Raw genomic sequence first — 115,343 nt, 5'->3', positions numbered from 1 at the left:
CTGGCGGAACCTGAGCGAAGGGCGCGACTGCGTGGCGGAGGTCCCCGCCGACCGGTGGGACTGGCGCGCCCAGTACGGCGACCCCCTGAAGGAACCGGGCCGCACCAACGTGAAGTGGGGCGGCTTCATGGACGGCGTCGCCGACTTCGACCCGCTGTTCTTCGGCATCGCACCGAAGGACGCCGTACACATGGACCCCCAGCAGCGGTTGCTGATGCTGTACGTGTGGAAGGCGCTGGAGGACGCCGGTTACGCCGCCGACGGCCTGGCGGGCAGCAACCTCGGTCTGTTCGTCGGCACGAACGACACCGGCTACAGCCTGCTGGCCGACCGCAGCACCGGCCGGGACGGCAGCGTGTCGCCCACCGGCAGCGTTCCGTCGGTCGGCCCGAACCGGATGAGCTACTTCCTCGATGTGCACGGACCGAGCGAGCCGGTCGAGACCGCCTGTTCCAGCTCTCTGGTCGCCATCCACCGGGGCATGGTGTCGCTCGAACGCGACGAGTGCGACATGGCCGTCGTCGGTGGCGTCAACACCATGGTCATCCCCGACGGGCACATCAGCTTCAGCAAGGCGGGGATGCTCAGCACCGACGGCCGGTGCAAGACGTTCTCCGACCGCGCCGACGGCTATGTGCGCGGTGAGGGCGTGGGCATGCTGGTGCTGAAGCGACTGTCGGTGGCCGAGCGCGACGGCGACCACATCTACGGCCTGATCCGTTCCACCGCTGAGAACCACGGCGGCCGCTCCAACTCACTCACCTCCCCGAACCCCAAGGCCCAGGCCGCCCTGATCCGGCACGCCTACAGCAGGACGGGGATCGACCCGCGGACCGTCGGCTACATCGAGGCGCACGGCACGGGAACCAGGCTCGGCGACCCGGTGGAGATCGACGGGCTGAAGGCGGCGTTCCGTGAGCTGTACGAGGAACGCGGGGTGGGCGTCGAGGGGGCGCACTGCGGGGTGGGCTCGGTGAAGACCAACATCGGTCACCTGGAGCTGGCGGCGGGAGTCGCCGGGGTGATCAAGGTGCTGTTGCAACTGCGGCACCGCACGCTGGTGAAGTCGCTGCACTGCGAGAGCGTCAATCCGTACATCGATCTGGAGGGCAGCCCGTTCCGGCTGGTGCGGGAGCGGCAGCCATGGCCGGCGCCGCGGGACGGTGAGGGCCGGGAGCTCCCGCGCCGGGCCGGTGTCAGCTCGTTCGGCTTCGGCGGAGTGGGCGCCCATGTGGTGCTGGAGGAGTACGTACCGCCCGTCGAGGTCCCGGCTCCCGCACCCGGCCCCGTGGCCATCGTGCTGTCGGCGCCGGAACCGGAGACGCTGCGCGCCCGGGCCCGGCAGCTGGCCGACTGGATCGACGAGGGCAGGCTCACCGACGCCGAACTGCCCAGGCTCGCCCACACCCTCCAGGTCGGCCGGGTCGCCATGGACGAACGGCTCGCCTTCCTCACCCACACCCCGGCCGATCTGCGCGAGCGGCTCGGCGCGTTCCTCGACGGAGGCAAGGCCCAGGGCGTGCACACCGGGCGCGCCCAGCGCCAGGCACCGTGGAGCGAGCTCGCCGAGGACGACGACATCGCCGCCGCCATCGACCGCTGGATGGCCAAGGGCAAGCTCGGCCGCCTGCTGAAGCTCTGGGTCACGGGCTTCGACGTCGACTGGCGGCGGCTGTACGGGGACACCGCGCCGCGGCGGATGCCGCTGCCGGTCTATCCGTTCCAGCTGCGGCGCTACTGGATCGCCGACGGCACGAACGACACGCTGCCCGCGCCGACACCGCCCCACGTCGCGGCGCCGCTCCCCGCCCCGTCGCCGCTGCCCGCCCCGGCCCCCACCGCAGCCAGCTGCACGGGGACGAGTTCTACCTCCGTGACCACCGTGTACGAGGGGTGCCCACCCTGCCCGGCACGGCGTACCTGGAGTTCGTACGGGAAGCGGTCGCCGCCGCCCTGCCCACCGCCGGCGCCACAGGCGTTCACCTGCACGATGTGACCTGGCTGCGCCCCCTGGAAGTGGCGGCGTCGCGCACCCTCGACGTCGAGGTGGACCCGGCCGGGCACACGTTCCGGGTCCACGCCGACCATGTCGGGGAGCGCGTGCTGCACGCACAGGGGACCGTGCGGACTGCTCCCGCCCTGTCGCCGTCCATGGGCGACCGCCACGACATCGACGCGCTGCGTGCGAGCTGCGCGGCCCGGCGCGACGGTGCGGAGGTCTACGACCTCTTCGCCCGCATGGGCATGGGGTACGGCCCCGCGTTCCAGGCCGTGGAGACGCTGTACCATGGCGAGGACCTGGCGCTGGCGCGGCTGCGCCTCCCCGGGACGGCGGCCTCGCCGATGACGCTCAACCCGGCCATGCTCGACGCCGCGCTCCAGACCACCCTGGGGCTGGTGCTCGCCGGCACCGACGGCGATCCGGCCGAGGCGGCCCTGCCGTTCACGGTGCGTGAGGTGCGGGTGCTGTCCGCCACCCCCACGGAGGGCTGGGCAGTCGTACGACGTACCGAGGGCGACCGGCACGACGCCGGTCTGCTCCGTGCGGACGTGGACCTCTGCGATGCGCAGGGCAACGTCTGCGTACGTCTGCTGGGCTTCGGCATGCGCCGTACCCGGCACGACTCGGGGGCGCCCACAGCCGTGGGAACTGTGGGGACCGTGGGGACCACGGCCCCGCCCGCGCTGCTGATCCAGCCGGACTGGAGGGAGCGCCCGGCACCCGGGCACCCCGGCGGCCGAGCGGCGGTGAAGCGGCATGTGGTGGTGTGCGAGCTGCCCGAGGTGGACGCGGCGGCGCTGGGCGCGGAGCTGGACGGCACCTGCGAAAGCCGACAGGCCCGCGGAGGGATCGACACGCGCTACACCGAGTACGCCGAGCGCCTGCTCACGCTGGTGCGCGAGGCGGCCACCGACGCGGCACGCGCGCCGGGCATCATCCAGGTCGTCACCCCCGCGCACACACCCTGGCTGGGCGGCCTGAGCGGCATGCTGCGCACGGCGCGCATGGAGCACCCCAGGCTGGTGACCCAGTGGATCGAACTCGACGACACACCGTCGACGGCGGAGCTGGCCGCACGACTGCGTGCCGAGGGAACCGAAGCGCCCGAGGAAGCCGTGCGCTACCGGGCAGGCCGCCGGGAAGTGTCCCACTGGCGCGAGGTTCAGGCGCCCGTCCCGGCGCTGCCCTGGCGCGACGGCGGGATCTACCTGCTGACCGGGGGCGCGGGCGGGCTCGGCGCCCTGTTCGCGGAGGACATCGCCCGGAGGGTCCAGTCACCCGCACTGGTCCTGTGCGGCCGGAGCCCGGCCGGGCCGGAGCAGGAGGAACTGCTCACCCGGCTGCGTGCCCTCGGGGCCAAGGCCGACTACCGCGTGCTGGACGTCGCCGACCGAGCCCAGGTGTTCCGGGCCGTCCGCGACATCGAAACCGAGTACGGGGGGCTGCACGGCATCGTGCACGCGGCGGGGGTGCTGCGTGACGGCTTCGTCGCCAGGAAGAGCCCTGCCGATCTGCGGGCGGTGCTCGCGGCCAAGGTCAGCGGGGTGTGCCACCTCGACGAGGCGAGCGCGTCGTCGCGCCTCGACTGCTTCATCGGTTTCTCGTCGATGGCCGCGTTCGGCAACCTCGGACAGGCCGACTACGCCGCGGCCAACGCCTTCATGGACGGCTACGCCGCGCATCGCGAAAAGCTGGTCCGCCGGGGCAGCCGCTTCGGACGCACCGTGATGGTCAACTGGCCGCTGTGGGAGAAGGGCGGCATGGGCGCCCGTTCGTCGACCCTGGACCTCCTGGAGTCGGTGGGCATGCGGCCCATGCGGGCATCCGTGGGCATCGACGCACTCAACCGCGTCTGGGCGACCCGACTGCCGAACGTCATCGCCCTGGACGGCGACCACACACGCATGCGGGACCGGTTCCTCCGGATCCCGGACGCGACCCTGGACACGGCCTCCGTCCCAGCTCCGGCCCTGGACGCGACCCCGACCTTGACCCCGACCCCGGAACCGACAGCAGCACCGGACCGCCCCGAGGCACCCGAGCAGCCCGCGGCACCGATGCCGTCCACCGCATCGTCCAGCGCATCGTCCACCGCGTCGCCCACCGTGTCATCCACAGTGGGCCGGACCATCGCGGAACTCATGGCGACACTGCTGGAGCTGGACGCCGCGACCATGCGCCCGGACACACCGTTGCGCGACTACGGCTTCGACTCGATCTACATGATGCAGTTCCTCACCCAGGCCCAGACCCACATCGACGCCGCCCTCACCCTCGACCTCATCGCCGACTGCGAGACGCTGGAGGACGTCGTCCAAGCGATCACCGGCACGGCGTCACCGCAGGCCGGACCGGCACAGGAACCGCCCGCGCACCATACGGAACCCCTCCCGGCACCATCGGTGCCGGCGGCGCCGGAACCGGTGTCGCCGGACACGTTCCCCGAGATCGTCCGCATGAACGGGGTCACCGAAGGCAGGCCCGTGTTCTGGGTCCACCACGGCAACGGCGGGGTGGAGTCGTACGCTCCGCTGGCCGGGCGCTGCCGGCGCCCCTTCTACGGCATCCAGCCGAAGGGCTGGATCGACTCCACCGACATCCTCACCGGCCAGGAGGCGATGGCCGAGTACTACGCGACCCTCATCCTGGCCGTACAGCCCGAAGGCCCGTACGACATCGGCGGCTTCTCCCTGGGCGGGCTCTTCGCCTACGAGGTGGTACGGCAGTTGCAGAAGCGCGGGGCGGAGGTCAGCACGCTGGTGATGCTGGACACGCTGGACGCCGAATCGACCAACAAGGCCAACGCCCTGATCGTGGGCGGTGACTTCGCCCCGGAGGTCGTGGCCAAGGTCAGCGCCTTCCGCGCGGTCAACCTGATCCTGGGGAACAACCGCTTCGACTCGCACGGCGGGGCCACCCCGATCCTGGGCCGCGACGAGGTGGACACCACCCTGGACAGTACGGCGTTCCTCGACTCCCTGATCGAGGCCGCCCTCGCCCGCGGCGTCACCAAGACCGAGGCACAACTGAGGGCGCGTGCCGGGCAGTTGGCCCGGTACTTCGAGGCCATGCAGGGAGAGACCTACACCGTGCGGCCGCTTCCCCGGCCCGACCGACTGCGCTGCTACTACCTGCGCAACCGCAGCGGCAGTTTCTTCGGTGCGTTCGAGGAGCACATGGTGCTCTTCCCCGACCCGGACCTCCCGACGGTGGACGGCATCACGTACTGGCAGGAGTGGGTGGACCACATCGACGACTTCTTCACCATCGATGTGGACACCTCGATGCACGCCGAGGTCATGACGGCCCAGGACTCCCTGGACAAGCTGATGCGCCTGTGCGACCGGCTGTACGCCCCCGAGGAGCTGCCGGACCTGCCCGCGGCGACAGCCTCCGCGCGGAAGGGCAGCTGACATGAGGGCGGTGGTCTTCCCAGGCCAGGGAGCCCAAGGGCGCGGCATGGGACGCGAGTTGCTCGACGCACACCCCGAACTCGTCGAGGAGGCGTCCAATGTGCTCGGCTACTCGGTCCGTGAGCTGTGCCTGGACGACCCGGAGGGGCGGCTGGGCCGCACCGAGTACACCCAGCCGGCGCTGTACGTGGTCGGGGCGCTCGCCTACCGGCGCCGCCGCGAGGAGGGCGGTGCCGAGCCGGACTTCCTCGCCGGTCACAGCCTGGGCGAGTACTGCGCGCTGCACGCCGGGGGCGCGTTCGACTTCGCGACCGGTCTGCGCCTGGTCCAGCGGCGCGGCGCCCTGATGGCACAGGCACGCGGCGGCGGCATGGTGGCAGTGGTGGGGACAGGCCAGGAGAGTCTTCGCGCGCTGCTCGAAGACGGCGGTTTCGCCGGGGTGACCATCGCCAACGACAACACACCGGACCAGCAGGTCGTCTCCGGGGACACCGGCACCGTCGACGCGCTCGTGCCCCACCTGGAGTCCCGTGGCGTCCGCTGTGTGCGGCTGAACGTCTCCGGCGCCTTCCACTCGCCCCTGATGCGGCAGGCCCAGCAGGAATTCGCCCGCTCCATGGAGCGCTTCACCCTGCGCCCGCCCCGCATCCCCGTGATCGCCAACGCGACGGCCCGCCCGTATCCGGCCGACGACCCCGCCCGGCTGCTCATCGAGCAGGTCGTCCGGCCCGTGCGCTGGACGGAGAGCGTGCGGTACCTGCTCGACCAGGGCGTCACCGAGTTCGTGGAACTCGGCGGCCGGGTGGTCGGCCGCCTGATCGAACGGATCCGTTCCGCGCCACGCCCGGCACCCGTCTCCCACTCCCACTCCCGCTCTCGTACCCCGGCCACGGCGCTGGGCAGCGCGCTGTTCCGCCGGCGCCTCGGGGTGCGGTACGCGTACCTGGTGGGCGGCATGTACCGGGGCATCACCTCTCCCGAGATGGTCGTCCGGCTCGGCCGCGGCGGCATGCTGGGGTTTCTCGGCACCGGTGGACTGTCACTCCCGGAGGTCGAACGCGGGGTGAAGGCCATCCAGCGCGACCTGGGCGAAGGACAGCCCTACGGCGTCAACGTACTGGCCGACCACGACGACCCCACGGCCGAGCGCGGCCTCGTCGAGCTGCTGATGCGCCACGACGTGCGCGTCATCGAGGCTTCGGCGTTCACACGGATCTCCGAGGCGCTCGTCCTGTACCGGGCACGAGGGCTGCGCCGAGGCGCCGACGGCACACCGGTGTGCGACCACCGCATCGTCGCCAAGGTCTCCCGGCCGGAGGTCGCCCGCGCCTTCCTGGCACCCGCCCCCGAGCCGGTGCTGGACAGGCTCCGCCGGGCGAACGAGCTCACCGACGAGCAGGTGGAACTCGCCCGGCAGGTTCCGATGAGCCACGACCTCACCGTGGAGGCGGACTCCGGGGGGCACACGGACGGCGGCGTCGCCACCGCGATGATGCCCGCGATGCAGGCCCTCCGGCTGCAGGCACAGGAGGAGCACGGCTACGCCGAACCGATCTGCCTGGGCCTCGCCGGAGGCCTGGGCACCCCGTCGGCGGTGGCCGCGGCGCTGATGCTGGGCGCCGACTACGTGCTCACCGGTTCCATCAACCAGTGCACGGTGGAATCCGCGATGAGCGACGTCGTCAAGGACATCCTCCAGGACGCCGACATCCACGACACGGCCTACGCCCCGGCAGGCGACATGTTCGAGATGGGCGCGAAGGTCCAGGTGCTCCGCAAGGGCGTCTTCTTCCCGACGCGGGCCAACAAGCTGTTCTCCCTGTACTCCCACCACGACGGTCTTGAGGAGCTACCGGCGAAGACACGCTCCCTCCTGGAACGGACGTACTTCCACCGGAGCCTGGACCAGGTCTGGGACGAGGTCCGCGAGTATCTCCGCTCGCAGGGGCGCGAGACGGACATCGCCCGGGCGGAATCCCATCCCAAACAGAAGATGGCCCTGGTCTTCCGCTGGTACTTCTTCCACACCACCCGGATCGCCCTGGAGGGCGACCCGCACGACAAGGTGAACTACCAGGTCCACACCGGCCCCGCGCTCGGCGCCTTCAACCACTGGGCCAGGGACACCGAATTCGCGTCCTGGCGAAATCGCCACGTCGACCGGATCGGCCTGCGGCTGCTCGAAGACGCCGCGGACTGGATCGATTCCACGTACCGACGCTGGCAAGAGCCCGCAGCCTGAAACCAGTCGAACCCCACCCCGAACCCCCACCCCGAACCCCTGTATTCCTGCATTTCCGTAATCCCGTGTTCGACGGCTCAACAGCCGTCTTCCGCGGTTTAGGAGAACGTGATGACCGTCCCGTCCGTCCCGTCCATTCCGTCCAAGGGAACCGAAGTCCGGCTGGCTGCCCGCCCCGAGGGGTGGCCGACCTTGGAGAACTTCTCCGTCGTACGGGCGGAAGTGCCCGCTGTCGGCGCCGGCCAGGTGCTGGTGCGCAACCTGGTCATGAGTGTCGACCCGTACATGCGCGGGCGGATGAACAACATGCGGTCCTACGTACCGCCGTTCGCCATCGGAAAGGCGCTCGAAGGGGACGCGGTCGGCGAGGTGATCGCGTCGAATTCGCCCGGACTCGCGGTCGGTGATCTCGTACTGCACCGCCTCGGCTGGCGGGAGTTCGCCGTGGTGGGGGCCGCCGGAGCGGTCAAGCTCGACCGCGGGCACGCGCCGCCCGGTGCGTACCTGGGCGTGCTCGGCATGACGGGGCACACCGCGTACGCGGGGCTCCTGCACGCCGCCCGGTTCTGCGCGGGCGACGTCGTGTTCGTCTCCGGGGCCGCCGGTGCGGTCGGCTCGCTGGCCGGCCAGGTGGCCAGGGTGCGGGGCGCCGCGAAAGTGGTCGGATCGGCCGGAAGCGCGGAGAAGGTGGCGTGGCTGACCGAGGAACTGGGCTTCGACGCGGCCTTCAACTACAAGGACGGACCGGTGCTGGAGCAGTTGGCGAAAGCCGCGCCGGAGGGCATCGACGTGTACTTCGACAACGTGGGCGGAGAGCACCTGGACGCCGCGCTGGTCATGGCCAGGATGGGGGCACGCATCGTGCTGTGCGGCGCGATCTCGCAGTACAACGACACGGTCCCGGCGGCCGGCCCGCGGAATCTTCTCCAGGCCATCGGCAAGGGCATCACCCTGCGGGGCTTTCTCGTCGGGCAGTACGACGGCGTCAAGGACCAGTTCCTCACCGATATGAGCGGCTGGCTCACCGAGGGCCGGATCACCCACCGGGAAACCGTTGTGCGAGGGCTGGAGAACGCTCCGGCCGCCTTCATCGACATGATGCGGGGCGCGAATATCGGAAAAATGCTGGTCAATATCGCCGACTGAAGTATTTTCCGTTCCCGTTCCTTCCCGTTTCGTATTCCCTCTCCGGCGTCAGACGGCTAGCATTCCAAGTACCTTCTCCTCAGCTCGCGTTGACAGCGCCGGGATGTTTCTGCCGTCGGGTTCCCCACGGCTTTGAGCGAGCGGCCGCGACACCATGGCCAGCCGCCGAGTCCAGCTGCCGATTCCAGTCGCCGAATTAATTCGTCGAATTCAGTGAACCAGAAAGAAAAGAGGACCTCGCATGTCCAGCCAGCACACCATCGTCCCCGTCCCCGAAGAGGTCGGACTCCTCTACGACCGGCTCACCGCCATGGACACGGAGGAGGTGGGCGGCAGCCTCCACCTCGGCTACTGGGAGTCCGAGGACAGCGACACGCCGCTCACCGAGGCGGCGGACCTGCTCACCGACATGATGGCCGACCGACTGCGGCTCACCGCTGGGGCGCGGGTGATCGACGTCGGCTGCGGACTGGGCCAGCCCGCCATGAGGATCGCCCAGCGCGCCGGCGTGCATGTGACCGGAGTCTCCATCAGCCGGGACCAGATCGCCCGCGCCACCAAGCTCGCCGAGGTGCACGGGCTCTCCGACCGGGTGGAGTTCCAGCACGCCGACGCCATGCGGCTGCCCTTCGCCGACAACTCCTTCGACGCGGCTCTCGCCATCGAGTCGATCTTCCACATGCCCGACCGCGAACAGGTGTTCCGCGAGATCCAGCGGGTTCTGCGCCCCGGCGGCAGGCTCGTGCTCACCGACTTCTTCGAGCGCGCCCCGATCCCGGCCGACAAGAAGACCGCCGTGGACCGGTGCCTGCGCGACTTCATCATGACCCTCGCCGACCCCGACGACTACCTGCCCATGCTGCGCCGGGCCGGCCTGCGCTGCGTCGAGTTCCTCGACATCACCGAGCAGAGCGTGCGCCCGACCTTCGAGCGGATGGCCCAGGCCGGCAACGAGGATCTGGACCCCATCTTCGAGGAGGAGACGGACAAGAAGTTCAGCCCCGCGGACATGGTCGACGTCGACGAGTTCGGCTCGCTCCTGCTGACCGCGCGCAAGCCGGCCTGAGCCCGCCACACCCACGCGACACCCGTACTGGGACCAGAGGGCCAGAGGACCAGAGGACCAGAGAACCAGAGGACCAGGAGCAAAACCACGTGACCGAACCCCACGACGAGGGCAGCAGCGCGCCCGCCTTCCCCGTCCCCCGCACATGCCCGTACCGACTGCCCGACGAATACGTCGGCCTCCGCGAGAGCGAACCGGTGTCGAAGGTGACCCTTCCCACCGGCCGCGAGGCGTGGATCCTGACCCGCTACGAGGACGTCCGCGCGGCGCTGAACGACCCGCGTCTCAGCTCCGACCGCGGCAATCCGGACTACCCGATGCTGGTCGAGATCGCCAAGAGCGACAAGGACTCCAACCTGTCCATCGCCGGCATGGACGCACCCGAGCACACCCGGGCGCGTGGTGCCGTGGTCGGCGAGTTCACGGTACGGCGCATGGAGGCCATGCGCCCGCGTATCCAGGCCATCGTGGACCAGTGCGTCGACGCGATGCTGGCGGGCCCCAAACCGGCGGACCTGGTGCGGGCGGTCTCCTTCCCGGTGCCGTCGCTGGTCATCTGCGAGTTGCTCGGCGTTCCGTACACCGACCACGCCTTCTTCGAGGACCGCACGTCGACCATGCTCAGCATGACCCTGCCGCCGCTGACCCGGCAGCGGGCGTTCAAGGAACTCCAGGCCTATCTGGACGAGTTGGTGACGAGCAAGGAGAAGGACCCCACCGACGATCTGCTGGGCCGGCAGATCGTCAAGGCCCGGAAGAAGGACGCGTACGACCGCGACGCCCTGGCCGACCTGGCGTTCCTGCTGCTGACCGCCGGGCACGACACGACCGGGAACATGATCTCGCTGGGCACCCTGGCCCTGCTGGAGCGGCCGGAGCTACGGGCGAGGCTCCTCGACGATCCCGCCGGAACGCCGGACGTGGTCGAGGAGCTGCTGCGGTACTTCACCATCACCGACATCATCACCGCACGGGTGGCGAAGGAGGACGTCGAGATCGGCGGCCGCACCATTCGGGCCGGTGAGGGCGTCTTCGCGCTCGGCGGCGCCGCGAACCGCGACCCGGCCGCGTTCACGAACCCGGAGGAGATCGACGTCGAGCGCGGTGCCCGCCAGCACCTGGCGTTCGGGTACGGCCCGCACCAGTGCCTCGGGCAGAGTCTCGCCCGGATCGAGCTGGAGATCGTCTACACCACCCTCCTGCGTCGTATCCCTGACCTCCGCCTGGCCACGGAGGCCGACAGCCTCCCGCTCAAGAACGACGTGGCGATCTTCGGCCTGCGAGAGCTGCCGGTCACCTGGTAGCGAGGCACGCCGGGGTCCCACACACCCCCGTGCAGCTCGGCTCGGGTGCACTTCCGGCGACACCCGAGTCGAGCCCACGCAAGGTCCCGCGGACCGGCGGGGCGGGCACGATCGGACGGCGTATCCACGACGTATCCACGGCGCATCCATCGACGCCCCGGCCTTAGAACCCCCTGCCCAGGGCAGCAGTGGAGCCGTTCGTCACGTGCGCGGAGCACGCCTCATGGTCTGATACGCTTTTCCAGCGAGATCGGCCCGCCGAACAGCCTCCCACCGGTCACTGGAAACCACCAGCCCGGCCACGGCGACAAGGCAGACCGAAAACCCGTTAGGGGCACGCAACACCGTGTGCGACACTGAATCAGCTGGTTCGCACACAACAGCAAGGTCCTGTGGAGCAGTTTGGAGTGCTCGCCACCCTGTCAAGGTGGAGGCCGCGGGTTCAAATCCCGTCAGGACCGCTGGAGTTTCGCAGGAAACTCCATGGCTGGGTAGCTCAGTTGGTACGAGCGTCCGCCTGAAAAGCGGAAGGTCGCCGGTTCGACCCCGGCCCCAGCCACAGCCACTGAACAGCGAAAAGACCCCCGTCGAGATCATCGGCGGGGGTCTTTCGTTGGCGTATTGACGGCAGTACGACGGCAGCGCGGCTCACTGGAAGAGCTTGCTGAGCTGCGTCAACGCTTTCCGCTTTTCCTCTGCCGAAGCGTGGGCGTACACACCGAGCGTGACCTGAAGATCGCTGTGACCGGCTATCTCCCGCACTATGTGGGGCGCGGCTCCGAGGTCCAGGAGCAGCGATACGAACGAGTGACGCAGATCATGGAAGCGGTAGCCATCCAGGCCGGTCCGCTTGCGCGTCGCGTACCAGTGGCGGTTCAGGTTGCGGGGGTCCACGGGCGAGCCCACGGCCGTCGTGAAGACGTAGCCCGTGTCCAGCCACTCGTCACCGCAGGTGGCGTGCTCCTCCTGCTGCTGCTTGCGCCGGTCCCGGAGGGCGTCCAGGACGAAGGGCGGCAGCGGGATCGTCCGGCAGGAGTACCGCGTCTTGGGCTGGGCCGACACCAGCTCCCCGTTGATCCGCTGAAGCGACCGGGTCACGGACAGCTCGCCCTTCTCCAGGTCCACAGCATCCCAGCGCAGCCCCAGCAGCTCGCCCTTGCGGAGTCCGAGGGTCAGGGCGAGGAGGTACAGCGCGTAGAGCCGATCGTCCTTCACGGTGGCCAACAGCCCACGGGCAGCGGCCGGTACGAGGCCCTGGCCGCGCGCGTAGGTCGGTCCCTCCACCTGGATCAGCTTGGCGACGTTCCGCGCCACGAGTTCCTCCCGTACGGCGTTCTGGAGAGCGTTGCGGAGCACGGCGTGAACGAGCTGCACCATGCGCGCCGAGAGGTGCCGGCCGCAGCACCGCTCGCGGGAACAGCACTGGACTTCTTCGGGGCGCCGGGCGTCGAGCTTCCGGGCGCAGCAGAGGCACAGCTCACGCAGGCGACCGAGGAGGGCGAGCACGTCACGGGGCGCGAGCCGCTCCAGGCGCTTGGTGCCGATCAGAGGCACGAGGTAGAGCCGGACCGCCGACTCGTAGGCCAGCACCGTCTTGGGCCGCCGACGCGGGGTCACCACGTGCTCGATCCGGTACGCGAGGTAGGCCCCGACGGTCCAGGACTTGTCGGCAACCGGGATCCCCCGGTTCGCCTGCTCCAGCATCTGGACGAGCTTGGCGTGCGCTTCGGCGCGGGTGCGCCCGTACTGCCGCTTGCGCTTGAGGGTGCCCGCCGAGGTCGGTACGTAGGCGGCAGCCTCCCACCGGCCGTCCTTGCGGAGGGTGATCGTTCCTTCGCCGTTCAGGCGGCTTCGGCGGCCCATGCCCAGTCGTCTCCTTCTTGGTCGAGTTCGGTGAGTGCTTCGCGAGCGGTCTCGCGGTTCAGGCGGAGGTCGCGGGCGATGGAGGCCGCGAGCCAGGATTCGCCAGGGGTGTGGCCATGCCCGGCGTAGGTCCAGTGGGCGAGGACGAGCGTGGAGCCCTCCGCGTCGGCTGGTTCCTCGGGCAGACCCCGTTCCCGGCGCTCCTGCCGCGCCCGGAAGTCGGCGCGGACCTGGCGGCGCTCGGCGAAGGTCGAGGAGTACTGCCGGGACTTGGTCAGGAAGTGCCCGCGGAAGCCGAGCATGTGGGCCCAGGCCCAGAGCTTGCGGTCCGGGTAGTGCTCGTCGAGGTCATGGCAGGCATGGATGAGGCGCCGGGTGTGGTCGGGCAGTCCGGGCCGCTTGTCGAGTTCGGAGAGCTCCCCGACGCGACGGTCCACGGTGCCGGTGGACTCGGCAGCCTTGGTGGCGTACTTCGCGACGTACGCGGCTACGGCCTGCTCGGTGAGCTCCTGGCCGTCGGTGCCGATGGCGCGTACGTCGACCTGGGAGCCCCAGCGCAGGACACGCGCAGGGAGGTCACCAGCGGCCGGAACTGGGACGCGGACACGGGCGGCAGCGGCGCGGATCGCGTCGCCGAGGAGTGCCGTACTGGCCCACTCGGGCGGGGTGTCGTCGGGACCGGCGGGGCCGTCCAGGCGCACGATGGCGTGGAAGTGGATCGCCCCGCGCTTCTGGAACTCGGCGACCTTGCCGAAGGAGATCCGGCAGACCTCCCGCAGGGTGCTTTGGGTGATCCCGGCGTGGGCGGCGATCTCCCGGCGGAGGTAGATCGTGAACCGGCGCCAGAGGTCCCCGGCGTGGTTGTTCCAGAGGACGGCCCCCGCGTAGTCGTACGAGGCCGCATCGAGCGCCGTACCGAGTTCGGGGGCGTCCTCGTCGTGGGCGACACCGCAGCGGCAGCGGCCGGTCTCGGGGCGGTTGTGGACCGGGCCGAAGGAGGGCGCGGTCAGAGTGGCGAACACGCCGGGGTGGATGCGTACGCCGTCGGGAATGCCCATGCGCGGATCTCCGGTGAGTCCGGCGCGTATCAGGTGGTAGGCGTCTCCCGCGTACGTCCAGGCGCAGGAGGGGCAGCGGGAGGCCCGCCGGTTGCCACAGGCGACCCGCAGGCGTCCGCCTGGCTCATCGGCCGTGGAGTACGAGTAGAGGACGTCACCGGTCCGGGCGTCGCGGGTGACGGCCGTTCCGGACAGGTGGATCGGGTCCGAGCAGCCACCCGTACGGCGTACCTGCTCACGCCAGCGTTCGAAGCCGGGAGCCGAGGCGACCCGCAGCAGGTCGGCGAGGGTCACGGGGTCAGTGCCCATGGTGGCGGCAGCACCGGCCACGGCCTCGGGGGCGACGGGGAAGACCGTCACTCGCCCACCCCCGGAGCGTCGACGATCTCGACCTCAAGGACCTTCGCGCCGCCGCAGTCGAAGCAGTAGAGCTGGAACCCGGTGGTGTCGTAGCCGCTGCCCGCGCAGGCCGGGCACTCCAGCCACTCGGTGGTGCCGAAGGCCGTACGGCAGGTGACCGGGTCCTGGCAGCGCGCCTTGCCGCACACCGGGCAGGTGCGGGCGGAACGGCGGACGATCTTCGGTGCTGAGACCCCGGTCTGTCGGTCGGGGTGGATCAGCGAGACAGGCATGATGGAGGCTCCCTTGGAAGAGGGGTAGGGCGGCGCATCTGCTTGGCGGTAGGGGCGTCGCCCTTCTTCAGGGAGTGTGCACCTCCCTAGGGAGATTGAAACCAAACCTCCCTAGGGATGTCAACGGGACCTGCGGAAGGGTGTGGGTTGGGCAAGTGATCGGGTATGCGTTCGTGCGTCCGGAAGGGGGTGGCAGTAGGCTGACCACCCTAGGGAGCATCGAGGAGTGGAGAGACAATGCCCGAGACTGCGCGGCAGATCGCCGACGATCTCCGGGCGCGGATCGAGTCCGGTGGACTACAGCCGGGCGATCGGCTGCCTGGTGAACCCTCGTTGGTGAAGACGTACGGCGTCGCCAAGATGACCGCCAATCAGGCGCTGAAGATCCTCGTGAGCGAGGGCCTGGCGGTCGCGCGGCCCGGATCCGGAACCTACGTACGGGAGTTCAGGCCGATCCGCCGGGTGGCCAACGACCGCCTCTCCAAGTCCCGCCGGGATGCCGGTCAGTCGATCTGGTCGGCCGATGTCGCCCAGCGCCCCCTGGTCACCGACGTCCAGGTCTACGAGGCCGAGGCCCCGCACCAGATCGGCCGCCTGCTGAACCTCGAACCGGGAGCGCCGGTCATCGTGCGCAGCCGGAAGTTCGTCGTCGAGGACCGCCCGGTTCAGATCGCGACGTCGTACCTCCCGGCGGACCTTGTACGAGACACGCCGATTGCCCAGTCGAACACGGGCCCCGGAGGCAGCTACGCCCGCCTGGCCGAGCTGGGAGCGGAGCCGGTGCACTTCTCCGAGGAGTTGCGGGCGCGGATGCCGAGCGAGGAGGAGCGGTCGGCCCTGAACCTGGCCGCAGGCACGCCCGTGCTGGAGATCTGCCGTACCGCCTTCACTGAGGACGAGCGCCCCGTGGAGGTCAACCAGATGCTTCTGGACGCCGGTTCGTACGTCCTCGAATACCGCCTCAGCAGCTGAGCTGTTACGGATTTCTCTACCTCATCAAGCACCCGTCGTCGCTCCGCTCCTCCGGGCGGGCGCGGGCGGCAGGCGGCGCCCGCGCTCCTGTCTCCGCCCCGCTCGGCACCGCCTGCCGCCCGCGCCCGCCCAAGAGGTAGGCGCGCGGAGCATGAGGTCAGAACGCGTCGTGGCTGGGGCGGTCGGCGTAGCGACTTTAGCCAGCCACTTTGGCGCGAGCCTCGAAGATCATGGCCCCAACGTCGTGCTTTACCGGGCAGGTCCACAGACTGCCCGACGCGCCGGAAGCTTACGGGGCCATGATCACTCGCGCCAAAGCAGCTCCCGGCCAAAGTCGCTACGCCGACCGCGTGCCTGGGCTCACGACTCATGCCCCGTCTCGCCAGGTGAGCTGCGTTACTTGTCAGCTCGGTAGAGCTTGATGTCCTTGTTGACGAAGAGGTGGACGTACCCGCATCGCCAGCAGATCAGGCCGGTAGCGTTCTCGTCGGCCCAAGCCAACTTCAGGAACTCCATGCTGGTGCTGTTGAGCAGGACACCCCGCTCCCGGAACACGTCCCCCTTGCAGATCTGGCAAGTGATCCAGATCTCACCCAGTGATGCACGTACCGGCTTCGCCATCTTGCAAACGCCCCCCGTCGTTGCCATATGGACGGAATGAGACTACCGGGCAGTACGAACCGCTCACAGCCCGTCAGAGCGCGCAGAGTGTCCCATCCTGGCGCACCTGACGGCAGTCTGACGGCAACGGCAGTGAACGCCACCGAACGCAGCCGTACGTCATCACCTGTCAACCTCGGTCGTTGCCGGGCCGGAACATGATCCGCTCCGCACGATCAACTCGCCTGAAAAGCGGAAGGTCGCCGGTTCGACCCCGGCCCCAGCCACCGCCCGAAGGCCCCGTTCATCTGGACGGGGTCTTTGCTTTGCTCCTCGCGCGCTGTGGAGCGCCCCAGCTCTGACCTGCTGGTTCGCGGTCGGTTTGCTTTGAGGGGTGCAGGGTGCGTAGGGTGGCAGATCGTTTGAATCCCATTTGCCCGGCGCCAAAATGACGCGCCGCGTGTGGCGCGTACTCTCCCTTGCCGTGGCCGGACCGCATTGAGGCGGTCGATTGCGACTTCACGGAGTTTGGGCGCGTGCCGAGAACTCCGGAAGGTTTGCATTTCGCATGTCCGTTGCCAGTACTGATCACGTCGTCCTGCCCGAGGGTGCGGACGAGACCACCGCTCCCGAGATCACTTTCGCCGATCTGGGGCTGCCCGAGGCCGTCGTCCGCAAGCTCGCGCAGAACGGGGTGACCGTCCCGTTCCCGATCCAGGCCGCGACCATCCCGGACGCGCTGGCGGGCAAGGACATCCTCGGCCGCGGACGCACCGGGTCCGGCAAGACCCTCTCCTTCGGTCTGCCGACGCTGGCCACGCTGGCCGGCGGCCACACCGAGAAGAGGAAGCCCCGGGCCGTCATCCTCACCCCCACCCGTGAGCTCGCCATGCAGGTCGCGGACGCGCTGCAGCCGTACGGCGACGTGCTGGGCCTGAAGATGAAGGTCGTCTGCGGCGGTACGTCGATGGGGAACCAGATCTACGCGCTGGAGCGCGGGGTCGACATCCTCGTCGCCACCCCCGGGCGTCTGCGCGACATCATCAACCGCGGCGCCTGCTCCCTTGAGAACGTGCAGATCGCCGTACTCGACGAGGCCGACCAGATGTCCGACCTGGGCTTCCTGCCCGAGGTCACCGAGCTGCTCGACCAGGTCCCGGCCGGCGGGCAGCGCATGCTCTTCTCCGCGACCATGGAGAACGAGATCGCCACGCTCGTCCAGCGCTACCTCAACGACCCGGTCAGCCACGAGGTCGACGCGGCGCAGGGCGCGGTGACGACCATGTCGCACCACATCCTGATCGTGAAGCCCAAGGACAAGGCTCCGGTCACCGCCGCGATCGCCTCGCGCAAGGGCCGGACGATCATCTTCGTGCGGACCCAGCTGGGCGCCGACCGTGTCGCCGAGCAGCTGCGGGACGCCGGGGTGAAGTCCGACGCCCTGCACGGCGGCATGACCCAGGGCGCGCGGACCCGGACGCTGGCCGACTTCAAGGACGGCTACGTGAACGTGCTGGTCGCGACCGATGTCGCGGCGCGCGGTATTCACGTGGACGGCATCGACCTGGTGCTGAACGTCGACCCCGCGGGTGACCACAAGGACTACCTCCACCGGGCCGGGCGTACGGCGCGTGCCGGGCGTACGGGCACCGTGGTGTCCCTCTCCCTTCCGCACCAGCGCCGCCAGATCTTCCGGCTGATGGAGGACGCGGGCGTCGACGCCTCGCGCCACATCATCCAGGGCGGTGCGGCCTTCGACCCGGAGGTCGCCGAGATCACCGGCGCCCGGTCGATGACGGAGGTCCAGGCCGAGTCCGCCGGCAACGCCGCCCAGCAGGCCGAGCGTGAAGTCGCTCACCTCACCAAGCAGTTGGAGCGGGCCACGCGCCGCGCGGCGGAGCTGCGCGAGGAGGCCGACCGGCTGATCGTCCGGGCCGCCCGCGAGCGGGGCGAGGACCCGTCCCAGGCGCTCGCGGACGCGGCGGCCGAGGATGCGGCGGGGACTCCTGCCGGGGCCGAGGTCGCCGAGGCCCAGGAGAAGAAGGGCGAGGTCTCCCTGCCGACGCAGCCCACGGCCCAGGACGTGGAGCGGACCGAGCGGCCCTCGTCCTCGTACGAGCGTCCCTCGTACGAGCGGCGTGAGCGCCGGGACGACCGTCGGGACGACCGGGGCGAGCGCGGCGAGCGTGGCGGTTTCGGCCGTGACCGTGACCGTGATCGGGACCGCGACCGTGGCTTCGAGCGCGGTGGGCGTTCCTTCGAGCGCCGGGACGGCGAGCGGGGCGGCTTCCGCCGGGACGACCGTCGCGACGAGCGCGGCGGGTTCAACCGTGACCGGGACCGCGACCGTGGTGGGCGTTCCTTCGAGCGCCGTGACGACCGGGGCGGTTTCCACCGGGACAACCGGGATCGCGACCGTGGCTTCCGCCGTGACGACCGCCGGGACGACCGTCGCGACGAGCGCGGCGGCCGTGGCTTCGAGCGCCGGGACGGCGAGCGGGGCGGGTTCCGTCGGGACGGCGACCGCGGGTTCGACCGTGGTGGCCGTTCCTTCGAGCGGCGTGACGAGCGCGGCGGCCACCGTGGCAGCGACCGCCCGTTCAACCGCGACCGCCAGGGCGACCGCCCCTCCGGTGGCTACCGCTCCGGCAGCCACGACCGCCCGAACGGCCGGCGTGACGACCACCGCGGCTCCGGCGGCTCCTTCAACCGCCGTGAGGACAAGCCGCGCTGGAAGCGCAACGGCTGACGTCGCCGACAGAGACCGTCCCTGAAGGGCCCGTACGACTCCGGTCGTACGGGCCCTTCTCGGCACTTCCCCAGGGTGCGTGCCCGGTTCTCCGAAGGCCCTTTCGGAGACGGAGAAAAAGCTTTCCAGTCACCCTTCAATTCACTACCGAAACCTGTGTGACGGTTGTTAACATCCCCTGGTTTGCATGGACGAGCATGGCCGGGGGGTTTCGGCGCGGCCGCCGCCATGCCTTTCTCACATCCCTGGGGAGGGACCCTTGACCCGGCGTGTACGCGCACGCTTTTCCGCGGTCCGGCGTGGCCGTATCGCATGCACTCTGATGGGCCTGGCCGCCCTGGGTGCCGGTTCGCTGACCGCCGCCGGCCTCGCGGCCGCGGACACCGCACCGACGCCCGTCCGGACCGACGGCGTGTGGGGCATCGACTACGCGGGCGGTGTGCTCACCACGGTGGAGACCGCCCCGAACGGCTACCAGTACGTCACGAACCGCCAGGTCTCCGCGGACGGCTCCACGGTGGGCGAGCGGGATACTCGCGGATACGCCGGCCCCTACGCGGGCGATGTTCACGTGCAGCGGGTGTCGTGCGACGCCGGCGCCTGTGTGCCGCTGCGCGCGGCCGGGAACGGCAACGTCGGCTACTTCCGCGTCGAGGGCGGCAAGGAACGCGCGCAGATCTGGCTGAGCCGCAACAGCTACCACTCGACGGCCGAACCGGCCGTGACCGGTGGCCGGTTCGTGGATGTCACCGGCCGCTACTTCGTCTACGACGCCGCCTCGACCGGCAAGCAGTACGTGGACTCCGTACAGGAGATACGGACGCAGGACGTGCGTATGACCCGGGCCGCCACCGCCGCCTCCGTGTGGGGCCCGCGGCTGTACACGCCGGGATCCGGTGCCGGTGCCGTCACCGCGTACGACCTGGAGCAGAAGAAGACCGTGGAGACGCTCGCCACGGGCGCGCCCTGCACGGTCAGGGAACTGCAGGTGGTGGGCCGTTGGGTCTACTGGAACTGCGGGCCCACGGGCGCGGCGGGCGTGTACGACCGTACGGCGAAGAGGAAGATCACGGTGCCGTCAGGGCCCGCGATCGTCGGTGACGGCTATCTGGTCCGGCACGACCGGACGGCCGGGAAACTGGTGCTCACCGACTTCCACACCGGTACGGCCGCGGCCGCTCGGGAGATCGCCGACCTCCCCGCTGGGAACACCGCCGACCAGCGGCGCCAGACGTGGGCCGTGGACAAGTTCGGCGGGGACATCGCGTATGTGGACGCGGACAAGGCCGTGCGCATCGTGCGGAGCGGGGTGCCCTCGCAGCCGCTGGTGAAGATCGAGTCGGAGGTGGACACCGCCTACCTGGACGCCAGGACCTCCGCCTGGGGCAGCAGCTGGCAGCTGAGCAAGCCGGCCACCTGGACCTTCACGGTGAAGGACTCCCTCGGGCGTGCCGCGTACACCGTCACCGGCAGCGGCACGGAGGCCGAGGTCATGTGGGACGGGAAGACGGGCGGGGGGACGTACGCGTACAACGGGAACTACACCTGGACCCTGACCGCCACGGCGAGCGAGGGCAGCGGCACGTACACCACCAGCGGCGACATCGAGCTCACCGGCGGCCTCCCGGCCCACCACGACCAGGGCGGCCTGGGCTACGGCGAGCTGGTCACGCTCAACTCCTCGGGCGGTCTGACGCTGCACTACACCGAGGGTGCGGGCACCTTCGAGTTCAAGCGGTCGGCCTCCGGCTGGCCGACGGGCACCGTCGTGGTCCCCTTCGGCGACATGGGCAGCGACCGGTGCGCCGAGATGCTCGTCCGCATGCCGAACGGCGAGCTGCGCCGGTACGCGGGCAAGTGCGGTGCGTCGTACACCCCGTCGAGCAGCCACACCTCGCTCGGCACGGGCTGGAAGGCGTACGACGTGCTGACCTCGCCCGGCGACCTGACCGGTGACAAGAGGGCCGATCTGCTGGCTCGCAAGGCGTCGACCGGTGACGTCTACCTGTTCGCGAACGACGGCGCGGGGAAGCTGAAGGCCGGGGTCAAGGTCCGTGCGGGATGGACGGGTTACACGAAGATCGTGGGCGCCGGCGACCTGAACGGCGACGGCTTCGGTGACGTGCTGGCCCGGGACAGGGCCGGCACCCTGTGGCGCTACGACGGCACGGGGACCGGGCTGTTGAAGGACCGGGTGAAGGTCTTCTCCGACTGGGGCGGGTCGTACAACGCGATCGTCGGCGTCGGCGACATCACCGGGGACGGCAGGAACGACCTCGTGGCGCGGGACACCGCCGGAAACCTGTACCGCAACAACGGCAACGGCAAGGGGTCTTTCGGGGCTCGCGTGAAGATCGCGAGCGGCTGGCAGGGCTACAAGGGTCTCTTCTAGCCACTTCCAGCGGCTTGTGACGCATGTCACGCCCCTGGCGGGGGAATCGCTGGGGGCATGACAAATGACGTCAGTGCGAGTGGGCTGTCTGACGAAGAGCGGCTGGCCCAGCTCGGTTACACCCAGGTTCTCGCCCGCCGCATGTCGGCGTTCTCCAACTACGCGGTCTCCTTCACGATCATCTCGGTCCTGTCGGGCTGTCTGACGCTGTACCTGTTCGGCATGAACACGGGCGGCCCGGCGGTGATCACCTGGGGCTGGGTCGTGGTCGGCCTGATGACTCTCTTCGTGGGCCTGTCGATGGCCGAGATCTGCTCGGCCTACCCGACGTCGGCGGGCCTGTACTTCTGGGCGCACCGGCTGGCGCCGGAGAGGGGCGCCGCGGCCTGGGCGTGGTTCACGGGCTGGTTCAACGTCCTTGGCCAGGTGGCCGTGACGGCCGGTATCGACTTCGGGGCCGCGTCCTTCCTGGGCGCGTACCTGAACCTGCAGTTCGGCTTCGAGGTGACGCCCGGCCGGACCATCCTGCTCTTCGCCGGGATCCTGCTGCTCCACGGACTGCTGAACACCTTCGGGGTGAGGATCGTCGCTCTGCTCAACAGCGTGAGCGTGTGGTGGCACGTGCTGGGCGTGGCGGTGATCGTCGGCGCGCTGACCTTCGTACCGGACGAGCACCAGTCCGCGTCCTTCGTGTTCGGCGAGTTCGTGAACAACACGGGCTGGGGGAGCGGGGTGTACGTGGTGCTGCTGGGGCTGCTGATGGCCCAGTACACCTTCACCGGGTACGACGCCTCCGCCCACATGACCGAGGAGACGCACGACGCGTCGACGGCGGGCCCGAAGGGGATCGTGCGGTCGATCTGGACGTCGTGGATCGCGGGCTTCGTGCTGCTCCTGGGCTTCACCTTCGCGATCCAGTCGTACGAGGGAGCGCTGAACTCTCCCACGGGTGCGCCGCCCGCGCAGATCCTGCTCGACGCGCTGGGTGCGACGGCGGGCAAGCTGCTGTTGCTGGTCGTGATCGGGGCACAGCTGTTCTGCGGAATGGCCTCGGTGACGGCCAACAGCCGGATGATCTACGCCTTCTCGCGCGACGGTGCGCTGCCCTTCTCGCACGTGTGGCACACGGTCAGCCCGCGTACGCGCACGCCGGTGGCGGCGGTGTGGCTGGCGGCGATCGGGGCACTGGTCCTGGGCCTGCCGTACCTGATCAATGTCACGGCGTACGCGGCGGTGACGTCCATCGCCGTCATCGGCCTCTACATCGCGTACGTCATCCCGACGCTGCTGCGGCTGCGCAAGGGGGACGGCTTCGAGCGGGGGCCGTGGCATCTGGGCCGGTGGTCGCGCGTGGTGGGTGTGGTGTCGGTGACGTGGGTGGGGATCATCACGGTCCTCTTCATGCTGCCCCAGGTCTCACCGGTCACCTGGGAGACGTTCAACTACGCTCCGGTCGCCGTACTGGTGGTGCTCGGTTTCGCGGCGACCTGGTGGCAGGCCTCGGCCCGCCACTGGTTCCTGAACCCGCACCACGAGCGCACGATCGCCCGCGAGACGGCACGGAAGGGGGCGCCGGAGCCGGTGGATCCGTAGAGCGGTTGCTGGGGCGTGGTCGGCCGGGTTCGTTGCGCACGGCTGGGTCGGGGTACGTCGGGGTACAGGGGGTATGTCGACCGGCCGGTCGCGGGAGGGGGCGCGTTGGTTGGGCGGTGCGCCCCTCCGGCGGCCGTTTCCGGCAGTATCCGGCCCGCCTCGCGTCCTTCTTCCGTCCGTTCTGTTCTCCGGCGGGCCTTTTTGCGGGCCTTTCGACGCGGCCGGGTCGCCGATACCCGATCGGAGTCCCGGCCGCGTCGGGCTATGCTCGGGGAGGCAACATCGCGCAACACCGCCTGGGCCGTTAGCTCAATTGGCAGAGCAGTGGACTTTTAATCCATTGGTTGTGGGTTCGAGTCCCACACGGCCTACGGGTGCAGGGGAGGGGAAACTCCTAGGAAACCCCTCTGACCTGCTATGCAGCGCTCGGGTCGGCTTCGGTCGGCTCGGGCGCTGTCTCGTTTTCCGGCCCGTGCGCGGGCGACGCGTGAGCGGACGTACCCGTGGCCTGCGGATCGGCACGTCGAGGACTCTGGCTCCGGGCGTTGGTCTCTGATTCCGTAGACTGTCTGCATTTCTGTAGTTAGTCGCTTGTGTCCGTTCACTCGCGTCGGATCGCCACTGGGGAAGGTCTCCCGCAGCATGACCCCACCGCTGTATCAGGCAGTGCCGCTGTACCAGGCAGTCAACGTGCTCGACGCCCAGTCACTGCTGGCCGCATTCGGCGTGCTGGGCGTCGGCGTGGTGATGTTCGCCGAAACGGGACTGCTGATCGGTTTCTTCCTGCCGGGTGACTCCCTGTTGTTCACGGCGGGTCTGCTGTGCACGGGTGCCGCCGACCGGCCGGTGAAACTGTCGCTGGCGCCGCTGCTGGTCGCGGCGGCCGTCGGTGCGCTGGCCGGGGCGCAGTGCGGATATCTGATCGGCCGGAAGGCGGGTGGAGCGCTGCTCGCCCGCAGCAGTTCGCAGCGTTTGCACGACGGGGCGAAGCGCGCCGAGGAACTGCTGGAGCGGTACGGCTACGCCAAGGCAGTCGTCCTGGCCCGGTTCGTACCCGTGGTGCGGACGGTGCTGAACCCGATGGCGGGCGCGCTGGACGTTCCCGTGCGGACGTTCACGTTGTGGCAGGTGGTCGGCGGCCTGGTATGGAGTGTCGGCCTCACGCTCGCGGGGTACGGGCTGGGCTCCTCGATCCCGAACGTCGACCGCTACCTTCTGCCGCTGGTCGCGTTGATCGTTGGCGTGTCCTTGGTCCCCCTTCTCTCCGAGGTGCTGCGGGCCCGCCGGAGCGCCGACGCGCGGGGAGGGGACAAGTGATCCGGCGGGCGGCAGACCGGTGGCTGCCCGCATCGTTCATCGCACGTACGATCACGACCGGTGGGCCGGTGGAGGATCATGCGCCCCAAAATCCTGGTTGTTGAGGACGATCCCGCTCTGCGGGACGTGCTGCGCCGGGGCCTGTGCGACGAGGACTTCGAGCCCGTCCTGGCCGCCGACGGCGCGTCCGCCCTGCGGCTGGCCACCGCCGACATCGCTGCGGCCGTCCTGGACGTCGGTCTGCCCGACGCGGACGGACGGGACGTGTGCCAGGCGATGCGGGCCAACGGCTTCTTCGCCCCCGTGCTCTTCCTGACCGCCCGGCACCAGCTGACCGACCGCCTGTCCGGCTTCTCCGCCGGCGGCGACGACTACCTGCCCAAGCCCTTCCATCTCGCCGAACTCGCCGCCAGGTTGCGTGCCGCGCTCAGGCGGGTCGCCCCCCGCTCCACCGCCACAACCGGTGATCTGGTCCTGGACGGGGTGGATTACAGCGTGACCGTCGACGGCGGACAGGCGGTGGCCCTCTCCCCGACGGAGTTCCGGCTGCTGGCCACGCTCGTCGCCGCGGACGGGACGCTCGTGCGCCGCCGCGAGCTGGTGCGGGCGGGCTGGCCGGAGGGCGCACAGGTCAGCGACAACACCCTGGACCAGTACCTGAGCCGGCTGCGCCGCAAGCTGCGTGAGGCGGGCAGCGGCCTGACGATCGGTACGGCGCGGGGGATCGGGCACCGTCTGTCATGAATCGCGCCGTACCTGTCGTCCGTGCCTCCGGTCCTTCCGGTCCTTCCGGTCACTCCCGTCCCTCCCGGGCCTTCAGCGCCGTCCGTGCCTTCCGTCGCCTTGTGCCGCGCACCCTGCGCGGCCGCCTCGCTCTCGTCGCGCTGACCACCGCCGCCCTGCTGATGACGGTCCTGACCGTGGTGTTCAACGCCGTGATGGACCGGCACCTGCAGCACCAGGCGGACGGCGAACTGCGCAGCCGGGCGGCAGCCGTTGCCACGACCATCGACACCAGCGGCCCCCGGGTACGGGTCCTGGAAACCGTCAACGACCGGCTCCTCGACGCGAACGTGTGGATCTACGCCGGAAACCGCCTGCTGGAGAAGCCGCCGGGCGCCACGCCCGACAGCACGCTGACTCAGGCCGCCGACAGGCTGACCGCGCAGCCGAAGCCTGCCTGTACGACCGTCCATGCCCACGGCCACCAGCCCGTCCGGCTGTGCTCCCACGCCGTCGTCGGCCGCCGTGCCACCGCCACCGTCGTCACCGCCCTGGACCTCGCTCCGTACCGGAGTTCGGCCGACACTCTGCTGCTGGGGTCGCTCATCCTGGACGGCGTGATGCTCGGCTGCACCTACGTACTCACCCGTCTGTCCGTCGGCCGGGCACTGCGCCCGGTGCGGACGATGACCGACCAGGCCACCCAGTGGAGCGCCGTGGGCTCCGACGAGCGCTTCGGCACGGAGGACCGTCCGGTCGAACTCGCCCGTCTGGGTGCCTCGATGGACGAGCTCCTGGACCGCATACGCACCGTACTGCGCCACGAACAGCAGCTGACGGGCGAGCTGTCCCACGAACTGCGCACGCCGCTCACCCGGATCATCATGGAACTCGACTGGTGGCGGGCCCGCCCCCGCACGGACGCCGAGACCCGCGCCGGCCAAGAGGTGATCGCCGAGGCCGCCCAGTCCATGCGCACCATCTGCGACACACTCCTGAACGACGCCCGGGACAACGCGCTGAACCGGGAGACGGCCCCCGGGACAACCGACGTCCTGCCCGTCCTCGACCGTCTGCTCCAGCACCTCGACACACCGGTTCAGGTGAAGACCGTCGTAGAGGCCGGAGAGGCCGGAGAGGCCGCAGAGGCCGGAGAGGCGAGAGGGGCCAGAGGGGCTAAAGGGGCTGGAGGGGCCGTAGAGGCCGTGGAGACGGCGGCTCCGGTGCTGGAGGCCGGGGTCGCGCCCGCTCTCCTCGAACGCATCCTCAGCCCGCTGCTCGCCAACGCCGTCCGCTATGCCCGCTCCCGCGTGACCGTGTCCGCACGGCGCATCCCTGGCGCGGTGCGCATCGACGTCGTCGACGACGGCCCGGGTGTGCCGGACGCGTTCGTGGGCGAGCTGTTCCAGCCCGGCCGGCGTGCCGACTCGGGCGACGGGCACGACGGCGCGGGCCTGGGGCTGCCGCTCGCGCGACGCCTGGCCCGCACCGTCGGCGGTGAGGTGTCCTACGACCCCGGGCACTCGCCCGGAGCCAGGTTCACGGTCAGCCTGCCTGCCGGGTGACCGGCTCCAGCTCCACCTCCACCTTTGCCGGTACGGCGGTCCGGCGCTCCCGCACATGGGCGTAGGCCATCAGACCGAACAGCACAGCCAGCAGGACGGCGGACGAGCCCACGGTACCGAGATCCAGGCCGCCCTTGGCGACCGGCTTGGTGAGGAAGTCGCCCGCGGTGGCGCCCAGCGGGCGGGTGAGGACGAAGGCGATCCAGAACAGCAGCACGTTCGGCACCGCGCGCACCTTCATCAGGGCCACGAGCACGGCGAGCACTCCGATCACGAGCAGTGCACCACCGGCGTAGCCGAGGCCGGAGCTGTCGGACAGGAAGTCGCCCATCGAGGTGCCGAGGGTGTTCGACACGAGGATCGCCGACCAGAACAGGGCCTCGCCCCTGAAGGTGACGATGTCGCGGATCTGGAAGGTCATCCCGCTCAGCTTCCAGGCGAGGAAGATCGCCAGGAGGATCGAGATCAGGATCGCCGCTCCGACCGGGTAGCCCAGTCCGAGGCCCTGCGGGCCCCAGCCCAGCTTGGTCGCGCCGCCCGCGAGGTACTTGGCGCTGGCGTCGCGGTTCATGAAGTCGGACATCGTGGTGCCGGCCATGCTGGTCGACAGGATCACGGTCCAGTAGAAGAACGGGTTGTAGCGCCTGGACCGCAGCTGGACCACCAGCGTCACCACGAAGATCAGGAACAGCGCGACCGTGGTGAGGAAGTAGCCCAGCTTCAGGGTCTGGGCGAAGAGGTCGCCCGCTGTCTCACCCAGTGTCGTCGCTGCGATCTTCATGATCCAGAAGGCCAGCGTGACCTCAGGCAGCTTCTTCATCACGGACTTGGTCGTGCTCGACATCTTCGACGTGTTCGACTTGCTCGATACGTCGAGGCCGGTGAGGACCTGTGATTTCTCCACCTCAACTTCTCCTGTCCGGTCGTCCGGTCGTACAACAGGGCGCTCGCCCCCGGAATCGCGACGAACGCCCTGTGAAAATGAGCCGACCACTGACGGCGGCCGATGCCATCGACCGTGACACAGAGAGCCTGACCGCATCCTGAACGCGGGCCGGCCGGTGGGCCGGCCGGTGGGTCAGCGGGCAGGTCAGCGGGCAGGTCGGGCCGCATGCCGGGCGGCCCGCCCCGGTCCGGCGACGTCCCTTTCGCTGACGTTGCTGACGTCCTTGCGGGTCACGCCCAGGTACACGACCAGACCGAGGATGACCGCCAGGAACAGCGCGCTGGTGATCACGGTGCCCAGGCCCAGGCCGCCGTCGCCGGTCGGCTGGGAGAGGTAGTCGCCGATCGAGGCGCCGAGCGGCCGGGTGAGGACGTACGCGATCCAGAAGCTCCATACCGCGTCCAGACCGAGTGCGAAGTGCGCGACGGCGACCGCGGCGATGGCCAGGCCGAACAGCACGGCGGACAGCCAGTAGCCGAGGTTCATGCGCTCGGAGACCAGGTCACCGGCAGCGGTGCCCAGGGCGAAGGTGAACAGGACGGAGAGCCAGTAGAAGGACTCGCGGCCGGTGGTGTCGATGTGGTGGATGGACAGGGTTCGCTCCCGGAGGTACCAGACGACGAACACGACCGCGAGGACGATCGCGAACACCGTGGTGCTCGTCTCCAGCGGCACGCCCAGGTTGTCGGTGAGGTTGTCGCTGATCAGGGTGCCGACGACGCTGATCAGGGCCACGGCGAGCCAGTACAGGCCCGCCCGGTACGTGCGCGTACGGAACTGCACCACCAGCACCACGGCCAGCAGCGCGCTCATCAGCACCGACACACCGGTCAGGCCGAGGCCCGCCTTCTCGTTCAGCAGGTCGGCCGCGGTCTCCCCGACCGTCGTGCACAGCACCTTGATGATCCAGAAGTAGACCGTGACCTCGGGCACCTTGTTCCAGCGCAGCCGGTGCCGCTCGGGAACGGCAGGGCCGTCGGCCGAGGGGACCGCGGATATCTCAGACGTTTCGTTGGTCTCAGACGTTTCATTGGTCATGGCAAGCGACCGTGTCACCGGACACCTGAACGCATCCTGACTGCCGCGAGGTACTGCGCGTACGACTCTTCGCGTACGAGCAGCATGGCCACCATGAACAGCTACATGCTCCCGAACAGCTACGTGCTCGTTCGCATACCGGCGTTCCTTCTCGCTCCCGCTCCTGCCCCTGTTCCTGGTACGGAAGAAGGCCGCCTTGAACCCCCGAGCATGCGCCCAACCGCCGACTGAGCCTGAGCCTGAGCCTGAGTCGACTGAGCCTGAGCCGACTGAGCCTGAGCCGGCAAAGTCGACAACGAGCTGGCTGCGACGCCGGCTCGGCCGCGCCGTCGTCCTGTCCTATGCAGCCGCCCTGTTCCTGCCGGGCCCCGGACTGTGGCTGAGCCGAACGCACTCTCTGCCACTGGGCGCGGCGGGCGCCCTGTCCTGGTCCACCGCACCGCTCCTGCTCTCCCTGGTGCTCTTCTCGGCCGGACTCCAGGTGCCCTTACGCGCGCTGGGCACCCTGCTGCGGCGCCCGATCGCCCTGCTGGCCGGGCTCGTTCTGCACCTGGTGATCCCGCTGCTGGCCATCCCCGCCGTGGCGTTCCTGCTGCGCCGGACGCCCGACACAGACGGCGGCAGCGGCCTGGTCACCGCGATGATTCTGATCGTGGCGATGCCCGTTGCCGCCGGAGCCACCGTATGGACCGGCAAGGGCGACGGCGACCAGCCGACCATGGTGGGGCTCGTCCTCGCCTCCACCCTCCTCAGCCCGCTCACCGTTCCCCTGGTCATCGGCGCCCTCGTGCCGTTGCTCAGCGGCGACTACGCGGACACCCTCGGCAGGGCCGAGCACACCATCCGCGGGGCGTTCACCTTCGTCGGCGTGGTCCTGCCGTGCGCGGCGGGAATTCTGTGCCGCCTGGTACTGCCCGCGCCGTGGCTGAGCCGAGTACTCCGCGTCGTCGTGCCGCTCGCCCTGGCCGGCTCACTCCTCCTGACCTACGTCAACGCCAGCGGCGCCCTCAGCTCCTTCCTGGCCCGTCCGCGCCCGCTGCTGCTGGCCGCCGCGCTGGCCGTGGCGTCGCTGGTCTGCCTGCTGTCCTTCGCGGTCGGCCGCGGCGCCGCACGCCTGCTGAGACTGGACGCCCCCGTGGCGTCGTCTCTCACTCTCGCCTGCGGCATGAACAACAGCAGCGCGGGCGCGGTCCTGATCACCACCACCCTGCCCGACAAACCACACCTTCTCCTGCCGGTCCTCGCCTACGGGCTGCTGCAGAAGACCGCGGCGAACCGAGTCGTACGCCGGAGGCCCGGGCGCTCCGTCGCCCCGGTCCCGCCGCCGTGCGCACCCTGACGAGGCTATGGCCTCGCGGGCTTGGTGGCGCGGACGACGGCGGCGTGCATGCCGTCCGCGACGGGATACGACGGGGTGATGGCGATACCGGTGAAGCCGGCGGCTTCGAGGCCGGCGCGGTACTCGGCGAAGGACAGCGCACCGGCGATACAGCCCACGTGGTCGCCGCGCTCCGCGCGCTGTCCGGAGGTGAGAGTGTCCTCGGCGACGACGTCCGAGACGCCGATACGGCCACCTGGCTTGAGAACGCGGAAGGTCTCGGCGACGGCGGGCTTGTCGACGGACAGGTTGATCACGCAGTTGGAGATGACCACGTCGATGGTGTTCGCGGGGAGCGGGATCGCCTCGATGGTGCCCTTGAGGAACTCCACGTTGGCGGCGCCCGCCTGCTCGGCGTTGGCCAGGGCGAGGGCGAGCATCTCCTCGGTCATGTCCAGCCCGTACGCCTTGCCGGTGGGACCGACCCGGCGGGCGGAGAGCAGGACGTCGATGCCGCCGCCGGAGCCGAGGTCCAGGACGCGTTCGCCCTCGCGGAGTTCGGCGACGGCGGTGGGGTTGCCGCAGCCGAGGGAGGCGGCGACCGCATCGGCGGGCAGGGTGTCGCGCTCGTCGGTGGCGTAGAGGGTGGAACCGAAGTTCTCGTCGACCTCGACAGGCTCGGCCCCGCAGCAGGCGGTGCCGCCTTCGGTGACCTTCACGGCCGCGGCTGCGTACCGCCGGCGAACGGTTTCACGCAGGTCGGTGGACTGCTCGCTCATCACTTCACTCCTGGGTGACGGGGCGTGGCGCCGCCTGGAAGTAGCTGTATTCATGCTTATCGATGCAACCTTGCTCAACCTTGCGCCTTGGATCGAGAAACGTCAACATAGAGGAATGTCGAAACAAGAGCTTGAGGTGATCGACCAGGACGCCACGTGCTGCCCGGTTCTGGCTGCCGCGCCGCTGGACGACGAACGCGCCACGGAGCTGGCGCGAGTCTTCAAGGCGCTGGGCGATCCGGTGCGCCTGCGCCTGCTGTCGATGATCGCCTCGCGGGAGGGCGGCGAGGTCTGCGTGTGCGAGATGACGCCGGCCTTCGACCTGTCCCAGCCGACGATCTCCCACCACCTCAAGCTGCTGAGGCAGGCCGGCCTGATCGACTGCGAGCGCCGTGGGACGTGGGTGTACTACTGGGTGGTGCCCGGCGCGCTGGACAAGCTCGCCGGGTTCCTGACGACGCCGCAGACCGCAGGGGTGACGGCGTGACCTCGTCCCTCGGCCGTCGCGTGGCCGCCGAGGCAGTGGGCACCGGGTTGCTGGTGACCGTGGTCGTGGGCTCCGGTATCCAGGCGACCGAGCTGTCCCGCGACGTCGGGGTGCAACTGCTGGCCAACTCCCTGGCCACCGTCTTCGGCCTGGGCGTGCTGATCACGCTGCTCGGGCCGGTCTCCGGCGCGCACTTCAACCCGGCCGTCACCCTGGCCGCCTGGTTCACCGGCCGCCGCACCGGCGCCGGGCCGGGCCTGCGAGAGGTCGCGGCGTACGTTCCCGCGCAGGTTGCCGGGGCGATCGGCGGCGCGGTGCTGGCCGACGCCATGTTCGCCGAGCCGCTCGTGAGGTTCTCGACGCACGACCGCTCCGCCGGCCACCTGTGGCTGGGTGAGGTCGTTGCCACAGGTGGGCTGATCCTGCTCGTCCTCGGCCTGGAGCGCGTAGGCCGCGCCTCCCTGGCCCCGACAGCCGTGGCCTCCTACATCGGGGCCGCCTACTGGTTCACCTCCTCCACCTCCTTCGCGAATCCCGCCGTCACCATCGGCCGCGCCTTCACCGACACCTTCGCCGGGATCGCCCCCGCCTCCGTCGCCCCGTTCATCGGGGCACAGCTCCTCGGCGCCGTGCTTGGGCTGGCTGCCGTGGCTGTCGTGTTCGGACCTCCCGCTCGCACGGCGGACGACCTCGTCGTCCCGTACGCCGAGCCAGAACCCGTCTCCTCCTGACTGCCCCTCCGCCTGCAAGGACCCCTGCCATGAGCTCCGTTGCCCCGCGTCCCTCCGTGCTGTTCGTCTGCGTCCACAACGCAGGCCGCTCCCAGATGGGCGCCGCTTTCCTCACCCACCTCGGCGGTGACCGGGTCGAGGTCCGCTCGGCCGGCTCCGCCCCCGCCGAATCGGTCAACCCGGCCGTGGTCGCGGCCATGACGGAGGTGGGGATCGACATCTCCGCCGAGACACCCCAGATCCTCACCACCGAGGCCGTACAGTCCTCGGACGTCGTGATCACGATGGGCTGCGGGGACACGTGCCCCGTCTTCCCGGGCAAGCGCTACCTGGACTGGCAGCTCGAAGACCCGGCCGGCCAGGGCATGGACGCCGTGCGGCCCATCAGGGACGAGATCGAGCAGCGCGTACGCGGCCTGCTGGCCGAGCTCGGTATCCGGGCAGGCTCAGCCTGAGCTTGGAGGGGATGTCGGATCCTGCGTGTCCGGCCGCGGAGCGAGGTCGGGGGGAGGGCGCAGGAGGAGGGGAGGGGCCTCGCCGACTTCTCGGCGCTTTCAGGGTCCAGCCCCAGGGGGCAGGCTCGTGGCGGTCTCTGCTTGGGGGCGGACGGCCCTGGGGTCGCGGATCGATGCACGTGCTGCTCTGTGGACCTCGCGCGGGTGTGCCTGATGTGGATGTTGAATGGGTGTTGACGGGTGATGCTGCTAGCGTGATCATCGTCGGTTTTTCCTCCCCCGAAAGCAGTTCGGTGCCCGTGTACAGCCTGCTGATGTTCATGTTGTGAACTTTCGTGACGGTCCGTCGATGGAGTCGGCGGGCCGTTTCACATTCTGTGGCTGGTGGCCGACAGACCCGTGTTTCCGTTCAACTCCTGGACAGCCCACCTCGTGAAAGCGCGAGGTTAGGTCGCCCTGTGGCGGCGCTCGCTCAGCGGCGGGGCCGATTCCGGACAAGGGCGGCTTTGACGGCGGTCACGGGGGAAAGCGGCCGAGAGGCTTCTGTCCGTCTGCTTCGCACCGTGAGAAGGTCATGGACAGGGCAAGTGTCAACGACATGACTAGCTGTCGCGGAAGTGACCAGAGGAACAACCGGCTCATCTTGGGGGTGCTGGTGGAGTTCCGAGTGCTGGGCCCGCTTGAACTGTGGTCCGCTGGCCGACGGCGTCCTTTGGGTACGGCCAAACAACGGTGTGTTCTGGCAGTTCTGATCTGCGCGGAGCGCGAACCGGTGTCCGTGGACGTGCTGCAGCGTCGCTTGTGGGACGGCGATCCTCCGCAGTCGGCCGCGGAGTCGCTTCAGTCGTACATTTCGCGGTTGCGGTCGAGACTGCGCTCCGCCGTGGGCGACCGCGTCGCCATCGAATTCTCGGCACGCACCTACCGCCTGGACGTCGACCCCGAGGCGGTTGACCTCTTCCGGTTCCGGCGCCTGCACCGGCAGGGCATGGCGGTCGCGGAGAGCGGCAGCCCGGAGCGGGCGGTGGACCTTCTGGCCGAAGCCGAGAAGCTCTGGCGGGGGGAGCCGCTCGGCGAGTTCCGTGGGCACTGGGCCGCGACCCTTCGGGAACGCCTTCGTGAGGAGCGACGGCGTGCCCGCGAGGCGCGGGTCGGTCTGGAACTTCGATTGGGACGGCACGCCGATCTGGTCGGTGAGTTGCGGGAGATGGTTGCTCAGCACCCGGTGGCCGAACCTGCGGCCACACACCTGATGCTGGCGCTGTACCGCTGTGGTCGCCATGCGGAATCGCTGCTCGTCTATCGCCGGACGAGAGAGCGATTACGTGACGAACTGGGGCTCTCCCCCAGCCAGGAGCTGGAAGACCTCCACAGCCGGATCCTTCAGCGGGACGCTTCTCTTCTCGCTCCCGAACTGTCCCGGCCCGCTGGAAATGGGCCCCCGGCACCCGACACGATGGTGCGCGACATCGCTGACTTCACGGGGCGGGACGACGAGCTGCGCAAGCTTCTCGATGGCGTCCGCCGGCGCGAGACCGCCCTGCCGTTATTCGTTGTGCACGGCATGCCGGGGGTGGGGAAGACGACGCTGGCCGTGCATGCCGCGCATCTGCTCCGCGAGCGATTTCCGGACGGCTTCCTGTACGTCGATCTGCGCGCCCACAGTCCGCACGGGCAACCGCCGCGTTCTGCGTTCGATGCGTTGGCGGCGCTTCTCCAGGCCATGGGCGACGCCGGGAAACTGCCGCCGACACCGGATGAGAGAGCCGCCCGGTGGCGCGAACTCCTGGCGCACCGCCGGGTACTGCTGGTGCTCGACGATGCCCGGGACGCCGCTCAAGTCCGGCCGCTGCTGCCCGGCGTCCCCAGTTGCTGCGTGATCGTCACCAGCCGCCACCGACTGGCGAACCTGGAGGGCGCCCAGTCGATCGCCCTCGGTGTTCCGTCGGCGGCGGAGGCAGCCGCCCTGTTCATCCGCATCGTCGGCGAGAGCCGGGCGTCGGACACCGCCGCCGTGCTCGACGTGGTGAACCTGTGCGGACACCATCCCCTGGCCATACAGCTCACCGCCAGCCGATTCCGGCACCGGGACGCGTGGGAGGTGCGTGATGTGGCCGACCGCCTGGCGCAGGTCGGCGAACCGCTCGAAGAGATCGATGCCCAGCCCGGTATCGCCGCGGCCTTCGACCTGTCGTACGAGGAACTCGACGAGAACAGGAAGATCCTTTTCCGCCTGCTCGCCCTGCACCCGGGCCCAGACCTCACGCTGCACGCGGTGGCCGCGCTCGCCGGAGCGGACCTCACCTCCGTCCGACGAGGCATGGACGAGCTGCTGGAAACCCATCTGATCGAGGAACCAGTGAGGGACCGCTACGCGCTCCATTCCCTGGTGCGGGCCTTCGCCGCCCGGGTGGAACGGCGGGACGACTCCGACGCCACCCGCCGTGAGGCCGTGGAACGGCTCCTCGGCTACTACCTCTCCATGGCGGACGCCGCCGTCCGGCTGGCGCATCCCCAGCGCACCCCGCCGTCGGCCCCCCGGATCAAGGACCTGGTCTTCGGGCCCCGGCCCGGGAATCAGGACGACGCCGAGGCCTGGCTGGACATGGAACGCGCCAATCTGCTGGCCGTCGCGCGCTTGGCGGCGGCCGGGTCAACCATCCACGCCCGGTACTTCCCGCTGGTCCTGGCGGAGGCGTTCCGAACGTGGGGTGTCTGGGAGACCGCGGCAGAGCTGCACGAGACCGCGCTGACGATCTGGCGTGAGACGGGCGAGCGGCCCGTACTGGCGCGCATCCTCGTGGAGCGCACCGAGGTTCTGTGGCGTCTCGGACTGCGCGACGACGCTCTGCGCTGCGTCACGGAAGCCATGACCCTCTATGAGGAGGAGGGCGATCGGTGGGGGCAGGGCGAGGCACGTGCCCAGCGGGCCCTGGTCGACGTGGTGTCGGGGTATTTCTCCTCCGCGCTCGGCCACTTCGACCAGGCGCTGGAACTGCACCGGCAGGTCGGCAACCACAGAGGCGAGGCGGAAGTGCTGAACCAGCAGGCGGTGGCTTTGGCCTACATGGGGCGGCGTCAGGAGGCGCTGAGGCAGTTTCTTACCGCTCTCGCCCTGCTGAGGACCATCGGAGACCGTCGCGGCGAACTCAAGGCACTGAACAACGTGGGTGAGATCCAGAGTCTGCTGGGGCGGCACGAGGAGAGCCGCGCCTACTACATGCAGGCGCTCGTCCTGGTACGCCGGATCGGCGGACGCCAGGAGTTGGCGATTCTCTACAACAACCTCGGCAATCTGTGCCGGGCGCAGCGTGACACGGATTCCGCCCTGGAGTACTTCCGCAAGGCTCTGAGCATCTACCGTGCCATCCGGGATCTGCGCTGTGAGGCCGATGCCCTGATAAACATCGGCCTGACCTATAACGCCGCCGAGCGGTACAGCGAGGCCGCGATTCACTTCACGCTGGCCGAGAGCGTCGCGCAGCGGATCGGCGATCAGTACCAGCGGCAGCGGGCGGTGGCCGGTGCGGCGGCTGCACAGCGCGGTTCGGGACGGCACCGGGCCGCGCGCGGCGCTTACGAGGAGGCGCTGCGCATCGCCAGGGCGATCAACGCTCTCCCCGAGGAGGCACAGGCCGCCGAGGGGCTGGGCATGACCCTGTTCGCCGTCGAAGGGCAGGAATCGGATGGCGCCCGCCACTACCTGCGTGTCGCCCTGGAGATCTACGAGCGGCTCGGCGTGGCCCCGGCGGAGGCCGATGCCGCCCTGCGGAACCTGGCGGCGCACCGGGTGGGTTTTCCAGAGCTCGGCGGTGCCCCTTCGGTCAGCGTGGGGCGCGAACCCGGTACCTACTAGCCATTTTCGGTGACTCGCCCCGTGGCGGGTTTTATGTCCGTCGTATGGGGCAGTGCGACTCTTGCGGAGGGACATGGGCTCGAACTGCTTCGGCCATGACGTATCTGGGGCGGGGGATTGAGTGATGCGGCGGTCCGACGGCTCCGTACACCGGGACAGACTGGACGCGCGTAACGACCTCACGGGAACCGTTTACGGTCCAAGCGTCCAGGCGGGGGTCATTCACGGTGATGTCCACTTCATTTCGTCGACCGGTTCCCGTCCGCACACACCGAGGCAACTCCCTCCCGGGCCAAGGCATTTCACGGACCGCCGTCAAGACACGGCGGCTCTGGACGCGGCACTGGACGCGGCATCCGCCGACGGAGCCCCGGCCGTTGTCGTGATCAGCGGCCCGCCGGGGGTGGGCAAGACATCTCTGGCGTTGTCGTGGTTGCACGGTCGCAGCGCCGACTTCCCCGACGGGCAGCTGTACGCCGACATGCACGGCCACAGAGCCGGTCAACCCCTCGCGGTCAGTGCCGTGCTGCCGCGGTTTCTGCATGCCCTGGGCGTGGCTCCGGAACACGTGCCGTCCGACCTCGCCGAGCAGTCCGCGTTGTTCAGGACTCTCACGGCTGACCGGCGTGTAGCGGTTCTGTGCGACAACGCCCTGTCCGCGGCCCAGGTGCGCGCGCTGATTCCCGCGTCGTCCGGAAGCGTCTGTGTGGCCACCAGCCGGTGGCGCCTTACGTCGCTGCTGCTTGACGGAGCCGAGATGCTCCAGCTCGATCCGCTGGACACCGACTCGGCCCTGGAACTCCTCGGCCGGATAGCCGGCCGGGATCGCGTGGCCGCTGACGACTCTGCGGCCCGTGAACTCGTCAGATCCTGCGGGCGCTTCCCTCTCGCGGTGTGTGTGGGTGGGGCGCTGCTGACTGTCCGGCCCGGCTGGAGCGTCGCGTCGGTGGCGGCCGCCATCGTGGTCGGCCTGCGTGCGGCTGTGGCGGATGAGGAGGTCTCCATGAACGCGTGCCTCGACCAGGCCTACGCGGCCCTGCCGCAGGATGCGGCGTGCCTGTACCGCCGACTCGGCCTGCATCCCGGTCCCGAATTCGATGTGGGCGTGGCGGAAGCGGTGGCCGCCGCCGAGCCCCCGGTCGCGGACGTGGCCGACCGGCTGGGCACCCTGACCGAGGCCAATCTGCTGAGCATGATCCGGCCCGGCCGGTACCGCTTCCACGACCTGATTCACCAGCATGCCCATGGCAGGGTTGAGGCCGACGACTCTGACGAACTGCGGACCGAGGCGGCTCGGCGGCTCGTCGACCACTACCTCGCGGTTGCCAACAGTGCCGACGCCGTCGTGTACCCGCAACGGCGGCGTCCGACTCCCGAGTACACCTATCTGCGGTCCGTGCCGCACGTCTTCCAGGACCGCGCCGCCGCCCTGGAATGGCTCGACGCCGAGCGCGGCAACCTCCTGGCCGCCCAGCGCCTCGCCGTCGAGTTGGGCTACGACTCGGCCGCCTGGCAGATCGCCGACTCGCTCTGGGGTCTGTTCACCTATCGGCGCTACCACCGCGACTGGATCGCCAGCCACGAGATCGGCGCCGACGCGGCCAAGTCTTGCAGCCACCGCCTCGGCGAGGCCCGCCTGCGCAACGGTCTGGGTGTCGCGCTGCGCGACGCGGGGCGTTACGAGGAGGCGCTGCGCGTGTTCGACGTGGCACTGGCCCTGCGCCGGGATATCGGCGACCGCCGGGGAGAGGCGCTGGTCCTGCACAATGTGGGCCTGACCCGCCTGGAGATGGGTGATCCGGACCGGGCCGGATCGTTGTTCCGCGCCGCCCTCGCCATCCGGCAGGAGTCGGAGGACATCCGGGGCGTGGCTCGGGACCACTCCGCCATCGGTGAGGTGGAGAGCCTCGTGGGACATCACACGGAAGCGATCACTCACCTCACCGCCGCACTCGGCATGGTCACCGGCACCGGAGACGCCTACCAGGAGGTCCTGATCCGGCGCCGTCTCGGGCAGGCGCACATGCGGGCGGGTGACCGTGCCGCCGCACGCTCCCATCTTGCCACCGCATTGGAACTGCTCAGCGAGGCCGGTGTGGTCTTCGACGAGGGAACCATCCACGAAGCCCTGGGCGAGTTGGAGGAGCAGGAGGGGAACCTGACGTCCGCCCGGGAACACTACGCCCGGGCCGAAGCTGTCTACCACGGGCTCGGCGCCGTCACGGCGGCGGAGCGCGCAGCGGGGCGGCGGCCGAGGGGCGGCTTGACGTCCGGTCCGGCTTGACGTCCGGTCCGGGCAGGCAGGCGAATCCGCAGGTGCGACACACTTCCCGAAAGTGTCGCAGTTCAGCCGGTACACCACCTCACTGGACACGGCCCTGATGTCCGGTCCGGGCTGACGCCGCGGACCGGACACCGCGGTCACCTCATGTGCGCCAGGTGCCCACACGGGTGCGCAGAGGGTAGACCCGGCGCAGGGCGGCTAGCTCCGCGGTCGTCAGGAACCCTTCGGCGGCCGAGGTGGCACCGATCTTCCAGCCGGCGAACAGGACGGCGGACTCCAGCGCCTCCACAGCTTCTCCCGCGACGAGCCAGCTGTGCAGAAAGGACGCGAACAGTGCGTCCCCCGCTCCGTCCGTGCTGCGTACGGGGCGCGGTGTGACCGCGTCGATGTCCACCAGACGACCGTCCTGGAGCCCCATGACGCAGCCCCGCTCTCCGCGTCCGACGGCCGCTACGCGGCAGCCGGGGTACCGCGAAAGCACCGTGCGGATCCATTCTTCGGGGGTGACCAAGAGCCGTTCATGACTGCAGAACAGCACGTCAGCGGCCTCGTACCAGGGCCGCTGACGCTCATCGTCGAGGTCGGCCGCCATATGGAGATCCACGGCCACGGGCAGGCCCAGCAGCTCCTTCGCCGGGTGCAGAAAGGGCTCGCCGAACGGCTGGCTGGTGATGATCGCCAGGTCGGCGTCGACGGCACGCTCGATGAAGCGTTCCATCGGATAGTCCAGCGACCCGCCGGTGGCCCGGGCGCAGCGTGCCACCCGCCCGTCCGGCTCGACGAGGATCAGCGTCTTGGCCGACTCATGGGTGCTGACCACCCCTCGGCCTTCCAACCTGCGCCGCCGCAGGGCGGCCCTTATGACTTCGCCCGCGTCGTCGGTGCCCACGAGTGTGCAGATCTCGGGTTCGTCCCCCAGATTCCGGAACGCACTGGCGACGTTGTACGCGCCCCCGACGACGGCGCAGTCCATCCATGACGCACTCCGAAACGAGCTGTATGGAAGCGGGAACCGTTCGACTGGCACGGTCATCGCCAATCGCGTCATTCCCGCAATGATCAATCGCGACATAGCCGATCTTGCCTCCCCCGAAGCATTCGACAATGAACCAGGCATGGTGCTCGTAGCCCGAGTCTGGGGGAGGCACCTGGACGGAACGCTTGCAGTTCGCGTGCAGAATCCTGGTCGGGGGCGCGAGTCCACGCCAATGAGATGGGACGACCGACGCTGACGGGGCCGCGCGACACACCGCGCGGCCCCGTCAGGCGTTCGGTTCGCTCTCTTCGGGTGCGCCGCCGGCTGGCTCTGGCATCCCGATGACGTACGTCCCCTTCGCAGGCAGGGTGGCGACAAGCCCTCGTTTGCGGAGTTCGACGATGGCGCGACGTACGGTGCCGATGCTCACGCGGTACAGATCGGTCATGGCGCGCTCGCCCGGCAGCGCGGCCCCCTGTGGCAACTTGCCGGACGCGATGTCTGCCGCGATGGCGTCGGCGAGTTTCACGTACTCGTAGCGCGGAAGCTCGGTCATCTCTCCACGGTGCCGCAGCCCTACGCACACCGCAGGATCGGAACGCGTCCCACCGCGGCGGGACGCAGAATGCCTCAGTGAGGTGCAGGGGGACGCAGTTATCGGTATGGTCGAGACGACAAGACCCCGGCGAGGTGGCTAGACCTCCCGGGGCACGGCCAACGCTGACAAGGAGCGTCGACGTGCACGACCTTATCCGCCGCACCCTCGAATGGCTGCGCCTTCTCCTTGCCCCAGGCACCGGAAAACGGCGCCGCTCCCACGGTCACCCCATCCCCCGCCCGCACCTCACCCCCGTACGACCCTCCACTCTCCAGCCCTGGCCCCTGCCCCGCCACCGCTCCCCGTACGGCCTCCCCACTCGCCTCGACGGCACCGCCTCCGCCCTCGTACGCCCCTACCTCACCGCCCACGAAGAGGAAGCCGCACTCCGGCAGCGCCGCCGCCTCGCCCTCGTCCTCGCGGCGGACTTCGTGATCGCTCTCGACCGGCACCTGATCGGCGCGCAGGAGGTGGCCGCCTGATGGAACGCGCAGACGGCACAACCTCGCCCCGGCTCCTGCCCTGGCCGTCCCCCGACGGCAAGCCCTGCTACCTGGTCACCGACAACGGCGGCAGCTACCTCTCCCGTCTCGCCGATGACTTGGAGGCCGTCCAGCTCGCCATCGGTACCGATGTTCTCGGCCTCGCCCGCAAGGTGCTGGATGACCCCGCATCGCCGTACACCGAGGTGCGGTACGCCGGTCTCCGCCTCGCCGAGTGCCTGACCGACGCCCTGCGCGTCGCCGAGTCCCGGGGCATGCGCCTGCCCGCCCCGACATGTGACCCCGAGTGAGTGAACCGCTGTGGCGCTTGGCCCTGGTGCAGATCGGGGCGCGGCGTGGCGGCTCGGTCGGGGGCGCCGTCTGTTCAAGGATTCGTACGCGTGGCACAGACCTTCGAGGAGCTCGTGGGGATACAGCGCGCGGCGGACCAGGCCCACGCGCGGGTGGAGGAGTTGCGCGAGCTGTACGGGTCCCCGACCGCCCACAAGTGGACCGAAACGCAGACCGACACGTACGAGACCGCGTGGCGGGCCTGGCGCGACCTCGCCCGGGACGTTCAGGCCGCGGTGACCGAGTACGCGAAGGCCGAGGGGCAGCCGCGCGGCGAGATCGAGGCGGACGTGAGGAAGGCCGTACGGCATCCCGGGCCGGGGGCGCCCGGGCCCTAGGGGCGGCCGGACGACACAGCACCTGCGGCAGACCGCACAGCACCTGTGCCGGACGCCACAACACCTGGGGCCGGAATCCCTTTGGATTCCGGCCCCAGGCCTTCAGTAGCGGGGACAGGATTTGAACCTGCGACCTCTGGGTTATGAGCCCAGCGAGCTACCGAGCTGCTCCACCCCGCGTCGTTGAAACCAGTGTACGTCATGTGCGGGACAGCTCGCGCACGGGTTTGCCGTGGCCACGGGCCGGCGACGGTCCTGCTCGCTCACTTCACCCCACTTCACCTCACTTCACCCCGCTTCGAGGCTCCTCCCCGTACAGCCACCGGCGGAACAGGCGGCTGAGCCCGGGCATGATCAAGTAGGTGAGCAGCGGGGCGACGAGGAGGGGGAAGAGCAGGGCCTTCAGGGGGACGGGCAGGGCGGCGGTGTGGGGGCGATCAGCCAGTTGATGGCGAGGGAGATCGGGTAGGCGCCGAGCATCGTCATCAGGGTCATCTTCCAGCGCGGCGGGGCGTCGACCGGGCGCTGCGGGAGACTGAACCAGGTCTCCATGCCGGTGGGCTGCCGCTGGACGTGGGAGACCTGATGGCCGACGGCGCGCATGTGCTCCAGCCAGGCCCGGCGCTCGGGCAGCCGGAGCCATGCGTCCAGGCGGTCCTGGCTGGAGAAGCGCAGGACGCCGTGGTAGAGGCGCTGACCGCGGTGCGGGCGCAGCCAGACGATGCCCTCGTGGCCGCAGAAGCCCGCGGCGACGTCGGCGATCTCATGGGTGAGTTCCTCGAACTCCGCCTCCCGGCCGGGCTCCACCTCCCAGCTGTAGACGAGCGTCACTCCCTGGTCCTCCGGCCGGTCCGCGGCCGTCGGGACCTCGCGGGTACGGCTCATGCGCGGCCTCCTTCCGGCGCGCGACCGGCGGGCGGTACCCGGTACGGAGTACCCAGGGCCTCAGGGAGTGAGCAAGTGGCTGTTCGGCGCGGTCGCCCGCGGCTCGAACTCCGGGAGTACGACGACCTCGGCCCCTTCCGCCGCCAGGAGGGCGTTGCCGTCGGCGCCCACGACGAACGTGTCCGGCTCCCGCCACGCGGTGACGACCCGCCGTACCCCCGCGTCGAGGATCAGCCGGGCGCACGGGGACGGGCGGGAGGAGCGGCGGGCGCAGGGCTCCAGGCTGCTGTACACGGTGGCGGTGGCGAGGCGCGGGTCGGCGGGGTCCAGTTTGGCCAGGGCCGCCTCCTCCGCGTGGACCACCGGGTCGTCGCCCTCGCGGGAGTGGGCGCGGGCCAGTTCCGTACCGTCGGCCGCCACGATCACGGCGCCCACGCTGAAGGCCGTCCGTGAGGGCGGGCACTGTGCCGCCAGGTCGCACGCCAGGTCCAGCCAGTGCCGGTCGGCCGCCGAGGGCTGCCCGCCCGTGCCGGGGACCGTGGGCGCGTACCGGATGAGGACGACATCGCCGACGGGCCGGGTCTCCAGCAGGCGGAGGCGGCTGGTCGGGCCGCCGGGGTACTCCCCCGCGCCGAACATCCGCGGGGCGTCCGACTGGCCCACGAACAGGGGTGCGACGGCCAGCTGGAGCTCGTCCGCGAGGCCCTCCCGGAGCAGCTGGGTGTGGACCTGGCCGCCGCCCTCGACCATGAGGCGCCGGACGCCCCGTACGCCCCCCAGGTGGTCGAGCACGGACCGCCACTCCAGCTCGGGGCCCACGGAGACCACGTCGGCCGGGAGGTCGAGGGCGCGCAGGCGTTCGGCGCCCTTGTCCGTCGTGTACGCCACCTTCTCGCCGCCGGTGTGCCAGAAGCGGGCCGTGGGGTCGAGGTCGCCGGACGCCGTGACGGTGACCTTCAGCGGGTACTCCGGGAGCCCGGCGGCGAGGCGCGCCGCGCGCCGCTCGGGTGAGTTCACCAGCAGCCGGGGGTTGTCGGTGCGCAGGGTGCCGGCGCCGACCAGGATCGCGTCACTGGCCGCCCGTACCTCGTCGACCCTGTCGAAGTCGTCCGGACCCGACAGCAGCAGCCGCTCGGGCCCGGTGTCGTCCAGGTAGCCGTCGAGGGAGACGGCGGCGGACAACAGGACGTAGGGCTGGGGCATGGGGGTCGCTCCCGTGGTCGTGACCGATCGGTCGGCGGGGTGTGTCGTGACCGGTGGGTGGCCTCGGGCGGCTGCCACGCGGGCACCTGGTTCAAGTTTTAAACAATAACTACACTGTCCGTATGACGACCCGCTGGCTCAGCCCCGAGGAACAGCGTGCCTGGCGCGCGTACATTGCCGCGTCGGCGCTTCTGGAGGACACGCTCGACCGTCAGCTCCAGCAGGAGGCGGGTCTGCCGCACCTGTACTACTCCGTGCTGGCCATGCTCTCCGAGGCGCCGGACCGGCGTCTGCGGATGACCGATCTCGCCGAGGTGCTGAAGATCACGCGCAGTCGGCTGACGTACGCCGTGGCCCGCCTGGAGAAGGACGGTGCGGTGCGGCGCGAGGACTGCGAGTGGGACAAGCGGGGGAGCGTCGCGGTGCTGACGGACGAGGGCATGGCCCTCCTGGAGCGTACGGCACCGGGGCACGTCGAGACGGTTCGCAGGGCGGTGTTCGACCACCTCGACCCGGGGCAGGTGGAGCAGTTGGAGCGGATCTGTACGGGCATCACGAAGGCGCTCCAGGGCGACGGCACTGAGGCGGTCACCCCTGACGACCTCCCGTGGCGCCGCCGCTCCTGTCCTTCGAGTTAGTCCATGGGGCCGGCTCCGCGATCTCGCCCGACCGGGGAATGCGTCGCCCCCATCAGGGTTGCTTGAAGTTTGAAGCAGGGTTATGGTCGTCCTCGTGAGGCGATTTGCTTCAAAACTGAATCAGATCCCCGACCTTGCACCCGCACCTGGCCCGGAGGCCCGCATGTCCGACCAGCCCACCGCCACCCCCCGCTCCCGCGTCCGGGTCCCGCTGCGCTTCCACGACGGATACGGCGTCGACGCCGAGCTGGTCACCTTCCACGGTCTGGCCGACGGGCGGGAGCACGTGGCCGTCGTCCTCGGCGAGCCCGCGCCCGGCGCCACCCCGCTGGTCCGCCTGCACTCGGAGTGCCTGACCGGCGACGTCTTCGGCTCGGCCCGCTGCGACTGCGGCCCGCAGCTGCGCGAGGCGGTGGAGCAGATCGCAGACCGCGGTGGGGTCCTCCTCTACCTCCGCCAGGAGGGCCGGGGCATCGGCCTCTACAACAAGCTCGACGCGTACGCCCTCCAGGACGAGGGTCTCGACACGTACGCCGCCAACACCGCCCTCGGCCTCCCTGAGGACGCCCGCGACTACACGGCCGCCGCGCAGATGCTCCAGGCCCTCGGTATCGACACCCTGGACCTGCTGTCCAACAATCCCGACAAGGCGCAGCAGCTCCGTGACCTCGGGGTCAAGGTCCGTACTCGCGTCCCCACCGGCGTCTTCACCACCGCCCACAATGTCCGCTATCTGCGGGCGAAGGTCCTCCAGACCCAGCACACGCTGCCCTTGGCGGACCTGGCGGAGCTCTCCGCGGGCTGACGGCCCAACTCCCGGCATTCGCCAGGGTGTCCACGAGGAAGCCCCGGCGATGACCGTTCACGACTTCCCCATATTCACGATCACCGAGCGTGTCCGAACAGCCTCACTCCGCATAACATCTGACATACCATCAGAACTCTTGTGACACCTGATACAGGGGTAGCTCGCCCTTATTCGGCCCCCCATGCCCCCTAAATCCCGCGCACGGGCGTGAACGATCATCCGGAACCGCTTGGAATACGGCCCGCACGTCTATTAACGTTCGATAACGCAGCGCGGTCGTCCCAGCCGTCACAAGAGGCGGCTCCGTGCGCACGCGCCGAATCCCGCAAGGGAACCGGGGAACCACCAACCCTGGGGTGAATCGCGCGGAAACCACCGTGGAAGCACGGCTGGTTTACGCGCGTAGGAGACCTTCCTGCTCCGAACCCGTCAGCTAACCCGGTAGGCGAGAAGGAAGGAAAGGAGTACGCCCACGTGGCGTCGAACCGGTCTGCGACCGAAGCTCCGTCCGTGCCGAACCGACACGGCGACAGCGACACCTTCGGGTATGGCGGCTACAACAGCCAGGACGAGGGCCCCTGGCAGGAGTGGAACCCCACCGCGGAGTCCATTCGTCCCCTTCGCGGCCGGCACCGCGTCGCCAAGCAGCGTGGCGGACTCGCCCGCAGCTCCACCGTTCTGGGCGTCGGTGTCATAGCCGCCGTCGGCGCGGGCGGCATGGCCTCCGCGCAGACCGGCAAGCCGCCGGTCTCCATCTCGATGCCCGACATGCCGAACGTCGGCTCGGTCTTCGACTCCGAGGACGAGCCCGAGAGCTCCCCCACCCCGCTGAGCAGCGCGGGCCTGAGCCTCACCGACGCCGAGCAGGGCGCCGACGACGCCGGTGAGGCGCTGCGCGCCCGCATCATGCAGCAGGCCGAGTCGCAGCAGGAAGCGGTCGACCGCGCCGCCGCTGCCGCCGCCGAGTCCGCCGCCGCGAAGAAGGCCGCCGAGGCCGCCGCCAAGGAGCGGGAGCAGGCCGAGGCCAAGGCCGCCGCCGAGAAGGCGAAGGCGGAGGAGGAGGCCAGGAAGAAGGCCGAGGCCGAGCGCCTCGCCCAGCTCGCCAAGCAGTTCACGCTGCCGACGTCCTCGTACACCATCAGCTCCAGCTTCGGTCAGTCCGGCGCCTACTGGTCCTCCGGCCAGCACACCGGCCTCGACTTCGCCGCCCCCACGGGCACCCTGCTCAAGGCCGTGGGCACCGGCACGATCACCCAGGCCGGCTGGGACGGTTCGTACGGCTACAAGACCGTGCTCACCCTCAACGACGGCACGGAGATCTGGTACGCCCACCAGTCCTCCATCGGCGTCAGCGTCGGCCAGAAGGTCGCGACCGGCGACGTCATCGGCCGCGTCGGCGCCACCGGCAACGTCACCGGCGCCCACCTCCACATGGAGGTCCACCCGGGCGGCAGCAGCTCGGGCATCGACCCGATGGCGTGGCTGCAGGGCAAGGGGCTCACCCCCTGAGGTCCTCCGGGAGCAGGTGAGGTGATCTCCTCCCGGATTCACAAACCCTCGTCCGGACGCGCGGAATGCGTGCGTCCGGCGAGGGCGTTGTTGTAAAGCATGACTTCTCTTCGCAAGCTTGGTTCATCCGACATCGAGGTCTTCCCGCTCTCCCTCGGCGGCAACGTCTTCGGCTGGACCGCCGACGAGGCACAGTCCTTCGCCGTACTCGACGCGTACACGGCCGCGGGCGGCAACTTCATCGACACCGCCGATTCCTACTCGGCCTGGATCGAGGGCAACCAGGGCGGCGAGTCCGAGACCGTCATCGGCAAGTGGGTCAAGGCGCGCGGCAACCGGTCCGACGTCGTGATCGCCACGAAGGTCAGCCAGCACCCCGACTACCAGGGCCTCACGGCCGCCAACATCAAGGCCGCCGCGGACGCCTCCCTGCGCCGTCTGGACACCGACTACATCGATCTCTACTACACCCACTTCGACAAGCCGGAAGTCCCGGTGGAGGAGATCGTCGGGGCGCTCGACGACCTGGTGAAGGCGGGCAAGGTCCGGGCCATCGCGGCCTCCAACATCTCGCCCGAGCGCCTCCAGGCCTCCCTCGACTTCTCCGACCGCGAGGGCCTCGCCCGGTACGTGGCGCTCCAGCCGCACTACAACCTGGTCTCCCGCTCCACGTACGAGGGCCCCCTGCAGGACGTCGCCGCCCGCGCCGGGCTCGCCGCCGTCCCGTACTTCTCCCTCGCCATGGGCTTCCTCACCGGCAAGTACCGCCCCGGCACGAGCGTGGACAGCGCTCGCGCCCAGGGCGCCGGCGCCTACCTGGAGAAGGAGCAGGGCGTACGGGTCCTCGCGGCCCTGGACGAGATCTCCGGGGCGCGCGGGGCGGAGATCGCCACAGTGGCCCTCGCCTGGCTCGCGGCCCAGCCGACGGTCGTCGCACCGATCGCCTCGGCGCGGACGGTGGAGCAGCTGCCGGCCCTGGTGGCGGTGGCGGAGCTGACCCTCACGGACGAGGAGCTGGCCAAGCTGACGGAGGCGTCGCAGGGGAGCTGACGCGGACGCGGTCCGCTTCCGTCGGTCCGTTCCCCGCGTTCCGCTTCCTGCGTTCCGCTTCCCGCGGTCCGCTCTCGGCACCGGCGCTCACCCCGACCGCCGGTGCCGTACCGTCCGAAGCCTCCTGACTACGCCGAACTACCCCGGACTACCCCGAACTACGTCTGATAGGGGTTGCAGGAGGGATACGGCGCCGCCGGGCCGTGCCCGTACGCCGACGCGTACTCGAACGCGGGCCCGTGCTCGTGCTCGTACTCGTGTCCATGCCCGTACCCATGCCCGTATCCGTGCCCGAACTCGTACGCGCTCCCGTATCCGTAGCCGTACCCGTACCCGTAGCCGTACGCGCTCCCGTGCACGGGCATCGGTGCCGTGGTCTGTGCCGCGTACGCCAGGGAGGGACGGGCGATCTCCCGTCGGCGCCACAGCTCGAAGAGCAACTCCCGCTCCCGTACGACGAAATCGGCGTTCGCCCGGCCCCGCCGCCCCCGGTGCCGCAGAAAGGCGAGCGAGGTCGCATACGCCTCGTACTCGGCGACCGACCGCGCCGCTTCCCGACCGAACTGGTGCCCGGCGTACTCGCGGGCCAGCCGTCGCGCCTTCATGTTCCCGAGGGCGTACGGCTCGGGCGACGTCAGCCACCCGGCGGCCGCGTACGCGGGCAACTCGTCCCGCACGGTGCGCAGTTCCCGCTGCCGCGTCCAGATGACCAGCCAGGTCAGCAGCCCGAACGCGGGAACCATGAACGCCGCGTAGACCGCGAAGAAACCGAACTCCCCGAACGCCGACGAGCCGTTCCACAGGGCGTGCATGCCCATCGCGAGGAGCAGCCCGGAGAGGGGGAGGAGCACGCGGCGCACGTGGTGCCGGTCCGCGGAGAGCGCCGCGATCCCGAAGCCGATCCCCGTGAACACGCTGAACAGCGGATGCGCGAAGGGCGACATGATCACGCGGACGAAGAAGGTCGCGGCCGTCACGGAGGCGATTCCGCTGCCGCCGCTGAGCTGGTCGGTTCCGAAGGCCGTGCCGAGGTAGAGGATGTTCTCGGTGAAGGCGAACCCGGTGGCGGTGACCCCGGCGATCACCACGCCGTCCATGATCCCGGTGAAGTCCCGTCTGCGGAACAGGAAGATCAACAGGATCGCGGCGGCCTTGGCGGTCTCCTCCACGACGGGCGCTATCACGGTGGCGCCGAGGGTGTCCGCACTGGACGGATCGGCGGTGGCCGTCGCTATCCATCTGGTCGCGAAGCTGTTCGCGACGATGGCTATCAGTGCCGCGGCACACGCGCCCCAGGCGAACGAGAAGACCAGGTTGCGCCAGGGCCCGGGCTCGACCCGGTCCAGCCATCGGAACGTGGCGATGAGCAACGGCACGGGGAGTACCGCCAGCCCCAGCCCGACCAGGAACCCCTCCGTACCGGTCTGCTCGCGGACCAGGGCGAGGATGACCAGCCCGGAGAGCGTGAGCAGCGTGATGAGCGCCCCGTACCGCACCCACTTCTTGCGCCACCAGTGCGCTGGGCTCCGTCTCCCGCCGACTGGGCCGCCGGGGCCGGGCGGTTCGCTGGGGTGCGTCGGATACGGGGGAAAGGTGGCCACGGCATCGACCCTAACGAGGGAGGGGCGCTGCCCGCGATGCTGCCGCGTGAGGTGCAGTGCTGCTCGGTGGTGCCTCGCGGGCGTTCGGCGGGACTGGTCAGGCGCCGGTGGGTTATGGCTGGTCGGGATGGACTGGGTGGTCTGGCTGCCCTCCGCGCTGCTGCTGGAAACCCTGGGAACCTGTGGACTCCTGGGGCCCGTGGGGCCCGTGGGACCCCTGAAACTCCTGCGATTCCTTTGGCTCCTTGGACGTTACGTCCCTGTGCTGTACGCGTCCGAAGAGCAGGTCGTTCACCACATGACCCTTGTCCAGTCCCTGGCCCTCGAAACGGGTCAGGGGCCGGAACGCAGGACGCGGTGCGAATCCGCCGCCGGCCTGTGTGTTCTCGAAGTCGGGGTGCGCGGTGAGCACGTCGAGCATCCACTCGGCGTACGGCTCCCAGTCGGTCGCACAGTGGAGGACGGCACCCGGCTTGAGCCGGGACGCGGCGAGCGTGAGGAACTCCGGCTGGATCAGCCGCCGCTTGTGGTGCCGCTTCTTGGGCCACGGGTCGGGGAAGTAGACGCGCAGTCCGTCGAGGGAGTCAGGGGCGAGCATCTCGCGCAACAGGATGATGGCGTCCCCGTTCCCCACCCGGATGTTGGACAGCCCGTTCTGATCGGCGAGATTGAGCAGATTGCCCTGGCCCGGGGTGTGCACGTCCACGGCGAGAACATTGGTCTCGGGATCCTCCGCGGCCATCCGCGCGGTCGCTTCCCCCATTCCGAACCCGATCTCCAGCACCACGGGGCACGCGTTCCCGAACAGCTCGGCGAGATCGATCGTCCGCTGCCCGTCGATGTCCAGCCCCCACTTGGGCCACAGGCGCTGCAACGCGTCCGCCTGGCCCGCCGTCACCCGGCTCCGCCGCGGCTGAAAACTCCGGATCCGCCGCTCGAAGTGCGACCCTGCGGGATCGGCCTTCGGCCCGTCGGGGAACCGGGGTTCACCCTTGGCCCGGGTACGACGGAGGGACGCGCCAGGGGTGGTGCGCCGCGGGGCTTCGGGGGTGTGGGTGGAATCAGACACAGTGAAGTCGATTTTACTGGGAGCCGGGCCACGTGAGACCTGCCGTCGGCTTTGTCGGCACCCGCCTGACCCGGAGGGTTTGTCGCCCCCGCCGCCCCTACCCATTCCCGTCCCTTCCTGGGGGCTGCCGCCCCCAGACCCCCGCTTGTCGGCCTGAACGGCCTCGTCCTCAAACGCCGGACGGGCTGGGGGTGTCTGGCCTCGGCCGGAAACCCCAGCCGGAGGCTTTCAGCCCCGGCCGGCAAAAGCCCGGCCCCACCCTGCGCATTCCAGCCCGCCTGCGCATTCCAGCGCCGCCCTGCGCATTCCAGCGCCGCCCGCACATTCCAGCCGCTCCGGCGTTTGAGGAGCGGGGGTCCGGGGGCCGGCCCCCGAACGGGGTCCGGGACGGAGCCCCGAAGCCCCGGGGGTCCAGGGGGCGTAGCCCCCTTGGCGGGGGTGAAGGGGCGGAGCCCCTGGGATGGGACGGGTAGGGGCGGCGGGGGCGACAACCCCTCGCCCGCCCCCCAGCACGCGGCACGCAATCCGCCCCCTCACCCCCTCACCCCCCACCAAGCGCCACCAACGCCCGACGCCCCACCTCCCGCCCGATCGGCAGCGAAGCGGTAGCCGCAGGCGACGGCGCGTTCAGCACATGCACCGTCCGCGCCCCCTCCCGGATCAGAAAGTCGTCCACCAGCGTCCCGTCCCGCAACACGGCCTGCGCCCGCACCCCCGCGGCCGCAGGCAGCAGGTCGTCCTCCGAAACCGCCGGCAACAACCGCCGCACCGCCACCGCGAACGCCGCCTTGGACACGGACCGCCGCAGCTCCCCCGCCCCGTAGCGCCAGTGCCGCCGAGCGATCCGCCAGGAACCGGGCCAGGCCAGGGTGGCCCCCAGCTCACGAGGCCGCACGACACCCCACCCGTACCCTTCCCGCGCCAGCGCCGGCACAGCGTTGGGCCCGATGTGCACATCCCCGTCGGTCCCCCGGGTCAGATGCACCCCGAGGAACGGGAACGCCGGATCGGGCACGGGATACACCAGCCCGTGCACCAGCTCCGGCCGCGCCAGCGAGTAGTACTCACCCCGGAACGGCACGATCCGCATCCCGGGCTCGTCCCCGGCGAGCCGGGCGACCTCGTCGCAGTGCAGCCCGGCACAGTTGACGAGCACGCGCGCGCGGACGACACCACCGTCCCCCAGCCGCACGGCGACCCCGAGCGCAGCTCGCCGGTCGATCCGGACGACCTCCGCCCCGTACCGGATCTCCGCCCCCGAAGCCTCGGCGAGCTGCCGCGCGACGCCCACGAAGTCGCAGATCCCCGTGGTCCCGACATGGATGGCGGCGAGCCCCCGCACCTCCGGCTCGTACTCGGCGATCTGGGCGGGCCCCAGCTCCCGGACCGGAATCCCGTTCTCCCGCCCCCTCTGCACCAGCGCGTGCAGCCGGGGCAGCTCGTCCCGCTCGGTCGCGACGATCAGCTTGCCGGTGACGGCGTGCGCGATGCCGTACTCGGCGCAGAACTCGACCATCTCGGCGGCGCCCCGCACCGCGTACCGTGCCTTGAGGGAGCCCGGGCGGTAGTAGATCCCGCTGTGGATGACCCCGCTGTTCCGCCCGGTCTGGTGCCGGGCCGGACCCCGCTCCTTCTCCAGCACCATGACGCGCGTGTCCGGCGCGGCCCGCGTGATCGCGTACGCCGTCGACAGGCCGACGATCCCGCCGCCGATCACCAGCACGTCACAGTCGTACGCGATCCCGTTCACGCTCCGCTGCCGCACGTCGCTCCACCTCCCGACTCGATAGTGCACTGCGCCACTGACAGCGCCTTCAAACCGTTCCCCGGGCCGTTCCTCGCGGTATCGCCCGGTGCAGGCCGAACCCCGGTGCAGGCCGAACGGCAGGGGAGCATCGACAGGGGAGCATCGACAGGGAGCTGCCGGATCTTCGCCGACTGACTGCCCCGACCGCGATCGTGGGACCGGCCCTGACGCGGCTGTGCAGCTGTGCGGTTCTCCACCGCAGGGAGGCGGGCAGTTGCCGATGGGCTGCCCCGGGCCACCTCCGGCTGCCCCCGGCTACCCCCGTCGAACCGTCGCCCCCGCGCCCAGAACCCCTCGCTGTGGGGTGATTCCGGCAGGTACCGCCCGTTGGCGGGCTGGGGTGCCTGTCCAGCATGTGCCGCGGCGGGCCAGCAGTCGGCGGAGCCACAGTTCCAGGGAGACCAGGTCGGCGAGGCCGTCCAGGGGCAGTGGCTCGCCGTCCGCGGCCGCGCGGACCGCCTTGCGGACCACTCTCGCCTCGACCAGGCCCGCCTGGGCGAGCAGCGGGGTGTCGAAGAGGGTCACCAGGGTGTCGGCCGCCACCCGGAGGCCGGTGCGTGCCGCAGCCGCGGAGGTCGCGTGGGAGGGGGCGCCCCAGCCGGGCGGGAGGTCGGCGACGCCGGCGCCCTCCAGGACCGTGCGGAGGATCGCCGCCCTTGCTCCCGGCTGGACGCGCAGTGCCTCGGGGAGGGCACGGCAAGCCCGTACGACCTGGTTGTCCAGGAAGGGCGTGTGCAGGCGCTGGAAGCGGATCTCCGCGGCCTGTTCCAGGACGCGGATGTCGGCGGCCTGGCGCGCGAGTGCCGCACGCGCGCGGAAGTCTCCCGGGCGCTGGCCCGGGCTGACGATCGGGCGGCTCGTGGCGGCCTGGAGGCGAATCGATACTTCGGCCAGTGCCTCGCCCGTGAGCCAGCGAGCCGCCGGGCCCGGTCTCGCCCAGGTGAGCGAGGCGAGGGACGCCCCGACCGCGCCGCCGGGTTCCTCCAAGCGCTTGTGGAGGAGCCGGTCGGCGAGGGTCTCCACGCCCGAGCGGTACTGGCTGCGGGCGAGCTTGCGCGCGGCGGCGTACACGCGCGCGGGGACCAGGACGGAGCCGTCCGCCTTCGCCAGCGCCGCGACCGGCCGGACGAGGTGGCGCCTCTTGCGGTCCATCAGGAGGTCTGCCAGGCGGGCGGGGTGGGCGTCCAGGACCTGCCGAGCGCCGTAGCCCGTGAAGTGGTCCGCGCTGCCGGAGGCCAGGCGTGCGCGGTGCCTGGCAGCCGTGATCAGGGACGGCCCCGGTTCGTCCGTCAGCGGGCCCTCCAGGTCCGCGTACGGGAGCGCTTCCTCTCCGCCTGCCACCACTACGTGGTGGAGGCGGGGGTTGGCCGCGAGGGTGCCCGCTCGTTCCAGTTCGGCCTCACGGCCCGGTACGGCGAGGTCGTTGAAGGTCACCGCCAGGAGGCGTTCGCCCGCGCCCGTGCCGTGGCCCAGCACCGTTCCGGGAGCGCCCGGGAGGCCCGCCGCGAGCAGGGCCAGGGTGCCCGATGCCGGGCCGCCGGAGAGGTCGGCGCCGATGCCGGGTACGGGCATGCCGCGCGCCGCCCGTCGTTCCGCCGGGCCCATGCCGGGGACCGGGCCGGGGTCGATGTCCGCTCCGGGTACGTGGCGGGGGGCGGCCAGGCGTGTGCGTACGGCGTCCACGAGGGCGTCCCGGACGTCGTCCACCGCGCTCGCCGGGTCGGCGGACGGTGCCGCGACGGCAAGGGACGCGACGGGCTCGTAGCCGGCGATCTCGTGCGCCCCCGTGCGCAGGATCAGCGCGTGCCCCGGCGGAATGCGCCGAACGCCGTCGTACGGGGTCGAGTCGTGCAGGGCGGCCGGTACGTCGGGGGCGGCGAGCAGCGCTGCCAGGTGCCCGAAGTCCAGGTTGGCCTCGATGAGGTCGGCCAGCGGGAGCGCGGCGGTCGCGTACGCCGTGCCGCCCGCCCAGGGAGTGTGGAACACCGGGCGGGCGCCCGCGAGATCGCCGCACACCGTCACGCGGCGGCCGACCTGGACGACGGCCGTGTAGCTGCCGGACCAGGCGGTCAGATGGCGAAGCGCCCCGCCGCGTGCGGCGAAGAGGCCGACCTTCAGCTCCTCGTCGCTCGCACCGCAGGTGCCCAGGACCGCGATCCGGTTCTGCGCGTCGGCCTTCACGACGCGCACCTCGTCGGGGCGCCAGTCGCCGACCGCCCACAGCGGATCGGGGTCGCCCCACAGGAGTTGGGAGCCCACGGGGTGCACGGTCTCGCCGTCGTACCCGGTGCCGCCCGCGGCGCCGATCTCGCGTGCCGCAGCGGCGGTACTGCTCCATCCCACCAACCACCGCATCGCCGCCTCCACAGGCTGTGGACAACCAGTGCACCGCACGAACCGGTCACCATGCTGCCACGAAGGAAGCGCGCTGAGGGGCCTGTGCGAAGGCTTGCACACCTCACAATGCGCCCCGGAGCACTCCCCGTGCGAGCCGGGAATGCGCTTCCGCGAACGGATGCGCGCGGATCCACGCGCGCTCCCCGGCCGGTCCGCGCGCGATCCATGGGGGATCAACGTCCCGTTCGGCGCTCGGTTCAACGCCCGTTCAAAGCTCCGTTCAAAGCCCCGTTCAACGCCCGATCCGGGACCGGGCGGGGTTACGGCCCGCACCGGTCCGAACGCCCGCCCGAAGATCCGTCCGAAGACCTGTCGGAAGGCCCGCCCCGAGAACCGCCCGGAGTGGGGAGGGTGCGGCCGTCCGCTCAGGCAGTCCATCGATCCGCGCGTGTGCGTCTGCGACGTGAATGCGCCCCAAAACGCTCCCCAGTAACCCCCAACGCGCCCTCAAGAGACGTGGTCGGAGCGGTATTTGTCCGTGCGGGGCACCGTCGATTTTCGGCCAAATCGGTCTCGGGAGGCAAAGCTCTACGACACGCTCCGTACAGGCTCTGCGCAACGCACAGTCAACGCGCAGTCCGGGAGGCGGAGTTCGCCTCCCGGACCGTCCGCCGCCCGCGGGGATGAAGGCGGCGGTGTCCCCCAGCCCACTGGATCCAGTACAGCGGGCCGACCCACGCAGGGCCTATCGAAGCGCTCCACTCATGGCCGGAGAAGAGCGCACGGACGGGCGCACGGCCACACAGCGGGAGCGCGCCGCAACAGTCCGTACTCTCGTACGGACCACAATCCCGCCATCCGGATTTTCGCCCCTTAACGCTTGGGATGTGGCGAACTACGCTGGGTTTACGAATGCCGCGTGCGTATGCCGCCGCGGCAGCCGTCTGTGTCGAGGGGTGGCGCATGTCCAGGGAGCAACGCGGGCCGAACGAAAAGCTCGGCGCCGTTCTCGCCCTCGCGGGAATCAGCAACGCAGGACTCGCGCGGCGCGTCAACGATCTTGGCGCCCAGCGGGGACTGACTCTTCGCTACGACAAGACGTCGGTGGCGCGCTGGGTGTCGAAGGGCATGGTGCCGCAGGGCGCCGCGCCGCACCTCATCGCGGCCGCCATCGGCCAGAAACTCGGCCGCCCGGTGCCGCTCCACGAGATCGGTCTGGCGGACGCGGATCCCGCGCCCGAAGTGGGCCTCGCCTTCCCCAGGGACGTCGGCCAGGCGGTGAAGTCGGCGACGGAGTTGTACCGGCTGGACCTCGCCGGGCGCCGGGCCGGCTCCGGCGGCATATGGCAGTCGCTCGCCGGATCGTTCGCGGTGAGCGCGTACGCCACGCCCGCCTCACGGTGGCTCATAACCCCGGCCGACAGTTCGGTGGCACGCGACGCGAGTCCCTCGGAGGGCGCGGGAGCACCACTGAAGGTCGGCCACAGCGATGTGCAGAAGCTGCGTGAGGCAGCTGAGGACGCCAGGCGCTGGGACTCCAAATACGGAGGCGGCGACTGGCGTTCGTCCATGGTGCCCGAGTGTCTGCGGGTGGAGGCGGCGCCACTGCTGCTCGGCTCGTACTCGGACGAGGTCGGCCGGGCCCTGTTCGGAGCCTCCGCGGAACTCACCCGCCTCGCGGGCTGGATGGCCTTCGACACGGGTCAGCAGGAGGCCGCCCAGCGCTACTACATCCAGGCCTTACGGCTCGCGCGCGCGGCCGCCGACGTGCCCCTCGGGGGCTACGTCCTGGCGTCGATGTCGCTGCAGGCGACCTACCGCGGCTTCGGCGACGAGGGCGTGGACCTCGCCCAGGCCGCCCTGGAGCGCAACCGAGGGCTGGCGACCGCCCGCACCATGAGCTTCTTCCGGCTCGTGGAAGCGCGTGCCCACGCGCGCGCGAGTGACGCCCAGGCGGCCGGCGCGGCCCTGAAGGCGTCCGAGGGCTGGCTGGAGCGCGCCCGCGACGGCGACAACGACCCGTCCTGGCTCGGCTTCTACGGGTACGACCGTTTCGCGGCCGACGCCGCCGAGTGCTACCGCGACCTCAAGGCGCCCCGCCAGGTGCGCCGCTTCACCGAGCAGGCGCTGTCGAAGCCGACGGAGGAGTTCGTGCGCTCGCACGGCCTGCGCCTCGTCGTCTCCGCGGTCGCCGAACTGGAGTCGGGGAACCTGGACGCGGCCTGCGAGCAGGGCGTACGGGCGGTCGAGGTCGCCGGGCGCATCTCGTCGGCGCGGACCACCGAGTACGTGAAGGACCTCCTGCACAGGCTGGAGCCGTACGGGGACGAGCCGCAGGTGGTGGAGTTGCGGGAGCGGGCTCGGCCTCTGCTCATGACTCCGGCGTAGGGCCTGCCGACGAGGGCGCCGGCCAGGACCCTGTTCCGGGTCGCGAACCCGGCTGCCGCCTTCGTCCTGGTCGGCGTCTTCGTGCTGGCTGTCGCCTTCGGCTGGCCGTCGTCTTCCTGCGTGGCTCTGGCCTTGGCGGTGGTCTTGGGGATGGCCTTGGGGATGGCGTGGGCCAGGGCCATCCCCAAGGCTCTGACGACGGGTGAACAGGAAAAGCAGCGCCTCACCGGAGAAACGAGGTGCCCTCCGCACCCACCCCGGCGAGAATGACCCGGTGCGGTACGGAATCCTGGGGGTCACCCAGGCGGAGGACGATCAAGGGACCCGCATACCCGTCGGCGGCCCCCGCCTGCGCGCGCTGCTCACGGCCCTCGCCCTCCGGCCCGGCCGCACGGTCGGCCCGGACACCTTGATCGACGAGGTGTGGGCCGCCGCTCCGCCCGCCGACGCCCCCGCCGCTCTCCAGGCCCTCATCGGCCGCCTCCGCCGTGCCCTCGGCCGGGACGCGATCGTCTCGGAGGGCGGCGGCTACCGCCTCGCGGCCGCCACGTCGGACATCGACCTGTTCGAGTTCGAGCGGCTCGTGAGGGAGGGCAAGGACGCCCTCGCCCGCGAGGACCCGGCATCCGCGTCCCGCGCCCTCCACACCGCCCTGGCGCTCTGGCGCGGCCCCGCCCTCGCCGACCTCTCCGACCGCACCGCGGCCACCCGCCCGGAGGCCCTCCGCCTGGAGGCGACGCGTGCCCGCATCGAGGCGGACCTGCGACTGCGCCGCGCCCCCGACGTCGTACCCGAGCTGAAGGAGCTCACCGAGGCCCACCCGTACGACGAAACCCTGCACGCCCTCCACATCCGCGCCCTCCGCGACACCGGACGCGGCGCGGACGCGCTGGCGGCGTACGAGTCGGCTCGCCGCGCCCTCCTGCACGGCCTGGGCACGGACCCCGGCCCGGCACTACAGGCGCTGCACATGGAGTTGCTGCACCCGCACGCGCACGCGTACTCGCGCCCGCAGCCGTCTCATGCGCATGCGTACCCGCAGCCGCAGCCGCAGCCGCAGCCGCAGCCGCAGCCGTCGTACCCGCACTCGCAGCCGCACCCACAGCCGGAGCCCCGCCCCGGCCCCGGCACCCCCTCGCAGCCACCCCCGACCGGAACGGGAACATCCGCCCCCGTTTGACCTCTTTCGTCGGACGGGAACTCGAACTCGACGCCATCCGTTCCGACTTGCACAGGGCCCGCCTGGTCACGCTCACCGGACCGGGCGGGTCCGGCAAGACCCGTCTCGCCGAGGAAGCCGCCGCCGGGCTTCCGCAGGCATGGCTGGCCGAGCTCGCCCCGCTCGACCGGCCGGAGGCGGTGGCGGGCGCGGTGGTCAGCGCCCTCGGTCTGCGCGAGACCGTGCTGATCACCAATGAGATGGCGGTCCCGCAGGACGACCCGGTCGCCCTGCTCGTCGAGCACTGCGCCCCGCGCAGCCGGCTCCTGATCCTTGACAACTGCGAGCATGTCATCGGCGCCGCGGCCGACCTCGCGGAGACCCTGCTGACACATTGCCCGCGGCTCACGATCCTCGCCACCAGCCGTGAGCCCCTGGGCGTCCCCGGCGAGTCCGTGCGCCCGGTCGAGCCCCTCCTCCCCGACCCCGCGCACCGCCTCTTCAGTGAGCGGGCGGCGGCCGTACGCCCCGACGCGGACGCCATCCTGAAGGACACCGAGTCCGTGGACGAGATCTGCCGCAGGCTCGACGGCCTTCCGCTGGCCATCGAGCTGGCCGCCGCCCGGCTGCGGCTGCTCACGCCCCGGCAGATCGCGGACCGCCTCGACGACCGCTTCCGGCTGCTCACCTCCGGCAGCCGGACGGTACTGCCGCGCCAGCAGACCCTCCGTGCCGTGGTCGACTGGTCCTGGGACCTGCTGGACGAGGCCGAGCGCACCGTCCTGCGCGAGGTCTCCGTATTCGCGGGCGGGTGGGACCTTCAGGCCGCGGAGACGGTGTGCAGCGGGCCCGTGGCCGACGTCATGGGGGCGCTCGTCGACAAGTCCCTGATCGTGGCCACCCCGTGCGAGAGCGGCGTCAGCGGCATGCGGTACCGCATGCTGGAGACGATCCACGAGTACGCCACAGAGCGTGCCGCCGAGGTCCCCGAGCTGACCGCCGCTGCCGGCCGCCGGCACAGCGCGTGGGCCCGTGCCCTGGTCGAGGAGGCCGAGCCCCGCCTCCGCTCCGCCGACCAACTGCCCTGGATCCAGCGCATGGAGACCGAGCTCGACAACATCCGCGCCGCCCTGCACCGCACGATCACCGCCGGTGACGAGGAACAGGCCGCCCACCTCGCCCTCGACATGAGCTGGTTCTGGTGGCTCCGCAACTACCGCCGCGAGGGCACGGACTGGGTGGACCGCATCCTGCGGCTGATGGCTCTCCTGGACACAACCCAACAGGCGAACGCCCCCGTCACCGCCGCCCTCCTGGACGCCGTCGACCCGATCGACGCGTTCCTCGACGCACCCGAGCCCGTCGACCACCCCCGCCACCGGTCCCGTATGCGGCTCCGGATGCTGCACCTGTTCCTGGTGGCGGAGTCGGGACCCGTCGGGGTGCCGGAGGAGACACGCCTGCGGGAGTACATCGTCCGACTGCGGGCGGAGTTCGGGCGCACCGGGCCGGACGCGGCGCGGTTCCCGGGTCTGGTGTGGCCGTTCGGGGCGCTCCTGCTGGACGGCGCGGCGGCGGACGTCCGGGACCTGATGGACGCGGCGGTCGCCAACTGCCGTGCGTACGGCGGTGACTGGGAGGTCGGCGTCGTCCTGATGTTCCGCACGCACATGGTCGTCGACTCACCCGGCAACCTGGGCGGCGTGGACGACGATCTCGCCGAACTGCGCACACTCAGCCTCCGCGTCGGCGACCGCTGGATGCGCGCCCAGGTGTGCAGTGCGGCGGGCGAGGCGGCGATGGCCCGGGGGCGCCTGACGGAGGCGAAGGGCGAGTACGAGGAGGCCCTGCGCCTCGCCCACGAGGTCGGCGCCCACGCCGAGTCATCGTTCCTCATCGCTCGCCTCGCCGAGGTCGCCTACCGCTCGGGCGACCGGCCCGCGGCGCTGGCCGCGCTGGACGAGGCGAGCGCCGCGGCCGACCGCTTCGCGGCGGCGGACTCCCAGGCGTTCATCCACCTCCTGCGCGCGTACATGGCGCTGGACGAGGGGGACACCGCCCATGCGCGCGAACTGTCCGAAGCGGCTCGGGCGGCGACACTCCGGGGCACTCCGCCCCCGCAGTTCACGGCGATGCTCGCCCTGATCGACGGCATGGTGACGACCGCCGAGTCCGGTCCGGTGCACGGTCTGCCGAAACTGGCCGGCGCCCTGCGGGCGGCGGTGGGCGGCCGGTGCTCGGAATCGGTGACGTCCACCCTGGCCGACGCGGCCGGAGGCGTCCTGTCCCAGCTCGGTGATCACCCGCGAGCGGTGCGCCTGCTGGCCGCCGGGACCCACTGGCGCGGCGGCCACCCGCGCCCCGTCCCCGAGCGTTACGAGGCCGAGCGCGTCGAGGCCGCCGCGCTCACCGCCCTGGGCAGCACCCGTTTCGAGGCCGAGCGTGCCACCGGTTCGTCCTACACCGGGAACGACGCCGTCCAGGAGCTGGCCGAGGCCGTGAAGGACCACACGGCCGAACAGCCGCCCGAGTAGAGCTGGAGCGGACACTCGCCGTCCGCTACCCGCATGTGAACCTGGCCTCCGCCCAGTCCGCGAGCGCCACCACGTCGACGTGGCTGTGCGGCTCGACGACCAGCCGTACGGTCCGGCGACCGCTCAGGTCCAGATGGACGGGGACCGCCGGGTCACCGCCCGCGACCAGCGCGGACTTCCACAGCCGTACCCCGTCGGCGTACACGGAGAAGGAGACCTTGCCGAGGCCGTACGTCCGGTCGTCGACGCCGACCAGCGCGTCGTACGCGGTGCACTGGCGGTTGAGGTCGACGGTGACGGAGGACAGTCCGTTGACGGTCACACCGTCCGCGTAGGTCCTGCCCGCGATCGAGACCCCGTACCGCTGCCACACCCAGCTGCTCTCGCCGAGCCGCATCTCGGGCCGGGTGCCGTCGCCGGTGATGCCGTACTCCAGCTCGTTCCACTGGAAGACCGCCGGGGGCGCCGGAGGGGCGGGCGGGGGAGGCGGCACAGGTGTCGCGGTGGGGGCGGGCGCGGTGCTCGGGGACGCTTTCGTGGGCGCCGAAGCGGGCGTGCGGGAGGGGGAGGAGTGGGCGTCGGTGTCGGTGTCGGGACGGGCGTCGCCACGGGGCCCACTGCGGGGACCTGCGGCGCCGGCGCAGACTCCTTCGCGGACTCCTTCTCGGGCTCCTTTGTGGACCTCTTCTCCTTCGCGGGCGTCGACTGTTCCGGCTCGGGCGAGGCCTCGGCGACCTGCGAGGGTGGTGGACCGGCCACCTGCCTGTCGTCCTTCCGGTCGTCGCCCGCCATCGCGAGCACCACCGCCGTGACGACACCCACCGCGACGACGCCCGCAGCGATACCCGCCGTCACCGGCGCGCCCAGCCCTTTCGGGGCCGCCGCTCCACCACCGGCGCTCGTCCCGCCCGAGCCACCGCCCGAGCCACCGCCCGAGCCACCGCCCGCGGCAGTGTCCGCGCCCGCCGCAGTGCCCGCACCCGCCGCGGTGTTCGCGCCTGCGGCCCCGGCAACACCCGCACCCGCACCGGCGCCACCGGCACCACCAGCCACGAGCGCGGCTGTCTTCGCGTACCCGGCGGCCCCGCCCCAGCCGATGACCGCGACCGGCACGACGGCGGGGATACTGCTCGCGACCTCCTTGATCTGACCGGCGGCCAGCCGGCACTTGGCGCACTCCTCCAGGTGCTTGCGCAGCCCTCGTTCGGCCCGGGTGCGCAGACTGCCGCGGGCGTACGCCCCGAGTCGGTCGGAGTGGCGCGCGCACTCCTCGGAGTTGGTGGCGAGCGCGGCGCTCACATGCGCCTGGAGGTACGCCTGCTTGAGGCCCTCGCGCGCGCGGCTGGCGAGGACGCGTGTGCCGTTGGCGTCGAGCCCGAAGAGCGTGGCCACGTCGCTGGGTGACTCGTCCTCGACCTCGGTGTGCCACAGCACGGCCTGCCACCGCTCGGGGAGCGACCGGAACGCCCGCATGGCCATCGACTGCTCGGCGTCGTGCATCGCACGCACGTCCGCGCCCAGGTCAAGGCCCGCGCCGAAGGAGCCCAGGGTCGCGGCGTCGTCGGACGCTCCGGCGCTGCGGGCCGCCTGCGTGGCGAACAGCGCGAAGTCGTCGACCAGGTGCTCCCGTCTGGCCGACTTGGTCCAGCTCGCCGCGACGCGGCGGACCGTGGTCAGCAGATAGGCGCGGACCGCGTGGTCGGGGCCGCTGCCGCCGCGCACCGCCTGGAGCACACGGGCGAAGACCTCGGCGGTGAGGTCGTCGGCGGTGTGCGCGTCCCGGCAGCAGGTGCGCGCGTACCGGCGCACGGCCGACACATGGCGCCGGTACAGCTCCTCGTACGCCGTGTCGTCGCCCGCACGCATCCGCCCGATCAGTTCGGAGTCGGACGGCGGCAGGTCCGGGTCGCGCTCCCGCGAGCGCGACAGGACGCCGTCGTACCGCTCACGCTGCGCCGGAACGCTGTGGCCGGACATGTCACCGTGACGGCCGGACACGTCAATGTGGCGGCCCGACACGTCACGGGAGCGGCCAGGCACGCCACCGTCACGGGAGACGCCCAAAGGGCCCCCGGACCGCCCGCCGCCCTGACTCGGCACCTGCCGCGACGTCAGCCCACGGGGCTCCGTGCCCTCGTAGCCACCCTCATCGAGTGGCTCGTCCCGCCCGTCACCGCCCTCGACGCTCATGCGGAACACCCCCGCCGCCTGCAGACCCAGTACCCAATACAGACCCCAACACCGGCTCAGGGTGCCATATTGACTCTTGTTCAGTACCAGGTTGTACGGGGTTGTACGGGCGACCTTCCGCGAGTCCCGGCTCCCTGACCTGAGTGCCGACGCGCACCCGTACGGGGAAGCCCCAGCGGACGTTCCCCGTACGGGAGTTGACGCGCCATGCCGCCCAGCCGCGCACCGAACCGCCGACCGGCTCTGCAACTCGGACAGCAACTCGGACAGCAACTCGGACAGCAACCCGGACCGGCAACCCGGACCGGCAAGAAGTCACCAGGTCACGAGGGACGCGACCGCAACCCCTCCAGCAGGATGTCCAGCAACCGCGCCGACGCGGCCGCCTGCTGCGCGGCATCCGGCAGCGCCGGCGCCGCCGTGGCTATCACCAGCAGGACATCCGACACGGTGACGTCCGCCCGCAGCTCACCCGCCGCACGGGCCCGCTCCACGAGCTGCCCCACGACTTCGAGGAGCGCCGAGGCACCCGCGTCGTCGTCCACCGAGGCGTCCTGGGACCCGGACACGAGTCGCAGCTCGGCCGTCGGCTGGGGCCGCTGCTGCGGAACCCGCACCTCGTCCACGGCGACGCCGTCGGGCCCGTCCTCGGCGACCCCCACCCGCAGCACCTGCGGCGGCAGCAACCGCCCGGCGCCCGAGGCCACCGACGTCCGCAGGAAGCGCGAGAGCGCCGACCACGGCTCGTCCTCCTGCCCCAGCGCCGCGCGCGCCTGGTCGGTCAGCCGGGAGGTCTCCTCCTCGGCTATCCGCCGGACCAGCACATCCTTGCTCGGGAAGCGCCGGTACACCGTGCCGACACCCACCCGGGCGCGCCGGGCCACGTCCTCCATCGGCGCGCCGTACCCCGACTCGCCGAACACCTCGCGTGCCGCACGCAGTACGTGCTCCAGATTGCGCTGCGCGTCCACGCGCAGCGGGGTCGTACGCGCATGGTCCGCACGTCCGTTGCCCCCCGCCGCGCTCATCGTGCCGCCCGGTGCGACGGCCGACGCGGAAGACCATTGAGAGTCCTGAATATGCATATGTGTTCCCCCGGTACTGACGTCTCCCCCCGGAGACTCTCCCCGCCATCGAAAGACCGGAGCGTGAGGATCGAGCTTGGTCCCCGAGCCGGCCCGCCCGTCGCGGACCACCCCGGACCCGACATGCCCGCCCGTCGCGGACCCGTCGAGCGGCGCACCCCCTACACCCCGTCAAGACACGAACATAGTTGAGACGGAGTCAATTCAGAAGGGGCAGATTCCGCACAGAGCGCCCCCCGATCGGAGCACGGGCCGGAAACACCCCGATTGATCCCCCTGCTGTAACCGGACCCACGCCATCTGACCTGCGATTCTTCTCCACACTCCGGCATTTCGGCCAACCCTGCGCACCCTCGACTTCCGGTCACACAAATTGCCGGGCCTGTGGACAAACTCCAGCGTCGGGTGCGTCATGGGATGGTGAAGGAACGTGTGCGCATCCTCATCGTCGGCGGCGGCTACGTCGGGCTGTACACCGCTCTGCGTCTCCAGCGGAGGCTGAAAAGGGAGCTCAAGAGTGGCGCGATCGAGGTCGTCGTCGTCTCCCCCGACCCTTATATGACCTATCAGCCCTTCCTTCCCGAGGCCGCCGCGGGCTCCATCTCGCCGCGCCACGTCGTGGTGCCGCTGCGCCGCGTGCTCGACCTGTGCAAGGTCGTCATCGGTGAGGCCAGGGCGATCGACCACGCCAAGCGGACCGCGACGCTCACCACCCTCGCCACCGAGGAGGAGGGCGCGGGCGCGGAGCAGATCACGTACGACGAACTCGTCCTCGCCCCGGGCTCGATCGCGCGCACCCTCCCGATCCCCGGACTCGCCGAACACGGCATCGGGTTCAAGACCGTCGAGGAGGCCATCGGCCTGCGCAACCACGTCATCGAACAGATGGACATCGCCTCCTCCACCCGCGACCCCGCGATCCGTGACGCAGCCCTGACCTTCGTCTTCGTGGGCGGCGGTTACGCCGGCGTGGAGGCGCTCGCCGAACTGGAGGACATGGCCCGCTACGCCGCGCGCTACTACCACAACGTCAAACCGGAGGACATGAAGTGGATCCTCGTCGAGGCCGCGGGCCGCATCCTGCCCGAGGTCGGTGAGGAGATGGGCCGCTACACGGTCACTGAGCTGCGCCGCCGCAACATCGACGTACGCCTGGAGACCCGCCTCGAGTCGTGCGCCGACCGGGTGGCCGTCCTCAGTGACGGGGCGCGCTTCCCGACGCGTACGGTCGTGTGGACCGCCGGAGTGAAACCGCACCCCGTCCTCGCCGCGACCGACCTGCGGCTGAACGAGCGCGGCCGCCTGAAGTGCACCGCCGAGCTGACCGTCGAGGGCGCCGAGCACGCGTGGGCCGCCGGCGACGCGGCCGCCGTCCCCGATGTCACCGCGGAGGAGCCCGGCAAGGAGTGCGCCCCGAACGCGCAGCACGCCGTGCGCCAGGCCAAGGCACTCGGCGACAACATCGTCCACTCGCTGCGCGGCGAGCCCCTGGAGACGTACGCCCACCAGTACGCCGGTTCGGTCGCCTCCCTGGGGCTGCACAAGGGTGTCGCCCACGTCTACGGGCGCAAGGTGAAGGGCTACCCGGCCTGGTTCATGCACCGCGTCTACCACCTGAGCAGGGTCCCCACGTTCAACCGCAAGGCCCGGGTGCTCGCCGAATGGACCCTGTCGGGGCTCTTCAAGAGGGAGATCGTCTCCCTGGGTTCACTCGAACATCCCCGTGCGGAGTTCGAACTCGCTGCCGGTGGAAAGCCTTCTCAGGACCCGAAGGGGTCGTCCTGACCGGATCCAGGAACTCCGCCGACCGGGCCGGCGTCTGACGAATGTCGGCCCGGCCGGCCGGGCTGCCAGACTGGTTCACGATCGGGTTCACGACCCTGGGCGGGCCGACAGACCCCGCGCGTCCACCAGGCGTTCCCAGCGCCGCGTCCCCCGGGGGCACAGTTCTGGATAGCGTCTGTGACGCGGGCGGACCCCGGCCGGATCCGGAGCCGGCCGCCACCCACAACACAAAACGAGGATTCGGTACTGCATCTCCCGGGGGACACCCCCGGACCCCGGCCGATCCGGGGCCGGCCCCAGACGACAAGACGAGGCAAGGATTCGGTGAACTTCACCCGCTGGAGCCCCCGGCTCCCCGGAATGCAGCGCCGCCCCCCAGCGCGGACCGAACTCGCGGACGCCCCCGACCGGAGGGGTGACGGCTCCGTACCCGCGGCGCGCACCGAGCGGCCGACCGACGGCACGCTGTGCGCGCCCGCCGTCAACGAGCTGGCGACCCGCGAGGTCCTCGACCGCATCCCGGCCCTGGTCGCCCTCGTACAGGGCCCCGAACACCGCATCGCCTACGTCAACGACGCCTATGTGGCGGCCTTCGGTACCCGCCCGGTCGGCGAGCCTGCCCGCGAGGCCCTGCCCGAGCTGCAGGAACTCGGCCTGCTGCCGCTCCTGGACCAGGTACTGCGCAGCTCCAAGCCCCGCACGGTCAAGTCCCGCAAGGCTCCCGGCGGACGCTCGTACACGATCACCTGCACGCCCGTCGACATCTCGGCCACTCCCGAAGGGAGTGGCGCATCCGGCAGTTCCGACGGCAAGGCCGACGGCGGGGTGCTCATCTTCGCGGCCGACGTCACGGACCACGCCGAGGCCGCCGAGCGGCTGCGCGCCAGCGAACGCCGCCAGCGCGAAACAGCCGTCACCCTCCAGCGCTCCCTGCTTCCCCAGGAGCTGGAGCACCCCGACGACCTCCGTATCGCCGCCGTCTACCACCCGGGCGGCACGGATGCCGCGGTCGGCGGCGACTGGTACGACGTCATCACCCTCGGCGGCGGCCGCACGGCCCTGGTCATCGGCGACGTCATGGGCAGAGGTGTACGGGCGGCAGCGGTGATGGGCCAACTCCGCACGGCGGTCCGCGCATACGCCCGCCTGGACCTCCCCCCTCACGAGGTTCTCCAGCTCCTTGACGGCCTCGCCGCGGAGATCGACCCCAACCAGATCGCCACCTGCGTGTACGCCGTCCACGACCCCAACGAGGGCCGCCTGGTGTACGCGTCGGCGGGCCACCTGCCCATCCTGGTCCGCGACGAGAGCGGAGTGGTGCTGCGCGCCGACGAACCCACCGGCCCCCCGCTCGGCACGGGCGGCTGGCTGCACGCCTCGGGTTCCATCCCCCTCGGCCCCGGATCGACAGCCGCCCTCTACACGGACGGCCTGGTGGAACGCCGCAACGAGGACCTGGACGAGGGCATCGCATCCCTGGAGCGCGCCCTCGCCGGCGCCACGGGCACCCCCCAGGTGATCTGCGACCGCCTGGTCCGCTCGGCCGGAGTCAAGGCTGACCACGACGACGACGTGGCCGTCCTGGTCCTCCAGCACCCGGCCCGCACCGGCGCCGACAGCGAGCTCTTCCGCAACGCCGCCCTGGAACTGCTCGGCGGCGTGGAAGCAGCCCCCCGAGCCCGCGCCTTCGCCTCCGGCGTCCTCACAAGCTGGCGCTTCCCACCCGACCTGCACGACCTCGGCGTCCTCGCCGCCAGCGAACTGGTCGCCAACTCCCTCCAGCACGGCACCCCACCCATGCGCCTTCGCCTCCGCCGCACCGACCGCCGCCTGATCGTCGAGGTCACCGACGGCGACGACCACCTCCCACTCCGCCGCCACGCCGAACCGGCCGACGAGTCGGGCCGCGGAATCGCGATCGTCGCCACGATCGCCTCCAACTGGGGCGCCCGCCGCGCCCCGGACGGCGGCAAGGCGGTCTGGTGCGAATTCGCCCTCCCACGGCCAGCCTCCAGCACCTGAACGAAGAAACCGCAGCCCCTCCGGAGTTCGACAGCAGGGTGCTGAGGGCCAGCCTCCGAAATCGAGGTTGGGGGCCGGCTCCGAGCCGGGGCCTGGAGACCTCCGAAATCGAGGTCCGGGGGTCTCCGAGACGTGGTTCGGGGCCGGCCTCCGAGACCAGGATCTGAGTATGTCCGAGACGGGATCCAGGGCTGGTCCGCCCCGGAACGGGGATCCAGGCACCGGCCTCCGAATCAGGGGCTGGGGCCTGGCTTCCGAAATCGAGGTCCGGCGCGTGTCCGAGACGTGGTTCGGGGCTGGTCCGCCCCGGAACCGGAGTGCGGGGCCGGTTCCCGAAGTCGGGGTCCGGGGCGGAGCGCCGGGTGATGGCGGTTCCAGGGGGGCGTAGCCCCCTTGGCGGGGTCGAAGGGGCGGAGCCTCACACCGCCAACGACTCCGCAGGCACCCCACTCCGCGCCACCACCCGACTCCCCTCCAACGACGGCTGGTCCTGCACGGGCGTGAGCCGCCGCCCCAGCCCGACCGCCAACACGGATATACAAAGCGAGAACAGCAGGAACGTCACGATGTACGGCAAGTGCAGAGAGGCCCCCATCGGCCCGCCCACCACCGGCCCGACCGCCAGCGCAAGCTGCTTCACCAGGGCGAACGCCGAGTTGTACTGCCCCGCCATCCCCGCAGGCGCCAGATCCGCCACCAACGGCGCCACGGTCGGCGACAGCATCGCCTCCCCAAGCCCGAACAGCGCGTACGTCGACACGAACGCAGCCGTCGCCATGGCCTGACTCACGTCCCCCAGCCCCGCATACCCGGCCACACCCCAGGCAACGGCCCATATGAGCCCGACAGCGGCGATCACCCGGGACCGCCTCCGCCGCTCCACGAACCTCAGCACAACGAACTGCGCGACCACGATCACCGCGGTGTTCGCGGCCAGAGCGGTCCCGAGCGCGGACGGGGATATCCCGGCGGCCTCGACCCCGTACGCACTGAGCCCCGACTCGAACTGCCCGTAGCAGGCGAAGAACAGCACGAAGCCCAGCACGCACAACTGCACCATCGCCCGATTCCGCAGCAACTGCCGCCAGCTGCCCCCGGCCGACCGCGCCGCAGCGCCCTCGCCCCCCATGGCCCGCGGCATCCGCAGCGTCGCCATGATCACGACGAGCGACAGGAACATCGCCGCCTCGATCGAGAACAACAGGGTGAAGGAACTCGCGCGCGTGGTGTCGACGAGATGACCACCTATGAGACCCCCGACCCCCAGTCCGAGGTTCTGCAGGAAGAACTGCATGGCGAAGGCCCGCGACCGCGTATCGGCCGTCGAGCAGTCGACGATCACCGTCGCGAGCGCCGGCTGCATCACCGCCTGCCCGGCCCCGAGCGCCGCCGCCGACAGCAGCACAGCCGCCGCACTTCCCGCCAACCCCAGGCTCAGCGCACCGACGGCCGCGGTGACCAGGGCGGCGAGCAGCACAGGCAGCGGGCCCCGACGGACGATCGCCCGCCCGGCGAACGGCAGCACCACGAGAGCGGCCACGGCAAAGACGGCGAGCACGAGACCCGCCGTCACAGCACCCAGATCCCGCACCTGCGCCACATAGACGTACAGGTACGGGACGGTGAAGCCGAGGCCGAACGCGCTGAGTGCGCTGCCCACATGAACCCGGCGCATCGCTGCGCCCATCGCCCTGGTCACGTTCACCTGCCTTCGATCTGAGGGGCTCAACCCCAAAGACTTCGAACCTAAAGTTAGAAGCTAAAGAGTACATCCCAAAGTACTTCGATGCCAAGTGAAGGCATGCCATACTTCAGCCATGGGTGACACTCCCGGCACCGGCGAACCGACTCTCGAAGAGCAGATCGCCGCCTACCAGCGCGAGTTCCAGGACCTCGACCCCCAGGTCGAGAAGATCGTCTCGGTGCTGTCCCGGCTCAACCGCCGTATGAACGTCGCCTACGGCCGCCAGACCGCCGAGCTCGGCATCAGCAACGCCGAGTGGGAGGTCCTCAAGGCCCTCGTCCTCTCCGGCCCCCCGTACCGCATGGGCCCGAGCGACCTCGCCAAGCGCCTCGGCCTCACCCCGGCCGCCATGACCCACCGGATCGACCGCATGGTCACCGAGCGGCTGGTCACCCGCGAGCGCGACGAGTCCAACCGTGTCCGCGTCATCGTCGAACTCACCCCCGAGGGTCGCGAGAAGTGGTTGGAGGCCATGCGCCTCGCCTCGGTCTTCGAGGAGGAGCTCCTCCAGGACCTGTCGCCGGTGGAGCGCGGAGTCCTGGGAGAGGTCCTGACCCGTCTCCTGCGGCGGGTGGAGCACGCTCAGCCGGACGCGGGCGGCCGGCTCACCGACCTGGACTGAGGCCGCGCCGCTGAGCCCTGCGAGGTTTGACGCGAGGTCACACGGGGGAGGCTTGACAGTCCCCCCGCAGATCCGTAAAGTTCTTCGGGTTGCCACAGAGCCGTAACGGTTCTGCGGAAGCACCTCCCGCCGCGAAAGCGGCACCTCAAACCATCAGCACGATCTCCCAACCGGGTCGATTTCGGCGTGCCCGAATTCAATTCGATTTGGAGCTTGGCGGCCCGATTGGGAATCGCCGAGAGGATCAGCTAAGGTCTGAGACGTCGGAACGGCCCAGCGGCCGGGAAGGCAACCCCCTCCGACTGGGAATCAGGACCGAAAGGATCTGATAAAGTCGGAACCGCCGGAAAGGGAAGCGCGAAAGCGACTGACCTGGAAAGCACCGAGGAAATCGGATCGGAAAAAGATCTGATAGAGTCGGAAACACCGAAGGGAAGCGCCCGGAGGAAAGCCACGAGAGAGTCTCTCGGGTGAGTACAAAGGAAGCGTCCGTTCCTTGAGAACTCAACAGCGTGCCAAAAATCAACGCCAGATATGTTGATACCCCGTCTCTCCCGATTCCGGGAGGGCGAGGTTCCTTTGAAATAACACAGCGAGGACGCTGTGAGCCGGGGGGATTATTCCTCCTCCTGGTTCCGCTCTCGTGGTGTCATCCCGATTACGGGAAAACATTCACGGAGAGTTTGATCCTGGCTCAGGACGAACGCTGGCGGCGTGCTTAACACATGCAAGTCGAACGATGAAGCCCTTCGGGGTGGATTAGTGGCGAACGGGTGAGTAACACGTGGGCAATCTGCCCTTCACTCTGGGACAAGCCCTGGAAACGGGGTCTAATACCGGATACAACTACTACAGGCATCTGTTGGTGGTGGAAAGCTCCGGCGGTGAAGGATGAGCCCGCGGCCTATCAGCTTGTTGGTGAGGTAGTGGCTCACCAAGGCGACGACGGGTAGCCGGCCTGAGAGGGCGACCGGCCACACTGGGACTGAGACACGGCCCAGACTCCTACGGGAGGCAGCAGTGGGGAATATTGCACAATGGGCGAAAGCCTGATGCAGCGACGCCGCGTGAGGGATGACGGCCTTCGGGTTGTAAACCTCTTTCAGCAGGGAAGAAGCGAAAGTGACGGTACCTGCAGAAGAAGCGCCGGCTAACTACGTGCCAGCAGCCGCGGTAATACGTAGGGCGCGAGCGTTGTCCGGAATTATTGGGCGTAAAGAGCTCGTAGGCGGCTTGTCACGTCGGGTGTGAAAGACCGGGGCTTAACTCCGGTTCTGCATTCGATACGGGCTAGCTAGAGTTCGGTAGGGGAGATCGGAATTCCTGGTGTAGCGGTGAAATGCGCAGATATCAGGAGGAACACCGGTGGCGAAGGCGGATCTCTGGGCCGATACTGACGCTGAGGAGCGAAAGCGTGGGGAGCGAACAGGATTAGATACCCTGGTAGTCCACGCCGTAAACGGTGGGAACTAGGTGTTGGCGACATTCCACGTCGTCGGTGCCGCAGCTAACGCATTAAGTTCCCCGCCTGGGGAGTACGGCCGCAAGGCTAAAACTCAAAGGAATTGACGGGGGCCCGCACAAGCAGCGGAGCATGTGGCTTAATTCGACGCAACGCGAAGAACCTTACCAAGGCTTGACATACACCGGAAACGGCCAGAGATGGTCGCCCCCTTGTGGTCGGTGTACAGGTGGTGCATGGCTGTCGTCAGCTCGTGTCGTGAGATGTTGGGTTAAGTCCCGCAACGAGCGCAACCCTTGTTCTGTGTTGCCAGCATGCCCTTCGGGGTGATGGGGACTCACAGGAGACCGCCGGGGTCAACTCGGAGGAAGGTGGGGACGACGTCAAGTCATCATGCCCCTTATGTCTTGGGCTGCACACGTGCTACAATGGCAGGTACAATGAGCTGCGATACCGTGAGGTGGAGCGAATCTCAAAAAGCCTGTCTCAGTTCGGATTGGGGTCTGCAACTCGACCCCATGAAGTCGGAGTTGCTAGTAATCGCAGATCAGCATTGCTGCGGTGAATACGTTCCCGGGCCTTGTACACACCGCCCGTCACGTCACGAAAGTCGGTAACACCCGAAGCCGGTGGCCCAACCCCTTGTGGGAGGGAGCTGTCGAAGGTGGGACTGGCGATTGGGACGAAGTCGTAACAAGGTAGCCGTACCGGAAGGTGCGGCTGGATCACCTCCTTTCTAAGGAGCACTTCTTACCGAGTCCTTCGGGACGAGGTCAGAGGCCACTACGTCGGCAAACGTTCGACGGTGGTTGCTCATGGGTGGAACGTTGATTATTCGGCACACTCGGCCTGCTCGGGTTCGCAAGTACTGCTTCGGCGTGGAAAGCGAATGAGAGAGGCGAGTGTGTCGGGCACGCTGTTGGGTGTCTGAGGGTGCGAGCGTTGCTCGTCCTTCGGATTGCCGGCCCCGGTGAAGCACTGACGTAGTTGGTGTGTGACGGGTGGTTGGTCGTTGTTTGAGAACTGCACAGTGGACGCGAGCATCTGTGGCCAAGTTTTTAAGGGCGCACGGTGGATGCCTTGGCACCAGGAACCGATGAAGGACGTGGGAGGCCACGATAGTCCCCGGGGAGTCGTCAACCAGGCTTTGATCCGGGGTTTCCGAATGGGGAAACCCGGCAGTCGTCATGGGCTGTCACCCATACCTGAACACATAGGGTATGCGGAGGGAACGCGGGGAAGTGAAACATCTCAGTACCCGCAGGAAGAGAAAACAACCGTGATTCCGGGAGTAGTGGCGAGCGAAACCGGATGAGGCCAAACCGTATGCGTGTGAGACCCGGCAGGGGTTGCGTATACGGGGTTGTGGGATCTCTCTTCCACGGTCTGCCGGCCGTGGGACGAGTCAGAAACCGTTGATGTAGGCGAAGGACATGCGAAAGGTCCGGCGTAGAGGGTAAGACCCCCGTAGTCGAAACGTCAGCGGCTCGTTTGAGAGACACCCAAGTAGCACGGGGCCCGAGAAATCCCGTGTGAATCTGGCGGGACCACCCGTTAAGCCTAAATATTCCCTGGTGACCGATAGCGGATAGTACCGTGAGGGAATGGTGAAAAGTACCGCGGGAGCGGAGTGAAATAGTACCTGAAACCGTGTGCCTACAAGCCGTGGGAGCGTCGCGCAGGGAACTTGTTCCTTGCGTCGTGACTGCGTGCCTTTTGAAGAATGAGCCTGCGAGTTTGCGGTGTGTTGCGAGGTTAACCCGTGTGGGGAAGCCGTAGCGAAAGCGAGTCCGAATAGGGCGGTGTAGTAGCGCGCTCAAGACCCGAAGCGGAGTGATCTAGCCATGGGCAGGTTGAAGCGGAGGTAAGACTTCGTGGAGGACCGAACCCACCAGGGTTGAAAACCTGGGGGATGACCTGTGGTTAGGGGTGAAAGGCCAATCAAACTCCGTGATAGCTGGTTCTCCCCGAAATGCATTTAGGTGCAGCGTCGTGTGTTTCTTGCCGGAGGTAGAGCACTGGATAGGCGATGGGCCCTACCGGGTTACTGACCTTAGCCAAACTCCGAATGCCGGTAAGTGAGAGCGCGGCAGTGAGACTGTGGGGGATAAGCTCCATGGTCGAGAGGGAAACAGCCCAGAGCATCGACTAAGGCCCCTAAGCGTACGCTAAGTGGGAAAGGATGTGGAGTCGCAGAGACAACCAGGAGGTTGGCTTAGAAGCAGCCACCCTTGAAAGAGTGCGTAATAGCTCACTGGTCTAGTGATTCCGCGCCGACAATGTAGCGGGGCTCAAGCGTACCGCCGAAGTCGTGTCATTCACACATATGGCCCTAACGGGTGTGTGGATGGGTAGGGGAGCGTCGTGTGCCGGGTGAAGCAGCCGTGGAAGCGAGTTGTGGACGGTTCACGAGTGAGAATGCAGGCATGAGTAGCGATTCACACGTGGGAAACGTGTGCGCCGATTGACTAAGGGTTCCTGGGTCAAGCTGATCTGCCCAGGGTAAGTCGGGACCTAAGGCGAGGTCGACAGGCGTAGTCGATGGATAACCGGTTGATATTCCGGTACCCGCTGTGAAGCGTCAAACATCGAGCATCGTGATGCTAAGGCCGTGAAGCCGTTCCGGACCCTTCGGGGAATGGAAAGTGGTGGAGCCGCTGAACCAAGCGGTTAGTAGGTGAGTGATGGGGTGACGCAGGAAGGTAGTCCATCCCGGGCGGTGGTTGTCCCGGGGTAAGGGTGTAGCCCGAGTGGTAGGTAAATCCGCCGCTCTTGCAGGGTGAGACCTGATGCCGAGCCGATTGTGGTGAAGTGGATGATCCTATGCTGTCGAGAAAAGCCTCTAGCGAGTTTTATGGCGGCCCGTACCCTAAACCGACTCAGGTGGTCTGGTAGAGAATACCGAGGCGTTCGGGTGAACTATGGTTAAGGAACTCGGCAAAATGCCCCCGTAACTTCGGGAGAAGGGGGGCCATTCCTGGTGATCCAATTTTCTTGGTGAGCTGGGGGTGGCCGCAGAGACCAGCGAGAAGCGACTGTTTACTAAAAACACAGGTCCGTGCGAAGCCGTAAGGCGATGTATACGGACTGACGCCTGCCCGGTGCTGGAACGTTAAGGGGACCGGTTAGCTCACTTTCGGGTGGGCGAAGCTGAGAACTTAAGCGCCAGTAAACGGCGGTGGTAACTATAACCATCCTAAGGTAGCGAAATTCCTTGTCGGGTAAGTTCCGACCTGCACGAATGGCGTAACGACTTCTCGACTGTCTCAACCATAGGCCCGGTGAAATTGCACTACGAGTAAAGATGCTCGTTTCGCGCAGCAGGACGGAAAGACCCCGGGACCTTTACTACAGTTTGATATTGGTGTTCGGTTCGGCTTGTGTAGGATAGCTGGGAGACTGTGAAGCGTGGACGCCAGTTCATGTGGAGTCGTCGTTGAAATACCAGTCTGGTCGTGCTGGATGTCTAACCTGGGTCCGTGATCCGGATCAGGGACAGTGTCTGATGGGTAGTTTAACTGGGGCGGTTGCCTCCTAAAGGGTAACGGAGGCGCCCAAAGGTTCCCTCAGCCTGGTTGGCAATCAGGTGTTGAGTGTAAGTGCACAAGGGAGCTTGACTGTGAGACCGACGGGTCGAGCAGGGACGAAAGTCGGGACTAGTGATCCGGCGGTGGCTTGTGGAAGCGCCGTCGCTCAACGGATAAAAGGTACCCCGGGGATAACAGGCTGATCTTCCCCAAGAGTCCATATCGACGGGATGGTTTGGCACCTCGATGTCGGCTCGTCGCATCCTGGGGCTGGAGTCGGTCCCAAGGGTTGGGCTGTTCGCCCATTAAAGCGGTACGCGAGCTGGGTTTAGAACGTCGTGAGACAGTTCGGTCCCTATCCGCTGTGCGCGTAGGAGTCTTGAGAAGGGCTGTCCCTAGTACGAGAGGACCGGGACGGACGAACCTCTGGTGTGCCAGTTGTTCTGCCAAGGGCATGGCTGGTTGGCTACGTTCGGGAGGGATAACCGCTGAAAGCATCTAAGCGGGAAGCCTGCTTCGAGATGAGGACTCCCACCCACTTGATGGGGTAAGGCTCCCAGTAGACGACTGGGTTGATAGGCCAGGTCTGGAAGCCCGGTAACGGGTGGAGGTGACTGGTACTAATAGGCCGAGGGCTTGTCCTCAGTTGCTCGCGTCCACTGTGTTGGTTCTGAAACCACGAACAACCCCACGTTTGCCACAGGCGTGGTGCGGTTGAGTGTTTCATAGTGTTTCGGTGGTCATAGCGTGAGGGAAACGCCCGGTTACATTCCGAACCCGGAAGCTAAGCCTTACAGCGCCGATGGTACTGCAGGGGGGACCCTGTGGGAGAGTAGGACACCGCCGAACAAATATTGGAAAAGGCCCACACCCTATGGTGTGGGCCTTTTCGCTTTTCTGGAGTCGGCTCACTCTCAGGTCACTCTCAGGCCGGTCGTACCAGTTTCGTGTCGTACGCCAGGATCACTGCCTGGATGCGGTCTCGTGAACCCGTCTTCGCGAGGATTCTGGTCACGTGTGTTTTCACCGTCGACTCGGCGACATGTAAGCGGGCGGAGATTTCGGCGTTGGTCCAGCCCCGGCCGATGACCGTCAGGATTTCCCGTTCGCGGTCCGTGAGGGCGGCCAGGCGGGGGTCCGGCTCGGGTGGTGTGTGGGGCGTCTGAGATGTCTCCGAGGGCAGGAGCTGGACGTATGCGTCGAGGAGACGCCGCGTCAGACCGGGGGCCACCACGGCGTCTCCGGAGGCGACGGAGCGTATGCCGGAGAGGAGTTCCTCCGGTAGTGCGTCCTTGACGAGGAAGCCGGAGGCACCGGCGCGGAGGCCGGCGTAGGCGTACTCGTCGAGGTCGAACGTGGTGAGGATGAGGACGCGGGTGCGGTGGCCCTGGGCCACGATCCGGCGGGTCGCCTCGATGCCGTCCAGGCCCGGCATGCGGATGTCCATCAGGACCACGTCGGGGTGGAGTTCGGCCGTCATGCGGACCGCGTCGCTGCCGCCCGTCGCCTCGCCCAGGACCGTCATGTCGTCCTGGCTCTCCAGGAGCATGCGGAAGCCGAAGCGCTGGAGGGGCTGGTCGTCGGCGATGAGGACGGTGGTCACTGCGGGATTTCCTCCGGTAGGTGAAGGTGTACTCGCCAGCCCTGGTGCGGGTGAGGGAGTGGACCGGCCTCAAGTGTGCCGTCGTAGAGGGCGGTTCGTTCGCGCATGCCGGGCAGGCCGCGGCCGCCGTTGACAGGGGCTGGGGCCGTGGCTCCGCGGCCGGTGTCGGTGACTGTGACCGTGACGGCGCCCGAGGCCTCGTACGTCATCACGACCTCGGAGGTCGTTCCGGGGCCGCCGTGTTTGAGCGTGTTGGTGAGGGCTTCCTGGATGATGCGGTAGACGGTGAGTTGGCGGCCGGGGGGTAGGGGGCCGTTGCCGAGGATTGTGGTGTGGACCGGGAGGCCTGCTGCCCGGACGCCGGCGATGAGGTGGTCGATGTCGGTGAGGGCGGGCTGAGGGGCGAGTTCGGCCGTGGGCTCGGGGTGGTCTTCTCGGTCTTCTCGCAGGACGTCGAGGAGGCGGCGTAGCTCCGCGAGGGCCTGACGGCTGGTGGTGGCGATGGCGTCCAGGGCCTGGGTCGCGCGGTCGGGGTTCTTGGCCGCCGCGTAGCGGCCACCGTCCGCGAGGCCGGTGATGACCGAGAGGTTGTGGCCGATGATGTCGTGCATCTCGCGTGCGATACGGGCGCGTTCGGCGGCGGCGGCGAGCTGGAGTTGCTGGTCGCGTTCGACTTCGAGTTGGCGGGCGCGTTCGACGAGGGAGGCCAGGTACTCCTGGCGGGTGCGGACTGCGATGCCGACGACCGCCGAGAAGGCGAGGCTCATCGCGGGTGGGGCGATGCTCTGTTCGGGGCCCTGTTCGGCGGGGTAGCGGAAGGCGACCACTGCGAACGGGGCCACGGCCAGGGCGTACGACCAGAGCAGGGTGCGCAGGTGGGTGCGCAGGGCGACGTTGAAGAGGGCGACGAGCAGGATGTTGGAGGCCTGGAGGAGTGCCCCCGTCCAGGTGTTGACGAACGCGGACGACACCATGGTCAGCACGACCGCGAAGGGGTGGGTCCGGCGCCACAGCAGGGGGACGGAGAGGCCCAGGGACAGGGTGAGGATCAGCCAGCCGGGCAGGGTGGGGTTCTCGGTGACGTTCTTCCAGCCGCCGCTCGTGTAGTCGATGAGCGCGGCCGTCACGAAGAATGCGGTGACGAGCAGGTCCCACAGCAGCGGGTTGCGCCGGTCGAGGGCGCGTGCCTGCTGGGTGAGGCGCTGGAAGTGCCGGGTGAGTGGCTGGGGCGGCCGGGGATCGTTCGGGTGCCGGTCGCCCAGCTGCTGGGCCTGGTCACGTGTCACAGGGCCATCCTCGTACGGGACTTCGTCTTGCTGTCGATGCTTGTGCGTCGAGTGGCGGAGGGCGTCGGACGACGGCGCTAATTGGGGTGAGGGGTGTAGTACCGCGGTACTACGGTGGCCCGTATGGAGCGTGAGGAGTTGCGAGGGGGCGTCGTCGTACGCGCGATCCGGGCCGAGGAGTGGCAGCGGGTCAGGGAGCTGCGGTTGGAGGCGCTCAGGGATCCGGTGGCGGAACTGGCGTTCCTGGAGACGTACGAGGAGGTTGCCGTGAAGCCCGACTCCTTCTGGGAGGGGCGGGCGGCCGGGGCGGCCGAGGGGACGCGGGAGCGACAGCAGTTCATCGCCGAGACGGCCGGCGGGGAGTGGGTCGGGACGGTGGTCGGGCTCCTGGAGGAGGCCGGGGCGCTGGACGTCTTCGGGGGTGTCGTCGAGCGCGAGCAGGCCCATGTGGTGGGGGTGTTCGTGCGGCCCGAGTACCGGGGCGGTGCGGCGGGGGTGACCGGGGCGCTGTTCGAGGCGGCGCTGGAGTGGGCCTGGGCGGCCGGGGTCGAGCGGGTGCGGCTGTTCGTGCACGAGCGGAACACCCGTGCCGAGGCGTTCTATCGGAAGGCCGGGTTCGTGGTGAGTGGGGTGACCCTGCCCGCGCCTGCGGGGGTTGGGGGCCGGGAGCTGGAGTACGTGGTCGAGCGCCGGGTGTGAGGGTTCCGGTGGTGAGTGAGCTGCTGTGGTGCGTGGGGGCCTGTGGCGTGAGTGGGTGTCTCTATACCGGCAGCTCGTACTGGGGCCAGCGTGAGCGGCCCTGTTCCCTTGACCTCATCAGTGCCAGTGTCGGCATGCCGCGGTCCGCTCCCGTGGTCAGGAGGTCGGGGAGCTGGGGGACGGGTGCCACCGCTGCCACGTCGTCCAGGATCAGGGTGAGTGGTGGGTCGAGGCGGCCGGAGGATGACCGTTCGGCCATGCGCCGGCCGCGCTCGACCACGCTTGCGGTGAGGGCGGTGAGCAGAGGCATCGCCCCTGGGGTCGTCCTGGGGTCCTCGATGGGCTCACCGACCACATAGAGTGTGCCCCCTTCGTGGACGAAGGAATCCAGGGCCAGCGAGTCTGTTCGGTTGGGAGTGCAGGACTCCCGGACGTTGATCGTGGACAGGGCCGACAGGGCACGTGCCGTCAGCTCCTGTGCCATGTCGCGGCGTTCGGGGTGCGAGGTGAGTGCGGACTCCAGTTCGCCCGCTGTGCCCGAAGCCGCCTTCGGGTTGGTACGCAGGGCCCGTACCGCGTCCTGCACCTGTGAACCCTGCGCCCAGCGGTGGATGTGGCGGACGGTGCGGCCGTCCACGGCTGCGGCGTGGAGATAGCTGCGCAGGAGCGTTTCGGCGACGTCGGCGAGCGCCTGGTCGATCTTGGCCGTGGGGCGGACAGGAGCGAGGAGCGCGGCTGCGCGGGCGGCCGCGACCGCCTTGTCCTCGCAGCCTCTTGAGGGCGACCAGTGGAGGCGTGCCGGGGTGTCGCAGAGGTGCGAGGGGTCGTAGAGGTGGACCGGGCCGAGCTTGGCGCGTGCGTCCTTGGTGTCCGCCCAGAGCGTGGGGTTCGAGGTGACGATCAGGGCGGGACCCTCGGCGTCGCGTGCCGCCTGGGCGGCGAGAGGGTGGCGGGTCGCGGCCGGGCCCAGGATCACCGGACCCCGGGGGCGGGCAGGGTGACGGGGGTCTTGGCGAGGGCGGTGCTTTCGGCTGCCCGGGTGAGGGCGGCCGCTTCTGCCGCCAGTGCGGCCAGTGCTGCCAAGCTTGTTGCCGCCGAGTCCGCTGCCGCCAGGCCTGTTGTCGGCGAGTCCGTTGCCGCCGGGTTCGCCTGCGCGGTGTGAGGTGCTGCCGGGACCGGGGCAGGGGTTGGTGTCGGTTCGGGTTCGTGTGCGGGGGCGGGGCGAGGGGACGGTGCCGTGTACGAGGGCTTGGTCAGGGGCACGTTGCCCTGTGGCTCGGCCGGGCGCTCGCGTTCCCGAAGTTCCTCCGGCTCCGCCGACTTCGTACGTCTCGTCGTACGCCCTGCCGTACGTCCCGTCGTGCGTCCCGATCCCTGCTCGGTCTTCCGCCGTGCCCGTACGGCGCGCCAACGGGCGACCGTGCCCAACACGAACACGGTCAGTACCACCAGCACCATCAGCTGGCCGATGAACAGGCCCCAGAAGAGCCCGTACCCGGAGAGCTGGTCGGCGGGGGTGTCCGGCCAGGCGCCCGCGATGTCGTGCGGTTGCCCGATGAGGTGGCGCAACGCCAGCGGGGTACGGACGAACGTGACGCCGTCCGGCCACCCGCCCCGGGTGAACCAGCCGGCGAGTCCCGTGGCCGTCCACACCATCAGGCTCATGCCGAGGAGGAAGCCGAGGAGCCCGATCAGCAGCCCGTCGGGGATGCCGCCGGCCTCGCGGCCGCGGTCACGCTCGTCCGGTCTCATCCCAGGCCACCGTCCACCCCGCCGTCCATGACATCGCCCATGTCACCGTTCTCACGCCACCGTCGACTCGGACGACCCGTCCAGGTCGCTCAGATGCTGTTCCACGAACGCCGCCGCCCGTTCCTCCGCCTCCAGCTCCGCGGCGCGCAGGGCGTCGTCCGCGTGGTCGGTCGACGACTCGGTCATGGCGCGGTCCGTGAAGACCAGCGGGCGTTCGGTCTCGGTGACCAGGTGTTTGACCACCTGCACGTTGCCGTTGACGTCCCACACAGCGATGCCCGGTGTCAGGGTCGGGATGATCTCCACGGCCCACCTGGGCAGGCCCAGCACCCGGCCGGTCGCCCTCGCCTCGTCGGCCTTCTGGGCGTAGATCGTCCGGGTCGACGCCATCTTCAGGATCGCGGCCGCCTCCTTCGCCGCGGCGCCGTCCACCACGTCGCTCAGGTGGTGCACGACCGCCACGAAGGACAGGCCGAGGCGGCGGCCGAACTTCAGCAGGCGCTGGAAGAGCTGGGCCACGAAGGGGCTGTTGATGATGTGCCAGGCCTCCTCGACCAGGAAGATGCGCTTCTTCCGGTCGGGGCGGATCCAGGTGTGCTCCAGCCACACACCCACGATCGCCATGAGGATGGGCATGGCGATCGAGTTGCGGTCGATGTGGGACAGGTCGAAGACGATGAGGGGTGCGTCGAGGTCGATGCCGACCGTCGTGGGGCCGTCGAACATGCCCCTGAGGTCACCGTCGACCAGGCGGTCGAGGACCAGCGCCACGTCCAGGCCCCAGGCGCGTACGTCGTCTATGGGGACGTTCATCGCCTCCGCCGACTCCGGTTCGGGGTGGCGCAGTTGATCGACGATGTCGGTGAGGACGGGCTGGCGGTCGACGATCGTCTCGTTGACGTACGCGTGGGCGACCTTCAGGGCGAAGCCGGAACGCTCGTCCAGGCCGTGGCCCATGGCGACCTCGATGATGGTGCGCAGCAGCGCGAGCTGGCCCGTGGTCGTGATCGACGGGTCCAGGGGGTTGAGCCGGATGCCGTGGTCGAGGGCGGCCGTCGGGTCGAGCCGGATGGGAGTTATCCCCAGCTCCTGCGCGATGAGGTTCCATTCGCCGACGCCGTCCTCGCCCTGGGCGTCGAGGACGACGACCTGGCGGTCGCGGAAGCGCAGCTGGCGGAGCACGTACGTCTTCTCCAGCGCCGACTTGCCGTTGCCGGACTCGCCGAGGACCAGCCAGTGCGGGGCGGGGAGCTGCTGCCCGTAGAGCTGGAACGGGTCGTAGATGTAGCCCTTTCCGGAGTACACCTCACGGCCGATGATCACGCCCGAGTCGCCGAGGCCGGGGGCGGCCGTCGGCAGGTAGACCGCCTGGGCCTGGCCGGTCGACGTGCGCACCGGGAGCCGGGTCGACTCGACCTTGCCGAAGAGGAAGGACGTGAAGGCGTCCGTGAGGGCGGACAGCGGATCCCGCATCAGCGATGTACCTCCTGCCGTGCCCCCGGGTGGTTGTGCAGCCGTACTTCCAGGTCCTCCCGCAGCTGTCGCTCCGAATGATCCCGCATGCAGCAGCCCTACCTTCGGATTCCGGTGGCGAACGGAAGGGTGTTGACGAACGCGCGGTGGTGCTCGCGGTCGCACCACTCCAGTTTCAGGTACGACTTGCCGGCCGAGGCCCTTATCGTGCGCTTGTCGCGGGCCAGCGCCTCCGGGGAGCGGGAGGAGACGGTGATGTAGCCGACCAGGTTGACGCCGGCGGCGCCGCTCGCGAGGTCCTCGCCGCGCTGGTCGAGGCGGGTGTGGGAGGCCACGTCCCGCGGGTCGACGGTGCGGTTCATCTTGGCGGCGCGGCTGGCCTCCGCCTCGTCGTTGGTCTTCTCGGTCAGCATGCGTTCGATGGCTACCTCGGTGGGTTCGAGGTCCATCGTCACGGCGACCGTTCGGATGACGTCCGGGGTGTGGACCAGGAGGGGCGCGAGGAAGTTCACGCCCACGGGGGTCATCGGCCACTCCTTGACCCAGGCCGTGGCGTGGCACCAGGGGGCGCGGGTGGACGACTCGCGCGTCTTCGCCTGGAGGAACGTCGGCTCCATCGCGTCCAGCTCGGCCGGCCAGGCGTTGCGCTTGGTCATGGCCTGGATGTGGTCGATGGGGTGGTCCGGGTCGTACATGGAGTGCACGAGGGAGGCGAGGCGGCCCTGGCCGAGCGGCTGCCGTACACGGATGTCGGCCTCCTGGAGGCGCGAGCAGATGTCGGTGAGCTCGCGGGCCATGACGACGGCCAGACCGGCGTCCTTGTCGAGCTTCTTGCCGCCCTGCGGACGGGCGGCGCGGGCCATCGCGTGGGCCTCGGCGGCCAGCTCGCGCGTGTAGTGCATGCAGGCGACGAGGTACGCCCGGTGCTGCTCGCTGCTGGTGGACACCATGGACTGCAGCTGGTCGTAGGACTGCTGGAGCCACGGCAGGGCTTTGTCGTCCCCGCGTGCGGCGACGTCCTTGGCGTGGGCGTCGGGGTCGGCGGGGAGGGTGCGGGCGAGCATCTGGAGGCGGGTGACGAAGCCGTCGCCGTTCGCCACGTGCTTCAGCAGGGTGCCGAAGCGGTCGACGAGCGCCTCCTGGTCCTCGGAGTCGCGCAGGCCCACGCCGGGGCCCTCGATCTCGATGGCGGCGGTGACGGTCCTGCGGTCCGCGTGGAGCAGTACGGCGATCTCGTCCGGCCCGAACGGCGCGGCCAGCCAGGTGATGCGCCCGATGCCGGGCGGCGGACCGATCTCGACCTCACGTCCGTCGATGCCGGTGCCGGCCTCGACGGCGGCGGAACGGTACGCGGTGCCCTGCCGGAGGGTGCGCTTGTAGCTGCGGTTGATCTCGTACCACTTGTAGAACGTCCGCCGCTTGTACGGCACGTACACCGCCGCCAGAGCCAGCATCGGGAAGCCGGTCAGCAGCACGATCCGCAGGGACAGGACGGGGACGAGGAGCCCGCACATCATGCCGAGGAACGCGCCCGCGATGATCAGTACGATCTCGCCGGACTCGCGGTTCCGGCCGATCACGGCGTTCGGCCGGGCGCGGCCGATCAGATACGTACGGCGGGGCGTGACCGGATGGGACACGTGGGACTGAGTCGTCAACGCCCTTCACCTCCCGAGCGATTGGTGCTGCTGTTGCGTGTGTTGCTTGCGTGCGGGGTGTTGACCGGGCTGGAACGCGGCGGGGGTGCGGCGGAGGGGACAGATCCGCCGCCACCGCCCGCCGACGACCGCGAGCTGTGCGCGGCCACGCCTGAGGAGGCGGGGTTGGAGGGGCGGGGGCGGAGGCCTGGCCTCCGCCGCCGTTGTTGTCCGCCCGGGTGCTGTGGGTCTTGATGCCCTGGGCCACGAGGGTGGCCGGGGAGCTGATGACGGCCGCGGCCTTGCCCTCGGCGCCCTGCATGATGCGGTTGTTGCGGGAGTTCGCGATCTCGTCGCCGAAGCCCGGGACGAAACGGTAGATCATCGCGGACGCGAAGATGGCCAGCAGGATGATGGACAGGCCGGAGACGACCGCGGAGAAGGCGTCGGGCCCGTCCTCGCCGGCCAGCGCGCCGGCGAGCCCGAGGACGATCACGATGACCGGCTTGACCAGGATCACCGCGATCATGATGCCCGCCCAGCGGCGGACGTGGCCCCACAGGTTCTTGTCGACGAGTCCGGCGTAGACGACGGTGCCCAGGAGCGCGCCGACGTAGAGCAGCGCGGCCCTTATCACCAGCTCCAGCCACAGGACGCCCGCGGCGAGGATCGAGACCAGCGACACGACGATGAGCATGATGGGCCCGCCGCCGATGTCCTCGCCCTTGTCCAGGGCGCTGGAGAAGTTGCCGAAGAAGGTGTCGGTCTGGTCGCCGGTGGCCTTGGCCAGGACTTCTGAGACACCGTCGGTCGCCGAGACGACGGTGTACAGGATCAGCGGGGTGAAGGCCGACGCGAGGACCGTCAGCCAGAGGAAGCCGATCGCCTCGGAGATGGCCGTGGTGAGCGGGACCCCTCGTACGGCTCGCTTGGCCACCGCGAGCAGCCAGAGGAGGAGGGTGAGGATCGTGGAGGCCGCGAAGACCACGGCGTACTGCTGGAGGAACGTCGGGTTCGTGAAGTCGACGTTCGCGGTCTGCTCGACGGCGTCGGAGAGCTTGTCGATGGTCCAGGAGGCGGCGTCGGCGCAGCCCTTGGCCAGGGAGGCGAGGGGGTCGAGGGGGTTGGATACGTCGGGGGTGTCGGGGCCGTTGCGGCTGCCTGCGCCGGTGTCGCCTTCGCAGACGTCCCGTGCCTGGCCTCGAAGGAGGTCGCATGCGTCGTTGCTCGGCGACGGAGTGGGCTCGGCGAAGGCACGGGTGGCGAACAGGAGCGTGGCCGTCTGCACGGCTGTGACCGTGGCGGCAAGCTTGAGTACGCGGTGTTTAGCGGGCATAGGTGAACCCTCCGTACTCCTCGACTGCCTTGCTCATGTCCTCTGCGGTGGATGCTCTCTGGTCCCGTCCGACCGGGACCGGGCCGTCCTTCTGGGTGAAGTCGGTGACCTTCCAGTCACCGTCGACCCACTTCAACTGGTAGGTCGTCGTGTACCAGCTCTCGGTCACGGGGTTCGTGGAACCCTCGCCCGACAGGCCGAAGAGGGATGTGTACCAGAGTGCGACTGTTGCGGTGCTGTCGCTGGAGGACGTGACCTTGGTGCCCACGGGGATGACGCGTGAGACAAAGGTCTGGCCGCTCGGTGCGGCGCCGTCCTTGTCCAGGCCGAGCTTCGCGAGGAAGCTCTCCCGGGAGTAGACCTGGTCGAACTCCGGCAACTGGGCGGCGGCAACGTCGGGCGCGTACACGGTGTTGACGATCGCGTGCCGCTGCTCGGTGTCGTACATGTCGGCCGAGCCGAGCGCGATGCCGTAGTTGGTGGCTGCGGACTGGGCGCCCTGCTCGTTGTGGGCGTAGCCCGTCGGAATCCCTCCCGTCTTGATCCCCACCGGCTGCTCCCCGGACGGGGCCGTCGCCGCGCTCTTCGCCTTGTCGCCGGACGACGCCGCGTCCGTGGAGTCGTCGCCCCCGCCGCGGTTGGCGAAGGCGATGGCGGCGATGAGCAGGACGACCACACCCACGACGGTCACAAGGCTGCGGGAGGACGACGGACGCCCGCGCCGGGCGCCCCCGTACACCCCACTGCCGCCTGCCTGTTCGGGCAGCCGGGTGCGGGTCTGGCCCGTACCGCCGTACGCCCCGCCGTCGCCGCCCCGTGAGCCGGAGTCGCCGTAACCGTCGTCACCGAGACTCATGCCGCGTAGCCCCCTCGACCTCGTACGGACGGAAACGCATGACAGTACGACGGTAGCCGTGCTGGTTCCCGCGCGGGCGCGGTGTGGAGACTCGACATCAGGGACATCAGGGGAACGCAACCTCAGCCGGTGGGCGCGACGGACGGGTGGGGTCAGTGGGGCACGACACGACAGGATGTGCCACGCGTCCGGCGGGCGGCCGCGCGGCGCGCGCTACACGGCCATGCCGTACACGATGGTGAAGAGCGTGCCCAGCGAACCGATGATGAAGACACCGGTGAGGCCCGCGACGATGAGGCCCTTGCCCTGTTCCGCGCTGAAGGTGTCGCGGAGGGCCGTCGCGCCGATGCGTTGCTTCGCCGCGCCCCAGATCGCGATGCCGAGGCAGAGGAGGATGGCGATCGCCATCACGACCTCGATCATCACGCGCGCCTCGTTGCCCAGACTGCCGAAGGGGCCCCAGTCGGGGGCAATTCCGCCGATGATGGTGGTGATGTCGCCCTTTTCGGCCGCAACGAACATGTAAGTCACCGCCCCTAGCGGGTAGTTCTGCACCCTCTGACACGGGTGCGCAGAGGTCGGGCCCATTCTCGCCGACAAATCCGCTGTCGTATGTCGACTTGGCGTCATTGGTTGGCGGGTTTCGTACGAATCCCTTGCCCCGGGCCCCGGCTGACCACTCATGGTCGGCGCGGAACGACGGGTGACGGGTCATAGCGTCACTCTGTGTATCACGGCAGTTTACGCCGAGCAACGAGGTCGAAGCGGAACCTGTGTGTGGTTCCGTCGTTGGTCACCCTTCGCGCCGCGCGGTCGGGGGCTGTCGGGGTCCGTTGGGGTCCGGTGAGGTCCGTCGGGGTTCGAGTGTGCCGGATGTGGGTGTGGGGTGCGCGTGCGGGGTGGCGTGGGGCGCGGGCTTTGGCCGGAACTGAGCGGGTCGCGATCGCAACTTTGACGCGAATGATCGGCTTGTGGGACGTGTGCGCCGGGCCGTTTCATTAGCGCTCGCTTATATAAGCGGACGGTGATACGTTGCCTTCATGCACGCGTTCGAAGTGCTCGGAGACCCCGTACGGCGGCGGATTCTGGAGCTGCTGGCCGAGGGTGAGAGGACGTCAGGCTCGGTTTCCGAGGTCATCAGGGCGGAGTTCGGGATATCGCAGCCCGGCGTCTCGCAGCATCTGAAGGTGCTGCGGGAGAACGGTTTCGCGACCGTGCGCCCGGAAGGGACCCGGCGTCTGTACGCCGTGAACTCGGAGCCGTTGCGTGACATAGACGTCTGGCTCGACCGCTTCCGCCGTTTCTGGACCCCGCATCTGGACGCCCTGGCCACGGAGTTGGCGCGGGGCAAGCGTGAGCGCCGGTTGCGCGACTCCGGTTCGGGCGAGCGCCCCCAGGATGTGAGAGGAACCCCATGATCGACGTGACCCACCAGATCAACGCCGTACAGCGCAAGGTCGGCTCCCGTGTCTTCAAGGCGGGCGAGGCACGTGTGGTGACCCTGAGTCAGACGTACAACTCGACCGTCGAGGACCTGTGGGACGCCTGCACCAACCCCGAGCGCATCCCCCGCTGGTTCCTGCCCGTCTCCGGCGAGCTGCGCCTCGGCGGGCGCTACCAGCTTCAGGGCAACGCGGGCGGCACGGTCGAGCGCTGCGATCCCCCGAAGGGCTTCAGCGCGACCTGGGAGTACGACGAGAACGTCAGCTGGATCGAGCTCCGGCTGACCGAGGCCCCCGAGGGCGGCACCCGCTTCGAGCTCGACCACATCATGCACGTGGAGGACGACGCGCGCTGGGCGGAGTTCGGCCCCGGCGCGGTCGGCGTCGGCTGGGAGCTGGGTCTCGTGGGTCTGACCCTCCACCTCTCGACCGGGGCGCCCGCGGACCCGCAAGAGGGCATGGCCTGGGTGGGCAGCGAGGAGGGCCGCCGCTTCGTGGCGCTGAGCAGCGACGGGTGGTACGAGGCGTTCGTGGCGGCCGGGGAGGACCCGGCCGTGGCCCGCGCGAAGGCGGACCGGACGACGGCGGCCTACACGGGTGCGGAGGAGGGCTGAGCGGGCGGCTCGGCCCCCCGGGCGGACGTTGCCGCCGTGGGTCTGGCGGCCCGGCGGCAACGTCCGTGCGGTCATTTCTCCGGAGCGGGGTCGAGGTCCAGTTCGACCCCCTCCACGAAGTGGTCGAACTCGCCTGCCTGTACGCCCAGTACGAAGGCGTCCCACTTCCGGCGGTTGGTCGTCACGACGTTGTCCGGGTCGCTGGTCTCACGGATGTAGACGGGCGCCTCGGGGTCCTCGCTCTCGGTGAAGGCGATCTCGATCCAGGGGCCGGGGCCGGTCGCGTTCTCGGGGGCGGCCCGGATCCAGTCGAGGTCGGTGGGGATGTCAGTCAAGGGTGGTGTCCTTCTTGAGGGTGGTGAGGAGGGCGAGGAAGGCGTCGAAGGCGGCCGGGGTGGCCTTGAGTATGGCGCCGCCGGGGTCGCTGCTTTCGGTGAGATGGATTGTGTCGGGGGTCGCTGCTACGTGGACGCAGGAGTTTCCTTCGCTGCAGTAGGAGGACTTCTGCCAGTTCATGAGGGGTGCCTCACAGCTCTCGCATCAGGGTGTGGACAAGGGCTCGGGTGTTCTCCGGGCTCAGCGCTACGGCATCGATCCGTTCGAAGAGTGTTCGATATTTGTGTAGCTGGGCCTCGGCGTCGAGGAAAGCGACGCCGTGGGACTGGTCGAGCTGGACGGTGTCCAGATGCGGGACCGGGCCGTACGCGTAGTAGATGGACTGCCCGGAGCCCGGGTAGGCGCCGGCGTCGAAGGTGATGGCGCGCAGGGTGATGTGGTCGCGCTCGCTCATGTCGAGCAGGTACTGAAGCTGCTGCCGGGTGATCGTGGGTCCGCCGACCTTCATGCGCAGGGCCGCCTCGTGGACGATCGCCTCGTAGGGGGTGGGGTTGTCCTCGCGATAGAGGATTGCCTGCCGCTTGATGCGGAACGAGAGACGGTGCTCGATGTCGGGTGGTGAGAGCTCGGTGACCGCCTGGCGGAAGATTTCGAGGGCGTACTCCCGAGTCTGGAGCAGTCCGGGGACGCGGGCTGTGGTGCTCGCACGCAATGCCTGGGCATGGTGTTCCAGCTCGGCCAGGTCGAGGAGTGCGCTGGGCACCAGATCGCGGTACTGCTCCCACCAGCCGCGTGTGCGCTGCGCGGTCATGTCGCTGAGGGCTTGGACGAGGGACTTGTCGGAGCAGTCGTAGTGGCAGGCGATGGTGCGTACCCGCTCGGCGCTCATGCCTACGCGACCGGCCTCCATGTTGCTGACCTGCGCCTGCTTGATGCCCAGGAGTTGACCAGCCTCGGTGGCGCTCAGGCCCGCGCGTTCGCGCAGTTTGCGCAGCTCGGCGCCGAAGCGCAGTTGGCGACCCGTCGGGTTTCTCACGGGGTTGCCGCCTCCTTGTTGTCACTCACAGGGGTGGTAATGAATGTGATCCCGGGCAAATTGTGAATGTATTCACTGCGCGCCGCTACCTTGGACATCACGCAGGACAATCACCCAACTCCCCTCTGTAACCGGAGACTTCCATGGCCACCGTATCCCCGTCCTGGAACTACACCCTCCACCTCCCCCGAGACCCCCGCGCCCCCGGCGTCGCCCGCGCGACCCTCCGTACCGTTCTCGCCGCCCACCACCTCACCCGGCTCACCCCCACCGCCGAGCTGCTGGCCTCCGAACTGCTCACCAACGCCCACGCGCACACGGAGGGGCCGTACGCCCTGCGGATCCGGTCCGTGGAGCGGGACCGGCTCATGGTGGCCGTGTGGGACGCCGACCCCAAGGTGCCGGACGCCTTCAAGGAGGGTGCCCCCGTCGGCGTGCCGCCGGAAGACCTTGAGCACGGTCGCGGGCTGCACCTCGTCCGGGCGTGTGCGGACTCGCTGGGGGTGTCCGTACCGCGGGGGCGGGGTGGCGACAAGGGAGGGAAGCTGCTGTGGGCCGTGGTGTAGCAGTCCGCCCGCACTCCTTCACGGGCAATTCTCAGAGTTGCCCGAGGTGCATTCTCACGCTCGTGGGGCAACCTGGGTCTGATGCGTATATCCCTGCTGGGTGCCGTCGTGCTGCTGACCGTCACCTCCTCGTCCCTCGCCGTCGCCGACGACGGTCCGGGGCCCTTCGGGGTGACCGCCGACGCCCCGGCGAGTGCCGCCACCGCGCGCGTGGGGGCGATCTTCCGGGGCGGGCTGAGTAGCGGGCACTTCTGCACGGGGTCTGTCGTGCGGAGCAAGGGGCATGACCTCGTCGTCACCGCCGCGCACTGTCTCGACGGGGGCGGAGATCTCGTTTTCGTGCCCGGGTACCGGGACGGGAAGGCGCCGTACGGGGTCTGGAAGGTCGAGAAGACGTACGTGCCCGGTCGGTGGGACGGCGGGGAGCAGGGCGAGGACAGTGATGTCGCCTTCGCTCGGGTGGAGAGGAAGGGCGGGCGAGGGGTTCAGGACGTGGTCGGGGGGAACGTGTTCGCACCCCATCGGGTCACCGGAGCCACCGCGGTCACCGTGACCGGGTACGCCAAGTCCAGCTCGACGCCCATCACTTGCACGAACAAGCCGACGGCCCACAACTCCACCCAGCAGCGCATCGCATGCCCCGGCTTCTCCGGCGGGACCAGCGGGAGCCCCTGGGTGAACGGGGACGGACAGGTCGTCGGGGTGCTCGGCGGGCACGAGGAGGGCGGGGCCACGGATGACATCTCGTACAGCGTGGTGTTCGGGGACGAGGCGGTCCGGCTGTATCGCGCCGCCGATGGCGAGTGATCATTCCGTGATCGCCGGGCCGCCTCTACACTTCTGTCGGTGGAGTGCGAGTGCCGGGCAGCGAGGGGCGGTTGACGGTGCGTAAGGCATGGATCGTGGGCATCGCCCTGTGCGGCGCCGGCCTCAGCTTCGTCCTGCTGCTCGTCGTCGGCGTCTACATGACCGCCGGGAGTCTGGTGGGCGGGGCCGGGGGCGGGCCCAAGGCGCTCGCCAAGGGGTCCGTGCCGGCCGAGTACAGCCCGCTCGTGCAGAAGTGGGGCAACCTGTGCAGCGCCATCAACCCGGCGCTGCTGGCCGCGCAGTTGTACCAGGAGAGCGGGTTCAACCCGAAGGCGCAGAGCCCGGCCGCGGCCCAGGGAATAGCGCAGTTCATCCCGGGCACATGGGCCACCCACGGCATCGACGGCAACGGGGACGGCAAGCGCGACGTGTGGGACCCGGCCGACGCGATCCCGTCGGCCGCGAAGTACGACTGCACCCTCGCCAAGTACGTGAAGGACGCGCCCGGGAACCCGACGCACAACATGCTCGCCGCCTACAACGCGGGCGCCTACGCGGTGATCAGGTACGGGGGCGTGCCGCCGTACAAGGAGACCCAGAACTACGTCAAGACGATCACGGACCTGGAGAAGAGCTTCGCCGCGCCCGTCACCAGGGTCGATCCGTCGAAGCAGGCCGCGGGAGCCATCGCGTACGCGCAGGAGAAGCTCGGGACGCCGTACCTGTGGGGCGGGACCGGCACGGCCGGCCAGGGTGGGCGCTTCGACTGCTCGGGGCTGACCCAGGCCGCCTACGAGACGGTCGGGATCACACTGCCCCGGGTCGCCAACGACCAGTACAACGCGGGGCCGCACCCGAAGCGGGACGAGCTGCTTCCGGGCGATCTGGTCTTCTTCTCCGACGACCTCACCAATTCGCGGGCCATCCGGCACGTGGGGATCTATGTGGGCGGCGGATACATGATCGATGCGCCCCGGCCCGGTGCCGTGATCCGCTTCGACCCGATCGACACTCCGGACTACTTCGGGGCAACTCGGGTCACCGAAGATGGCGCGAAAGCGTTGCCCACGACGATCTGATGGCGCGTAATTCTCTGTGAACCCGCCCTGAGCTGCGCAGATGTATCTCTCTTCGATAACGTCTGAGTGATCATTCAGTGGAGTGTGGAACGTAGAGAAGGGGACTGTGCGTTCCTTGTCTCGTAGCGCTTCGACGCGTGACGACGCCTACAACCACGGGGGTGGCCGCAGCGGCGCACGCAGGGGTGCGGCCGCCGAGCATGGAACAGACGACGAAGGGGCCGCTGCACGATGGCTGCATTCGCCGAGTCCGGCACGTATTCCGGGGTTTACTCCGGTCACGGAGCGCATCTCGCCGAGTCCATATCTCTCGCCGGGTCCGCGTCTTCCGCCGATTCCGGGTCGAACCCCGACGTCAGTCTGCTCTACGACATCAACGGCCTGGCCAAGGACGCACCCAACTGGTTCGACCGGGTCATGGAGTTCGTGGGCGAGTACGGACTGCTGCTCGTCATGGTGCTGCTGGTCCTGTGGTGCTGGTGGGGTGTGCGGCGGCGGGGCGGGGAGGATGCCGCGTCGTCCGTGGCCGCGCTGGCCTGGGTGCCGCTCGCCGCGGGGATCGCGGTGCTCATCAACGTGCCGATACGTGAGTTCGTGAAGCGGCCGAGGCCCTTCCTGGACCACGAGGGGCTGGAAGTCCTGGTCACCGGCAAGACCGACTACTCCTTCGTGAGCGACCACGCGACGCTGACCATGGCCATGGGAGTCGCGCTGTTCGTCGCCAACCGGAAGTTCGGGCTGGTGGGGATCGTGCTGGGGCTGCTCGGGGGCTTCTTGCGGATCTACATGGGCGTGCACTATCCGACGGACGTCGTGGGCGGCTTCGCCCTTGGCACGGCCGTGGCCCTGCTGCTGTCGCCGGTCGCGATGGCTCTGCTGACCCCGCTGGCGAAGGCGGTCGAGCGGTCGCCGCGGGCCGGGTGGCTGATCTCGGCCAAGCGGACCGAAAGCCAGGAGGCGGTGGTTCCGGGGGCTCGGGTGGAGCCTGCGGTGGACGACCGGGACTTGGCGGCGTAGCGCCCCGCGGGTGTTCGGGTGGGGTTTTCGCCCCCGCCGCCCCTACCCGTCCCATCCCTTCCCTGGGGGCTGCCGCCCCCAGACCCCCGCATCGGCCTGAACGGCCTCGTCCTCAAGCGCCGGACGGGCTGGGGGTGGGTGGCTGGGGTGGGTGGGTTTGTGCGGGTGGGCGGGGTGTGTCGGCCTGTACGGCCTTGTCCTCAAGCGCCGGACGGGCTGGAGGCGGGTGGCTGGGGTGGGTGGGAGGGGTGTGTCGGCCTGTACGGCCTCGTCCTCAAGCGCCGGACGGGCTGGGGGGTGCTGGACTGGGCCGGAATGGCTGGCCCAAAGGGCTTCAAAGTTCCGGAGCGGCCTCGATGCGGTAGAGAGAGCTCGAAGCGCCTGACAATGTTTCAGAGCGCCTGTGGGAAGTTGAAGAACCCCGCCGGGTCGTACTGCTTCTTCAGGGTCGCGAGGCGGGGTGCCGCGTCGCCGTAGTACGCCTTGCGCCAGTTGGTGAGGGTCGGGTCCGTGTAGTTCTGGTACGCGGCACCCGAGGCGTGGCGGGACATGGCCTGGTGGGCCGTGGTGAGCCAGGACCGGGCCGTGGTGCCGGAGGTGCCCGCCTTCCAGGAGACGATGTACTGGGCCAGCATCCGGGAGCGGCGGTGGACGAAGGCCGTCGCCGTGGGGGATACGCGGTTGATCGCGCCCCCGAGGGCCGTGAGCGCGATGCTGCCCGTACCGCCCCGTGCCGACGAGATGTGGGTGAGCAGGGTCTGGATTCCGGCCGGCGAGATCGAGCGGTCGAAGAAGTCCGAGCGTGCCGCGTACGTCTCGCGGCCCAGGGTACCGGTGGGCGTACGGCCCGGCGTGGAGCCGGGAAGGTGGCACTTGGCGTCCGTCGAGAAGGACGAGCAGCCCGCGTACATCTCCATCGACTCCTCGTACGAGCGGCGCTTCAGCGACACGCTGCGGGCCGAGGCGCCGAGGCGGTCGGCCAGGCGGTCGACGGCGTTCTGGAGTTCGCCGTACGTGCCGAGGGAGAAGGCCGAGACGGAGACCGTCGGGGTGCCGCCGGGCGCGCAGGCCAGGTGGCAGGACGACCAGATCTCGTCCGGCTGGTCCGGGCCCCACTCCTGCCAGGCCTTCACCACGGCGGCGGCCTTCGACCACGGCCACGTCATGTACGCGGAGACGGCCTGGGGCGCGGGGTGGGTACGGAAGCGGAGTTCGGTGACCACGCCGAAGTTGCCGTTGCCCGCGCCGCGCAGGGCCCAGAAGAGGTCCTTGTGGTCGGTGGCGTTCGCGGTGAGCTGCTTGCCGTCGGCGGTGACGATCGTGGCCTGGGTGAGGCTGTCGCAGGTCAGGCCGTATGCGCGGGAGACCACGCCGTGGCCGCCGCCCAGGGTGAGGCCGGACACGCCGACGGTGGGGCAGGAGCCGGCGGGGATGGTGACGCCCTTCGCGGCGAGGGCGCGGTAGACGTCGATCAGCTTGGCGCCGGCGCCGATGACCGCCTGGTTCGCGGAGGTGCGGATGGCGCCGAGTTCCGATACGTCGATGATCAGGTTGCCGTTGCCGGAGGACCAGCCCGCGTAGGAGTGGCCGCCGTTGCGGATCGATACGCGGGTTTTGTGAGTCTTCGCGTAGGCGAGGAGCGTGCGGATGTCGTCCGGGTGGGCGGCGTAGGCGACGGCTGCGGGCTTCAGGGTGTCGAAGCGGGTGTTGTAGAGCTGGTGGGCCGCCTGCCAGCTGCGGTCGCCGGGGCGTATGAGGGGGCCGTCGAGATCGTGGGCGAGGGCGGACCAGTTGGCGGCGGCGGCTTGGGTGCTGGTGGTGGCGCGGTTGCTGGTGGTGGCCGTACGGGTGGCGGTGGCGGTGGCCGAGGCGGCTCGCTCGGTGGGGCGGGGAGTGGCGGTGCACGCGGATGTGGCCGCGGTCGTCGCGGCCGTTGCCGTTGCCAGTGCGGCTGTGGTGCTGCCGATGAACGTGCGCCGTTCCATGTTCGCCTCCCGTGGGTTCCGTGGAACGAGACGGTGTCCGCCGTGCCTTGGGTTCCCATGGAGAGGGGCCTTGGGCGTCCCGCGAGGGTCGAGTTCCAGCCATTTCGTAGGAGGGGGTTGAGGGGGCCGCGCCCACGCTGCCGGGACTCGGCGGGACGGGGTCCTCAGGATCCTCAGGGCGGGGTCCGGGGCTGCCCTCCCGAGCCCTTCTGGCGGTGCTTCGGCTGTACGAGGGACTCCGGAAGGCGGAGCCCGTGTCGGCCTAAACAACCCTTCTGACCAGCCCATTCGTGGTCTGCCGTGACGGCGGCCGCCGTACTCAGCGGGTGCGCCTCCACGCAAATGCCCCCAGCGTTGTAGCCACGGACAAACCGTCCCATGACGCCGGGACGAGTGACCTACTCAGACGCATTGGGGTGCTGACGGACATGCGTGTAACTGGCCTGGGACATGCGGGGCTATTCATCGAGACAACCGCGGGATCAGTGCTGTGCGACCCCTGGGTCAACCCGGCCTTCTTCGGGTCGTGGTTCCCGTTCCCCGACAACAGCAGTCTGGACTGGGCGTACTACGGACAGGCAGCCGACTACCTCTACGTGTCGCACCTGCACAGGGACCATTTCGACGCGGAGAACCTGAGCAGGAACGTCCGAAAGGACATCACCGTACTGCTCCCCGCGTTCGCCACCCAGGAGTTGGAGCACGAGCTGCGTCAGCTGGGGTTCACGGACTTCCTGCGCACGCGCAGTGGCGAGCCCGTCGAGCGGGACGGGCTGCGGATCATGATCACCGCTCTGACCGGACCCGGCGACGGCCCCATCGGCGACTCCGCGCTGTCACTGGACGACGGCGAGACGGTCCTGCTCAACCAGAACGACGCCCACCCGCTCGACATCCAGGCGATCCGCGAGTTCGGCGAGGTCGACGCGTACTTCGTGCAGTTCTCCGGCGCGATCTGGTACCCGATGGTGTACGAGATGCCGCTGAAGGCGAAGCAGGAGTTCGCCGCCCGTAAGCGCCAGGGGCAGTTCGACCGGGCGGTGCGCTACATCGACGCGGTGCAGGCGAAGCACGTGTTCCCCAACTCGGGGCCCCCGTGCTTCCTCGACGACGACCTTTTCGAGTTCAACGGCACCGGACCGGACGGGGAGAGCATCTTCACCGATCAGCAGGAGTTCCTGACGCAGCTCGCCGAGGAACGGCCCAAGACGTCGGCGCACCTGCTGCTGCCGGGAAGTGTCGCCGAGGTGGGCGGGAGCGACTGCAAGGTCATCCACAGCCACACCGCGGGGCAGATCGACCAGATGTTCGGCAACAAGCGCGAGTACCTGCGGGACTACGCCCGCAGACAACAGGACTCCCTCGCGGCCGAACGAGCGTCTCGTTCCCCCGCTCTGCCACGGGACCAACTCGTCGCAGCACTCAAACAGTGGTGGGAACCGCTGATGGCCCGCGCGGACGGGATCTGCGCCGGCGTCGGTGGCCCGTTGCGGCTGAACGTCGACGACGTCCCGATCGTGATCGACTTCCCCGCGCGACAGGTCCGTGAGTGGGACGGGGAAGTGTGCCGCTACACGTTGTCCACCACCGGGGATCTGGTCGCCACCAACATCGCCCGGCGCGAGGTCGACTGGTCCAACAGTCTCCTGCTCTCGCTGCGGTTCAGCGCGAGCCGCGTCGGGCCCTACAACGAATACGTGTACACGTTCTTCAAGTGCCTGTCCGTCGAGCGCATCGACTACGTGGAGAACTACTACGCGGCCGCCCAGGAGGACGACGAGGACATCGAACTCGGCGGCTGGCGAGTGCAGCGCCGCTGCCCCCATCTGCAGGCCGACCTCAGCCGGTTCGGGCACATCGAGGACGACGTGCTCACCTGCACCATGCACGGCTGGCGCTACGACCTGTCCACGGGGCGCTGCCTGACGGCGGACAACCATGACATCCGCGCCACGCGTGACGCCTCTGGTGCCGGGGACCTCCGGTCGGGTCAGAGGGAAGGGGGCGAGTGACCTGGCTGAGCTGACTGACCTGACTGACGGAACGCGGGCTGCCGGAGGGCGCCCGCGTCCGCGTTGTCGTATGAACTCGCACTTTCCGCCCGTTAGTTATGCATGTGCCGGTTGTGTCAGCTATATCTGTTGTGCCGAATTGGGTGGGGTTGGTCGGGGTGTTCGGGGACCGGTGTGGCGGTGCGGGAGTGGGGCGTACGGAGGTGTGGGGCGGGCGTAGCCCCACGTCGGTCGGTGCGCCCGCGTAATTCGGGCGTCGGAATCCTCACGTGTCCTCGACGTAAGCGTTCCGTGACCTAACCGCACCGTCGACAGGGGTTCACCCGTCGTTCATTTATGGCCATCGGCGCCTTCACCTGTTCTGCCTACTTTCGGCCGTGCTGGGTGCGACGTGCGGCCCCCAACGGCACTCGCGCAGCGCATGACAAATGCAGTCCGAGAGATGGCCCCAAGGTACGGCGACCGCCGTCTCGATGGGTCGACACCACATCGCACGCCGCCCAGGTGGCGGCTTCTGGAAGGAATCCCTGAAAGTGAAGCTTCAGCGCAACCGGCTTCGCGCCCTTTCCCTTGGTGCTGTCGCGGTTACCGGCGCCCTGGTCCTGACGGCGTGCGGCTCCGACAACAACTCCGAGGGCAACGACAGCGGCAAGACGGACTCGGCTGCCCCGAGCAACATCAAGTGTGAGGACGCCAAGGGCCAGCTGCTGGCCTCCGGTTCCTCCGCTCAGGACAACGCCATGCAGGCCTGGGTCAAGGCCTTCCAGGAGGCGTGCTCCGGCGTCGAGATCAACTACAGCCCCGACGGTTCGGGCGCCGGTATCACCAAGTGGCTGCAGGGCACCACCGCCTTCGCAGGCTCGGACTCCGCGCTGGACGAGGCGGAGACCGCCGACTCCAAGAAGATCTGCAAGACCGGCCAGGGCATCAACCTGCCGATGGTCGGCGGCCCGATCGCCATCGGTTACAACCTCTCCGGTGTGGACAACCTGGTCCTCGACGCCGACACGATCGCCAAGATCTTCGACAGCAAGATCAAGAAGTGGAACGACCCGGCGATCGCCAAGCTCAACCCGGGTGTGAAGCTGCCGGCCACCGAGATCCAGGCCTTCCACCGCTCCGACGAGTCCGGTACCACCCAGAACCTGGGCAAGTACCTGCAGGCCGCGGCCCCGAAGTCCTGGAAGTACGAGCCCGACAAGGCCTGGGCCGCCGAGGGTGGCCAGTCCGCCTCCGGCTCCTCCGGTGTCGCCAGCCAGGTCAAGAGCACCGACGGTGCGATCGGCTACTTCGAGCTCTCGTACGCCAAGAGCAACAACATCCCCGCCGTGAAGGTGGACACCGGTGCCTCCGCGCCCGTTGAGGCCACCACGGACTCCGCCTCCGCCGGCATCGCCGCCGCGAAGGTCGTCGGCACCGGCAAGGACCTGTCGCTGGAGCTCGACTACAACACCAAGGCTGACGGTGCCTACCCGATCATCCTGGTCACGTACGAGATCGTCTGCGACAAGGGCAACAAGGCCGACGCCCTGCCGACCATCAAGTCCTTCCTGAACTACACGGCCAGCGAAGAGGGCCAGAAGATCCTCAGCGACGCCGGTTACGCGCCGCTGCCGGACGAGATCGCGACCAAGGTCCGCGAGATCGTTCCGACCCTCGCCTGACCCACCACAAGGCGGCCGGCCCACGAGCAGTACGGGCCGGCCGCCCGTCCGGTGCACCGCCGCCAACGAGCCCGTCCCCGGTTCCCCCACATCTGAGCCGGGACCAGGCTCAGCAGACCGGAGAACGTAATGAATACGACAACGACACAGTCCCCTCCGCCTCCCCCTACAGACCGAATAGAGCCCAGTAGCTCCCAGAAGACCGTCGTCAGGCCCGGCGACCGGATCTTCTCGGGGTTTTCGAAGGGTTCGGGCATCGCGCTGCTGGCGATCATGGCCGCCATCGCGACCTTCCTCGCCTACCGCGCGGCCCTCGCCCTGTCCGAGAACAAGGCGAACTTCCTCACCTACGAGGAGTGGCTGCCGCAGAACACGCCGCCGATGTTCGGCATCGCGACCCTCGCCTTCGGCACGGTCGTCAGCTCGGTCATCGCCATGGTGCTCGCTGTGCCGGTCGCCATCGGTATCGCGCTGTTCATCTCGCACTACGCGCCGCGCAAGCTGGCCGCGCCGCTCGCCTATCTCGTCGACCTGCTGGCCGCCGTGCCGTCGATCGTCTACGGCCTGTGGGGCGCCCTCATCCTCGTGCCCCATCTCGACGGCCTGAACAAGTGGCTCGACGAGTACCTGGGCTGGACGTACATCTTCGACAAGTCCGGCACCGGCCCCGCCCGCTCGCTGTTCACCGTGGGCATCCTGCTGGCGATCATGATCCTTCCGATCATCACCAACGTCACCCGTGAGGTCTTCCTCCAGGTACCGCGGATGCACGAGGAGGCCGCGCTCGCGCTCGGCGCCACGCGCTGGGAGACCATCCGGATGTCGGTGCTGCCCTTCGCCCGCTCCGGCATCATCAGCGCCTCCATGCTGGGCCTCGGCCGTGCGCTCGGCGAGACGATGGCCGTCGCCACCGTGCTGTCGTCGAACTTCACCATCTCCGGCCACCTGCTGGACCCGGGCGGCGGCACCTTCGCCCAGAACATCGCCTCCAAGTTCAAGGAGGCGACCCCGCTCGGCCAGGACGCCCTGATCGCCTCCGGCCTGGTCCTCTTCGTCATCACCCTGCTGGTCAACGGCGCCGCCCGGTACATCATCGGCCGCCGCAAGGAGTACTCGGGGGCGAACGCCTGATGTCCCAGACAACCGTTGTCTCCGGCCGCTCTCCGGTCTTCTCCTCCGCCCGGCTGCCTCGCTGGGCGCCGGCCGTGATCGCCGTCGCCTCCATCGTCCTCTCCATCGGCATCAGCCTGGCCGCCGGCTGGGAGAGCAGGGTCCAGTGGGGTCTCATCGCCGCGCTGCTCTTCGTCATCGGCACCTACGCCGTCACGGCCCGGATCGAGGGCCCGCGCCAGGCCAAGGACCGGGTCGCCACCAGCCTCGTCTGGGTCTGCTTCATCCTGGCCGTCGTGCCGCTGCTGTCCCTGGCCTGGACCACCATCAGCAACGGTGCGCAGGTCGTCGACGGCTACTTCCTCAGCCACTCGATGAACGGTGTGCTCAACAGCGACCCCGGCGGTGGTGTCTACCACGCCCTGCTCGGCACCATCGAGCAGGTGCTCATCGCGACCGTGATCGCCGCCCCGATCGGTCTGCTCACCGCGGTCTACCTGGTCGAGTACGGCAAGGGGGCGCTGGCCCGCGCCGTCACCTTCTTCGTCGACGTCATGACCGGCATCCCGTCGATCGTCGCGGGTCTGTTCGTCCTGTCCTTCTGGATCCTGATCCTCGGGTTCAGCTTCTCCGGCTTCGCCGGTTCGATGGCGCTCGCGATCCTGATGATGCCCGTCGTGGTCCGCTCCACCGAGGAGATGCTCAAGCTCGTCCCGAACGAGCTGCGGGAGGCCTCCCTCGCGCTCGGCGTACCGAAGTGGAAGACGATCATGAAGATCGTCATTCCGACCGCGATCGGCGGTATCACCACCGGTGTCATGCTGGCCGTGGCCCGTATCACCGGTGAGACCGCGCCCGTGCTGCTGCTGGTGTTCGGCTCCAAGATCATCAACAACAACCCGTTCGAGGGTGCCCAGTCCTCGCTGCCGCTGTACGTGTACCAGGAGTACGCGATCGGGACCGAGCAGTCGATCGACCGGGCCTGGGGGGCGGCGCTCACCCTCATCGCCTTCGTCATGATCCTCAACCTGGTGGCCCGCGGTATCGCCCGCTGGAAGGCCCCGAAGACCGGTCGCTGACGCGGCCAGCAGTAACCAAGTCAGCGACTGAAAGAAGCAGTGATTCACATGGCCAAGCGAATCGATGTCAGCGGGCTCACCGCGTACTACGGCACGTTCAAGGCGATCGAGGACATCTCGATGACCGTGGAGCCCCGCTCCGTGACGGCCTTCATCGGCCCGTCCGGCTGCGGCAAGTCCACCTTCCTCCGCACCCTCAACCGCATGCACGAGGTCACTCCGGGCGGTCGGGTCGAGGGCAAGGTCATGCTCGACGACGAGAACCTGTACGGCAACGGGGTCGACCCGGTGACCGTACGGCGAGAGATCGGCATGGTCTTCCAGCGGCCGAACCCCTTCCCCACCATGTCGATCTTCGACAACGTGGCGGCGGGGCTGCGGCTGAACGGCTCGTACAAGAAGGCCGAGCTCAACGACATCGTGGAGAAGTCGCTCCGGGGTGCGAACCTCTGGGACGAGGTCAAGGACCGTCTGAACCGTCCCGGTTCCGGGCTGTCCGGTGGTCAGCAGCAGCGTCTGTGCATCGCCCGTGCCATCGCGGTCGAGCCGAAGGTGCTGCTGATGGACGAGCCCTGCTCGGCGCTCGACCCCATCTCCACGCTGGCGATCGAGGACCTGATCGGGGAGCTGAAGGAGCGCTTCACGATCGTCATCGTGACGCACAACATGCAGCAGGCGGCGCGTGTGTCCGACCGTACGGCGTTCTTCAACCTCGCGGCGGTCGGGCAGCCGGGCAAGCTCATCGAGATCGACGACACGGAGCGGATCTTCTCCAACCCGTCGGTTCAGGCAACGGAGGACTACATCTCCGGTCGCTTCGGCTGAGCCGAGCCTTTCTCCTGCTCCTCCTTTGAAGACCCCTCGCGGTGCTGCATGGCGGTGCCACCGCGAGGTACAAGGGCCCGCCCCTGGCTCCCGGGGGCGGGCCCGTGTGTTTGCGGGGCGCGTGGGTGGGCGTTCGTTTTTGGGCTGGGCTGGGCTGGGCTGGGTCGGGTCGGGTCGGGTTGGGTTGGGTTGGGCTGGGTGCGCGTCGTGCGGGCGAGTGCCTGCGGTTCCTCGCCCCCGCCGCCCCTACCCGTCCCATCCCCAGGGGCTCCGCCCCTTCGACCCCGCCATGGGGGCTGCGCCCCCTGGACCCCCAATCCAGGGCTGCGCCCCGTCCCTGGCCATCGGGGTTGCGCCCCAGCCCCCGACATCGGGGCTGCGCCCCGGCCCTTCTTCGGGGCTCCGCCCTGGTTTCTCGTTCGGGGGCCAGCCTCCTGGCTCCCCCTCAGGGTTGCGCCTCCTGGCCCGTTCTTCGGGGCTCCGCCCCGGACCCCGTTTCGGGGGCCAGCCCCCGGACCCTCGCTCCTCAAACGCCGGAGGGGCTGGAGGGTGCGGGCGGGGCTGGAAGGTGGGGGTGGCGCTGGAGGGTGCGGGTGGCGCTGGAGGGTGCGGGCGGGGCTGGAGGGTGCGGGTGGCGCTGGAGGGTGGGGGTGGCGCTGGAGGGTGCGGGCGGCGCTGGAAGGTGTTGGGCGCAGCTGGGAGGTGCGGCGGGGTCGGAAGGTCCGGGCGGGGCTGGAATGTGCGGCCGGGCTGGAAGGTGCTGGGTGCGGCCGAGTCGGAAGGTCCGGGCGGCTCTGGAGGGTGCGGCCGGGCTGGAATGTGCAGCCAGGGCTGCAAGGTGCGGGCGGCGTTGGAATGTGCGGCCAGGGAGGGACTATGCCAGCCAGGCCGGCGTCCTCCGGCTGACGCCGGGATCTTCCAGCCGGGCTGGGGCCCTCCGGCCGGGGATGTGGGGGCGAGGCCAGGCACCCTCAGCCCGTCTGGCGTTTGAGGACGAGGCCCTTCAGGCCGACCAGCGGGGTCTGGGGGCGGCAGCCCCAGTGAAGGGATGGGACGGGTAGGGGCGGCGGGGGCGAGGAAAAACCCGGGGCGGGGCGCGGGCCCGCGGTTACAGGAACGCCAGGTGCACGATCCAGAAGCTCGCCGCGGCTACCAGCGCGGCGGCCGGCATCGTGATGAACCAGCCGAGGATGATGTTCTTGGCCACCCCCCAGCGGACGGCGTTGACCCGCTTCGTGGCACCGACGCCCATGATGGCCGACGTGATGACATGCGTCGTCGAGATGGGCGCCCTGAAGAGGAACGCCGTGGTGAACATGATCGACGCGCCGGTCGTCTCCGCAGCGAACCCCTGCGGCGGGTCGAGCTCGATGATCTTCCGGCCCAGTGTGCGCATGATGCGCCAGCCCCCCGCGTACGTACCGAGCGACAGCATCACGGCGCATATGACCTTCACCCAGACCGGGATCGGATCGCCGTAGTCCTCGACATCCGCGATGACCAGGGCCATGACCACGATGCCCATCGTCTTCTGGGCGTCCTGGAGGCCGTGCCCCAGAGCCATGCCCGCCGCCGAGACGGTCTGGGCTATGCGGAAGCCTCGCTTCGCCTTGTGGGGGTTCGCCCGGCGGAATATCCACATGATCAGGCACATGACCAGATAGCCGGCCAGCAGGCCCACCAGCGGCGATATGAACATCGGGATGACGATCTTGTCCAGGACGCCGTCCCAGTACACCGTCGAACCGCCGGCCAGCGCCGCGCCCACCAGGCCACCGAAGAGAGCGTGCGACGAGGAGGAGGGCAGGCCGTAGTACCACGTGATCAGGTTCCAGGTGATCGCGCCGACCAGGGCCGCGAAGAGGATGCCCATCCCCTTGGCGCCGTGGGGGGTCTGGATCAGACCCTCACTGACCGTTTTCGCCACGCCGCTGCCGAGGAAGGCGCCTGCCAGGTTCATGACCGCGGCCATCGCGAGCGCAGCCTTCGGCGTCAGCGCGCGCGTCGACACGGACGTCGCGATCGCGTTCGCCGAGTCGTGGAAACCGTTCGTGTACGTGAAGAAGAGCGCGACGCCAATGGTCACGACCAGAGCGAAGGTGTCCATGAAGGGCTCAGGACTCCTTGACGGCGATGGTCTCCACCGTGTTCGCCACGTGCTCGAACGCGTCCGCCGCCTCCTCCAGCACATCCACGATCTGCTTGAGCTTGAGGACCTCGATGGCGTCGTACTTGCCGTTGAAGAGGTGCGCGAGAAGCTTCCGGTGGATCTGGTCCGCCTGGTTCTCCAGACGGTTCACCTCGATCCAGTACTCGGTGAGGTTCTCCATGGTGCGCAGGTTCGGCATGGCCTCGGCCGTCAGCTCGGCAGCACGTGCCAGGACCTCGACCTGCTGCTCGACGCCTCTGGGCAGTTCGTCGACGTTGTAGAGGACGACCAGGTCGACGGCCTCCTCCATGAAGTCCATGATGTCGTCGAGGGACGATGCGAGGGAGTAGATGTCCTCGCGGTCGAACGGCGTGATGAACGAGGAGTTCAACTGGTGGAAGATCGCGTGCGTGGCGTCGTCACCTGCGTGTTCCGCGGCCCGCATACGCTCCGAGATCTCAGCCCGGCCGGCGGTGTCCGCCCCGAGCAATTCCATGAGGAGCTTCGAGCCCGTGACGATGTTGTCCGCGGATGCGGCGAACATGTCATAGAAGCTCGTCTCCCTGGGGGTCAGACGAAAACGCACGTGGGGTCCTCGGGGTGCTTCGGTTTCGGTCAGGGTGATGCTAGGTGCAACATTCGGCCACGGCTATCGCGCCGTACCCCAGTCTCGCCCATCGGTCAGAATGCTCGGCACGGGGGCGGTGCGGGGAGGTCAGGACTGCCACAAGGGCGGCGGCCAAAGGACCCTTACCCAGCAAAGTTCGTTACCATATACCTACCAGGGGTATATGCCGCACACGACTGTGGGAGGACGCGATGACGACCACCGAGGCCGGCGCGACTGCGCCCTCCGGCAACACCGCCAACACCGGCAACGCCGGGAGCGCCGAGAACAGCGTGGCCGCCGTCGTTACGGATCACGACCGCGGTGTGCACGGGTACCACAAGCAGAAGGACGAGCACCTCAAGCGTCTGCGCCGCATCGAGGGCCAGATCAGGGGTCTGCAGCGCATGGTCGACGAGGACGTCTACTGCATCGACATCCTCACTCAGGTCTCCGCCTCCACCAAGGCCCTGCAGTCCTTCGCCCTCCAGCTCCTGGAGGAGCACCTGCGCCACTGTGTCGCGGACGCCGCGCTCAAGGGCGGGGGCGAGATCGACGCGAAGGTCGAGGAGGCCACGAAGGCCATCGGGCGGATGCTGCGGACGTGACGATGCGCACAGGTGGTCGAGGGGAGCCGCTCAGCGGCCCGCCGCTTCCTCGCGCTCCTCGCGTTCTTCGGCCACTTTCAGTACCTCGTCGATGCGGACCAGGCTGAGGCGTTCCTCGTGGGCGGCCGAGGCCGCGATGATCAGTTCGCCGCACAGCTCGATCTCGGCGAGGGCCACGTGGTCCTGAACCGTCGTACCGCCTGCCGGAGCCACGTGCATCACCTCTTCTCTGCCGTCACCGACTTCCTAGAGTAGGGAGCGCCGTACACCCTGCGCATGGCACCAACGGGCTATTCCTGGCCGCCACCCGGCACGGCCCGCGTGACGCGGGCTCCCGTCGACGAGGGTACCGACCCGGCGTCGCGCCAGTAGGTTTTCGGCTCAGTTTTCAGGATCAGTTCTCGGGCTCAGTTCTCGGGCTCAGTTGTCGGCGAGCTTCCCCGCGTAGATGTCCTCCGAGTCCGGCAGGCGTACGGTGACGGGGACCCCGAAGCCGTACAGCAGGGTCGTCGACGCGACCGCGACCGTGTCCTGCTGCTGTCCGTTGACGAAGCTGAAGCGGTGGCGGATCTTCCGGATGCGGCCCTGGTCGTCGAGATACGCCTCGAAGGGGACCTCGGCGGTGGCGAACCCTCGCGCGGCCGCACGCAACGGAGCCCGGTTGGCCTCGGAGGCCCTCCGCGCGGCCGCCGCCAGGTCGGCGGTACCCCGGTAGTGCCGCACCGGGATGCCCGCCACCTTCGCCTCTCCGACGTAGGTCGCGCTTCGCGTCCCGCGCAGCACCTCCGCCGCGGCGAAGGGGTCGGTGGCGCCGCCGGTCACCAGGTTCCCGTCGGAGAGCGTGCCCGTGTCGACGCGGACCCATTTGTCGGCCGGCACGCCCGCGCCCCGGTTCTTCATGAACAGGGCGCCCGGAGCGAGGAGTTCGGTGATCGGGCGGTGCTCGCTGGCCCCGGCCGGGTCCGGCGGGAGCTGCACCTGAAGCCGGCCGAGCCGCTCGGCGTAGTCGTAGACACCCTCGCCGCGGATCGTGACGCGGGTGCCGCCCGTCGCCATCTCCATCGAGGTCAGTGCCTTGGAGGAGCCCGCGCGCACCAGGGCGCCCGCGGCCCGGTGCAGTACGTCGACGGGGTCGGCGGCGCCCGCGTCCCCGGAGTGACCGCCGTTCGCGCAGCCGGTGCCGCAGACCATGAGCCCTGCCGAGGCGACCGCCGCGAACCGCCGTCCCTGCTGCCACACCACCATCGTCTGCCAACCCCCAGCCGCCGGTCCGTCCCGGTCCCTTTCTGTTGTCGGGTTAACGACCAGTAGGGGCTGCCGTCACGCGGCTTACCTCCCGCTGGGGGCAGCCGGTGGGCACAGCACTTGCCTTGGGTAACGTTGTCGGCGTGGCCGAGCAGGACGAGATCGCCCCATCTCAGGAACACCGCACGACGACCGTCGACCAGGGCCGCTTCTGTGTGGCCAGGTGCACATGCGGATGGAGAGGGCCGGCACGCAGGGCGCGGAGCCTGGCGAGGTCGGACGCGGAGGAGCACGTGGGGGTCGTGCCCCTTTAGGGCTCTTTAGGGGCCAACTCCCTTCAGGGGGACGGGCGTTCCCCTACGCGTGCCGCAAGGCCGCCAGCAGTTCGTCGACCAGCTCCCGGTCCCGCGCCATGGTCAGCCGGTCACGCGCGGCGTCCGGCGACAGCCAGCGCACCCGGTCCACCTCGCGGTTGGGTACGAAGTGTCCCTCGCCCGCCTCGGCAGCCCAGTAACTCACCTGCTTGGGCCGCCTGTTCACCTGGTAGTGGGCCGTCGGCAGCCGCGGACCGGGCTCGCAGCGGAACCCGGTCTCCTCCTCGACCTCGCGCAGGGCCCCGGCCAGCGGATCCTCACCCTGCTGCAACTTGCCCTTGGGAAACGACCAGTCGTCGTACTTCGGCCGATGGACCAGGCAGAGCTCCAGGTCCCCGCCTACCGGGGAGCGGCGCCACAGTACGCAGCCCGCCGCGAGGATCGTGTCGCCTCGGCCCGTGTTGCCGGTGTCCGTCAACGGGTGCTCACCGCTTCCTTCTGCCAGGCCTGCTGGAACCCGAACCGGGCCGCCTCCACCTCGTGCCGCTGGTCGGCGTGCAGGACCCCGAGAGCGTACGCGGTCGCCGGGGCGATGCGCGGGGTGCGGGCCGCGGCCGCCGCGGCGGCGGCCGCCTCGGACGCGTCGCGGTGCCGGTTGAGGGCCTGCCCGGCCGTGAGGAGGCGTACGTCGACGGGGGCGTCCTTCCCGCGCAGCACCTCGCGGGCGTAGCGGTGCAGGCGCAGCAGCAGACGGACCTGGTGCCAGGGAGAGTCCTGGGGGTGGGGGCCGGGTCGGGGGAGAGGCCGTGGATCAGGGCCTCGGCGTTGTACGGGTGGCCCGCGGTGATCAGGGGCAGACCGGAGACCGCGTCGCACAGCCGCTCGTGCGCGGCCTGGGCGAGCGGGCGCAGGTCGGCCGTGGCCGCCGCCGGGGCCAGCGGGACCTCGCTGGCCAGCACGGCCACGCTGTCGGCGACCGCGTGGAAGCGGGAGGAGCCGAGGGCCTGGAGGGCGGCGGAGTGGGCGCGGGTCCGGGCCAGGGTGAGCTGGCGCTCCAGCAGGGCGCCCGCCTTGGCGGCGCCGACGGTCAGGTTGCCCTTCGCGGCGTCCCCCGCGGACGACGCGGTCCCCGACTGTGCGGAGAAGGAGGACGCCCCCGACAGCCGGTTCAGGGCCGTCACCAGGCGGTCCAGGCGGGCCGCGTACGCGTGTTCGCGGCCCAGAGTGCCGGACAGCCAGGCGAGTTCGGGCCGCATGCCCTCGGACCAGTCGGCGTCGAGCAGGGGGCGGTACGTGTGCAGGGTGCCGCTGATGCGGCGGGCCGAGCGGCGCAGGGCGAGCGCCGCGTCGGCGGACTCCTCGGAACCGTTCTCCCCCGCTCTCGTCCTCGCCCTGGCCGGGGGACCTCCGTCGCCCGTCTCCCGCCCGGCGCGTAGCGCACGGAGGAACTCCGTGGCCTGGGCCCGCAGATAGGCCGCCAGGGCGTCTGCTGTGACGGGCCCGGTCACGGGGTCCGAGGGGTCAAGGTGTTGCATTGCCACGCCGGCGCCTCCGGGCGTCTATGAGCATCTCCTGGACGTTGCGCAGGGGCTGGCCCTCGCCGTCCGTCGCGTGCCGGGTCCACTCGCCGTCCGGGCCGAGGTGCCAGGAGGACGTGGAGTCGGACATACCGGTCTCCAGCAGCCGGTTGAGGGACGCCCGGTGGGCCGGGTCGGTGACCCGCACCAGCGCCTCGATACGACGGTCGAGATTGCGGTGCATCATGTCGGCGCTGCCGATCCACACCTCGGGCTCACCGCCGTTGGCGAAGGCGAAGATCCGGGAGTGTTCCAGGAAACGGCCGAGCACGGACCGTACCCGTATGTTCTCGGACAGCCCCGGTACGCCCGGCCGGACGGCGCAGATGCCGCGCACCCACACGTCCACCGGCACACCCGCCTCCGAGGCGCGGTACAGGGCGTCGATGACCGCCTCGTCCACCATCGAGTTGACCTTGATGCGGACGTACGCGGGCCGGCCCGCGCGGTGGTGCTGGACCTCTTTGTTGATCCGGGAGACCAGGCCGTCGCGCAGGGACCTGGGGGCGACCAGGAGACGGCGGTAGGTCTCGCGGCGGGAGTAGCCGGACAGCCGGTTGAACAGGTCCGAGAGGTCCGCGCCGACCTGCGGGTCGGCCGTCAGCAGGCCCAGGTCCTCGTACAGACGGGCCGTCTTGGGGTGGTAGTTGCCGGTGCCGACGTGGGAGTAGCGGACCAGGGCGTCGCCCTCCTGGCGGACCACGAGGGACAGCTTGCAGTGGGTCTTCAGGCCGACGAGGCCGTAGACCACGTGGCAGCCCGACTCCTCCAGCTTGCGGGCCCACTTGATGTTGGCCTGCTCGTCGAAGCGGGCCTTGATCTCGACCAGGACGAGGACCTGCTTGCCGGACTCGGCGGCGTCGATCAGCGCGTCGACGATCGGCGAGGTCTCCGAGGTCCGGTACAGGGTCTGCTTGATCGCGAGGACGTCCGGATCGCCCGCCGCCTGCTCCAGGAACGCCTGGACGGAGGTGGAGAACGAGTCGTACGGGTGGTGCAGCAGCACGTCCCGCTCGCGCAGGGCGGCGAAGATGTCGGGCGCCGACGCCGACTCCACCTCGGCGAGGTCCCGGTGGACGCCCGCGATGAACTTCGGGTACTTCAGCTCGGGGCGGTCGAGCTTGGCGATGCCGAAGAGGCCCGTGAGGTCCAGGGGGCCCGGCAGCGGGTACACCTCGGCCTCGGAGATCTTCAGCTCGCGGATCAGCAGGTTGAGCACGTACTGGTCGATCGACTCCTCGACCTCCAGGCGCACCGGCGGCCCGAAGCGGCGCCGCATGAGCTCCTTCTCCAGGGCCTGGAGCAGGTTCTCGGCGTCGTCCTCCTCGACCTCCAGGTCCTCGTTCCGGGTGATCCGGAAGGTGTGGTGCTCCAGCACCTCCATGCCAGGGAACAGCATCTCCAGGTGCGCGGCGATGACGTCCTCGATGGGGACGTACCGGTTCGGCGACGCCTCCATGAAGCGGGACAGCAGCGGCGGGACCTTGACCCGGGCGAAGTGCCGGTGGCCGGAGACCGGGTTGCGTACGACGACCGCGAGGTTGAGCGAGAGGCCCGAGATGTACGGGAAGGGGTGCGCCGGGTCGACGGCCAGCGGGGTCAGGACCGGGAAGATCTGGTTCTTGAAGAGGGTGAAGAAGCGGGACTGCTCCGCGCCGGTCAGCTCGTTCCAGCGGACCAGGTGGATGCCCTCCTCCGCGAGTGCGGGGGCCACGTCCTCGTGGAAGCAGGCCGCGTGCCTGGCCATGAGCTCGCGCGAACGGGCCCAGATCATCTCCAGCACCTCGCGGGGCTGGAGGCCGGAGGCGGAGCGGGTGGCCACGCCCGTGGCTATGCGGCGCTTCAGGCCGGCCACCCGGACCATGAAGAACTCGTCCAGGTTGCTGGCGAAGATCGCGAGGAAGTTCGCCCTTTCCAGGAGGGGCGTGCTGGGGTCCTCGGCGAGTTCGAGGACGCGCTCGTTGAACGCGAGCCAGCTGCGCTCCCGGTCCAGGAATCGGCCCTGGGGCAGCGCCTCGCCTTCCAGCGACTCCTCGTAGACATCGAGGTCGGCATCGATGTCGGGTTCCAGGTCGGAGACCACGGCAGCCACCGTGTGCGGGCGGTGCGCGGCGAGGGAGCCCACGGAGGGCTGCACGTGCTGAACCGGGACCTCGGCGTTTTGCTGGCTCATAAACCCATTCTTCCGCGCCGCGAGGAAAACGGGCGCGTCGGACGTGGCGGGCGGGAGCGCGGCGGCGTATCGGCCGCTCCCCGCGCTCTCCCCGTTCTCCGGGGGCGGCGAGGGCTCGGGCACGGCGGGGTTCATTGATCGAGCGTCGCAAGGCCGGTTGAATCGCCGGTTAAGGAGACATGACGTGCGGGATAGCGGGGGAGGCTCGCGGGGGTCTTCGGGGGCGCCTGGTGGGTACGGCGGACGGGTGAACGGGCGTACGCCCCTTGGTGCGCCCCTCCCCCCGTGGAGGGGCGCACCGGTCCGGGTGGTCCGCCGGATGGGTGCGGCCGGCCGGGGCCGTACGGCCGGGGTGTGCCATACGGCCGGGGTGTGCCGTACGACCGGGGTGTGTCATACGGCCCGGCCGTACGGCGGCGGCACGGTGGGTCAGGCCGTGCGGCGGCGCAGGAGGGCGAACGCGGCGGCGGTGGCCGCGACGGCGACCGCGAGGACGATGCCCGTCTCCATCAGGTGGAGGGGCCAGCGGTGGGACTGCGGGTGGTACGAGGAGGGCCATCCCGTGCCCCACTCGTTCTTGGTCTGCCAGACGCTTCTGGGCAGCTCGATCCGGGTGGGGTCGGGCCGGGTGGGGTCGGGGCGGGTGACCTGGGGCCAGAGGTCCTCGCGGTAGTGGTTCAGCGCGTTGTACAGCACCAGGGCGGCGCCGAAGCCCAGGCCGGCGGCGGGCAGGGCCCGGCGGGTCAGCATGCCTGCGAGCGCGCCGAGGGCGAGGCCCGCGAGGGCGTACGCGACGGCTGCCGGGCCGGTGGCGAGGAAGACGTCCGGGTAGTACCAGTCCCCGGTCAGGTTCGGGTCGCCGTCCTGCCTGGCCCAGTCGTGCAGCAGGACGAGCACACCGGTGCCGGAGGCGATCAGCACGGCCGGGACGGCGAGCCTGGTGGCCAGCCAGCGGGTCGGGGTGACCGACTGGGTCCAGGCGAGGTCCGCCGTGCCGTTCTCCAGCTCCCGTCCGATCAGTGCGGCGCCGGCCCAGGCGGCCACGGGGAACATCAGGTACGACACCGCGGTGGCCATCAGGGACAGGCCGCCGATGTACGTCTCGTCGGCGGTGATCGCGTCGACCGCCGAGCACAGGGGGAGCCCGGTGCCCGGCGAGCCGCAGACGCTCATGCCGGCGCGGGCCTCGTCCCCGAGGGCGTACAGCCGGATCAGGTACCCGGCGATGGCGGCCGACGCGAGGACCCAGACGATCAGGGCCGGCCGGTGCAGCCGCAGGACGGTCCAGAGCAGGCCCCTGGGGCCGCGCGGTGCTCGGGAGGAGGGTCGGGTGGCGGCCGGGGCGCTGGGCAGCGTGGTCATGCGGCGTCTCCCGTGTGGCGGTTCAGCAGCCGGAAGGAGGCCAGGACCGCGAGGGCGGCGAGGGAGAGGACGATGCCGGTCTCCACGAGCTGGAGGGGCCAGAAGTGGGACGAGGGGTGGTAGTCGAAGTAGAAGCCGGCGATGTGGTGCTGTGTGAGACAGCCGGGACCCTCGCCACCGCAGGGGTTGGGAACGCGGTTGCCGAGGGGGGTGATGGCTCCGTCGTCGACCGGCATGCCGCCGGAGATCGAGTACTGATCCGTTTTGGTCAGGGTGACCGACGGCCACAGGTACGGGCGCAGCATGACGAGCGCGAAGTGGACGGCCAGCAGGCAGACCAGGCTGATGCCGAGCGCGGGCAGGGAGCGGTGGACGAGCAGGCCGACGAGCACGCCGACCGCCAGACCCAGCAGGGCGTAGGCGACGGCCACGGGGCCGTTGCCCCGGAAGGCAACGTCGTCGTACCACTGCCAGCTGAGCCACCGCAGCAGCTCCCTGTCCGACGGCCACATCAACCGGTGCAGCAGCGTGAGCAGGGCGGTACCGGAGGCGAGCAGGACGGCCGGGACGGCGAGCTTGGCCGCCAGCCAGCGGGCCGGGGAGACCGACTGGGTCCAGGCGAGTTCCGCGGTGCCGGTCTCCAGCTCCCGGGCGATCAGCGCGCCCGACGCCCAGACGGCGACGAGGAACGGCACGATCGTGATGATCAGGCCGCCGAGGGACGTGGCCAGGTCGAGCGCCATGTAGGCGTCGCCCGTGTAGTCGCAGCTCAGATCCTGGCCGAAGTCCTGGCCGGAGAAGGCGCAGCGCATCGTCCGGTACTCGGTCCAGAGCCCCTTCGTCCCCGGGCCCCACGCCCACAGCAGCGTCCCGGCCGCCACGGCGACCAGCAGCGCCCAGAACAGCAGCGCCGCGCGGTGCAGGCACAGCATCGTCCAGACGAGGCCGCGTGGCCTGAGGGAACGGCGGAGTGCGGGCGCCTCGGCGGGCGCGGTGGGCACGGCCGTCATACGGCGGCCTCGCACGTCTCGGGCCAGTCCTCGTCCTCGCCGGTCAGCGTGAGCACCGGGGCCCCGGGGGAACGCAGGTGGGCGAGGACCAGCTCCTCCAGGGTGGGCTCGGTGGTCTGCCACTCGTCGTCGAGCGGCCCGTCCGGCCGTATCAGCGCGGTGAGTTGACGTCCCGTCGTACGGGACTCGACGACGGTGTGCGGGGCGAGGTCGCCGTCCTGCCCGGTGACCAGGACGTGCGCGGCGAGGAGGTCGTCCAGCGGGCCCGCGAGGCGGACGTGGCCGTCGCCGATGAGGAGCAGGTGGTCGCAGGCGTCCTCCAGCTCGGCGATGACGTGCGAGGACATCACGACCGTCGTGCCGTGCTCGGCGGCTTCGGCCATCAGCGAGCCCATCAGCTGGTGCCGGGCGAGCGGGTCGAGGTCGGCCATCGGCTCGTCCAGGAGCAGCAGTTCGGGCCGCTTGCCGAGGGCGAGGGCGAGGGCGACGCGGGTGCGCTGGCCGCCGGAGAGGGTGCGGACCCTGGTGTGCGGGTTGAGGTCGCCGTCCGCCACGATCCGCTCCGCCACGCCCTGGTCCCAGCGGCCGGGGTTGAGCTCGCCGCCCAGGCGCAGCGTCTCGGCGATGCTGAGCTGGGGATACAGGGGTTTGTCCTGGGCGACGTACGCGAAGCGCTCGCGCGCCTCGGCCGGTGTCGTACCGAGCACCGTCAGCGTGCCCTCGGTGGGCCTGAGCAGGCCGGCCGCGTGGGCGAGCAGGGTGGACTTGCCCGCTCCGTTGGGGCCGACGATCGCGCAGACGCTCCCCGCGGGCAGCCGGAACGTGCAGTCGCGCAACGCCCACTCCCCGTTCCGCCCGAATCTCCTGCCCAGGGCGGCCGCCTCCATGGCGGTACCGGTCATTCCTCGTCCCCCTTGCCGTGGTCGTTGGTGAAGTGCTCGTCGAGTACGGAGGTGAAGAGCGCCGCCACGTCCTCCCGCTCGAGTCCGGCCTCGCGGGCCCGGCCCGCCCACGCGTCCAGCTCCGCCCGCAGCGGGGAGTCGACGGGCGTGGCGCCCAGTGACTTCCGTACGAACGTGCCCAGGCCGCGGCGTGCCTCGACCAGACCCTCGCGCTCCAGTTCGCGGTAGGCCTTCAGGACCGTGTTCGGGTTGATCGCCGTGGCCTCCACGACCTCGCGGGCCGTGGGGAGCTTGTCGCCGGGTTCCAACAGGCCGAGGCGCAGGGCCTGTTTGGTCTGCTGGACGATCTGGACGTAGGTGGCGACACCGCTGCGCCGGTCGATGCGGTACTCGACCACTCGGACAACCACCCTTTCACTAATTGAGTAGTGAAAGGGTGGTGCAAGAAAGGGGCGGCGTCAAGTCGCCGCCCCTTGGGGGTCCTTGCGGGTCCTTGGGTGTCCTCGGGAAGTTGTCTCCGGTCGGAGTCCGTCAGGTCTCCGTGCGGTACATGAGGTCCACCTCGTGGGTGGTGAAGCCGAGCCGTTCGTAGACGGTCACCGCGGCCTTGTTGTCGGCGTCGACGTACAGCATGGCCGTCGGCAGGCCGCGGTCGGCCAGGTGGCGCAGGCCGATGGTGGTGAGGGCCTTGCCGAGGCCGCCGCCCTGGGCGCCGGGGCGGACCCCGAGGACGTACACCTCGCCGAGACGCTCCGCCTCGTGGACCTTCGTCCAGTGGAAGCCGATCAGTTCGCCGCCGCGCTCGGCCAGGAAGAAGCCCGACGGGTCGAACCAGGGCTCCGCCTTGCGGTCGTCGAGGTCGCGCTGGGTCAGTGAGCCCTGCTCCGGGTGGTGCGCGAACGCCTGCGCGTTCACCGCGAGCCACGCGGCGTCGTCCTTGCCGGGCACGAAGGTGCGGACGCTGACGCCTTCGGGGAGCACCGGCTCGGGCGGGTTGAAGTCGGTCAACGGGCGGCGCATCTGGCGCAGTTCGCGGAACAGGGTGAGGCCGAGGACCTGCGAGAGGTGCCGGGCGGCGGAGTGTCCGCCGTGCGCCCACACCCGCAGCCGCTTGCCGGACTCGGCGAGCAGGGCGGTGCCGAGGGCACGGCCGTGGCCCCGGCCGCGGTGCGCCGGGTGGACGACCAGTTCCGCGGCCGGGGCCTCCACCGGGTCGGTGTCCTCCAGCTGGGCGTATCCGACGAGGGTGTCGTCGAGGGTGAGCAGCAGGTGCCGGACGCCCGCGCGCTCTCCGCCCGCCCGTCTCCCACCACCACCCTCAATCGAGTCGCTTTGCGACGCCATTCCGTATCGCAGCTGGAGGCGGCCCTGCTCGGACACCGCCTGCTGCCCGTCGGTCCGGGCGGCCTCCGTGAGCAGGGTGAGCACGGCCTCGGTCTGGTCGGGGGTGAGCGAGGGGCGGCTTTCGATGCTTCGGGCTCCGCCGGTGGGGGCGGTGTCGTGGCTGGTCATGCGTACGAGGTTAGCTCCGCAGGGGTTGATGGTGGGCTCGGTCGGGGGGTGGGTGGCGGGGGTGGTTCCGAGGCTGCGGGCAGTTTGTGGCTTGTCGCGCAGTTCCCCGCGCCCCTTATGTCGGTGGCGGAGGCACCGTTCCGATGCTGCGGCTTGTTCGTGGCTTGTCGCGCCGCCCCACGCGGCGGAGCCGCACATCGGTATGGGGCCGCGTCCCTTGGTTCGCGCCCTCGATGAGGGTCGGTTTCACCCTCTTGATGGTGAATAGCCCCTGATGGCAACCACTCCGTAACCTGAAGCCCCCTGTCGCGCTACGCGCGTTGACCTTACGCTGCGGGAGCCTGTTTCTCATCCGACCCTCAGAGGCACATATGTCAGCCACACCTCATGCGCGACGCCGCAGACCCCGTACGAACCGAATCCTCGCCGTGGCCGCCGGTTTGGCCACCGTAGGTACGCTCGCCGCCGTGCTCCCGGCCGCGGCCGGCGCCGCGACCACCTCCGAGCAGGGACAAGCGAAGCCGGGCCGCTACCAGGACGTGCAGCTGCTGTCGTTCAACGACCTGCACGGAAACCTGGAGGCGCCCGCGGGTTCTTCCGGCCGCGTGACCGAGAAGCAGGCGGACGGCACGACCAAGACCATCGACGCCGGTGGTGTCGAGTACCTGGCCACGCACCTGCGCAAGGCGCGCGAGGGGCAGAAGTACTCCGTCACCGCGGCTGCCGGTGACATGGTCGGTGCCTCCCCGCTGCTGTCCGGTCTCTTCCACGACGAGCCCACCATCGAGGCGCTGAACAAGCTGGACCTCGATGTGACGGGCGTCGGCAACCACGAGTTCGACGAGGGCTCCAAGGAACTGGCCCGTCTGCAGAACGGCGGCTGCCACCCGACGGCCGGCTGCTACACGGACAAGCGCTTCGAGGGCGCGGACTTCCCGTATCTCGCCGCCAACGTGCTCGACGAGAAGT

The 115,343-nt window shown here is 69.6% G+C and carries 82 protein-coding genes, 4 tRNA genes, 3 rRNA genes, 6 pseudogenes and 1 riboswitch (2 of these 96 running past the window's edge); of the genes and pseudogenes, 52 read left to right on the top strand and 43 right to left on the bottom strand.

Annotation, left to right across the window (positions count from 1 at the left end):
* The 8 genes from E0500_RS43615 to E0500_RS07765 all read left to right on the top strand — a co-directional run.
* A protein-coding gene (locus tag E0500_RS43615; protein ID WP_258572664.1) for a beta-ketoacyl synthase N-terminal-like domain-containing protein crosses the window boundary here: on the top strand, positions 1-1,996 show its 3' portion. 605 nt of this gene lie to the left of the window's left edge; only the last 1,996 of its 2,601 coding nucleotides appear in the window; the start codon falls outside the window, past its left edge; its stop codon occupies positions 1,994-1,996.
* Complete coding sequence (locus E0500_RS43605; RefSeq protein WP_309504983.1) at positions 1,894-5,415, top strand: SDR family NAD(P)-dependent oxidoreductase; 3,522 nt, start codon at positions 1,894-1,896, stop codon at positions 5,413-5,415. The genes E0500_RS43615 and E0500_RS43605 overlap by 103 nt, the downstream gene beginning before the upstream one ends.
* Position 5,416: 1 nt before the next feature.
* Complete coding sequence (fabD, locus tag E0500_RS07790) at positions 5,417-7,657, top strand: ACP S-malonyltransferase (protein WP_131572001.1); 2,241 nt, start codon at positions 5,417-5,419, stop codon at positions 7,655-7,657.
* 111 nt (positions 7,658-7,768) lie between these two features.
* Positions 7,769-8,803, top strand: a complete 1,035-nt coding sequence (locus tag E0500_RS07785) for an NADP-dependent oxidoreductase (protein ID WP_131563999.1) — start codon at positions 7,769-7,771, stop codon at positions 8,801-8,803.
* 241 nt (positions 8,804-9,044) lie between these two features.
* Positions 9,045-9,869 (top strand): methyltransferase domain-containing protein, encoded by an 825-nt coding sequence (locus tag E0500_RS07780; protein WP_131564000.1) that lies wholly within the window; start codon positions 9,045-9,047, stop codon positions 9,867-9,869.
* 89 nt (positions 9,870-9,958) lie between these two features.
* Positions 9,959-11,173, top strand: a complete 1,215-nt coding sequence (locus E0500_RS44880; RefSeq protein WP_131564001.1) for a cytochrome P450 — start codon at positions 9,959-9,961, stop codon at positions 11,171-11,173.
* 386 nt (positions 11,174-11,559) lie between these two features.
* Positions 11,560-11,634 (top strand) — tRNA-Asp (locus tag E0500_RS07770).
* A gap of 24 nt (positions 11,635-11,658) precedes the next feature.
* A tRNA-Phe gene (locus E0500_RS07765) sits at positions 11,659-11,732 on the top strand.
* A gap of 89 nt (positions 11,733-11,821) precedes the next feature.
* Here E0500_RS07765 and E0500_RS07760 read toward each other — a convergent pair.
* From E0500_RS07760 to E0500_RS07750, 3 genes are read right to left on the bottom strand one after another with little or no spacing between them, the layout of a single operon-like run.
* Complete coding sequence (locus E0500_RS07760) at positions 11,822-13,036, bottom strand: site-specific integrase (RefSeq protein ID WP_131564002.1); 1,215 nt, start codon at positions 13,034-13,036, stop codon at positions 11,822-11,824.
* Positions 13,015-14,403, bottom strand: a complete 1,389-nt coding sequence (gene repSA, locus E0500_RS07755; RefSeq protein ID WP_131564020.1) for a replication initiator protein RepSA — start codon at positions 14,401-14,403, stop codon at positions 13,015-13,017. Before repSA ends, E0500_RS07760 begins: the two co-directional genes overlap by 22 nt.
* A 47-nt stretch (positions 14,404-14,450) precedes the next feature.
* Complete coding sequence (locus E0500_RS07750) at positions 14,451-14,726, bottom strand: hypothetical protein (protein ID WP_131564003.1); 276 nt, start codon at positions 14,724-14,726, stop codon at positions 14,451-14,453.
* A 237-nt stretch (positions 14,727-14,963) separates the two neighbouring features.
* Here E0500_RS07750 and E0500_RS07745 point away from each other — a divergent pair, with 237 nt between their 5' ends.
* Entirely contained in the window at positions 14,964-15,698 is a 735-nt protein-coding gene (locus E0500_RS07745; RefSeq protein ID WP_131564004.1) for a GntR family transcriptional regulator, read from the top strand.
* A gap of 396 nt (positions 15,699-16,094) precedes the next feature.
* On the opposite strand, the gene E0500_RS07740 is transcribed toward E0500_RS07745, so the two are convergent.
* Positions 16,095-16,319 (bottom strand): hypothetical protein, encoded by a 225-nt coding sequence (locus E0500_RS07740; RefSeq protein ID WP_131564005.1) that lies wholly within the window; start codon positions 16,317-16,319, stop codon positions 16,095-16,097.
* Between the two features lie 547 nt (positions 16,320-16,866).
* Here E0500_RS07740 and E0500_RS07735 point away from each other — a divergent pair.
* The 7 genes from E0500_RS07735 (at position 16,867) to E0500_RS07705 (ending at position 26,637) form a co-directional block, all read left to right on the top strand.
* Complete coding sequence (locus tag E0500_RS07735; protein ID WP_131564006.1) at positions 16,867-19,047, top strand: DEAD/DEAH box helicase; 2,181 nt, start codon at positions 16,867-16,869, stop codon at positions 19,045-19,047.
* Between the two features lie 322 nt (positions 19,048-19,369).
* A complete protein-coding gene (locus E0500_RS07730) occupies positions 19,370-21,439 on the top strand; it encodes an FG-GAP-like repeat-containing protein (RefSeq protein ID WP_258572661.1) in 2,070 nt (689 codons plus the stop codon).
* A gap of 57 nt (positions 21,440-21,496) precedes the next feature.
* A complete protein-coding gene (locus E0500_RS07725; protein WP_131564008.1) occupies positions 21,497-23,032 on the top strand; it encodes an amino acid permease in 1,536 nt (511 codons plus the stop codon).
* A 298-nt stretch (positions 23,033-23,330) separates the two neighbouring features.
* Positions 23,331-23,403: transfer RNA gene (locus E0500_RS07720), tRNA-Lys, on the top strand.
* A 271-nt stretch (positions 23,404-23,674) separates the two neighbouring features.
* Entirely contained in the window at positions 23,675-24,349 is a 675-nt protein-coding gene (locus E0500_RS07715) for a DedA family protein (RefSeq protein WP_131564009.1), read from the top strand.
* Positions 24,350-24,427: 78 nt separating this feature from the next.
* Positions 24,428-25,093 (top strand): response regulator transcription factor, encoded by a 666-nt coding sequence (locus E0500_RS07710; RefSeq protein ID WP_131564010.1) that lies wholly within the window; start codon positions 24,428-24,430, stop codon positions 25,091-25,093.
* A 161-nt stretch (positions 25,094-25,254) separates the two neighbouring features.
* On the top strand, positions 25,255-26,637 hold the full coding sequence (locus E0500_RS07705; RefSeq protein WP_309505211.1) for a HAMP domain-containing sensor histidine kinase: 1,383 nt from the start codon (positions 25,255-25,257) through the stop codon (positions 26,635-26,637).
* On the opposite strand, the gene E0500_RS07700 is transcribed toward E0500_RS07705, so the two are convergent.
* Positions 26,618-27,541, bottom strand: a complete 924-nt coding sequence (locus E0500_RS07700) for a hypothetical protein (RefSeq protein WP_309504982.1) — start codon at positions 27,539-27,541, stop codon at positions 26,618-26,620. The genes E0500_RS07705 and E0500_RS07700 overlap by 20 nt on opposite strands.
* 186 nt (positions 27,542-27,727) lie before the next feature.
* Positions 27,728-28,621 (bottom strand): hypothetical protein, encoded by an 894-nt coding sequence (locus tag E0500_RS07695; RefSeq protein ID WP_258572660.1) that lies wholly within the window; start codon positions 28,619-28,621, stop codon positions 27,728-27,730.
* Positions 28,622-28,925: 304 nt separating this feature from the next.
* On the opposite strand from E0500_RS07695, the gene E0500_RS07690 reads away from it, so the two are divergent.
* The gene (locus E0500_RS07690; protein ID WP_258573204.1) at positions 28,926-29,960 is read left to right on the top strand and encodes a sodium-dependent transporter; all 1,035 of its coding nucleotides are present in this window, start codon (positions 28,926-28,928) and stop codon (positions 29,958-29,960) included.
* A gap of 5 nt (positions 29,961-29,965) precedes the next feature.
* Here E0500_RS07690 and arsM read toward each other — a convergent pair whose 3' ends face one another.
* The gene (arsM, locus tag E0500_RS07685) at positions 29,966-30,718 is read right to left on the bottom strand and encodes an arsenite methyltransferase (protein WP_131564013.1); all 753 of its coding nucleotides are present in this window, start codon (positions 30,716-30,718) and stop codon (positions 29,966-29,968) included.
* A 115-nt stretch (positions 30,719-30,833) separates the two neighbouring features.
* Between arsM and E0500_RS07680 the strand changes: the two genes are divergently transcribed.
* The 6 genes from E0500_RS07680 to E0500_RS07655 all read left to right on the top strand — a co-directional run bounded on the left by E0500_RS07680 (position 30,834) and on the right by E0500_RS07655 (position 38,531).
* The gene (locus E0500_RS07680) at positions 30,834-31,205 is read left to right on the top strand and encodes a helix-turn-helix transcriptional regulator (protein ID WP_181586908.1); all 372 of its coding nucleotides are present in this window, start codon (positions 30,834-30,836) and stop codon (positions 31,203-31,205) included.
* Positions 31,202-31,936 (top strand): MIP/aquaporin family protein, encoded by a 735-nt coding sequence (locus E0500_RS07675; protein WP_181586907.1) that lies wholly within the window; start codon positions 31,202-31,204, stop codon positions 31,934-31,936. Before E0500_RS07680 ends, E0500_RS07675 begins: the two co-directional genes overlap by 4 nt.
* Positions 31,937-31,965: 29 nt before the next feature.
* Positions 31,966-32,391: an arsenate reductase ArsC gene (locus E0500_RS07670; protein WP_131564015.1), complete on the top strand. Its 426-nt coding sequence runs from the start codon at positions 31,966-31,968 to the stop codon at positions 32,389-32,391.
* Positions 32,392-32,564: 173 nt separating this feature from the next.
* Positions 32,565-32,720: a hypothetical protein gene (locus tag E0500_RS07665; RefSeq protein ID WP_165935013.1), complete on the top strand. Its 156-nt coding sequence runs from the start codon at positions 32,565-32,567 to the stop codon at positions 32,718-32,720.
* A 245-nt stretch (positions 32,721-32,965) separates the two neighbouring features.
* Entirely contained in the window at positions 32,966-36,247 is a 3,282-nt protein-coding gene (locus E0500_RS07660; RefSeq protein WP_131564016.1) for a BTAD domain-containing putative transcriptional regulator, read from the top strand.
* A 124-nt stretch (positions 36,248-36,371) separates the two neighbouring features.
* Positions 36,372-38,531, top strand: a complete 2,160-nt coding sequence (locus E0500_RS07655; protein WP_131564017.1) for a tetratricopeptide repeat protein — start codon at positions 36,372-36,374, stop codon at positions 38,529-38,531.
* A 142-nt stretch (positions 38,532-38,673) separates the two neighbouring features.
* Here the strand turns inward: E0500_RS07655 and E0500_RS07650 are convergent, their stop codons facing one another.
* Both E0500_RS07650 and E0500_RS07645 read right to left on the bottom strand, forming a co-directional pair.
* Entirely contained in the window at positions 38,674-39,504 is an 831-nt protein-coding gene (locus tag E0500_RS07650; protein WP_165935016.1) for a carbohydrate kinase family protein, read from the bottom strand.
* A 289-nt stretch (positions 39,505-39,793) separates the two neighbouring features.
* Positions 39,794-40,063: a GntR family transcriptional regulator gene (locus E0500_RS07645; RefSeq protein ID WP_131564019.1), complete on the bottom strand. Its 270-nt coding sequence runs from the start codon at positions 40,061-40,063 to the stop codon at positions 39,794-39,796.
* A 182-nt stretch (positions 40,064-40,245) separates the two neighbouring features.
* Between E0500_RS07645 and E0500_RS07640 the strand changes: the two genes are divergently transcribed.
* The 3 genes from E0500_RS07640 (at position 40,246) to E0500_RS07630 (ending at position 41,276) form a co-directional block, all read left to right on the top strand.
* Positions 40,246-40,587 carry a hypothetical protein gene (locus E0500_RS07640; RefSeq protein WP_181586905.1) on the top strand — a complete coding sequence of 114 codons (342 nt, stop codon included), beginning with the start codon at positions 40,246-40,248 and terminating at the stop codon, positions 40,585-40,587.
* Positions 40,587-40,898: a hypothetical protein gene (locus E0500_RS07635; RefSeq protein ID WP_131570870.1), complete on the top strand. Its 312-nt coding sequence runs from the start codon at positions 40,587-40,589 to the stop codon at positions 40,896-40,898. The genes E0500_RS07640 and E0500_RS07635 overlap by 1 nt, the downstream gene beginning before the upstream one ends.
* 90 nt (positions 40,899-40,988) lie before the next feature.
* The gene (locus E0500_RS07630; RefSeq protein ID WP_131570867.1) at positions 40,989-41,276 is read left to right on the top strand and encodes a hypothetical protein; all 288 of its coding nucleotides are present in this window, start codon (positions 40,989-40,991) and stop codon (positions 41,274-41,276) included.
* A 106-nt stretch (positions 41,277-41,382) separates the two neighbouring features.
* Here the strand turns inward: E0500_RS07630 and E0500_RS07625 are convergent.
* From E0500_RS07625 to E0500_RS07615, 3 genes are all read right to left on the bottom strand, one after another.
* Positions 41,383-41,456 (bottom strand) — tRNA-Met (locus E0500_RS07625).
* A gap of 222 nt (positions 41,457-41,678) precedes the next feature.
* The gene (locus tag E0500_RS07620) at positions 41,679-42,161 is read right to left on the bottom strand and encodes an antibiotic biosynthesis monooxygenase (RefSeq protein WP_258572656.1); all 483 of its coding nucleotides are present in this window, start codon (positions 42,159-42,161) and stop codon (positions 41,679-41,681) included.
* Between the two features lie 60 nt (positions 42,162-42,221).
* The gene (locus E0500_RS07615) at positions 42,222-43,364 is read right to left on the bottom strand and encodes a dihydrofolate reductase family protein (protein ID WP_131570863.1); all 1,143 of its coding nucleotides are present in this window, start codon (positions 43,362-43,364) and stop codon (positions 42,222-42,224) included.
* 122 nt (positions 43,365-43,486) lie between these two features.
* Between E0500_RS07615 and E0500_RS07610 the strand changes: the two genes are divergently transcribed.
* From E0500_RS07610 to E0500_RS07595, 4 genes are all read left to right on the top strand, one after another.
* The gene (locus E0500_RS07610; protein ID WP_131570861.1) at positions 43,487-44,002 is read left to right on the top strand and encodes a MarR family winged helix-turn-helix transcriptional regulator; all 516 of its coding nucleotides are present in this window, start codon (positions 43,487-43,489) and stop codon (positions 44,000-44,002) included.
* A gap of 163 nt (positions 44,003-44,165) precedes the next feature.
* Positions 44,166-44,807 carry a GTP cyclohydrolase II gene (gene ribA / locus E0500_RS07605; RefSeq protein WP_131570860.1) on the top strand — a complete coding sequence of 214 codons (642 nt, stop codon included), beginning with the start codon at positions 44,166-44,168 and terminating at the stop codon, positions 44,805-44,807.
* 307 nt (positions 44,808-45,114) lie between these two features.
* Positions 45,115-45,273, top strand: a riboswitch (cyclic di-AMP (ydaO/yuaA leader).
* 11 nt (positions 45,274-45,284) lie between these two features.
* Entirely contained in the window at positions 45,285-46,319 is a 1,035-nt protein-coding gene (locus E0500_RS07600; RefSeq protein ID WP_131570858.1) for a M23 family metallopeptidase, read from the top strand.
* A gap of 99 nt (positions 46,320-46,418) precedes the next feature.
* Positions 46,419-47,369 carry an aldo/keto reductase gene (locus E0500_RS07595; protein WP_131570856.1) on the top strand — a complete coding sequence of 317 codons (951 nt, stop codon included), beginning with the start codon at positions 46,419-46,421 and terminating at the stop codon, positions 47,367-47,369.
* 158 nt (positions 47,370-47,527) lie between these two features.
* On the opposite strand, the gene E0500_RS07590 is transcribed toward E0500_RS07595, so the two are convergent.
* From E0500_RS07590 to E0500_RS07575, 4 genes and pseudogenes are all read right to left on the bottom strand, one after another.
* Positions 47,528-48,970, bottom strand: a complete 1,443-nt coding sequence (locus E0500_RS07590; protein ID WP_131570854.1) for a PrsW family intramembrane metalloprotease — start codon at positions 48,968-48,970, stop codon at positions 47,528-47,530.
* 256 nt (positions 48,971-49,226) lie between these two features.
* A pseudogene (gene trmB, locus E0500_RS07585) lies at positions 49,227-50,039 on the bottom strand (tRNA (guanosine(46)-N7)-methyltransferase TrmB); the annotation flags it as partial.
* Between the two features lie 541 nt (positions 50,040-50,580).
* On the bottom strand, positions 50,581-51,804 hold the full coding sequence (lhgO, locus tag E0500_RS07580) for an L-2-hydroxyglutarate oxidase (RefSeq protein WP_131571863.1): 1,224 nt from the start codon (positions 51,802-51,804) through the stop codon (positions 50,581-50,583).
* Between the two features lie 297 nt (positions 51,805-52,101).
* Entirely contained in the window at positions 52,102-54,201 is a 2,100-nt protein-coding gene (locus E0500_RS07575) for an asparagine synthase-related protein (RefSeq protein WP_131571862.1), read from the bottom strand.
* 945 nt (positions 54,202-55,146) lie between these two features.
* On the opposite strand from E0500_RS07575, the gene E0500_RS07570 reads away from it, so the two are divergent.
* Both E0500_RS07570 and E0500_RS07560 read left to right on the top strand, forming a co-directional pair.
* The gene (locus E0500_RS07570; protein WP_131571859.1) at positions 55,147-56,571 is read left to right on the top strand and encodes an MFS transporter; all 1,425 of its coding nucleotides are present in this window, start codon (positions 55,147-55,149) and stop codon (positions 56,569-56,571) included.
* A gap of 274 nt (positions 56,572-56,845) precedes the next feature.
* Positions 56,846-60,264, top strand: a pseudogene (locus E0500_RS07560) (AfsR/SARP family transcriptional regulator).
* 25 nt (positions 60,265-60,289) lie between these two features.
* Here the strand turns inward: E0500_RS07560 and E0500_RS07555 are convergent.
* Positions 60,290-62,454: pseudogene (locus tag E0500_RS07555) on the bottom strand (sigma-70 family RNA polymerase sigma factor).
* A 323-nt stretch (positions 62,455-62,777) separates the two neighbouring features.
* Positions 62,778-63,539, bottom strand: coding sequence for a TetR/AcrR family transcriptional regulator (locus tag E0500_RS07550; RefSeq protein ID WP_131571052.1), 762 nt, complete (start codon positions 63,537-63,539; stop codon positions 62,778-62,780).
* A 417-nt stretch (positions 63,540-63,956) separates the two neighbouring features.
* Between E0500_RS07550 and E0500_RS07545 the strand changes: the two genes are divergently transcribed.
* Complete coding sequence (locus tag E0500_RS07545; protein WP_131571054.1) at positions 63,957-65,324, top strand: NAD(P)/FAD-dependent oxidoreductase; 1,368 nt, start codon at positions 63,957-63,959, stop codon at positions 65,322-65,324.
* Between the two features lie 324 nt (positions 65,325-65,648).
* The gene (locus E0500_RS07540; protein WP_131571057.1) at positions 65,649-67,346 is read left to right on the top strand and encodes a SpoIIE family protein phosphatase; all 1,698 of its coding nucleotides are present in this window, start codon (positions 65,649-65,651) and stop codon (positions 67,344-67,346) included.
* 418 nt (positions 67,347-67,764) lie between these two features.
* Here the strand turns inward: E0500_RS07540 and E0500_RS07535 are convergent, their stop codons facing one another.
* The gene (locus tag E0500_RS07535) at positions 67,765-69,033 is read right to left on the bottom strand and encodes an MFS transporter (RefSeq protein WP_131571062.1); all 1,269 of its coding nucleotides are present in this window, start codon (positions 69,031-69,033) and stop codon (positions 67,765-67,767) included.
* A gap of 130 nt (positions 69,034-69,163) precedes the next feature.
* On the opposite strand from E0500_RS07535, the gene E0500_RS07530 reads away from it, so the two are divergent.
* The 4 genes from E0500_RS07530 (at position 69,164) to rrf (ending at position 75,550) form a co-directional block, all read left to right on the top strand.
* Positions 69,164-69,712, top strand: coding sequence for a MarR family winged helix-turn-helix transcriptional regulator (locus E0500_RS07530; protein WP_131571060.1), 549 nt, complete (start codon positions 69,164-69,166; stop codon positions 69,710-69,712).
* Between the two features lie 671 nt (positions 69,713-70,383).
* Positions 70,384-71,910 (top strand): 16S ribosomal RNA (locus tag E0500_RS07525).
* Positions 71,911-72,222: 312 nt separating this feature from the next.
* Positions 72,223-75,345: ribosomal RNA gene (locus tag E0500_RS07520) — 23S ribosomal RNA — on the top strand.
* 88 nt (positions 75,346-75,433) lie between these two features.
* Positions 75,434-75,550 (top strand): 5S ribosomal RNA (gene rrf / locus E0500_RS07515).
* Together the 16S, 23S and 5S rRNA genes form the textbook arrangement of a ribosomal RNA operon.
* A gap of 76 nt (positions 75,551-75,626) precedes the next feature.
* Here rrf and E0500_RS07510 read toward each other — a convergent pair.
* On the bottom strand, positions 75,627-76,304 hold the full coding sequence (locus E0500_RS07510) for a response regulator transcription factor (protein WP_131572202.1): 678 nt from the start codon (positions 76,302-76,304) through the stop codon (positions 75,627-75,629).
* Positions 76,301-77,590, bottom strand: coding sequence for a histidine kinase (locus E0500_RS07505; protein ID WP_165935273.1), 1,290 nt, complete (start codon positions 77,588-77,590; stop codon positions 76,301-76,303). The genes E0500_RS07510 and E0500_RS07505 overlap by 4 nt, the downstream gene beginning before the upstream one ends.
* A gap of 123 nt (positions 77,591-77,713) precedes the next feature.
* Between E0500_RS07505 and E0500_RS07500 the strand changes: the two genes are divergently transcribed.
* Positions 77,714-78,289, top strand: coding sequence for a GNAT family N-acetyltransferase (locus E0500_RS07500; protein ID WP_131572203.1), 576 nt, complete (start codon positions 77,714-77,716; stop codon positions 78,287-78,289).
* Positions 78,290-78,353: 64 nt separating this feature from the next.
* Here E0500_RS07500 and E0500_RS43595 read toward each other — a convergent pair.
* The 6 genes and pseudogenes from E0500_RS43595 to E0500_RS07465 form a co-directional block, all read right to left on the bottom strand.
* Positions 78,354-79,954 (bottom strand): annotated as a pseudogene (locus E0500_RS43595) (hypothetical protein); the annotation flags it as partial.
* Positions 79,955-80,092: 138 nt separating this feature from the next.
* Positions 80,093-81,514, bottom strand: a complete 1,422-nt coding sequence (locus E0500_RS07485; protein ID WP_131572183.1) for an ATP-binding protein — start codon at positions 81,512-81,514, stop codon at positions 80,093-80,095.
* Positions 81,515-81,612: 98 nt separating this feature from the next.
* A complete protein-coding gene (locus E0500_RS07480; protein ID WP_131572182.1) occupies positions 81,613-83,172 on the bottom strand; it encodes an SCO6880 family protein in 1,560 nt (519 codons plus the stop codon).
* Positions 83,169-84,487: pseudogene (locus E0500_RS07475) on the bottom strand (hypothetical protein). Before E0500_RS07475 ends, E0500_RS07480 begins: the two are co-directional and overlap by 4 nt.
* A complete protein-coding gene (locus E0500_RS07470; protein WP_181586904.1) occupies positions 84,477-85,343 on the bottom strand; it encodes a hypothetical protein in 867 nt (288 codons plus the stop codon). Before E0500_RS07470 ends, E0500_RS07475 begins: the two are co-directional and overlap by 11 nt.
* Before the next feature lie 213 nt (positions 85,344-85,556).
* Positions 85,557-85,865 carry a hypothetical protein gene (locus E0500_RS07465; protein ID WP_131572015.1) on the bottom strand — a complete coding sequence of 103 codons (309 nt, stop codon included), beginning with the start codon at positions 85,863-85,865 and terminating at the stop codon, positions 85,557-85,559.
* 518 nt (positions 85,866-86,383) lie between these two features.
* Here E0500_RS07465 and E0500_RS07460 point away from each other — a divergent pair.
* Positions 86,384-86,761 (top strand): helix-turn-helix transcriptional regulator, encoded by a 378-nt coding sequence (locus E0500_RS07460; protein WP_131572016.1) that lies wholly within the window; start codon positions 86,384-86,386, stop codon positions 86,759-86,761.
* Positions 86,758-87,399 (top strand): SRPBCC family protein, encoded by a 642-nt coding sequence (locus E0500_RS07455; RefSeq protein WP_131572017.1) that lies wholly within the window; start codon positions 86,758-86,760, stop codon positions 87,397-87,399. Before E0500_RS07460 ends, E0500_RS07455 begins: the two co-directional genes overlap by 4 nt.
* Before the next feature lie 71 nt (positions 87,400-87,470).
* On the opposite strand, the gene E0500_RS07450 is transcribed toward E0500_RS07455, so the two are convergent.
* Genes E0500_RS07450 through E0500_RS07440 form a run of 3 tightly spaced genes read right to left on the bottom strand, consistent with a single transcriptional unit; the run spans position 87,471 to position 88,771 of the window.
* The gene (locus E0500_RS07450; RefSeq protein ID WP_131572018.1) at positions 87,471-87,734 is read right to left on the bottom strand and encodes a DUF397 domain-containing protein; all 264 of its coding nucleotides are present in this window, start codon (positions 87,732-87,734) and stop codon (positions 87,471-87,473) included.
* Complete coding sequence (locus E0500_RS07445) at positions 87,727-87,915, bottom strand: DUF397 domain-containing protein (RefSeq protein WP_131572019.1); 189 nt, start codon at positions 87,913-87,915, stop codon at positions 87,727-87,729. The genes E0500_RS07450 and E0500_RS07445 overlap by 8 nt, the downstream gene beginning before the upstream one ends.
* Positions 87,916-87,925: 10 nt before the next feature.
* Positions 87,926-88,771 (bottom strand): helix-turn-helix transcriptional regulator, encoded by an 846-nt coding sequence (locus E0500_RS07440; RefSeq protein ID WP_131572020.1) that lies wholly within the window; start codon positions 88,769-88,771, stop codon positions 87,926-87,928.
* A gap of 143 nt (positions 88,772-88,914) precedes the next feature.
* Between E0500_RS07440 and E0500_RS07435 the strand changes: the two genes are divergently transcribed.
* The 4 genes from E0500_RS07435 to E0500_RS07420 all read left to right on the top strand — a co-directional run bounded on the left by E0500_RS07435 (position 88,915) and on the right by E0500_RS07420 (position 92,240).
* The gene (locus E0500_RS07435; RefSeq protein WP_181586903.1) at positions 88,915-89,337 is read left to right on the top strand and encodes an ATP-binding protein; all 423 of its coding nucleotides are present in this window, start codon (positions 88,915-88,917) and stop codon (positions 89,335-89,337) included.
* Positions 89,338-89,418: 81 nt separating this feature from the next.
* Complete coding sequence (locus tag E0500_RS07430; RefSeq protein WP_131572238.1) at positions 89,419-90,144, top strand: serine protease; 726 nt, start codon at positions 89,419-89,421, stop codon at positions 90,142-90,144.
* Between the two features lie 71 nt (positions 90,145-90,215).
* Entirely contained in the window at positions 90,216-91,223 is a 1,008-nt protein-coding gene (locus tag E0500_RS07425; protein WP_181587216.1) for a bifunctional lytic transglycosylase/C40 family peptidase, read from the top strand.
* A gap of 231 nt (positions 91,224-91,454) precedes the next feature.
* Complete coding sequence (locus tag E0500_RS07420; RefSeq protein ID WP_131572236.1) at positions 91,455-92,240, top strand: phosphatase PAP2 family protein; 786 nt, start codon at positions 91,455-91,457, stop codon at positions 92,238-92,240.
* Between the two features lie 392 nt (positions 92,241-92,632).
* Here the strand turns inward: E0500_RS07420 and E0500_RS07415 are convergent, their stop codons facing one another.
* Positions 92,633-94,225 (bottom strand): FAD-binding oxidoreductase, encoded by a 1,593-nt coding sequence (locus E0500_RS07415; RefSeq protein ID WP_131571268.1) that lies wholly within the window; start codon positions 94,223-94,225, stop codon positions 92,633-92,635.
* 428 nt (positions 94,226-94,653) lie between these two features.
* On the opposite strand from E0500_RS07415, the gene E0500_RS07410 reads away from it, so the two are divergent.
* From E0500_RS07410 to pstB, 5 genes are all read left to right on the top strand, one after another.
* Positions 94,654-96,237: a Rieske 2Fe-2S domain-containing protein gene (locus E0500_RS07410; RefSeq protein ID WP_131571271.1), complete on the top strand. Its 1,584-nt coding sequence runs from the start codon at positions 94,654-94,656 to the stop codon at positions 96,235-96,237.
* Between the two features lie 533 nt (positions 96,238-96,770).
* Positions 96,771-97,901 carry a phosphate ABC transporter substrate-binding protein PstS gene (gene pstS / locus E0500_RS07405; RefSeq protein WP_131571274.1) on the top strand — a complete coding sequence of 377 codons (1,131 nt, stop codon included), beginning with the start codon at positions 96,771-96,773 and terminating at the stop codon, positions 97,899-97,901.
* Between the two features lie 129 nt (positions 97,902-98,030).
* Positions 98,031-99,032, top strand: a complete 1,002-nt coding sequence (gene pstC, locus E0500_RS07400) for a phosphate ABC transporter permease subunit PstC (RefSeq protein WP_131571277.1) — start codon at positions 98,031-98,033, stop codon at positions 99,030-99,032.
* Positions 99,032-100,090 carry a phosphate ABC transporter permease PstA gene (gene pstA / locus E0500_RS07395; RefSeq protein ID WP_131571279.1) on the top strand — a complete coding sequence of 353 codons (1,059 nt, stop codon included), beginning with the start codon at positions 99,032-99,034 and terminating at the stop codon, positions 100,088-100,090. Before pstC ends, pstA begins: the two co-directional genes overlap by 1 nt.
* A 48-nt stretch (positions 100,091-100,138) precedes the next feature.
* Positions 100,139-100,915, top strand: coding sequence for a phosphate ABC transporter ATP-binding protein PstB (gene pstB, locus E0500_RS07390; protein WP_131571282.1), 777 nt, complete (start codon positions 100,139-100,141; stop codon positions 100,913-100,915).
* Positions 100,916-102,023: 1,108 nt separating this feature from the next.
* Here pstB and E0500_RS07385 read toward each other — a convergent pair.
* Both E0500_RS07385 and E0500_RS07380 read right to left on the bottom strand, forming a co-directional pair.
* Positions 102,024-103,022, bottom strand: a complete 999-nt coding sequence (locus tag E0500_RS07385) for an inorganic phosphate transporter (protein ID WP_131571495.1) — start codon at positions 103,020-103,022, stop codon at positions 102,024-102,026.
* 7 nt (positions 103,023-103,029) lie between these two features.
* A complete protein-coding gene (locus E0500_RS07380; RefSeq protein ID WP_131571492.1) occupies positions 103,030-103,650 on the bottom strand; it encodes a DUF47 family protein in 621 nt (206 codons plus the stop codon).
* A gap of 233 nt (positions 103,651-103,883) precedes the next feature.
* On the opposite strand from E0500_RS07380, the gene E0500_RS07375 reads away from it, so the two are divergent.
* On the top strand, positions 103,884-104,279 hold the full coding sequence (locus E0500_RS07375; protein ID WP_131571490.1) for a metal-sensitive transcriptional regulator: 396 nt from the start codon (positions 103,884-103,886) through the stop codon (positions 104,277-104,279).
* 30 nt (positions 104,280-104,309) lie between these two features.
* Here the strand turns inward: E0500_RS07375 and E0500_RS07370 are convergent, their stop codons facing one another.
* The 10 genes and pseudogenes from E0500_RS07370 to mshD all read right to left on the bottom strand — a co-directional run bounded on the left by E0500_RS07370 (position 104,310) and on the right by mshD (position 114,374).
* Positions 104,310-104,498 (bottom strand): hypothetical protein, encoded by a 189-nt coding sequence (locus E0500_RS07370; protein WP_131571488.1) that lies wholly within the window; start codon positions 104,496-104,498, stop codon positions 104,310-104,312.
* Between the two features lie 201 nt (positions 104,499-104,699).
* Positions 104,700-105,524 (bottom strand): hypothetical protein, encoded by an 825-nt coding sequence (locus E0500_RS07365; RefSeq protein ID WP_131571485.1) that lies wholly within the window; start codon positions 105,522-105,524, stop codon positions 104,700-104,702.
* A gap of 357 nt (positions 105,525-105,881) precedes the next feature.
* Positions 105,882-106,316, bottom strand: a complete 435-nt coding sequence (locus E0500_RS07360) for an NUDIX hydrolase (RefSeq protein WP_131571482.1) — start codon at positions 106,314-106,316, stop codon at positions 105,882-105,884.
* A pseudogene (locus E0500_RS07355) lies at positions 106,313-107,379 on the bottom strand (CHAD domain-containing protein). The gene E0500_RS07360 and the pseudogene E0500_RS07355 overlap by 4 nt, the downstream one beginning before the upstream one ends.
* Positions 107,360-109,723 carry an RNA degradosome polyphosphate kinase gene (locus E0500_RS07350; protein WP_131571476.1) on the bottom strand — a complete coding sequence of 788 codons (2,364 nt, stop codon included), beginning with the start codon at positions 109,721-109,723 and terminating at the stop codon, positions 107,360-107,362. The pseudogene E0500_RS07355 and the gene E0500_RS07350 overlap by 20 nt, the downstream one beginning before the upstream one ends.
* Before the next feature lie 294 nt (positions 109,724-110,017).
* Positions 110,018-110,950: a hypothetical protein gene (locus E0500_RS07345; protein WP_181586902.1), complete on the bottom strand. Its 933-nt coding sequence runs from the start codon at positions 110,948-110,950 to the stop codon at positions 110,018-110,020.
* On the bottom strand, positions 110,947-111,960 hold the full coding sequence (locus E0500_RS07340; protein WP_131572162.1) for an ABC transporter permease: 1,014 nt from the start codon (positions 111,958-111,960) through the stop codon (positions 110,947-110,949). Before E0500_RS07340 ends, E0500_RS07345 begins: the two co-directional genes overlap by 4 nt.
* Positions 111,957-112,862 (bottom strand): ABC transporter ATP-binding protein, encoded by a 906-nt coding sequence (locus E0500_RS07335; protein ID WP_131572163.1) that lies wholly within the window; start codon positions 112,860-112,862, stop codon positions 111,957-111,959. The genes E0500_RS07340 and E0500_RS07335 overlap by 4 nt, the downstream gene beginning before the upstream one ends.
* Positions 112,859-113,260 carry a GntR family transcriptional regulator gene (locus E0500_RS07330; RefSeq protein ID WP_131572165.1) on the bottom strand — a complete coding sequence of 134 codons (402 nt, stop codon included), beginning with the start codon at positions 113,258-113,260 and terminating at the stop codon, positions 112,859-112,861. Before E0500_RS07330 ends, E0500_RS07335 begins: the two co-directional genes overlap by 4 nt.
* Positions 113,261-113,393: 133 nt before the next feature.
* Positions 113,394-114,374: a mycothiol synthase gene (gene mshD, locus E0500_RS07325; RefSeq protein ID WP_131572164.1), complete on the bottom strand. Its 981-nt coding sequence runs from the start codon at positions 114,372-114,374 to the stop codon at positions 113,394-113,396.
* 371 nt (positions 114,375-114,745) lie between these two features.
* Between mshD and E0500_RS07320 the strand changes: the two genes are divergently transcribed.
* On the top strand, positions 114,746-115,343 hold the 5' end (the start) of the coding sequence (locus tag E0500_RS07320) for a bifunctional UDP-sugar hydrolase/5'-nucleotidase (RefSeq protein WP_131563287.1). Its footprint extends 1,211 nt past the window's final position; the window shows 598 of its 1,809 coding nt (coding positions 1-598); it begins with the start codon at positions 114,746-114,748; its stop codon lies off the right edge, out of view.

The sequence above is a fragment of the Streptomyces sp. KM273126 genome (genome assembly GCF_004337435.2).
GTDB classification, from domain to species: domain Bacteria; phylum Actinomycetota; class Actinomycetes; order Streptomycetales; family Streptomycetaceae; genus Streptomyces; species Streptomyces acidicola.
Note: the sequence above shows the minus strand (reverse complement) of the source record. Positions and strands in the feature narration are given on the sequence as shown.

Excerpts from the sequence above, each read along its gene's own strand:
- fabD (WP_131572001.1), top strand. The coding sequence starts at position 5,417 with ATGAGGGCGGTGGTCTTCCCAGGCCAGGGAGCCCAAGGGCGCGGCATG.
- E0500_RS07785 (WP_131563999.1), top strand. The coding sequence starts at position 7,769 with ATGACCGTCCCGTCCGTCCCGTCCATTCCGTCCAAGGGAACCGAAGTC.
- E0500_RS07780 (WP_131564000.1), top strand. The coding sequence starts at position 9,045 with ATGTCCAGCCAGCACACCATCGTCCCCGTCCCCGAAGAGGTCGGACTC.
- E0500_RS07760 (WP_131564002.1), bottom strand. The coding sequence starts at position 13,036 with ATGGGCCGCCGAAGCCGCCTGAACGGCGAAGGAACGATCACCCTCCGC.
- repSA (WP_131564020.1), bottom strand. The coding sequence starts at position 14,403 with ATGGGCACTGACCCCGTGACCCTCGCCGACCTGCTGCGGGTCGCCTCG.
- E0500_RS07750 (WP_131564003.1), bottom strand. The coding sequence starts at position 14,726 with ATGCCTGTCTCGCTGATCCACCCCGACCGACAGACCGGGGTCTCAGCA.
- E0500_RS07745 (WP_131564004.1), top strand. The coding sequence starts at position 14,964 with ATGCCCGAGACTGCGCGGCAGATCGCCGACGATCTCCGGGCGCGGATC.
- E0500_RS07740 (WP_131564005.1), bottom strand. The coding sequence starts at position 16,319 with ATGGCGAAGCCGGTACGTGCATCACTGGGTGAGATCTGGATCACTTGC.
- E0500_RS07735 (WP_131564006.1), top strand. The coding sequence starts at position 16,867 with ATGTCCGTTGCCAGTACTGATCACGTCGTCCTGCCCGAGGGTGCGGAC.
- E0500_RS07730 (WP_258572661.1), top strand. The coding sequence starts at position 19,370 with ATGGGCCTGGCCGCCCTGGGTGCCGGTTCGCTGACCGCCGCCGGCCTC.
- E0500_RS07725 (WP_131564008.1), top strand. The coding sequence starts at position 21,497 with ATGACAAATGACGTCAGTGCGAGTGGGCTGTCTGACGAAGAGCGGCTG.
- E0500_RS07715 (WP_131564009.1), top strand. The coding sequence starts at position 23,675 with ATGACCCCACCGCTGTATCAGGCAGTGCCGCTGTACCAGGCAGTCAAC.
- E0500_RS07710 (WP_131564010.1), top strand. The coding sequence starts at position 24,428 with ATGCGCCCCAAAATCCTGGTTGTTGAGGACGATCCCGCTCTGCGGGAC.
- E0500_RS07705 (WP_309505211.1), top strand. The coding sequence starts at position 25,255 with ATGACGGTCCTGACCGTGGTGTTCAACGCCGTGATGGACCGGCACCTG.
- E0500_RS07695 (WP_258572660.1), bottom strand. The coding sequence starts at position 28,621 with ATGACCAATGAAACGTCTGAGACCAACGAAACGTCTGAGATATCCGCG.
- arsM (WP_131564013.1), bottom strand. The coding sequence starts at position 30,718 with ATGAGCGAGCAGTCCACCGACCTGCGTGAAACCGTTCGCCGGCGGTAC.
- E0500_RS07680 (WP_181586908.1), top strand. The coding sequence starts at position 30,834 with ATGTCGAAACAAGAGCTTGAGGTGATCGACCAGGACGCCACGTGCTGC.
- E0500_RS07670 (WP_131564015.1), top strand. The coding sequence starts at position 31,966 with ATGAGCTCCGTTGCCCCGCGTCCCTCCGTGCTGTTCGTCTGCGTCCAC.
- E0500_RS07665 (WP_165935013.1), top strand. The coding sequence starts at position 32,565 with ATGCACGTGCTGCTCTGTGGACCTCGCGCGGGTGTGCCTGATGTGGAT.
- E0500_RS07660 (WP_131564016.1), top strand. The coding sequence starts at position 32,966 with ATGGACAGGGCAAGTGTCAACGACATGACTAGCTGTCGCGGAAGTGAC.
- E0500_RS07655 (WP_131564017.1), top strand. The coding sequence starts at position 36,372 with ATGCGGCGGTCCGACGGCTCCGTACACCGGGACAGACTGGACGCGCGT.
- E0500_RS07650 (WP_165935016.1), bottom strand. The coding sequence starts at position 39,504 with ATGGACTGCGCCGTCGTCGGGGGCGCGTACAACGTCGCCAGTGCGTTC.
- E0500_RS07645 (WP_131564019.1), bottom strand. The coding sequence starts at position 40,063 with ATGACCGAGCTTCCGCGCTACGAGTACGTGAAACTCGCCGACGCCATC.
- E0500_RS07635 (WP_131570870.1), top strand. The coding sequence starts at position 40,587 with ATGGAACGCGCAGACGGCACAACCTCGCCCCGGCTCCTGCCCTGGCCG.
- E0500_RS07620 (WP_258572656.1), bottom strand. The coding sequence starts at position 42,161 with ATGAGCCGTACCCGCGAGGTCCCGACGGCCGCGGACCGGCCGGAGGAC.
- E0500_RS07615 (WP_131570863.1), bottom strand. The coding sequence starts at position 43,364 with ATGCCCCAGCCCTACGTCCTGTTGTCCGCCGCCGTCTCCCTCGACGGC.
- E0500_RS07610 (WP_131570861.1), top strand. The coding sequence starts at position 43,487 with ATGACGACCCGCTGGCTCAGCCCCGAGGAACAGCGTGCCTGGCGCGCG.
- ribA (WP_131570860.1), top strand. The coding sequence starts at position 44,166 with ATGTCCGACCAGCCCACCGCCACCCCCCGCTCCCGCGTCCGGGTCCCG.
- E0500_RS07595 (WP_131570856.1), top strand. The coding sequence starts at position 46,419 with ATGACTTCTCTTCGCAAGCTTGGTTCATCCGACATCGAGGTCTTCCCG.
- E0500_RS07575 (WP_131571862.1), bottom strand. The coding sequence starts at position 54,201 with ATGCGGTGGTTGGTGGGATGGAGCAGTACCGCCGCTGCGGCACGCGAG.
- E0500_RS07570 (WP_131571859.1), top strand. The coding sequence starts at position 55,147 with ATGTCCAGGGAGCAACGCGGGCCGAACGAAAAGCTCGGCGCCGTTCTC.
- E0500_RS07550 (WP_131571052.1), bottom strand. The coding sequence starts at position 63,539 with ATGCATATTCAGGACTCTCAATGGTCTTCCGCGTCGGCCGTCGCACCG.
- E0500_RS07545 (WP_131571054.1), top strand. The coding sequence starts at position 63,957 with ATGGTGAAGGAACGTGTGCGCATCCTCATCGTCGGCGGCGGCTACGTC.
- E0500_RS07535 (WP_131571062.1), bottom strand. The coding sequence starts at position 69,033 with ATGGGCGCAGCGATGCGCCGGGTTCATGTGGGCAGCGCACTCAGCGCG.
- E0500_RS07530 (WP_131571060.1), top strand. The coding sequence starts at position 69,164 with ATGGGTGACACTCCCGGCACCGGCGAACCGACTCTCGAAGAGCAGATC.
- E0500_RS07500 (WP_131572203.1), top strand. The coding sequence starts at position 77,714 with ATGGAGCGTGAGGAGTTGCGAGGGGGCGTCGTCGTACGCGCGATCCGG.
- E0500_RS07485 (WP_131572183.1), bottom strand. The coding sequence starts at position 81,514 with ATGCGGGATCCGCTGTCCGCCCTCACGGACGCCTTCACGTCCTTCCTC.
- E0500_RS07470 (WP_181586904.1), bottom strand. The coding sequence starts at position 85,343 with ATGAGTCTCGGTGACGACGGTTACGGCGACTCCGGCTCACGGGGCGGC.
- E0500_RS07465 (WP_131572015.1), bottom strand. The coding sequence starts at position 85,865 with ATGTTCGTTGCGGCCGAAAAGGGCGACATCACCACCATCATCGGCGGA.
- E0500_RS07460 (WP_131572016.1), top strand. The coding sequence starts at position 86,384 with ATGCACGCGTTCGAAGTGCTCGGAGACCCCGTACGGCGGCGGATTCTG.
- E0500_RS07455 (WP_131572017.1), top strand. The coding sequence starts at position 86,758 with ATGATCGACGTGACCCACCAGATCAACGCCGTACAGCGCAAGGTCGGC.
- E0500_RS07445 (WP_131572019.1), bottom strand. The coding sequence starts at position 87,915 with ATGAACTGGCAGAAGTCCTCCTACTGCAGCGAAGGAAACTCCTGCGTC.
- E0500_RS07435 (WP_181586903.1), top strand. The coding sequence starts at position 88,915 with ATGGCCACCGTATCCCCGTCCTGGAACTACACCCTCCACCTCCCCCGA.
- E0500_RS07430 (WP_131572238.1), top strand. The coding sequence starts at position 89,419 with ATGCGTATATCCCTGCTGGGTGCCGTCGTGCTGCTGACCGTCACCTCC.
- E0500_RS07420 (WP_131572236.1), top strand. The coding sequence starts at position 91,455 with ATGGCTGCATTCGCCGAGTCCGGCACGTATTCCGGGGTTTACTCCGGT.
- E0500_RS07415 (WP_131571268.1), bottom strand. The coding sequence starts at position 94,225 with ATGGAACGGCGCACGTTCATCGGCAGCACCACAGCCGCACTGGCAACG.
- E0500_RS07410 (WP_131571271.1), top strand. The coding sequence starts at position 94,654 with ATGCGTGTAACTGGCCTGGGACATGCGGGGCTATTCATCGAGACAACC.
- pstC (WP_131571277.1), top strand. The coding sequence starts at position 98,031 with ATGAATACGACAACGACACAGTCCCCTCCGCCTCCCCCTACAGACCGA.
- pstA (WP_131571279.1), top strand. The coding sequence starts at position 99,032 with ATGTCCCAGACAACCGTTGTCTCCGGCCGCTCTCCGGTCTTCTCCTCC.
- pstB (WP_131571282.1), top strand. The coding sequence starts at position 100,139 with ATGGCCAAGCGAATCGATGTCAGCGGGCTCACCGCGTACTACGGCACG.
- E0500_RS07385 (WP_131571495.1), bottom strand. The coding sequence starts at position 103,022 with ATGGACACCTTCGCTCTGGTCGTGACCATTGGCGTCGCGCTCTTCTTC.
- E0500_RS07375 (WP_131571490.1), top strand. The coding sequence starts at position 103,884 with ATGACGACCACCGAGGCCGGCGCGACTGCGCCCTCCGGCAACACCGCC.
- E0500_RS07370 (WP_131571488.1), bottom strand. The coding sequence starts at position 104,498 with ATGCACGTGGCTCCGGCAGGCGGTACGACGGTTCAGGACCACGTGGCC.
- E0500_RS07365 (WP_131571485.1), bottom strand. The coding sequence starts at position 105,524 with ATGGTGGTGTGGCAGCAGGGACGGCGGTTCGCGGCGGTCGCCTCGGCA.
- E0500_RS07350 (WP_131571476.1), bottom strand. The coding sequence starts at position 109,723 with ATGAACCCCGCCGTGCCCGAGCCCTCGCCGCCCCCGGAGAACGGGGAG.
- E0500_RS07345 (WP_181586902.1), bottom strand. The coding sequence starts at position 110,950 with ATGACCACGCTGCCCAGCGCCCCGGCCGCCACCCGACCCTCCTCCCGA.
- E0500_RS07340 (WP_131572162.1), bottom strand. The coding sequence starts at position 111,960 with ATGACGGCCGTGCCCACCGCGCCCGCCGAGGCGCCCGCACTCCGCCGT.
- E0500_RS07335 (WP_131572163.1), bottom strand. The coding sequence starts at position 112,862 with ATGACCGGTACCGCCATGGAGGCGGCCGCCCTGGGCAGGAGATTCGGG.
- mshD (WP_131572164.1), bottom strand. The coding sequence starts at position 114,374 with ATGACCAGCCACGACACCGCCCCCACCGGCGGAGCCCGAAGCATCGAA.